The organism is Paenibacillus physcomitrellae, from assembly GCF_002240225.1.
GTDB lineage: Bacteria > Bacillota > Bacilli > Paenibacillales > Paenibacillaceae > Fontibacillus > Fontibacillus physcomitrellae.
Genome location: NZ_CP022584.1, coordinates 2,635,172 through 2,750,514, shown reverse-complemented (window position 1 = coordinate 2,750,514; position 115,343 = coordinate 2,635,172). Strand labels below are relative to the sequence as shown.

General features: G+C 50.0%; 94 protein-coding genes and 1 riboswitch (2 of these 95 running past the window's edge). Of the genes, 85 read left to right on the top strand and 9 right to left on the bottom strand.

What is annotated here, in order from left to right; translation table 11 throughout:
- Window positions 1-475 carry the 3' portion of a DUF421 domain-containing protein gene (locus tag CBE73_RS12530; protein WP_174704719.1) on the top strand. Its footprint begins 23 nt before the window's first position, so only the last 475 of its 498 coding nucleotides appear in the window; its start codon lies beyond the left edge, outside the window; its stop codon occupies window positions 473-475.
- 47 nt (window positions 476-522) lie between these two features.
- On the opposite strand, the gene CBE73_RS12525 is transcribed toward CBE73_RS12530, so the two are convergent.
- A complete protein-coding gene (locus tag CBE73_RS12525) occupies window positions 523-972 on the bottom strand; it encodes a DUF305 domain-containing protein (RefSeq protein WP_094094495.1) in 450 nt (149 codons plus the stop codon).
- Between the two features lie 151 nt (window positions 973-1,123).
- Here CBE73_RS12525 and spoIIR point away from each other — a divergent pair, with 151 nt between their 5' ends.
- The 48 genes from spoIIR to CBE73_RS12285 all read left to right on the top strand — a co-directional run bounded on the left by spoIIR (window position 1,124) and on the right by CBE73_RS12285 (window position 63,986).
- Entirely contained in the window at window positions 1,124-1,858 is a 735-nt protein-coding gene (gene spoIIR / locus CBE73_RS12520; protein WP_229752702.1) for a stage II sporulation protein R, read from the top strand.
- 246 nt (window positions 1,859-2,104) lie between these two features.
- The gene (locus CBE73_RS12515) at window positions 2,105-3,247 is read left to right on the top strand and encodes an L-threonylcarbamoyladenylate synthase (protein ID WP_094096285.1); all 1,143 of its coding nucleotides are present in this window, start codon (window positions 2,105-2,107) and stop codon (window positions 3,245-3,247) included.
- A 193-nt stretch (window positions 3,248-3,440) separates the two neighbouring features.
- Complete coding sequence (locus CBE73_RS12510) at window positions 3,441-4,289, top strand: DUF72 domain-containing protein (RefSeq protein WP_094094494.1); 849 nt, start codon at window positions 3,441-3,443, stop codon at window positions 4,287-4,289.
- Window positions 4,290-4,470: 181 nt separating this feature from the next.
- Window positions 4,471-5,031, top strand: coding sequence for a manganese efflux pump MntP (locus CBE73_RS12505; RefSeq protein WP_094094493.1), 561 nt, complete (start codon window positions 4,471-4,473; stop codon window positions 5,029-5,031).
- Window positions 5,032-5,069: 38 nt separating this feature from the next.
- Complete coding sequence (locus tag CBE73_RS12500; RefSeq protein WP_094094492.1) at window positions 5,070-5,663, top strand: low molecular weight protein arginine phosphatase; 594 nt, start codon at window positions 5,070-5,072, stop codon at window positions 5,661-5,663.
- Window positions 5,664-5,974: 311 nt separating this feature from the next.
- Window positions 5,975-6,057, top strand: a riboswitch (ZMP/ZTP riboswitch).
- Window positions 6,058-6,257: 200 nt separating this feature from the next.
- Window positions 6,258-6,851: a TIGR01440 family protein gene (locus tag CBE73_RS12495; RefSeq protein ID WP_373286384.1), complete on the top strand. Its 594-nt coding sequence runs from the start codon at window positions 6,258-6,260 to the stop codon at window positions 6,849-6,851.
- A 145-nt stretch (window positions 6,852-6,996) separates the two neighbouring features.
- Window positions 6,997-8,247: a serine hydroxymethyltransferase gene (locus CBE73_RS12490; RefSeq protein ID WP_094094491.1), complete on the top strand. Its 1,251-nt coding sequence runs from the start codon at window positions 6,997-6,999 to the stop codon at window positions 8,245-8,247.
- A 317-nt stretch (window positions 8,248-8,564) separates the two neighbouring features.
- Window positions 8,565-9,497, top strand: a complete 933-nt coding sequence (locus tag CBE73_RS12485) for an ABC transporter permease (RefSeq protein WP_094094490.1) — start codon at window positions 8,565-8,567, stop codon at window positions 9,495-9,497.
- Between the two features lie 24 nt (window positions 9,498-9,521).
- On the top strand, window positions 9,522-10,400 hold the full coding sequence (locus CBE73_RS12480) for a carbohydrate ABC transporter permease (RefSeq protein ID WP_094094489.1): 879 nt from the start codon (window positions 9,522-9,524) through the stop codon (window positions 10,398-10,400).
- Between the two features lie 210 nt (window positions 10,401-10,610).
- Window positions 10,611-12,374 (top strand): extracellular solute-binding protein, encoded by a 1,764-nt coding sequence (locus tag CBE73_RS12475; RefSeq protein WP_094094488.1) that lies wholly within the window; start codon window positions 10,611-10,613, stop codon window positions 12,372-12,374.
- Window positions 12,375-12,505: 131 nt separating this feature from the next.
- The gene (locus CBE73_RS12470) at window positions 12,506-14,125 is read left to right on the top strand and encodes a response regulator transcription factor (protein WP_094094487.1); all 1,620 of its coding nucleotides are present in this window, start codon (window positions 12,506-12,508) and stop codon (window positions 14,123-14,125) included.
- Window positions 14,112-15,977: a cache domain-containing sensor histidine kinase gene (locus CBE73_RS12465; RefSeq protein WP_094094486.1), complete on the top strand. Its 1,866-nt coding sequence runs from the start codon at window positions 14,112-14,114 to the stop codon at window positions 15,975-15,977. Before CBE73_RS12470 ends, CBE73_RS12465 begins: the two co-directional genes overlap by 14 nt.
- 97 nt (window positions 15,978-16,074) lie before the next feature.
- Window positions 16,075-19,743: a X2-like carbohydrate binding domain-containing protein gene (locus CBE73_RS12460; protein WP_157739545.1), complete on the top strand. Its 3,669-nt coding sequence runs from the start codon at window positions 16,075-16,077 to the stop codon at window positions 19,741-19,743.
- A gap of 161 nt (window positions 19,744-19,904) precedes the next feature.
- Window positions 19,905-22,337 carry a glycoside hydrolase family 95 protein gene (locus CBE73_RS12455; protein WP_094094484.1) on the top strand — a complete coding sequence of 811 codons (2,433 nt, stop codon included), beginning with the start codon at window positions 19,905-19,907 and terminating at the stop codon, window positions 22,335-22,337.
- A gap of 54 nt (window positions 22,338-22,391) precedes the next feature.
- On the top strand, window positions 22,392-24,881 hold the full coding sequence (locus tag CBE73_RS12450; RefSeq protein WP_094094483.1) for a glycoside hydrolase family 38 N-terminal domain-containing protein: 2,490 nt from the start codon (window positions 22,392-22,394) through the stop codon (window positions 24,879-24,881).
- Between the two features lie 125 nt (window positions 24,882-25,006).
- Entirely contained in the window at window positions 25,007-26,215 is a 1,209-nt protein-coding gene (locus CBE73_RS12445) for an SGNH/GDSL hydrolase family protein (RefSeq protein WP_157739543.1), read from the top strand.
- Window positions 26,216-26,475: 260 nt separating this feature from the next.
- The gene (gene upp, locus CBE73_RS12440) at window positions 26,476-27,105 is read left to right on the top strand and encodes a uracil phosphoribosyltransferase (protein WP_094094481.1); all 630 of its coding nucleotides are present in this window, start codon (window positions 26,476-26,478) and stop codon (window positions 27,103-27,105) included.
- Between the two features lie 165 nt (window positions 27,106-27,270).
- On the top strand, window positions 27,271-28,443 hold the full coding sequence (gene wecB / locus CBE73_RS12435; protein WP_094094480.1) for a non-hydrolyzing UDP-N-acetylglucosamine 2-epimerase: 1,173 nt from the start codon (window positions 27,271-27,273) through the stop codon (window positions 28,441-28,443).
- A 176-nt stretch (window positions 28,444-28,619) separates the two neighbouring features.
- On the top strand, window positions 28,620-28,853 hold the full coding sequence (locus CBE73_RS12430) for an AtpZ/AtpI family protein (RefSeq protein ID WP_094094479.1): 234 nt from the start codon (window positions 28,620-28,622) through the stop codon (window positions 28,851-28,853).
- Window positions 28,846-29,289: an ATP synthase subunit I gene (locus CBE73_RS12425; RefSeq protein ID WP_094094478.1), complete on the top strand. Its 444-nt coding sequence runs from the start codon at window positions 28,846-28,848 to the stop codon at window positions 29,287-29,289. Before CBE73_RS12430 ends, CBE73_RS12425 begins: the two co-directional genes overlap by 8 nt.
- Before the next feature lie 26 nt (window positions 29,290-29,315).
- On the top strand, window positions 29,316-30,149 hold the full coding sequence (gene atpB / locus CBE73_RS12420) for a F0F1 ATP synthase subunit A (protein ID WP_094096283.1): 834 nt from the start codon (window positions 29,316-29,318) through the stop codon (window positions 30,147-30,149).
- Between the two features lie 113 nt (window positions 30,150-30,262).
- The gene (atpE, locus tag CBE73_RS12415) at window positions 30,263-30,487 is read left to right on the top strand and encodes a F0F1 ATP synthase subunit C (RefSeq protein WP_068698517.1); all 225 of its coding nucleotides are present in this window, start codon (window positions 30,263-30,265) and stop codon (window positions 30,485-30,487) included.
- Between the two features lie 132 nt (window positions 30,488-30,619).
- On the top strand, window positions 30,620-31,108 hold the full coding sequence (atpF, locus tag CBE73_RS12410; protein WP_094094477.1) for a F0F1 ATP synthase subunit B: 489 nt from the start codon (window positions 30,620-30,622) through the stop codon (window positions 31,106-31,108).
- Window positions 31,105-31,656 carry a F0F1 ATP synthase subunit delta gene (locus CBE73_RS12405; protein WP_094094476.1) on the top strand — a complete coding sequence of 184 codons (552 nt, stop codon included), beginning with the start codon at window positions 31,105-31,107 and terminating at the stop codon, window positions 31,654-31,656. Before atpF ends, CBE73_RS12405 begins: the two co-directional genes overlap by 4 nt.
- Before the next feature lie 15 nt (window positions 31,657-31,671).
- Entirely contained in the window at window positions 31,672-33,186 is a 1,515-nt protein-coding gene (atpA, locus tag CBE73_RS12400; protein WP_094094475.1) for a F0F1 ATP synthase subunit alpha, read from the top strand.
- Between the two features lie 131 nt (window positions 33,187-33,317).
- Window positions 33,318-34,184, top strand: coding sequence for an ATP synthase F1 subunit gamma (atpG, locus tag CBE73_RS12395; RefSeq protein WP_094094474.1), 867 nt, complete (start codon window positions 33,318-33,320; stop codon window positions 34,182-34,184).
- 127 nt (window positions 34,185-34,311) lie between these two features.
- Window positions 34,312-35,712, top strand: coding sequence for a F0F1 ATP synthase subunit beta (gene atpD / locus CBE73_RS12390; RefSeq protein WP_094094473.1), 1,401 nt, complete (start codon window positions 34,312-34,314; stop codon window positions 35,710-35,712).
- A gap of 49 nt (window positions 35,713-35,761) precedes the next feature.
- Entirely contained in the window at window positions 35,762-36,175 is a 414-nt protein-coding gene (locus CBE73_RS12385) for a F0F1 ATP synthase subunit epsilon (RefSeq protein ID WP_094094472.1), read from the top strand.
- Window positions 36,176-36,711: 536 nt separating this feature from the next.
- Window positions 36,712-36,966 carry a DUF1146 family protein gene (locus tag CBE73_RS12380; RefSeq protein ID WP_229752704.1) on the top strand — a complete coding sequence of 85 codons (255 nt, stop codon included), beginning with the start codon at window positions 36,712-36,714 and terminating at the stop codon, window positions 36,964-36,966.
- 338 nt (window positions 36,967-37,304) lie between these two features.
- Window positions 37,305-38,642 carry a UDP-N-acetylglucosamine 1-carboxyvinyltransferase gene (gene murA / locus CBE73_RS12375; RefSeq protein ID WP_094094470.1) on the top strand — a complete coding sequence of 446 codons (1,338 nt, stop codon included), beginning with the start codon at window positions 37,305-37,307 and terminating at the stop codon, window positions 38,640-38,642.
- Window positions 38,643-38,854: 212 nt separating this feature from the next.
- Window positions 38,855-39,328 carry an IS200/IS605 family transposase gene (gene tnpA, locus CBE73_RS12370; RefSeq protein WP_094092635.1) on the top strand — a complete coding sequence of 158 codons (474 nt, stop codon included), beginning with the start codon at window positions 38,855-38,857 and terminating at the stop codon, window positions 39,326-39,328.
- A gap of 260 nt (window positions 39,329-39,588) precedes the next feature.
- Window positions 39,589-40,377 (top strand): alpha/beta hydrolase, encoded by a 789-nt coding sequence (locus tag CBE73_RS12365; protein WP_094094469.1) that lies wholly within the window; start codon window positions 39,589-39,591, stop codon window positions 40,375-40,377.
- 278 nt (window positions 40,378-40,655) lie between these two features.
- Window positions 40,656-42,026, top strand: coding sequence for a stage II sporulation protein D (gene spoIID, locus CBE73_RS12360; protein WP_229752727.1), 1,371 nt, complete (start codon window positions 40,656-40,658; stop codon window positions 42,024-42,026).
- A gap of 303 nt (window positions 42,027-42,329) precedes the next feature.
- Window positions 42,330-43,106, top strand: a complete 777-nt coding sequence (locus CBE73_RS12355) for a M23 family metallopeptidase (RefSeq protein WP_094094468.1) — start codon at window positions 42,330-42,332, stop codon at window positions 43,104-43,106.
- A 280-nt stretch (window positions 43,107-43,386) separates the two neighbouring features.
- Window positions 43,387-43,671, top strand: a complete 285-nt coding sequence (gene spoIIID, locus CBE73_RS12350; protein WP_068698498.1) for a sporulation transcriptional regulator SpoIIID — start codon at window positions 43,387-43,389, stop codon at window positions 43,669-43,671.
- 225 nt (window positions 43,672-43,896) lie between these two features.
- Window positions 43,897-44,892, top strand: coding sequence for a rod shape-determining protein (gene mreB, locus CBE73_RS12345; RefSeq protein ID WP_094094467.1), 996 nt, complete (start codon window positions 43,897-43,899; stop codon window positions 44,890-44,892).
- 97 nt (window positions 44,893-44,989) lie between these two features.
- Window positions 44,990-45,865, top strand: a complete 876-nt coding sequence (locus CBE73_RS12340; protein WP_094094466.1) for a flagellar hook-basal body protein — start codon at window positions 44,990-44,992, stop codon at window positions 45,863-45,865.
- 10 nt (window positions 45,866-45,875) lie between these two features.
- Window positions 45,876-46,712, top strand: a complete 837-nt coding sequence (locus CBE73_RS12335; protein ID WP_094094465.1) for a flagellar hook-basal body protein — start codon at window positions 45,876-45,878, stop codon at window positions 46,710-46,712.
- A 12-nt stretch (window positions 46,713-46,724) separates the two neighbouring features.
- Window positions 46,725-47,045, top strand: coding sequence for a DNA-directed RNA polymerase subunit beta (locus CBE73_RS12330; RefSeq protein WP_229752725.1), 321 nt, complete (start codon window positions 46,725-46,727; stop codon window positions 47,043-47,045).
- Between the two features lie 384 nt (window positions 47,046-47,429).
- A complete protein-coding gene (fabZ, locus tag CBE73_RS12325) occupies window positions 47,430-47,852 on the top strand; it encodes a 3-hydroxyacyl-ACP dehydratase FabZ (protein ID WP_094094464.1) in 423 nt (140 codons plus the stop codon).
- A 49-nt stretch (window positions 47,853-47,901) separates the two neighbouring features.
- Window positions 47,902-49,620: a phospho-sugar mutase gene (locus tag CBE73_RS12320; RefSeq protein ID WP_094094463.1), complete on the top strand. Its 1,719-nt coding sequence runs from the start codon at window positions 47,902-47,904 to the stop codon at window positions 49,618-49,620.
- Window positions 49,621-49,765: 145 nt separating this feature from the next.
- Window positions 49,766-51,784: a DUF5693 family protein gene (locus CBE73_RS12315; protein ID WP_094094462.1), complete on the top strand. Its 2,019-nt coding sequence runs from the start codon at window positions 49,766-49,768 to the stop codon at window positions 51,782-51,784.
- Entirely contained in the window at window positions 51,757-52,911 is a 1,155-nt protein-coding gene (csaB, locus tag CBE73_RS12310; RefSeq protein ID WP_094094461.1) for a polysaccharide pyruvyl transferase CsaB, read from the top strand. Before CBE73_RS12315 ends, csaB begins: the two co-directional genes overlap by 28 nt.
- A 42-nt stretch (window positions 52,912-52,953) precedes the next feature.
- Complete coding sequence (locus tag CBE73_RS12305; protein ID WP_229752732.1) at window positions 52,954-53,730, top strand: WecB/TagA/CpsF family glycosyltransferase; 777 nt, start codon at window positions 52,954-52,956, stop codon at window positions 53,728-53,730.
- Window positions 53,731-53,851: 121 nt separating this feature from the next.
- Complete coding sequence (locus CBE73_RS12300) at window positions 53,852-54,976, top strand: MraY family glycosyltransferase (protein ID WP_094094460.1); 1,125 nt, start codon at window positions 53,852-53,854, stop codon at window positions 54,974-54,976.
- Window positions 54,977-55,148: 172 nt separating this feature from the next.
- Window positions 55,149-59,294 carry an S-layer homology domain-containing protein gene (locus CBE73_RS12295; RefSeq protein ID WP_174704718.1) on the top strand — a complete coding sequence of 1,382 codons (4,146 nt, stop codon included), beginning with the start codon at window positions 55,149-55,151 and terminating at the stop codon, window positions 59,292-59,294.
- Window positions 59,295-59,456: 162 nt separating this feature from the next.
- A complete protein-coding gene (locus CBE73_RS12290) occupies window positions 59,457-59,798 on the top strand; it encodes a hypothetical protein (protein WP_094094458.1) in 342 nt (113 codons plus the stop codon).
- A 513-nt stretch (window positions 59,799-60,311) separates the two neighbouring features.
- On the top strand, window positions 60,312-63,986 hold the full coding sequence (locus CBE73_RS12285) for an S-layer homology domain-containing protein (RefSeq protein WP_157739541.1): 3,675 nt from the start codon (window positions 60,312-60,314) through the stop codon (window positions 63,984-63,986).
- A 235-nt stretch (window positions 63,987-64,221) separates the two neighbouring features.
- Here the strand turns inward: CBE73_RS12285 and CBE73_RS12280 are convergent, their stop codons facing one another.
- The 8 genes from CBE73_RS12280 to CBE73_RS12250 all read right to left on the bottom strand — a co-directional run bounded on the left by CBE73_RS12280 (window position 64,222) and on the right by CBE73_RS12250 (window position 70,980).
- Window positions 64,222-64,935, bottom strand: a complete 714-nt coding sequence (locus CBE73_RS12280) for a hypothetical protein (RefSeq protein WP_174704717.1) — start codon at window positions 64,933-64,935, stop codon at window positions 64,222-64,224.
- 37 nt (window positions 64,936-64,972) lie between these two features.
- A complete protein-coding gene (locus CBE73_RS12275; RefSeq protein WP_094094455.1) occupies window positions 64,973-65,881 on the bottom strand; it encodes a tyrosine-type recombinase/integrase in 909 nt (302 codons plus the stop codon).
- 140 nt (window positions 65,882-66,021) lie between these two features.
- On the bottom strand, window positions 66,022-66,162 hold the full coding sequence (locus tag CBE73_RS22425) for a tyrosine-type recombinase/integrase (RefSeq protein ID WP_229752730.1): 141 nt from the start codon (window positions 66,160-66,162) through the stop codon (window positions 66,022-66,024).
- Between the two features lie 19 nt (window positions 66,163-66,181).
- Window positions 66,182-66,631 carry a site-specific integrase gene (locus CBE73_RS12270; protein WP_229752723.1) on the bottom strand — a complete coding sequence of 150 codons (450 nt, stop codon included), beginning with the start codon at window positions 66,629-66,631 and terminating at the stop codon, window positions 66,182-66,184.
- Between the two features lie 58 nt (window positions 66,632-66,689).
- Window positions 66,690-66,902 (bottom strand): hypothetical protein, encoded by a 213-nt coding sequence (locus tag CBE73_RS12265; RefSeq protein WP_094094454.1) that lies wholly within the window; start codon window positions 66,900-66,902, stop codon window positions 66,690-66,692.
- 184 nt (window positions 66,903-67,086) lie between these two features.
- The gene (locus tag CBE73_RS12260; protein WP_094094453.1) at window positions 67,087-67,383 is read right to left on the bottom strand and encodes a hypothetical protein; all 297 of its coding nucleotides are present in this window, start codon (window positions 67,381-67,383) and stop codon (window positions 67,087-67,089) included.
- Window positions 67,384-67,397: 14 nt separating this feature from the next.
- Window positions 67,398-67,811 (bottom strand): JAB domain-containing protein, encoded by a 414-nt coding sequence (locus CBE73_RS12255; RefSeq protein ID WP_373286385.1) that lies wholly within the window; start codon window positions 67,809-67,811, stop codon window positions 67,398-67,400.
- Between the two features lie 295 nt (window positions 67,812-68,106).
- Window positions 68,107-70,980: an Ig-like domain-containing protein gene (locus tag CBE73_RS12250; RefSeq protein WP_094094452.1), complete on the bottom strand. Its 2,874-nt coding sequence runs from the start codon at window positions 70,978-70,980 to the stop codon at window positions 68,107-68,109.
- Between the two features lie 513 nt (window positions 70,981-71,493).
- Here CBE73_RS12250 and CBE73_RS12245 point away from each other — a divergent pair.
- The 36 genes from CBE73_RS12245 to argF form a co-directional block, all read left to right on the top strand.
- Window positions 71,494-74,061 (top strand): hypothetical protein, encoded by a 2,568-nt coding sequence (locus tag CBE73_RS12245; RefSeq protein ID WP_229752721.1) that lies wholly within the window; start codon window positions 71,494-71,496, stop codon window positions 74,059-74,061.
- A gap of 281 nt (window positions 74,062-74,342) precedes the next feature.
- Window positions 74,343-74,861, top strand: coding sequence for a hypothetical protein (locus tag CBE73_RS12240; protein WP_094094450.1), 519 nt, complete (start codon window positions 74,343-74,345; stop codon window positions 74,859-74,861).
- Between the two features lie 152 nt (window positions 74,862-75,013).
- Window positions 75,014-75,286, top strand: coding sequence for an alpha/beta-type small acid-soluble spore protein (locus tag CBE73_RS12235; RefSeq protein ID WP_094094449.1), 273 nt, complete (start codon window positions 75,014-75,016; stop codon window positions 75,284-75,286).
- Window positions 75,287-75,499: 213 nt separating this feature from the next.
- A complete protein-coding gene (gene metK, locus CBE73_RS12230) occupies window positions 75,500-76,702 on the top strand; it encodes a methionine adenosyltransferase (RefSeq protein ID WP_094094448.1) in 1,203 nt (400 codons plus the stop codon).
- 272 nt (window positions 76,703-76,974) lie between these two features.
- Window positions 76,975-80,736, top strand: a complete 3,762-nt coding sequence (locus CBE73_RS12225) for a SwmB domain-containing protein (RefSeq protein WP_174704716.1) — start codon at window positions 76,975-76,977, stop codon at window positions 80,734-80,736.
- Window positions 80,737-80,993: 257 nt separating this feature from the next.
- Entirely contained in the window at window positions 80,994-83,684 is a 2,691-nt protein-coding gene (locus CBE73_RS12220; RefSeq protein WP_094094446.1) for a stalk domain-containing protein, read from the top strand.
- A gap of 52 nt (window positions 83,685-83,736) precedes the next feature.
- Window positions 83,737-84,903 carry a sensor histidine kinase gene (locus CBE73_RS12215; RefSeq protein WP_094094445.1) on the top strand — a complete coding sequence of 389 codons (1,167 nt, stop codon included), beginning with the start codon at window positions 83,737-83,739 and terminating at the stop codon, window positions 84,901-84,903.
- A complete protein-coding gene (locus CBE73_RS12210) occupies window positions 84,904-85,632 on the top strand; it encodes a response regulator (protein ID WP_094094444.1) in 729 nt (242 codons plus the stop codon).
- Between the two features lie 271 nt (window positions 85,633-85,903).
- Window positions 85,904-86,335: a hypothetical protein gene (locus CBE73_RS12205; RefSeq protein ID WP_094094443.1), complete on the top strand. Its 432-nt coding sequence runs from the start codon at window positions 85,904-85,906 to the stop codon at window positions 86,333-86,335.
- Window positions 86,336-86,515: 180 nt separating this feature from the next.
- Complete coding sequence (locus CBE73_RS12200) at window positions 86,516-88,759, top strand: helicase-related protein (RefSeq protein ID WP_094094442.1); 2,244 nt, start codon at window positions 86,516-86,518, stop codon at window positions 88,757-88,759.
- A 90-nt stretch (window positions 88,760-88,849) separates the two neighbouring features.
- Window positions 88,850-89,701, top strand: a complete 852-nt coding sequence (locus CBE73_RS12195) for a ComFC family protein (protein ID WP_094094441.1) — start codon at window positions 88,850-88,852, stop codon at window positions 89,699-89,701.
- Window positions 89,702-90,628: 927 nt separating this feature from the next.
- Window positions 90,629-91,396, top strand: a complete 768-nt coding sequence (locus CBE73_RS12185; protein WP_174704715.1) for a helicase-related protein — start codon at window positions 90,629-90,631, stop codon at window positions 91,394-91,396.
- Window positions 91,397-91,515: 119 nt separating this feature from the next.
- A complete protein-coding gene (locus CBE73_RS12180) occupies window positions 91,516-91,923 on the top strand; it encodes a flagellar protein (RefSeq protein WP_094094438.1) in 408 nt (135 codons plus the stop codon).
- A gap of 115 nt (window positions 91,924-92,038) precedes the next feature.
- Window positions 92,039-92,323 (top strand): flagellar biosynthesis anti-sigma factor FlgM, encoded by a 285-nt coding sequence (gene flgM, locus CBE73_RS12175; RefSeq protein ID WP_094094437.1) that lies wholly within the window; start codon window positions 92,039-92,041, stop codon window positions 92,321-92,323.
- A 16-nt stretch (window positions 92,324-92,339) separates the two neighbouring features.
- Window positions 92,340-92,840, top strand: coding sequence for a flagellar protein FlgN (locus tag CBE73_RS12170; RefSeq protein ID WP_094094436.1), 501 nt, complete (start codon window positions 92,340-92,342; stop codon window positions 92,838-92,840).
- A gap of 18 nt (window positions 92,841-92,858) precedes the next feature.
- Entirely contained in the window at window positions 92,859-94,427 is a 1,569-nt protein-coding gene (gene flgK, locus CBE73_RS12165) for a flagellar hook-associated protein FlgK (protein WP_094094435.1), read from the top strand.
- 27 nt (window positions 94,428-94,454) lie between these two features.
- Window positions 94,455-95,384: a flagellar hook-associated protein FlgL gene (flgL, locus tag CBE73_RS12160; RefSeq protein ID WP_229752719.1), complete on the top strand. Its 930-nt coding sequence runs from the start codon at window positions 94,455-94,457 to the stop codon at window positions 95,382-95,384.
- A 20-nt stretch (window positions 95,385-95,404) separates the two neighbouring features.
- Window positions 95,405-95,968 (top strand): DUF6470 family protein, encoded by a 564-nt coding sequence (locus CBE73_RS12155; RefSeq protein ID WP_229752717.1) that lies wholly within the window; start codon window positions 95,405-95,407, stop codon window positions 95,966-95,968.
- An 80-nt stretch (window positions 95,969-96,048) separates the two neighbouring features.
- The gene (locus CBE73_RS12150) at window positions 96,049-96,489 is read left to right on the top strand and encodes a flagellar assembly protein FliW (RefSeq protein ID WP_094094433.1); all 441 of its coding nucleotides are present in this window, start codon (window positions 96,049-96,051) and stop codon (window positions 96,487-96,489) included.
- Window positions 96,490-96,491: 2 nt separating this feature from the next.
- Complete coding sequence (gene csrA / locus CBE73_RS12145) at window positions 96,492-96,731, top strand: carbon storage regulator CsrA (protein ID WP_094094432.1); 240 nt, start codon at window positions 96,492-96,494, stop codon at window positions 96,729-96,731.
- A gap of 136 nt (window positions 96,732-96,867) precedes the next feature.
- Complete coding sequence (locus CBE73_RS22560; RefSeq protein ID WP_280522991.1) at window positions 96,868-99,990, top strand: flagellin N-terminal helical domain-containing protein; 3,123 nt, start codon at window positions 96,868-96,870, stop codon at window positions 99,988-99,990.
- Window positions 99,991-100,072: 82 nt separating this feature from the next.
- Window positions 100,073-100,411 carry a DUF8042 domain-containing protein gene (locus CBE73_RS12130; protein ID WP_094094431.1) on the top strand — a complete coding sequence of 113 codons (339 nt, stop codon included), beginning with the start codon at window positions 100,073-100,075 and terminating at the stop codon, window positions 100,409-100,411.
- 148 nt (window positions 100,412-100,559) lie between these two features.
- Window positions 100,560-100,934 (top strand): flagellar protein FlaG, encoded by a 375-nt coding sequence (locus tag CBE73_RS12125; protein ID WP_094094430.1) that lies wholly within the window; start codon window positions 100,560-100,562, stop codon window positions 100,932-100,934.
- Window positions 100,935-100,957: 23 nt separating this feature from the next.
- Complete coding sequence (gene fliD / locus CBE73_RS12120) at window positions 100,958-102,454, top strand: flagellar filament capping protein FliD (protein WP_094094429.1); 1,497 nt, start codon at window positions 100,958-100,960, stop codon at window positions 102,452-102,454.
- A gap of 10 nt (window positions 102,455-102,464) precedes the next feature.
- Complete coding sequence (gene fliS, locus CBE73_RS12115; RefSeq protein ID WP_308420950.1) at window positions 102,465-102,851, top strand: flagellar export chaperone FliS; 387 nt, start codon at window positions 102,465-102,467, stop codon at window positions 102,849-102,851.
- A gap of 2 nt (window positions 102,852-102,853) precedes the next feature.
- A complete protein-coding gene (locus tag CBE73_RS12110) occupies window positions 102,854-103,189 on the top strand; it encodes a hypothetical protein (RefSeq protein ID WP_094094427.1) in 336 nt (111 codons plus the stop codon).
- Between the two features lie 228 nt (window positions 103,190-103,417).
- Window positions 103,418-103,615 carry a cold shock domain-containing protein gene (locus CBE73_RS12105; RefSeq protein WP_094094426.1) on the top strand — a complete coding sequence of 66 codons (198 nt, stop codon included), beginning with the start codon at window positions 103,418-103,420 and terminating at the stop codon, window positions 103,613-103,615.
- 300 nt (window positions 103,616-103,915) lie between these two features.
- On the top strand, window positions 103,916-104,479 hold the full coding sequence (hpf, locus tag CBE73_RS12100) for a ribosome hibernation-promoting factor, HPF/YfiA family (protein ID WP_094094425.1): 564 nt from the start codon (window positions 103,916-103,918) through the stop codon (window positions 104,477-104,479).
- A gap of 213 nt (window positions 104,480-104,692) precedes the next feature.
- Entirely contained in the window at window positions 104,693-107,197 is a 2,505-nt protein-coding gene (gene secA, locus CBE73_RS12095) for a preprotein translocase subunit SecA (RefSeq protein WP_094094424.1), read from the top strand.
- A 171-nt stretch (window positions 107,198-107,368) separates the two neighbouring features.
- Window positions 107,369-108,482, top strand: a protein-coding gene (prfB, locus tag CBE73_RS12090; protein WP_157739535.1) for a peptide chain release factor 2 whose coding sequence is annotated in 2 segments (ribosomal slippage) — window positions 107,369-107,440 and window positions 107,442-108,482 — 1,113 coding nt in all. Because the reading frame shifts where the segments join, the coding sequence is not laid out codon by codon here.
- 375 nt (window positions 108,483-108,857) lie between these two features.
- Window positions 108,858-109,451, top strand: a complete 594-nt coding sequence (locus CBE73_RS12085) for a GNAT family N-acetyltransferase (protein WP_094094422.1) — start codon at window positions 108,858-108,860, stop codon at window positions 109,449-109,451.
- Window positions 109,452-109,922: 471 nt separating this feature from the next.
- Entirely contained in the window at window positions 109,923-110,978 is a 1,056-nt protein-coding gene (gene argC / locus CBE73_RS12080) for an N-acetyl-gamma-glutamyl-phosphate reductase (protein ID WP_094094421.1), read from the top strand.
- Between the two features lie 21 nt (window positions 110,979-110,999).
- The gene (gene argJ, locus CBE73_RS12075) at window positions 111,000-112,229 is read left to right on the top strand and encodes a bifunctional glutamate N-acetyltransferase/amino-acid acetyltransferase ArgJ (RefSeq protein WP_094094420.1); all 1,230 of its coding nucleotides are present in this window, start codon (window positions 111,000-111,002) and stop codon (window positions 112,227-112,229) included.
- A gap of 157 nt (window positions 112,230-112,386) precedes the next feature.
- Complete coding sequence (gene argB, locus CBE73_RS12070) at window positions 112,387-113,166, top strand: acetylglutamate kinase (protein ID WP_373286387.1); 780 nt, start codon at window positions 112,387-112,389, stop codon at window positions 113,164-113,166.
- Between the two features lie 46 nt (window positions 113,167-113,212).
- A complete protein-coding gene (locus CBE73_RS12065; protein WP_094094418.1) occupies window positions 113,213-114,460 on the top strand; it encodes an acetylornithine transaminase in 1,248 nt (415 codons plus the stop codon).
- A 1-nt stretch (window position 114,461) separates the two neighbouring features.
- On the top strand, window positions 114,462-115,343 hold the 5' portion of the coding sequence (gene argF / locus CBE73_RS12060) for an ornithine carbamoyltransferase (protein ID WP_094094417.1). Its footprint extends 75 nt past the window's final position; 882 of the gene's 957 nt are visible here — the first part of the coding sequence; it begins with the start codon at window positions 114,462-114,464; the stop codon falls past the right edge of the window.

The window sequence follows — 115,343 nt, the reverse complement described above, 5'->3', positions numbered from 1 at the left end:
TCTGTTGATGGTGGGAACTGTTTTGGGCTCGGGGATCTCCGGGAAATTAGGCAATGCCTTGGTTTCCGGAGCCATTTTGTTAGGCATACTGGTGCTGGTCGAATGGATCACCTTGAAGTGGAACGGAGGGGAAAAGGTGTTTAAGGGAGGCTCGGTTGTTGTTATTCAGAACGGCAGGCTGGTTCAGTCCCATTTAAAAAAGCTCCGGATTACGGTAGATGATCTTGAGAAACGCATGCGGGCTGCAGGCATTTCACGGATTGAATCTGTCCAATTCGGAACGATTGAGAATAACGGTTTGTTTGGTTATGAACTTATGCCCGAAGCCAAGCCGGTAACGATGGGAGATCTGGAAAGGCTTTTGAAGCAAAACTTTCCCCAGCTGAATCTTTCTGCTCCGGCCAGCCAGGCGCCTACCCTTTTTTCAGAGCTTGAGGGCGGGCATAACGAGGATATCCCTTCCAGATTGCATTAATACCGGCGAGGGCCTCTGTTGTCCCACAATAGGCTAGTTAATCTGCTTTATTTGTTTTGAAGTTCTTTAATTAATTCTTTCATTTCGCTGATTTCCCGGGTTTGGGACTCGCTGATGCTGTTGGCAAGCTCTTGAACCCTCGGGTCAGACAGGTGAGCACGTTCACTGGTTAAAATGGCTATGGAGTGATGGGGGATCATAGCTTTCATCCAAGCCACATCTTCTATTGTTGACTGGCTGCGTACCAGCCATAAGGATACGCCAAATATAACAGCGCTTGCGCCAAGGATGACAGCATTCAATTTCCGGTTGGTATACATTTTCCACATAAAAAGAAGCATGACAATCGCCATAGAGGCTCCCATGATAAGGGCCATATACACGCGGGTTTCACTGAAGAAAATATGATCGAGCTTAAAAACATTTAAGTACATAAGCCCGTACATAATGAAGGTCGAGACTACAATCATTAGTCCGAATTTTCCGTAAGTCTTCATAAAGTATCCTCCTCGTTTAAAATGTGACCTCCCTTGCTTTTACCACAACCTTTTGGTTTGAATCATATTTAATCATATTTAATAGGTTTATAGATTCGCAATCCGGGCATACTGGCTGATAGAAAAGAGATCAGCGAGGAGGACGGTTTCAATGGGGAATGGGATGAAACGCGGCGGTAAAGGGAATCACTCGAAGACGGCGATGCTTCTGATTTTCTGTTTCATGATTTTGCTGATGTCCTGGGACAATCAGAAGACCGATGCTGCGGCTGTACAGACCGAAATCCCTCAGGAATCGATCCGCCTGCGCATTTTGGCTGATTCGGATAATCCGACTGACCAACTGGTGAAACGAAAGGTACGGGACGCTGTAGTAGCCCAGATGAACAGCTGGGTTCAAACGCTGGACAACCCGCAAAGTCTGGAGCAGGCGCGTGCTGTAATCCGGGAGCATTTGCCGGAGGTCGAACGTCAGGTAGCCGCTACTCTTAAAGCGAATGGCGAAAGTTACAGTTATAAGGTTGAGATTGGCAATGTTCCTTTCCCGGCAAAAATGTACGGCGGCGAAGTCTATCCGGCCGGCAACTATGAAGCGCTTCGCATTACACTCGGCTCCGGGCAAGGCCAAAACTGGTGGTGTGTGCTTTTTCCGCCTCTTTGTTTCATTGACGGCAGCAGCGGAGATGCCCTGGCACAAAGCCAAAGCGCCGATACCCAAACCGCTTCTGCGGCATCGGCTAAGACCAGCGACAGCCCGTCCAGTAACGGGGCGGCGAAGGGCGATGCGGAGCAAAATGCCGGACAAGCCGAGGCGCCGGAGGTACATTTCTTCATTTGGGATATGCTGCAGCAGTTTTGGGGCTGGGTAACCGGGCTTTTTGCCTGAGAAATGGATGGGAACTCAACATAATAGCAAAAAATATAGGGGCTGCTCTGCCGGGCGGCCCTTTTTGACTCGGATTTACGGATATTCCGATTCGGACTACAATAGAGGTTGATTGTTATTCACGACTGTGTATGCAGATTCTAACCAATAAAGAAAGAATGAGTTGACTAACTTATGAGAGACGAATTTCAGCAAAAAGGGCATCCGCCGGAAGGCGCGGAGGACCCTTGTTCTTCCAAACTGCAGATGGGTCCGCATACGGGGAAAGGAAATGGAGAAGGCGTTTCTACCTGTTATTGGGATGTCCGCAGTCTGTCGGAGGCGGCGGAGGCTGGACAAGCGCAAGAGCCGGAAATCCGCGGGGCGGAGACGGCGATTGTAGAAGCCGCAGCGCTTCTGGCCTCCGGAGGGACGGTGGCGTTCCCGACGGAGACTGTATATGGACTTGGCGCGGATGCGCGTTCCACGGAAGCGGTAGAACGGATTTTTGCCGCCAAGGGACGTCCGTCCGACAACCCGCTCATCGTGCATATTGCCGATGAAAGCCAGCTAACGGAGCTGGTGACGGACGTGCCGGAGGCCGCCAGAAAGCTGATGGCGGCATTTTGGCCCGGGCCGCTGACCATAGTGCTGCCCGTGCGCGAAGGCGCCGTCAGTCCGAAGGTGACGGCGGGATTGTCCACCGTGGGCGTGCGCATGCCCGCCCACGACATTGCGCTGCGGCTCATCGCCGCAGCGGGCTGCCCGGTGGCGGCGCCAAGCGCCAACCGGTCAGGCCGGCCGAGCCCCACGCTGGCAAGCCACGTGGGCGAGGATCTCGCCGGCGCCATCGACGGCATCGTTGACGGCGGGCCCACCGGGGTGGGCCTGGAGTCAACGGTGGTCGAATGCGGCGCAGGCGGCGAAGTGACCGTGCTCCGCCCAGGCGGGATCACGGCCGAAGCGCTCGCCGCAGTGGCGGCGAGCGTCACGCTCGACCCCGCCCTTCAGGGCGGCGGGGTCGCCCATGTCCCGGCGCAGCCGCGCTCGCCGGGCATGAAGTACACGCACTACGCCCCGAAAGGGCGGTTGTGCGTGGTCAAGGGAGCCGCGCATCAGGCTGCGGCCCGCATCCAGGCGGAGCTGGATGCGGCCGCCGCGCGCGGCGAACGGACCGGGGTGCTCGCGTTTGACGAGCACCTGGAGCTGTACCGGGCTGACGCGGTACAGTCGCTCGGCAGCCTTGCCGAGCTGGCCGAAGCGGCGCACCGGCTGTACGCCGCGCTCCGCCGCTTCGACGAGCAAGGCATCGGCTTTATGGTGGCCGAGGCCTGCCCGGAGGAAGGGCTCGGCGCCGCCGTCATGAACCGCCTGCTTAAAGCGGCGGGCCATGAGGTTATTTACGTATAAGGCTGGCCCGCTGGCCGAATACCCGGGGATGTTTTTTACGGGGAATGTTTTTTACTGGGGATATTTTTTACTGGGAATGTTTTTATCTCGGAATGTTTTTATCTGGAAATGCTTTTTCAAGATTACTTTTATTTACGCCTATTGGCTTTTAGTTCTCTAACAGCCCACACCTAGAACGAAGGGAGGAAGCTCTGTGATCAGCATCGGACTTGGAGGCTGGGGTGATCATGATGTCCTGTATCCTCCCCGAACGCCGGCCAGCCAGAAGCTGACGATATACGCCCGTCATTTTCCGGTTGTGGAGGTCGACAGTTCCTTCTACGCCGTGCTCGCGCAGGACACTTATCAGAAGTGGGTCGATCAGACGCCGGCTTCTTTCTCTTTTATCCTGAAGGCTTATCAGGGCATGACGGGCCATTCGCGGGGGAACATTCCCTTTCAGGACGCCGGAGAGATGTACGACGCTTATCTGAGGTCCATTCGTCCGGTTGCGGCATCCGGCAAGCTCAGAGCTATTTTGTTTCAATTCCCGCCTTGGTTCGACTGCAGTCCGGAACATGTGAGACAGCTTCGCGCCGTTAGAAAAAGGATGGGAGAGCTGCCCGTTGCTCTTGAATTCCGGCATCAGAGCTGGTTTCTGGGCGATTACAAGGAGCGTACACTGGAGTTCATGCGGGAAGAAGGGTGGATTCATATCATCTGTGATGAACCGCAGGCAGGAGCAGGGTCTGTACCCACCGTGCTGGAACCCACCGACCCTGAACTCGCCATCGTCCGCATGCATGGACGCAACACGTCCGCCTGGAATCAAAGCGGAGCGCCGAATTGGCGGGAAGTCCGTTATTTATACCGTTATAGCGGGGAAGAGCTGGCCGAATGGGCCGAGAAGCTCGGAATCCTTTCCGAGAAAGGCGTAAAGGACATCTGCATGATCTTCAATAATAACTCTGGCGGAGATGCTGCTCCCAACGGCCGGATGATGATGGAACTGCTGGGTCAACAAGCTTCCGAGCTGCCGCCGGAGCAAATGGATTTATTTTAGGTGCCGTGCCCGCTGGAGCTAAAGCCTGGTATCTTGACTTGGGACCGGAACTGACTTGACCCGTGCTGACATGGCTCGAACAAGGAAGTCCGCTGTCTGTCGACAGCTCTGCAAGTCATGATTGCCCCCTTGTCCGCATATGGTTGTACAAACCCTAATGCAGACTTGGAGGCGTACACGCATGGATTATGCTACTGCTCAGTTTGGGCAGCTTGTAACGATAACAGTGATGGCCGTAGCGCTTGGCATGGATGCTTTCTCACTCAGCGTGGGGATTGGCATGAAGGGCGTACGGCGCTTCGATATAGCCCGGATCAGCGGACTGATCGCCATTTTTCATGTATTGATGCCGCTGCTCGGGATGTTCACCGGTCTTTATGTAGGGCATCTGCTTGGAGCAATTGCGCGTTATGTTTCGGGAGGATTGCTGGTTCTGCTTGGCGCCCATATGGTCTGGGCCTCGTTCCGTGAGGAAGGAGCCAAGCCGATTGACCATACAAGACTATGGGGAGTTGTTTTGTTTGCACTCAGCGTTAGTGTGGACTCTTTCTCCGTAGGGGTTTCGCTCGGCATGTTCCGAAGCAGCCTGCTGCTGACGGTTTTGACTTTCGGCTTTTTCGGCGGATTGATGTCCGTAATAGGACTTTGGCTGGGAAGCCGTGTAGGGAAGAATCTCGGCGATTACGGGGAAGCGCTTGGCGGGGCTATTCTGCTGGCGTTTGGTCTGCTCTTTATCTTTTGATACAATAAATATAATTACAGAAAAATGGGGGGAGACTTATGCGTATCCTATTTGTTTGCACAGGCAACACCTGCCGCAGTCCGATGGCCGAAGGCATGTTCAGACAGATGGCGCTTGAGGCCGGTCTGCCGGCAGAGGTCAAATCTGCGGGAGTCGCGGCAATCCCCGGAATGTCCATGACCAGACATGCGGAAGCCGTGCTCAGAGATCATCAAATTACGGATCGTCTGACCTCAACCGCGTTAAGCGAAGAACTGGTCGAGTGGGCGGACGTCATTTTGACGTTGACACAGGGTCATAAAAGACAGCTGCTTTATGCTTTTCCGGATGCTGCCGCCAAAACCTTTGTGCTGAAAGAATATGTAGATGAGCGGGATAATGCCGAAGGAGAACTGCAGGAACTGGACGGGCTGCTTGCAGAGCGAGCCTTGCAGGCTGCTTTGGGAGGCAAGGTATCGGAGGAAGACTCCCGGAGAATTACAGAGCTGCAGTACCGTATACCTGTTTATGATATTTCTGACCCTTTCGGTGGTAACCGGGAGGATTATGAGAGAACAGCGGCGGAAATTCGGGAAGCTTTGAAGAAGCTCCTGAGCAAGCTTCAGAAACAGCAGAAGCAGAAGGATCAGTAATTTCAGTAATTTCAGTAAGGTCAATAAGTTCAGTAAGTTCTCGCTGAAGTTCGACTTTTAAAAAAAATTAAAACCTCCAACTCCACTTTACAGTGGCTTGGAGGTTTTTTGTTCCGATTTTGGGACTGGATCATTTGGATATATCCTTTTGAGACAGTCCTTTTTTTGCTGACACCTGTGAGGAATAAGCCATTCAAATCCATCGGCCCGGGGCCGTTATTGACGCTGTTAGAAGTCTGATCAACCTTTAATTATGAATTTTTCCAAGTTGCAATTCTGACCGCTATGCTTTATGCTAAAGGCAACAAGATCAGTTCCGGTGTAACTGGCGACGGATGTGGATGAAACCACGGTGGAGCATCGGAATATACGGCCGGTCGCCTGGGCAAGAGCATGACGCACGAATGTGCGTTTTGCTCTTTTTTGCATTTTTACCGACGGTCAGTTCCTGATCAGGCAGAACTCTAAGATACTTCCGGCGTGCAGGGAGTCCGGCTGCCTGCGTGGAAGTTGGTCCGCTCTCATTATATAATGGGTTCAAGTAGGGTTCGTCCCTTGGACCATTAACGGCGAATCCGCCGGAATTTAGGGGGTATCATCGTGGAACCAACCTTTCAGCTGGACCAATTGGCCGATCAGGCCGCCGAGGTATTGAAGGAGCTTGCCGAAACGGCTAATCTTGGGCCGGGAAAAGTGGTTGTCATTGGCACAAGCACCAGTGAGATTGCCGGTCAGCGTATCGGAACTGCCGGTGCCCAGCAAATTGCAGCTGAGCTATATAAGGGATTTGAACAGATCCGCTCACAATACGGCTTCGAGCTGGCTTTTCAGTGCTGCGAGCATTTGAACCGGGCGCTGGTAGTGGAACGGGCTGTGTTAGAACGCTTAAACTTGACAGAAGTGAGCGCGGTCCCGGTACGTACAGCGGGGGGATCGATGGCAGCTGAAGCCTATCTGCAGTTTGCCGAGCCTTGCTTGGCAGAAAGCATGGAAGCCCATGCCGGGCTGGATATCGGGGAGACGCTGATCGGTATGCATCTTCGCCGGGTAGCGGTTCCGCTCCGGTTGTCCCGGCGGTATGTCGGACAGGCGAGAGTCAACGCGGCGATGACCCGTCCCAAGCTGATTGGCGGGGAGCGGGCCGTTTATCGCCTTCCCCAGACGGACGGCGAGCAGCTCTGCGATTAAGACGGCGGAGAGTTTTGCGGCTTGGCCTGAAATTGGATTTGTGCTTTTAAATTTAAATTTAGATTTAGATTTGAATTTTGGAATTTAGAATTTTGATTGACCATGGGAAGTTATTTAATTTATCTATACAGGGAGGATTTTTGGCATGATGGAGTATTTGAGAAAGCAAGATCCGGCGGTTCTGGAAGCGATGAACCTGGAGCTGAAGCGCCAGCGCAACAACATTGAGCTGATTGCGTCCGAGAACATTGTCAGCGAAGCAGTTATGGAAGCTATGGGCTCCGTGTTGACGAACAAATATGCGGAAGGTTATCCGGGCAAAAGATACTACGGCGGCTGCGAACACGTAGACATCGTGGAAGATCTGGCCCGCGACCGCGCCAAAGAGCTGTTTGGCGCCGAGCATGCCAACGTGCAGCCGCATTCCGGCGCACAGGCTAACCTGGCTGTATACCTCGCAGCTCTGAAGCCTGGCGACACCGTACTCGGCATGAACCTGGCTCACGGCGGTCACTTGACGCACGGCAGCCCGGTTAACGCTTCCGGTTTGCTGTACAACTTTGTGGCTTATGGCGTGCAGGAAGACAGCTTTACAATTGATTATGAAGAAGTCCGCAAAGCGGCCTTCAAGCATCGTCCCCGCCTGATCGTAGCCGGCGCGAGCGCTTATCCGCGTACGATCGACTTTGAAGCTTTCGCCTCCATCGCCAATGATGTCGGCGCTCTGTTTATGGTAGACATGGCTCACATTGCCGGTCTTGTTGCCGCAGGTCTTCACCCGAACCCTGTGCCGCATGCTCATTTTGTTACGACAACGACGCACAAGACGCTCCGCGGTCCGCGCGGCGGCATGATTCTGTGCAAGAAGCCTTGGGCGCAGGCGATCGACAAAGCGATCTTCCCGGGTATTCAGGGCGGTCCTTTGATGCATGTCATCGCTTCCAAAGCGGTTGCTTTGGGTGAAGCTTTGGATCCTTCTTTCAAAACCTACGCCGAAAATGTCGTAAAAAATGCCAAGAAGCTGGCGGAAACGCTGCTTGCAGAAGGTTTGAACCTTGTATCCGGCGGCACGGATAACCATTTGATGCTGATCGATACGCGCAACCTGAACATCACTGGTAAAGATGCCGAGCATGTGCTTGATTCTATCGGCATTACCGTGAACAAAAACGCGATTCCGTTTGATCCAACCAGCCCTTTTGTTACCAGCGGTATCCGAATCGGTACACCTGCTGCTACTTCCCGCGGCATGGATGAAGAGGCCATGGTCGAAATCGGCCAGATCATTGCGGCTGCTCTGAAAGCGCCGCAGGACACTGCTGCGCTTGAGAAAGCTAAAGCACGCGTTACAGCGCTGACCGACCGTTTCCCGCTTTATCCGGAAATGAAATATTAAGCTGAAGCTATTAAAGTCCGGGATAGTTTACCGACAGCCGGACTAATAGGTCTTAAGGCCCGTCCGCTCCTTGGGAGCAGATGGGCCTTTTTTGCTTTTTCCCGATCTTGAAAGAGTCAGAGGAGCAGAAATCAGGCAGGAACAGAAGTAGAAATCACAAGGAATAATAATAAAGTCCAACTTTTTTGTAAGCGATTTCAAAAAGAAATAATAGCACCGAAATTGTCGTTGAATTATCCAAGAAGACATAATTCCCTGCATTCAACGGGCCGGGGCTCGAATTTATACTGAAGCTATAAAGAAGGAGGGGAGCATACATGTCTTCGCTTACGTTAGCGCAGTCGAGGCGCAAAAACAAAAAGTCCGGCAAAAAAAGCTGGTATTTATTCGGCTTAGCGGTTCCTTTTATCATCTGTATGCTGCTGTTCAGCTATTTTCCAGTTTACGGCTGGATTTACGCTTTTTTTGATTACAAGCCTGGTATCCCGCTTTCGATGACGCCGTTTGTCGGATTGGACAATTTCAAGGAGTTTTTTGATTCTTCACCGGATTTAATCAACGCCCTCATTAATACGCTGGCCATGAACTTTCTGAATCTGTTGTTCTCGCCCTTGGCCATTGTGTTTGCGATTATGGTGAATGAGGTCGGCTCGGGCAAATACAAGAAGTTTGTGCAGACGTTCTCTACGCTGCCGAATTTCATCAGCTGGGTGCTCGTCTACTCGCTGGCTTTTGCTTTCTTCTCCAGCGAAGGGCTGATTAATACGTTATTCGGCAAGCTGGGGTTCAGCTGGGCGGTTGATCCGCTGGCCCATGAAGGCATAACCTGGTTCTTCCAAACGATGCTGACCATCTGGAAGACGCTTGGCTGGAACGCAATTATCTACATCGCTGCGATTGCCGGCATTGACTCCGAGCTGTATGATGCGGCCCGGGTGGACGGAGCGAACCGTCTGCGGACGATCTGGCACATTACCATTCCGGGTGTTATGCCGACGTTCCTGGTTCTGACTCTGCTGAACATCAGTAACATGTTAGCCAGTTCGTTTGACCAATATTTTGTGTTCTATAACCCGCTTGTGGCCGGAAAAATCGAAGTGCTGGATTATTACGTCTACCGGATGGGGATTATCGTGGGGGATTATCCTTACGCGACGGCTGTCGGCATTTTCAAAACCGTCGTCAGCGTCATTCTGTTGTTCTCCGTCAACCAGCTGTCCAAACGGCTGCGCGGAGACAGCCTGATCTAAGCAGAAAGCTAAGGAGTGAAAGGAATGAGCCTGACCCGCATTCGTATCTTTGATATTTTGAACTACTTGCTGCTGGCCTTGTTTGTCGTGATTTGCGTGTACCCGTTTTATTACGTGCTGATCTATTCGATCAGCAGCCCGGCCAAGGTGGCCCAAGGGATCTTCCTGCTGCCGGCCGGCCTGGACTTTACAACGTATAAAAGCATTCTCCAGCTGCCGTACATCGTCAATTCGTTTTTTATTTCGGCAGCCAGAACCATCGTCGGAACCATGCTGACCATTCTCTGCTGCAGCCTGTTCTCCTACTTGATCAGTAAACCGGAGATGGCGCTGCGCAAGCTGGTCTACCGTCTGCTCGTCGTGACGCTGTATATTAACGCCGGTTTGATCCCGTGGTATATCACGATGAAGATGCTGCACCTGAACAATAACTTCCTGCTTTATGTGCTTCCAAGTGCGGTTTCCGGTTATTATGTCATCCTTATGAAGACTTATATCGAGCAGATTCCGAAAGCGCTGGAAGAGTCAGCAATGATTGACGGGGCAGGTTATTTGACCTTGTTCTGGAAAGTGATATTCCCGCTGTGTAAGCCGATCGTGGCTACCGTTGCGATCTTCGCCGCTGTCGGTCAGTGGAACAACTGGATGGATAACTATTTCCTGGTCCAGAATCAGAACCTCAAGACGATGCAGCTGATTCTGTATGAATACCTGAATTCGGCGAACGCGCTGGCCACTATGGATGCGGCGAGCATTACCCGCAACGCCCAGAACGTTGTGCTGACGCCGGAATCGATCAAGATGGCAACGACCATGCTCGTAGCACTGCCGATTCTGCTGGTTTATCCGTTCCTCCAGCGTTATTTCGTCAAAGGCATTATGCTGGGCGCCGTGAAGGGCTGAGGATCAGTGAAAGAGTTGCGAGAAATTGTATGAACGATTTACGAGAGCTTTGAGAGAGTTGAGAAATGCAGGAGTTCTTCGGAATAGAGGACTAAGGGCCCCAGGGCGCCTTTGGCGGTCCGGCCCGGTCCATATTCCCATCCAGAGGTATGTACAGCCCTTACCCGGCTGTGTATATAATAATTTGTAAATACAGGGGGGACGTGCAAAATGAAGAAAAGGAAGTACTCCATATTTTCGCTGGCGGTTGTCCTGACCAGTTTGTCTTTGGTTATCGCGGGCTGCGGAGGAGGAAACAACGCGGCTTCGAACAATTCGTCCACAAATGTAAGCGCATCCGGCGGTGATGATTCCACCGGAGGCAAAGAGCCGATTACGCTGACGATCAGCACCGACCAGATGTTTTCTTCGGGGGCTCCGGGCATTCAGAAGAATCCGGTGGCTGATGAAATCAAAAAGAAGACCGGCGTCACCATGGACATTATCAGCAGTGATCCGGAGAAGATCAAGGTTATGCTCGCCGGCGGCGACCTGCCGGACATCATGATTGTTCCGCCTGAGCAGGGAAGAGCGGCCATGGATGGCAATCTGGCCATGCCATTAAACGATCTGCTGGAGAAGGACGGACAGGATATTCTAAAATATAAGTCAGCGCTTGACGTGATCAATAAACGTCTGGACAATACAGACGGAAATTATTATTTCCTGCCGATTAACGTTGTTCCGGACGCTAAACAGTATGTGACCTATTCGCCAAACGTGGCCTGGTACACCCGCTGGGACCTGTATAAGGAAGAGGGTTATCCAGAGCTCAAATCCTTTGACGACATGATTCCGATGATTGCCGATGAGCTGAAGAAACATCCGAAGACCGATGAAGGCAAAAAGGTTTACGGCATCTCCGGCTGGACGGACTGGGGCCTCTGGTCTTATCACGTTCCATTCATTTATGAAGAAGGCTGGACGGAAAATACAAAGAATACCGTCACCAAACCGGACGGCTCTTACGTGCACCGATTTGCTGCGGACGGTCCGCTGTGGAGAGGCGTAGAGTTCTATAACAAGGCCTACCGCGCCGGAATCCTGGATACCGATATGTTCACGCAGAAAATGAGCGACTATGAAGCCAAGCTGAAAGCCGGCCAGCTACTGAGCATCCATATGGGCTGGGAAATCGACGCTGCCAACGCTTACTTCCGGGCCAAAGGCCAGGATGATAAAGGCTTTGAAGCGCAAGTAGTCGACGGAGCCACCAACCAGGCTTACGGCCTGCAATCGATCGTCGGCGACAACGACCCTTGGATCATTATTACCAAGAGCAGCAAGAACCCGGAACGCGCCATGGAATTCCTGAACTACTTCCGTACCTATGAAGGAGCACGCCTGCTGCTTAACGGAGTACAAGGTGTTCACTGGGATGTAGAGAACGGCAAGCCGGAAATCAAAGATGACATTATTCAGCAAATGACGACCGATGCGAACTTCGCAGCCAAAACAGGCGTGGGTTTGTATGGCAAATTAACGGGAATCGGCGGCAGCGCCATCGATCCTAGTGACGGTGCTTATGTGGATCTGAGAAACTCCGACAAGTTCATCCAGACCAAGCTGACTCCGCTGGATAAGGAATACAGCGAGCATTACGGCGGCAAGTTCCCTGGCGATGCATGGGATAATCTCGTCAAAGAGGGTAAAGCCAAACCGCTCAGCTCGTCCTTCATCCCGGCCATGCCGGCGCTGCAGCCTCAGGGCAGCGACGATCTGGCCAAGAAAGAGAGCAATATTGAACAAATTCTGATCCGTGAAATTCCGAAAGCGATTATGACGGACAGCGATGAGGAGTTCCAGAAGCAGAAAGACCGGATTATGGGTCTAATCAACAAAGCCGGTTTCGAGGAAGTCGACGCTTTCTGGAAGTCGTCCTACGAGCAAGGCTTGCAAACCTATAATGAATTGACCGCCGGAACAAACGGTTAAGTTCTGCACTTAAAATCAAATACCGGCCTGCATCGGATGCGGGCCGGTATTTTGGTGCTTAAATTAAAGCGTTACAGTGTTATGATGAGGCTATAGCGAATGGACCGATCAAGGAGCAGGAGGGCTGCAGCATGTTTAAAGTGATGATCGTCGAAGATGAACTGTTGGTGAGAGTAGGGCTTAAGAATTCCATTCCCTGGCATGAGTTCGAGATGGAGGTCGTCGCCGATGTCGCGAACGGGAGGGAAGCGCTGAATGTATATCGGGCAGAAGAACTCGACCTGATCGTAACGGATTTGAAGATGCCCGTCATGGACGGCCTGGAGCTGATCTCCACCATCCGGGAGGAGAATTCAGAGATCCGGATTCTCATCCTGTCCTGTATCGAAGAGTTCGAATATGCCCGTAAGGCGGCAGGACTTAAAGTGTCCGGTTATATACTGAAGCTCACCATGTCCCTGGACGAAATGGAGCACGTTCTCCGCGAGGTGCATAAGGAGCTGCTTCAGCGAAAGCGAGCCGTGCCCGAGCCGTTAAATCATCCCTTAAATTTGAAAATGCTGAAGGGGAAATTGATCAAGGATAATATTTTCTATGGTTTCCCGGCAAGCGGGGATCTGGAAACGGCCCTGCGTCAGGTCGATCCACGCATTGAGTCCGGCCAAACGGTGATCGCGCTGCTCGAGACCAGTCACTATTCCCGTTTACTAAAGCGTTTCCAGGATGAGCGCGGGGAGCTGATTCATTTTACAATCTCCAACATTTTGGATGAAATCGTGAATAAACATCACGCGGGAGAAGCCTTTCATGACAGCGACAATCACTACCTGATTTTGTTTACTTATCCTGCGGATATTTCGGAAGGGGGCATCTACAGCCATATCCGCGACGTCTTCGACAACATTGTCCGGGCCATGCATTCCTATCTGGATATCCCGGTCTTTATGGGCGTCAGCCGGGTTTATCCCGGTTGGAGTATGCTTCGCCAGATGTATGAGCAGTGCAGTTCTATTGTCCAGAACCGCTTTCTGTCCGACGGCTTTCTGAAGTTCGCCTCCCAGTGGTGCAGCGAAGATCTGGAATTGTTATGGAAACGGAAAATGCTCCAAAGCTGCTCACTTTGGCAGGGCATGGGCAGCCGCTATGCGGAAGATTTGCAGCAGGAAATGGCGAAGCGGCTGGGTCAGCCGCTGGCCGGTGAGGAAGCATGGCGTCAGATGTTCATTGAACTGATCAACTGGTCTTATGCGTATCTGGAGATTCCGAAGGAGCATGCCGAGCTGCTGGAGCTCTCCGAAGCAGAGCGGATTAGAGCATGTTATACCATTGAGACCTGCATTCAGGAGTGGGAGAAGCATCTGAAGGAAGCCTCCAAAATGAAGGATATGGTCCGGACCGTCAGCGTCGAGGTGGAGAAAGCTGTACGATTTATTCAGCAGAATTATGGACGGGACATCACACTTAAAGAAGTGTCGGATTACGTCCGGCTCAGCCCCAATTATTTAAGCCTGCTCTTCAAGAAAAGCATCGGGCGGAATTTAACCGAATACCTGACGGAATACCGGATCGAGAAAGCGAAAGATCTGCTGCTGAACACCTCGCTCAAAACCTATGAGATCGCCGAAAATGTCGGAGTTGCGGACAGCGCTTATTTCAGCCGCATTTTTAAGAAGTATGCCGGGGTTTCCCCGTTGGAGTTCCGGAAGAAAAAAGTGCTCAGCAAGGAAGTAAGCGCCTATGAGAATTCTTAACCTCTTTCGGAGCGACCGTAATTTCAATTTCAAGCTGAAGACCCAGCTGACCGCTTCGTTTCTGATTATGACGTTGTTCATTATCTGTCTGTTCTCCTTGTTCGTCTACAAAAGCGTCTTGTATATTCTGAAGAATCAGTCCGAGGAGCTGCTTGTCCGGCAGTTCAGACAGTCGGAATACAACATCCAGAATGTCAGGGACCAAACAGAGAAGGTGGCGGAGCTGCTCACGATCAACAAGGATCTGCAAAGCTTCGTGGATAACCCGTCTGATCAGCGGGCAGACCGGATTAACCAGGCGAACGAGGTGATCAAGATGATGGACGGAATTTTGGGCACATATCCTTATCTGTACAGCATATCGCTCTACAGCAAGGATGGCGAAGCGCTGGCGACAACGGGCAGCAGCAGCTGGTACAGCACAAATCAGGACGAGATCCCTTTCTATACCTCCAGTCTCTACAGGGACATCACGCAGAAAGGGATCGGCCTGCTGTGGGAGGGCAGTTATGACTCCCAGCAGTTCGAAACGTTAAACCGGATCTATGCTTTCAAACCGTCAGTTCCGCTGATTACGATGGCCCGCAATGTCAATGTGCTTGGCCGCAGCAACCGTTCTGCCGTGCTGGTTTTTAACATCCGCCAGGCCGATTTCAGTCCAATCTTCAACGGGGACTGGAACCTGAAAGGTTCCCAGTACCTGGTCGATGATCAGGGGAGGACGGTGTCCAGCACGGAACCGGAAGCGATCAACACCGTCGTCCGCTTCGCTGATCAGATTGACCGGTCTCGTTCCTACGGCAGCTTTATGACGAAGAACAACGGACAAACCACGCAAGTTACCTACTACCGGATCGGAGGTACCGGCTGGACGCTGATCAACGAGACGCTGGAGACGGAGTTTCTGCGGAATATTTCGATTCTGCGGCAGGTCATCATTACGATTATGCTGGTGAGCATCGTGCTTGCCTTCATGCTCTCCACCTACTGGATCTACCGGATTACAAGACCGCTTACCCATCTGGTCCGGGCGATGAGGGAAATGGAAATGGGGAAGATGGGAGTTGTGCTTGACGATACGCCGAGGACGGAGCTGGGCGTGATCGGCCGGAGATTCAACAATATGTCTTTAAGCATCGAACAGCTGATCGGGGAAAATAAAAAAATCGAGCAGGGCAGACGCCAGCTCGAATTGGAAGCGCTGCAGTTCCAGATCAACCCGCATTTCCTGTACAATGCCTTGAATACGATCAAATGGATTGCCATCGTAAGGAAGGAAACCAGTATCGTCGAAGCCATTACAACGCTGGGCAATCTCGTCAGATCCATTTATAAAGAGAATGCCTTGTTTATTCCGCTTGAGGCGGAGCTGCAATATTTGCACAATTATTTGAAGATTATGAACACCCGTTACGGAGAAGGGGTGGAGGTTTCTTTTGAGGTGGATGAACGATTCTTCTCTTACAAGATCATCCGGTTTATTTTACAGCCGATTGTAGAGAATGCTTTCGTGCATGGAATGAGCTCCATCGGTTACAAAGGACAGATCACGATTGGGGCTGAGGAGAAGGACGGGGATCTGTTCATTACCGTCCATGACAACGGCCAGGGGCTCGATGCGGACAAGCTGGAGGACATTCATGCGCTGCTCAAGATGAACAGCCTTTCGCCCAACCCGAAGGGAAGCATCGGTTTGTCCAATGTGAACCGGCGGATCAAAATGCAGCATGGCGACCGTTACGGCATATCGCTGCACAGTCAAAGCGAAGAAGGCACGACCGTGCTGATTCATGTTCCCGTTGTGCTTAACTCAGGGGCAAAAGAGGAAGATTGTACTGAAAGTCATAAATAAATCCATAGGTTTTAACAAATGTGTTCTCTATAATAGGCCTTGACCCAAAATTTTGTAAGCGTTTCATATTTACAAGAGGGAAGGAGCTTGAGCAGATTTGAGAATAGGGATGAAACAGCTGCGCAATTTGTTCCTCGTAACGGTTGTCGCCGTAGCGCAATTTGGTTTGAGTGTACCTCGCAGTGAAGCCGCAAAACCAGAGCCTGAAGCCGCACAGACGGAAGAGGCCGGACTGGCTCAAAAGCCTTTGATGGGCTGGAGCAGCTATAGTCTTCAGGTTTACAACGAGAATGGGATCGACTGGGTGTCGGCAGACCGGATTAAGGCACAGTCCGACGCCATGCATGAGAAGCTTCAACCATATGGATATAAGTATATCAACATCGATGCTGGCTGGAATGGCAGCTTTGATGAATACGGCCGGCCGCAGCCGAAGGAGTCCCTCTATCCAAACGGGATCAAGGATGTCATTGATTACGTTCATAACAACGGACAGAAGATCGGGCTCTACATGATCCCCGGCTTGGGCAAGGAAGTGTACGATCAGAATTTGCCGATCTACGGCACGCCTTACCATGCACAGGATATTGTAGCCCTGCCTTTGAGAACCGCAGACTACTGGGGCATTGACTACAAAATTGATTTCTCGAAGCCGGGCGCAAAGGAATATATCAAGTCTGTAGCTGATCAGTTTGGAGAATGGGGCATCGACTTCTTGAAGTTCGACAGCGTCACTCCAGGGTCGGGCATTAACAATACTTCCATCGACGCGCGCGATGATGTCAGAGTGCTCTCCGAGGCGCTAAAGCCTTATAACATCTGGCTTGAGCTGTCTTGGGCGCTGGATATCAATTATGTGGAGACCTGGAAGAAATACGCCCAGGGCTGGCGCATCGAATGGGACATCGAAAGCTATGACGGACCGGGTACCACGTTAACGAAGTGGGAAAATATTGCCCGCCTCTTCCCGGACGCAGCAAAATGGGCCCGTGAAGCCGGTCCCGGCGGCTGGAATGACTTTGATTCGCTTAACGTCGGCAACGGGTCGATGGACGGCCTGACGCCGGATGAACGCAAGACGGCAATGACCTTCTGGGCCGTATCGTCGGCTCAGCTCTATATCGGCAACGATATGACCAATCTGGACAGCTACGGACTCAGCCTGCTGACCAATCCGGAGGTTATCGCGGTTAACCAGGCTGGTCATCCTGGACATCCGGTGTCGATGGATACCGACCAGCAGGTTTGGTATGCGAACAATGGAGACGGCACGTTCAGTGTTGCTCTGTTTAACTTGGCTGACTCGGCCGCTCAGATGAAGGTGGACTGGAACGAGATCGGCTTGAGCGGCAGCGCTTCGGTCCGTGATTTGTGGAGCCATACCGATCTGGGTACTTTTGCGACAGGTCTTGATGACATCACGCTTGAGCCGCATGCCTCCAGACTGTTCAAGGTGACGGCATTAAACGGCAAGGTCAGCGTGAATGATGATGAATCCGGCGTGAGCTACAGCGGAAGCTGGACCCGGAACGGCGGGCAAGAACTCACCAAGGGCAGCCAGGATGCGGTGATCGACTTTACGGATTCACCGTCGGTTCAGACGGCAGAGATGGCTAATGTCGATTCAAATGCAGCTAATGTCGATACAAATGCAGCCGATACAGCTGCAGCTGCTGCTAATGCTGTTCTTGCTGCAGATGAAGCGAATACGCAGCAAAGTGCCGCTTCAGAGGCAAACCCCACAGTCTCTCAAGTGGTGTACATCAACGATACGGACAGCCGGATTGTATACGGCAAGGAAGCGGATACCGGAAGCGGCAGCTGGGGCTACAGCTCGGGCAGATCCGCCGAATGGAACGATTATAAAGGTGACGTGCATTACGGAGAACATGGCGAAGTCACGTTTGAATACGGCTTTACGGGCACAGGCATTGAGTTCCTGACGGAGCAGGATCAATCCGGCGGCGACATTGATATTTATCTGGACGGAGAGTTCAAGGAGACGGTCAGTGCGAACGGTTCCCCTCATCTTGGACAGTTCTCTGTCTATCAGGTATCCGGTCTGCCAAACGGGCCTCATACGCTGAAGGGGGTCATGAAAGGCGGCAGTTATCTGATCGTGGATGGTTTCAAGGTCACGACGGATTCTTTGCTTGCGGAGAACACAGCTACTTTTGACAAAAATGATCCGAAGGATCTGCCGGTGACCCTGACCTTGGGCGGTGACTCTTTCACGGGTATTTCCAATGGGGATACAGATTTGGTCAGAGGAACGGATTACACCGTGACGGGGGATACGGTCACCCTGCGGAGAGCTTATCTCCAGCAGCGGCAGCCAGGGCAGACGAATTTGACCTTCCACTTTGACGGGGATGTCACACAGACGCTTCCAATCGAAGTGGTGCAGGCGTTCGCTAACAGCGAGATCAGTCCAGAGAAGGCCGACTTTGACAAGCGGGCCTCCCGCCAGGCCGATCTGCCGGTCACCCTGCAGCTTAACGGCAATCAGCTGGCTGGCATCTGGAACGGCAGCAGCAGCCTGGAAGCAAACGTCGATTACACAGTAGGAGACGCTGGAGTAGTCATCAGTAAAGCCTATTTGTCCACACTTCCTCAAGGGGTTACTGAGTTGACCTTCAAATTCTCGGCCGGAGCCAGCGCAAGTCTGGAGGTAACCGTAACCGATTCGTCCATGACCGAACGGTACCAGATCTTGAATGATGATGATTCGAGCATCTACTATTCGGATGGCTGGTCCACCAACGGAGGACGCGGCTTCGGAGATTATATGGATAATGTCCACTATAGTGAAAATAACGGTGAATCCTTCGAAATCACCTTTGATGGAGTAGGGGTTCAGTACATTACTGAATTGGATCCATCCCAAGGAGATGTCGATATTTACCTGGACGGCCAACAGGTTGCAACAGCTAACACGTATGCGGCTGAACGCTCTGCCCAACAGGTCGTTTACCAAGTGTCGGGCCTGCCTGAAGGTACGCATACGCTGAAAGGAGTCAAGAAATCAGGCCGGTTTATGCTGGTGGATGCCATCAAGGTTCAATTGCCTGATGTCATATCGAAGACTTCTTTTGAATTTAATACGAACCCAGATGCCCAAGAAGATATTAGTGTTCAGGTGCTGACAGACATCGGCAATCTGGATGGCGTTTATAACGGTTCACAGCCGCTGGCAGCAGGCGAGGATTACACGGTGAATGGAAGCACAGTGACGATCAGCAAAGCTTATCTGGCCGCCCATGCAGCCGAAACTGAATCGCTGCGTCTCACTTTCGCTTTCAGGGGCGACTACCGGGACGATGTGCATGTTACGGAAGCTAACGGCGATTCTTATCAATACACCTTCGAGGGCACCGGCATCAGCCTGATCGGTCCAACCGGACCGGAGCTGGGCAAGATGGAAGTTTACATTGATGGCAAGCTGAAGGGCACGGCGGATGCCTACAGCAGCGTACGCAAGACTCAACAGCCGTTGTTTAGCAAGTCGGGTCTGAAATCCGGCACTCATACGGTTAAGGTTGTGAAGACATCCGGCCAAATGCTGCTGGCCGATAAACTGGAGTTCGACGTGGCGAACGAGGGTGAAGGACCCAATCCTCATTCCACTTCCAAGGGGAATAACGGGAATCATGGGAACGGTAATAACGGGAACGGCAATCATGGAAACCACGGAAGCAATGGCAACAACGGGAATAACGGCAGCAACGGAAATGGAGGGAAAGGTCCCGGCGGAAAACAGGGGTGATCACGGTGAAAATGGACATAGTGACGCCCAGCCAGAGGATTAAGGCTAGTAAGAAATGATGTCTAGTTCAAGGAAAGCAGGTCCTAAGCCGAGCCGGGGATGCGTTTGTCCCCGGTTCGGCTTTCCTGGCGCTTATGCAGAAGAGGATGGGAGGAGCAGAAATGAAGCTGTTTTACGATAAACCGGCGCGTGTGTGGACCGAAGCGCTGCCACTGGGGAATGGCAGACTGGGCGCGATGCTGTACGGCGGTGTCGAAGAAGAACGACTGATGCTGAACGAAGATACGCTCTGGTCGGGTTATCCAAAGGATGGGAACAATCCTCATGCTGCCAAGCATCTTGCGGAGATGAGAGCTTTGGTGCAGCAAGGGCGATATACCGAAGCCGACCAATTGGGCAAAAAGATGATGGGCCGCTACACGCAGTCCTATTTGCCATTAGGCGGTGTAACGCTCCGCTTTGAGCACGGAGATACTTGCAGCGGCTACAAACGTGAGCTCGATTTGGCCGAAGGCCAGGCCGCCGTGGAATATGGCATTGGCAGAACCAAATACAAACGGGAGATGATTGCTTCGGCCAGCCATCAGGTCATTGCAGTGCGTCTGACGGCCAGCGTGCCGGGCACGCTTGGTTTTCAAGTTACGGCAGACAGCCCTTTGCGCAGCCGTACGGTGGAAGAAGAAGGTCAGCTTGTCCTGCGGGGCACAGCGCCTGAATATGTCGCCCCCAATTACTATAATCCGGATCTTCCCGTCATGTACGGAACAGCCGAGGAGCACCGGGGCATGTCGTTTGAAGCTAGAATGACCGTCACGGATACCGATGGCGTACTAGAGACCGATGATGGCGGCATCCGGGTTACCGGCGCCAGCCGGGCTACGCTGCTGATTACGGCGGCGACCTCTTTTGCTGGATTTGATCAGATGCCGCAGGATAACATACGCCCGTTCCGGGAAGCAGCCAGCCGGCTTGCGGCAGCGTCCAAACTAAGCTACGAGGAGCTCCTTCAAGCGCACGCTGCGGACTACAGCCGGCTGTTCCGCCGCGTGGAGTTCTGTCTTGGAGAGAGCGGGCAGTCTGGCGGCCAGGGTGCCGTTAATCCCGGCAGTTCAGAGACGCCGACGGACGCCCGCATTGAAGCAGGCGGAGCTGTTGACACCGGACTGGTTGAGCTGGTGTTTCAATATGGACGTTATCTGCTGATGGGCAGCTCACGGCCGGGCAGTCAGCCCGCCAACCTGCAGGGCATCTGGAACAAGGAGACTCGTCCGCCCTGGAGCAGCAACTGGACGCTGAACATCAACGCCCAAATGAACTATTGGCCTGCGGAAAGCTGCGGCCTGCCCGAGCTGCATGAACCGCTGCTTGATTTCATCGGCCATCTGGCCGAGAACGGGCGGGAAACAGCGCGCCTCCATTACGGAGCGGACGGCTGGACTGCGCACCATAACTCTGATATATGGGCGCACACCGCCCCGGTGGGTGAGTTTGGCCACGGGGACGCCGGCTGGGCGCTTTGGCCGATGGGAGGCGTATGGCTGTGCCAGCATTTGTGGGAGCATTTTGCGTTTGGCAGGGACCTTGCGTATCTGCGGGAACAAGCTTATCCCGTCATGAAGTCCGCCGCATTGTTTTGCCTGGATTGGCTGTATGAGGATGAGGAAGGCCGGCTCATTACCGCCCCGTCAACCTCTCCCGAGCATAAATTTGTAACACCGTCAGGCGATGTGGCGGCCGTGAGCGCGGCGTCCACGATGGACCTGATGCTCATCTGGGACTTGTTTACAAACTGTATGGCGGCCATCGACGAGCTGGGTGAAGCTGCGGAGTCGGAATTCCGCTCCGCGCTGGAACAGGCCAGAGGACGGCTGTACCCGCTGCAGATCGGTAAATACGGGCAGCTTCAGGAATGGTATCAGGATTTCGAAGACGAGGATGTGCATCACCGGCATGTGTCCCATCTGTTTGGCGTTTACCCGGGGCGGCAGCTGACGGAGCGGACCGCCCCTGAGCTGTATGCGGCGGCCAGACAATCGCTGGAGCGGCGCGGGGACGATGGAACAGGCTGGAGCCTCGGCTGGAAAATAGCCCTTTGGGCGCGCTTCAAAGACGGCAACCGCGCCTGGGCGCTGCTTGACCGCTTCCTGAAGCTGGTCAAGGACGGCGAATCCGAGAATTATCATCATGGCGGTGTATACGCCAATCTGTTATGCGCGCATCCACCGTTTCAGATTGACGGCAACTTTGCGGTGACGGCCGGCATAGCCGAAATGCTGCTCCAGTCGCACGAAGGCTTCCTGGAGCTGCTGCCTGCCCTGCCGGACTGCTGGGCCAGCGGGTACATAAGCGGCCTGCGCGCCCGCAGCGGCTTTGAAGTCAGCATCGCCTGGAAGGATAGCCGCTGGACGGAAGTGACGATTCGCTCGCACAGCGGCGAGCGCTGCGTGCTTCAAGCCCCGGATGGCCTGCGCGTCGTGACGGAAGGCCAGGCGGTGGAAGCCAAGCGGGAGGATGCGGCGGGGCTGTGGAGCTTTGAGACGCAAAGAGGCGGCTGCTATACCCTGACGCTTGGGGATTTTTGGGCAAAAAATTAGAGTTCAATCAATAGAGTTCAATTCATTAGAGTCCACTTATTGGAGGTTATAGGGATGAGAAAGCTGCACCTGCTGAGCAATGCGCATTTGGACCCCTCTTGGCAATGGGAATGGGAGGAGGGCGCGGCTGCGGCCGTGTCGACCTTCCGCGCTGCTGCCGACTTTTGCGAGGAATATGACGGTTACGTGTTTAACCATAATGAAGCTATTTTATATAAGTGGATTGAGGAATATGAACCCCACCTGTTTGAGCGGATTCAAAGGCTGGTGCGGGAAGGCAAGTGGAACATCATGGGCGGCTGGTATTTGCAGCCGGACTGCAATATGCCGTCAGGCGAGTCGTTTGTGCGGCAGATCTTGACGGGACGCCTGTATTTCAGTGAGAAATTCGGGGCGCGGCCGACGACCGCAATCAATTTTGACTCTTTCGGGCATACCCGGGGACTGGTGCAGATCCTGCAGAAAGCCGGTTATGACTCCTATATCTTCATGCGCCCCGAGAACCGGGTGATTGTGCCCGGACAAAACTTTATCTGGGAAGGTTACGCCGGCTCCAGCGTGATGGCGCACCAAATCGCAGACGGTTATTCCACGCTGCTTGGCAAAGCGCATGAGAAGATTGGCAAATGGATCAAAGCCCACCCGGAGACGGAGGTCGGCCTGATCCTGTGGGGCGTCGGCAACCATGGCGGCGGGCCATCCCGCCTCGATCTGGATGCCATTGCGAAGCTGATGGAGGAAGTGAAGGTGGAAGGTGTGGAGGTTTCGCACTCCACGCCGGAGCATTTTTTCGCTGAGCTGAAGGAGCGGGGAGAGCTGCCTGTCTATGATCAGGACCTGAATCCGCGGTTTGTAGGCTGCTACACCTCGATGATCCAGATCAAGCAGAAGCACCGGCAGCTCGAGAATCAATTGTTTATGACGGAGAAAATGCTTGCCGCCGCCGAAGCCCAAGGGCTGCTGCGATATCCGAAAGCCGAGCTGGACGAAGCGGTACACGATCTGATGTACGCCCAGTTCCACGACATACTGCCAGGCACATCGATTCAAGCTGTAGAGGATGCTTCCCTGCGGCTGCTGGAGCATGGGCTGGAGATTTTGGCGAGGCTGAGAACAAGGGCGTTCTTTGCGCTGTCGGCCGGACAACCCAAGGCGAAGCTGAAGGAGTATCCGGTGCTGGTCTACAACCCGCATCCGTATCCGGTCCGGCAGCTGGTGGAATGCGAGTTTATGCTGGAGGATCAGAACTGGGAGGATTATTTCTCCGTTCCAGTCGTGTACCAGGGGGAAGTACGTCTGCCGTCCCAAACGGAGAAAGAGCAAAGCAACCTGAATCTGGACTGGCGCAAGCGTGTGGTTTTTGAGGCAGAATTGGCTCCGTCCTCGATGAACCGCTTTGACTGCCGGATCGAGCGGGCCGACCGCAAGCCGGAGCCGGAGCTGAAGCCGCAGGATGGAAAGTATGTCTTTGAGAACGGCCGGATGCGTGTGGTGATCAGCACGTTAACCGGGCTGGTTGAGGAGTATGTGGTCGACGGGCAGCCGCTGCTGCGCGGCAGCGCGTTCCTCCCGCTTGTCATGGCGGATAACGAGGACCCTTGGCGCATGGATACCGATTCGTTCCGGGATGTCGTGGGTTCATTCACCCTGATGAACCCCGGACAGGGTACGGATTTCTCCGGGGTGAAGCAGGCGCTGCTGCCTTCGGTACGGGTTATTGAGGACGGCGAGGTGCGTACAGTGATTGAAGCGGTGCTTCATTACAATCACTCGTATATTTGCCAGACCTACAAGCTGCCGAAGCAGGGCACAGAAATCGAAGTGAATCTGCGCGTTTACTGGAACGAGAAGGATAAAATGCTGAAGCTGTCGGTGCCGACGGCGCTTGCTGACGGGCGGTACCGGGGGCAGACTGCGTTCGGCATCAGCGAGCTGGCGGCGGACGGAACTGAAACCGTAGCCCAGCGCTGGATGGCTTTGGAGGGAACGGGAGGCGCCGGGCCAGAGCTGGCCGTGACCCTCATCAATGACGGCATCTACGGCTCGGATTGCCGGGACGGCGAGGTTCGCTTATCCCTGCTGCGCGGCGCTGGCTACTGCGCCCACCCGATCGGGGATAAGACGATCATGCCGCAGGACCGGTTCCTGCCCCGCATCGACCAGGGTGAACGCCAGTATACGTTCTGGCTGAACGGCGGACCGCGCCGGGAACGGATGGCGCGGGTAGACCGGGAAGCGCTGGCGCACGGCGAACGTCCGTATGCGCTGTCCTTTTTCCCGTCGGGTGAAGGGCAGCAGCCGGGCAGCTTCATTCGTCTCCAGGATGAAGTCGTTCAGCTTAGCGCGTTCAAGAAGGCGGAGCAAGGCGAGTCCTACATCCTTCGTTTATTTGAGCCTACAGGCGAAGCCAGAAAGACAACGCTGGAGATTCCTTCACACGGCATTTCAGCCGAGATCCAGCTGGAGGGCTTCGAAATCAAGACGCTGGCGTTTGATCCGGCGAAGCATGAGTTGCGGGAAGCCGAGCTTTGCGAAGGGTTATAACGCACTGTGAAAGGTTATAACGCAATGCGAAGGATTATGAAGGACTGTGAAGGACTGTGAAGCACTGTGAAGGGAAAGGATTGCGAATGACATGTACAGGAACTTCTAGATGGAGGGAACAACCTATGAAAGAGCTGCAGGAGGCGCAAGACGTCCATGCCGAAATGATCCGGCGCAGAGGGCTTCCGGCAACCGCCCGGAAGGCAGCGGAGGGAAAGCCGGTAACGGTCGCTTTCCTCGGAGGCTCCATTACGGAAGGGGCCGGGGCTTCACAGCGTGACGTGACCAGCTGGAGGGCATTAACGGAGCAGTATTTGCGGGAAAAGCTTGACGGTGCCGGCAGACCGTTCATCAGCGTAAATGCGGGCGTTGGCGGCACGGACTCGACGCTTGGCGCTCACCGGCTGCAGGAGCAGGTCTTCCAGGCCGCAGAAGGCCCGGTTGATCTGCTGTTCGTCGAATTCAGCGTCAACGACGGGGAAGACCGCGAGGAGTCGCTGCGGGGCATGGAGGGCATTGTCCGGGCCTGCCGCCGGCTGTCGCCGGCAACGGACCTCTGCTTTGTATACACGGCCGCAGAGAAGAATCTGACCGGAATCCGTCTGTTTAACATCGCCGTCCACGAAGAAGTCGCGGAATACTACGATATTCCTTCGGTGGATTTTGCGGCAGGCGTCTATCGGCTGCTTCAGGCGGGAACGGCCGAATGGCGCGAGCTGGCGCCGGACGGCGTCCATCCCAATGATCTGGGGCATGCGCTGTACGCCCGCTTCATGCAGGAGTTTCTGGAGGCGGAGCTGCCGCTCCCGCAGAAAAACGACCCGGCACAGAACGAATCCGTTCACACGCCGGCTCACACACCAGCTCACATGCTAACTCACATACCGGCTCATACGCCTTCCGGACCTCTGATGCCCGGGAACTATGAGCATGCACATATGCTGGCGGTTTCGGAGCTTTCCTGGTCCGAAGCATTTCATTTGAAACAACTGCATCCAGACGATCCGTTAATGAACTGGAGGTATTCTACGGAGCATGTTTATACCGAAGTGCCCGGCGCTGCGTTCACCTTTACAGGGCAAGGGAGGGGAGCCGGTGTTCTGCTCCTATGCGGCCCGGATACCGGAATGCTTGAGTACTCTATTAACGGCGGCTCATTTGTACAGGTGAATCCTTTCGACGACTGGTGCTTGCAGGCTTACCGGCCTGTGCCGGTGCTGTTTACTCCTCTGGATTCGCCGGGCGAGCTGCAGGTAACGGTGCGGAATACTGCATTAAAGGATACCCGCAGTCAGGGACACGGGCTGCGTATTCTGAGAGCGCTTGTTCATTAGCGATATGAAACCCGGATGGCGGGGTCTGCCGTCCGGGTTTCTTTATCCCTTAACCAGCTGCAGACATTTTTTTACTGGCTTTCCACCTGAAATGACTCGGAAACATCAGGAAATGAGCTCAAGGACCGATTTTCCCGAAAAGCTGACAGCACTAGATGAAAACGAGTTCGCCAAGTGATATAATGAACAGGATTTACGGACATGCTTAGGAAATAGGTACCGTAAGATGTGAATAATGGGATTTGTACGGAGGGAATATAATGGGAAAATTGATCATTTGCGACCATCCCCTGATTCAGCACAAACTGACGTTTATCCGCGATATGCGGACAAGCACGAAAGAGTTTCGCGAATTAGTGGATGAAGTAGCTACTTTGATGGCTTATGAGATTACAAGAAACCTGCCGCTTCAAACGATAACGGTTCAAACGCCGGTGGCGGAGACGGAAACTCAGGTCATTTCAGGCCGTATGCTCGGACTCGTTCCGATCCTTCGTGCGGGATTGGGTATGGTTGACGGCGTATTGAAACTGATTCCGGGGGCCAAGGTCGGTCATGTCGGTCTGTTCCGGGATCCGGAGACGCTGCAGCCAGTCGAATATTATACCAAGCTGCCTACGGACGTGCAGGAGCGTGAGCTGATCGTCATTGACCCTATGCTGGCCACCGGCGGATCGGCTATTGCGGCTATTGACGTCCTGAAGAAACGCGGCTGCAGCCAAATTAAAATGATGAACCTGATTGCGGCTCCTGAAGGCGTAAAGGCTGTGCAGGATGCGCATCCGGACGTGGATATTTATGTGGCCGCCCTGGACAGCCATCTCGATGATCACGGTTATATCATTCCGGGACTTGGCGATGCCGGGGACCGTTTGTACGGAACTAAATAATCTATCAAACTAGAATAGGGATGCCGTCCGGCATGACTATGAAGCAAATAGACCGGTTGCGGGATCCCATTCTATGAATAGGATAAGTAGGAGTAGAGCGAGATTGTCTGCTTGGCTCGAAGTGCATTGAAACAGTCATAAGGGAAATAGAAACGGGGGATTTGAGTGTCTAAGATTAAAGTGATGACGATCTTTGGCGTCAGACCGGAAGCCATCAAGATGGCGCCGCTGATTCTGGAGCTTGAGAAACATCCGGAGCAGATCGAGTCGATCGTATGTGTAACGGCCCAGCACCGGGAAATGCTGGATCAGGTTCTCGAAGTGTTCCAGATCCAGCCGGATTATGACCTGAACGTGATGAAACATCAGCAGAGCCTGAACGAGATTACGATCCGCGTTCTGCAAGGGCTGGAAGGCGTATTGAAAGAGGCCAAGCCGGATATCGTCCTGGTTCACGGCGACACGCTGACGACTTTCCTGGCCAGCTACGCGTCCTTCCTGCAGCAGATCAAGATTGGTCATGTCGAAGCCGGACTCCGGACCTGGAACAAAATGTCCCCTTATCCGGAGGAAATGAACCGTCAGCTAACAGGTGTCCTGGCCGATCTTCATTTGGCGCCGACGGACTGGTCCGCAGGCAATTTGCGCAAGGAGAACAAGGCAGAGTCAAGTATTTATATCACAGGCAACACCGTTACGGATGTGTTTCAATATACGGTAAAAGAGGATTATACCCATCCTGTACTCGACTGGGCCAGCGGCAAACGCCTGATTCTGATGACGGCGCACCGCCGCGAATCGCAAGGGGAGCCGCACCGCAACATTTTCCGCGCGGTGAAACGGATCGCTGACGAGTTTGAAGATATCGCCATCTGTTATCCGGTGCACCCGAGCCCGGCTGTATCCGGACCTGCGCATGAGATTCTCGGCAATCACCCGCGCATCAAGCTGATCGACCCGCTGGATGTTGTGGATCTGCACAACTTCTATCCGCATACCCATCTGATCCTGACGGATTCGGGCGGTCTGCAGGAGGAAGCGCCGTCCTTTGGTGTTCCGGTACTTGTTCTGCGCGATACGACGGAACGCCCGGAAGGGATTGAGGCAGGCACGCTTGAATTGGTCGGTACGGATGAAGAGAAGGTGTATACACGGACAAAAGCGCTGCTCAGCGATACTGAGACTTATCAGGCTATGAGTCGGGCCGCCAACCCGTATGGAGATGGAAAGGCATCCCAAAGAATTGTCAATGCGATACTTCACCATTTCGGTCTGAGAAGCGAGCGTCCTGAAGGATTTCACAGAAAGTTCACAAATGAAAACGGGCAAGTGTTGTAAAAGAAATACGTACAGCATACAGTTAAACTGTACGGTTTGCAGGGGTTTGCAGAGTTGAAAATGAAAATAGGGTTTCAAAAGCGCTTTCTTGCAGGCTCTGACAGCAATTCCCCTCAATTGACAAAGTTTATTTTCTATTAGTAAAATGAACTAGAATTCCGAGGGTGGGACAGAAAATGGACAAACCTGAAAGTGGCGGTTCCGCCTGGAAAATGGCTGGTGTAGTCAGCTTGATAGGCGTAGATTTTGCTGTCTGCACGATGGCTGGCTTTTATGTCGGCTCGTGGCTGGGTAATTTGCTTGGCAATCGCGGAATTGGTGTCGGAATTGGGGTGCTTGCAGGGATGGCAGCCGGAGTGTTTGGCGCTGTGGCTGTAATTAGAAGAATAATGAGGGAAAACGATGAATGAACTAACTAAATATCGAGTACTCGTTGTCCGAATTGTTCTGATTTTCGCTGCTTTATGCCTGCTCATTTCCGTAATACTTCCGGAGCATCGGGCTATCGCTCACGGTTTGATTTTAGGTTCCGTTGTGAGCTGTATTAATGTCATTCATATGGCTTACAAAGTTCGTTTGATTATCGAGGCAGCGGTACTGGCTGCGGAAGGCAAAGGCAGCAGGAGGCGCGCAGGGCTGGGGTTTGGTTTTCGCCTGGCGACATCGATTCTGGCTATTCTGATTCCTCTTGAGTTTCCTCATTATTTTAGTGAGCTTGCCGTATTGGCCAGCCTGGTATTCGCCCATTTCTTGCTTCAAATTCTGGGGATTATCTTCTCTATCAAAGAGGAGAGAATGAGAGATGAACTGGCCCGGAAAGAGAAAGCTAAACAACAACAGAACTAGAACTCCCGACTGGGAAAGGGGTGAGAATTATGCATAAGTCACCGATTATTGAATGGCATGGGCTTCACATCGATTTGTCCGTCATTCTGATGCTTGTCGTTTCTTGTCTGGTTGTGTTCCTGCTGGCTTTCATCGCTACGCGGAATTTGTCGGTTGAGAATCCGGGCAAACTTCAGAGTTTTATGGAATGGGTCGTTGATTTCGTCAAAGGGCTGATCTCAAGCACGATGGATATGAAGAAAGGCAGACCGTTCCTCTCGCTTGGGTTGACGCTCATCATGTTTATTTTTGTGAGTAATATGCTGGGCTTGCCGTTCGGTATTGTAACGGAATATGACCACAAAGAAGCGGCTCATATTTTCGGTAAACCTATTATTTCCGTCACGGAGGAGTTTGATAAACTTCAGGCTGCTCAAGCTACGAGCGGTGAACATGAAGAGATCGAGGTGGGTGTCGCCTGGTGGAAATCGCCTACGGCCGATGCCGGAGTATCCATGGGTCTTGCGATCATGGTCTTCCTGATGGTTCACTTCCTGGGCATGACACGAAATACCAAAGGTTATTTCAAACACTATCTTCAACCGTTTGTTTTCTTCCTGCCGATCAACTTGATTGAGCAGTTCTCCAAACTGCTGACGCACGGTATGCGTCTATACGGGAACATTTTTGCAGGTGAAGTATTGATCTCCGTGCTCCTGAAGCTTACCGTTTTGGGCTGGGGAGGCTGGATTGCTTCCGCCGCAGGTCTCGTAGTATGGCAGGGCTTTAGTATATTTGTAGGCTCCATCCAAGCCTTCGTCTTTACGATTCTGACGTTTGTGTACATTTCGCAAGCGCTGGAGACGCACGACGAGCATTAGCGGGTGGTTGGTCTTGAAGTAAGGGTAGTAGCGGCCGGGAATGGATCTTTGTTTGTTCCCAGCCTGAATATAGCTTTATAAAAAATGACATCTTTTAAGGAGGATTTTTTAAAATGGGAGTTATGGCATTTATCGCTGCTGCGATTGCAGTAGGTTTGGGCGCACTCGGCGCAGGTATTGGTAACGGTCTGATCGTAAGTAAAACAGTAGAAGGTATTGCTCGCCAACCGGAAGCCAAATCCACGCTGCAAACAACAATGTTTATCGGTGTAGGTCTGGTCGAAGCCCTTCCAATCATCGGGGTAGTTCTTGCGTTCATTTTCTACGCAGCTGCTTAATAAACGGACATGAAGAGATATGGCGGGGAAGGCAAAGCCGTCCACGCCATATCTCTTTCACCTGAATTGACCTTTAAGCCCCCGCACGACGGGAGCTAGAAAGTACCGATGACTGGAAAGGAGTGACTGGGATTGGAATTCTCATGGGAATCTCTCGTACTTGCGTTAATAGCGTTCCTGATTCTCTACTTCTTGCTTAACAAGTATGCGTTTGGTCCTCTTTTCTCCGTAATGGAAAAACGCCGTGAGCTGGTGCTTCAGCAGGTTGAGGAAGCGAAGCAGACGCGTGAACAGGCCAATGTGTATGTAGAAGAACAGAAACAAGCGCTGCAGCAAGCTCGTAAGGATGCGTACGATATTATCGAACAGTCCAAACAAACTAGCAGCAAACAAGCGGCCCAAATTATTGAGCTCGCTAAAGAAGAAGCCGGACGTCTTAAAGACGAGGCCGTGCGTGACATCGAGAACGAGAAGAATAAAGCGGTTGAGCAGCTCCGTTCGGAAGTGGGCGTTGCCTCTGTAAAGATTGCGTCCAAGCTGCTTGAGAAAGAGGTTAAGGAAGACGGCGTGCAAGAAGAACTCGTCGACCAATATCTCAAAGAGGTCGGTGGCCGCTCATGAGCAGCAAAGTAGCGGTTATCGCCTCCCGTTATGCCAAAGCGATTTATGAAATTGCGGCGCAGGAAGGCCGCACGCTTGAAGTCGAACAGGAACTGAAGGCGGCGGTTGAAGCGTTGACGTCCGACAAGGATATCGTCAATTTCATCGCGGCTCCCAGCATTACGGAGGAAGCGAAATGGCAGGTTATTGAAACGAGTCTTGCAGACAAACTTTCTAAACCGGTTATCTCCCTGCTCAAATTGCTGGTAGAACGCGGCAGAGTTGGCGTTTTGCCGGAGCTGCTTGAAAGCTATATCCGCATTTCCGGGGAAGCGCTTGGCCTTGCTTCGGCTGTAGTATATACGACTTACCCGCTTAATGAAGAAGAAAAACAGCAGGTGTCCGATCATTTTGGCACTCTTGTGAATAAGAAGATCCGCGTAGAGAACGTGGTGGATAACAGTCTGCTCGGCGGCATGAAGGTCGTAATCGGCGATACGCTGTACGACGGAAGCTTGGCCGGCAAGCTGGATCGGCTTGAGAAATCTTTTCGAAGACAAGCACTGTAGATAGGGGTGAAACACTTGAGTATCAGACCTGAGGAAATCAGCACACTGATTAAAAGTCAGATCGAACAATATAAGACGGAAATCGAAGTAGCCGAAGTCGGAACCGTTATTCAAGTCGGTGATGGTATTGCCCGTGTTCACGGACTCGAAAACGCGATGGCAAACGAGCTTCTCGAATTCGAAAACGGGGTTGTAGGCCTTGCCCTCAACCTGGAAGAAAGCAACGTGGGTGTCGTTATCCTGGGCCCTTACAGCGAAATCCGCGAAGGCGACCAAGTGAAACGCACCGGACAAATCATGCAGGTTCCTGTAGGCGAAGCTCTCCTGGGCCGCGTAGTTAATCCGCTGGGTCAACCTGTGGACGGCAAAGGTCCTATCGCTACAACGGAATTCCGTCCTGTCGAACACAACGCTCCTGGCGTTATCGACCGTAAATCCGTACATGAGCCAATGCAGACTGGTATCAAAGCGATTGACTCCATGGTACCTATCGGCCGCGGCCAGCGGGAATTGATCATCGGTGACCGTCAAACCGGTAAAACGGCTATCGCCATCGATACGATCATTAACCAAAAAGGCAACGGCGTGAAATGTATCTACGTTGCAATCGGTCAGAAACAATCCACCGTTGTAGGCGTGGTTGAAACCCTTCGCCGTCACGGCGCTTTGGATTACACAATCGTTGTAACGGCTTCTGCATCCGAGCCGTCCCCACTCTTGTACATCGCTCCTTATGCGGGCGTAGCTATGGGTGAGTACTTCATGTACAAAGGCGAGCATGTTCTGATCATTTATGATGACCTGTCCAAACAAGCGGCAGCTTATCGTGAATTGTCCTTGCTGCTCCGTCGTCCTCCAGGCCGCGAAGCGTTCCCTGGTGACGTATTCTACTTGCACTCCCGTTTGCTGGAACGTGCAGCGAAGCTGAGCGATGAGCTTGGCGGCGGTTCTATTACGGCTCTGCCGTTTATTGAAACCCAAGCTTCTGACGTATCCGCATACATCCCTACCAACGTGATTTCGATCACCGACGGTCAGATCTTCCTGGAGTCCGACCTGTTCTATTCCGGTCAACGTCCAGCGATCAACGTAGGTATCTCCGTATCCCGGGTAGGCGGTTCCGCACAGATTAAAGCGATGAAGAAGGTAGCCGGCACACTCCGTTTGGACTTGGCCCAATACCGCGAACTTCAAGCTTTCTCCCAATTCGGATCCGATCTGGATAAATCCACTCAAGCCCGTCTTAACCGCGGTGCTCGAATGATGGAAATCCTGAAACAAGGCGTGAACCAGCCGCTTTCCGTTGAGAAACAGGTTGTCAGCTTGTATACAGCTGTCAAAGGTTATCTTGATGAAATTCCGGTTGGCGATATCCGTCGTTTCGAAACGGAGTTCTTGTCCTTCGTAGAAAGCCAGCATGACGAAGTGCTGCAGTCGATCCGCGATACTAAGGATTTGACGGCCGAGAACGAAACGGCGCTGAAAGAAGTTATCGAGAAATTCAAAAAGGGCTTTGCAGTTAAGGCTTAATATATGAATATGCACGGGCTTTGGCGATTGCCAAAGCTTGTGTGCATACGGACCTATATGCTTGGGCGATGCCCGGGCTATGCTTACGAAGTAACTTTGGACTCCGTCCAAAGTTTTGAGGTGGTGAAATCATGGCAAAAGGAATCCGCGAGATTAAACGTCAGATCAAGAGCGTACAGAACACCCGTCAGATCACCAAGGCGATGGAGATGGTCGCTTCCGCTAAATTGAGAAGAGCTCAGGAGAAGGCACAAGCTGCCCGCCCGTACGAGGAGAAACTCAAGGAAGTGGTAACCAGCATTGCTGCCGGTTCCCAAGGGGTCAGCCATCCTATGCTGGAGACCCGTCCGATCAAGAGAACGGCTTACATTGTGATCACTTCCGACGGCGGCCTTGTCGGCGGTTATAACTCCAACATGCTTCGTAAGGTGATGGAGCGGTTAGCGCAGCATGCATCCAAAGAAGAGTATGGTTTGTTCGTGGTAGGACGCAAAGGACGGGATTATTTCAACCGCCGCAATCTTCCGGTAGTGGAGACGGTTGTTGAATTGTCCGACACCCCTTCATTTGCCGATATCAAGAAGATTGCAAGTGCAGCCGTTCAAGGCTTTGAGAATGAGCAGTTTGATGAAATCTACATTTGCTTCAACCGTTTCATCAACCCGCTTACCCAAGTGCCAACCATCGACCGCTTGCTTCCTTTTGAACGGGTGGAAAGCTCGTCAAACGGCGAACTTAAAGCTTCCTACGAATATGAGCCTTCACCGGAAGGCGTCCTCGAGGTGCTGCTTCCCAAATATGCCGAAACGCTTATTTACGGAGCACTCTTGGAAGGCAAAGCGAGTGAGCTGGGCGCCAAGATGACGGCGATGGGATCCGCAACGAAGAATGCGTCGAAGATGATCGGCGAATTGACATTGACTTACAACCGGGCTCGCCAGGCTGCAATTACCCAGGAAATCACGGAAATTGTCGCTGGCGCCAACGCCCAGTCTTAAATTTAAAGGCTATGATGACAGTTTGCGGAAAGCAAGCTACCGCTGCATTTTCCCGAGCTGTCATGTGCTTGATGCCGGAATTGCAGCTTAAGCAGTTCTCCGCAAACATTGAGGAGGGAAACAAAAGATGAACAAAGGACGCGTTGTCAGCATTATGGGTCCGGTCGTCGACGTTGAATTTCAGCGCGGTCAACTTCCGGAGATCTTCAATGCTATTAGTATCCCGGGTGATGCCGCTGCCGGCCGCCCGAATGATTTGACCCTGGAAGTTTCCAACCATCTGGGCGACAATCTGGTGCGTTGTATCGCCATGTCTTCTACAGACGGTCTGGTTCGCGGCGTTGAAGCCACTAACCTCGGGGCTCCGATTTCCGTACCTGTAGGCGAAATAACGTTAGGTCGCGTATTTAACGTACTTGGTGAAACTATTGATAATAAAGGACCGGCAGAAGGCGGAACTAAAAATCCGATTCACCGTGAGCCTCCTACTTTTGAAGAGCTGTCCACTCAATCCGAAATCCTGGAGACAGGTATTAAGGTTATCGACTTGCTCGCTCCTTATGCCAAGGGCGGTAAAATCGGTCTGTTCGGCGGTGCGGGCGTAGGTAAAACCGTTACAATTCAGGAACTGATCAACAACATCGCGCAGGAACACGGCGGTATCTCCGTATTTGCGGGTGTTGGTGAACGTACTCGTGAAGGTAATGACCTGTACCATGAAATGTCGGATTCCGGCGTTATCAGCAAAACAGCGATGGTGTTCGGACAAATGAACGAACCTCCAGGTGCGCGTCTTCGCGTTGCTTTGACAGGTTTGACCATGGCCGAATATTTCCGTGATCAAGAGGGCCGTGACGTACTGCTCTTTATCGATAACATCTTCCGCTTTACCCAAGCGGGTTCCGAAGTATCCGCCCTGCTCGGACGTATGCCGTCCGCGGTAGGTTACCAGCCTACTCTGGCAACAGAGATGGGTCAATTGCAGGAGCGTATTACTTCCACGAAGAAAGGTTCCGTTACGTCGATCCAGGCTATCTACGTGCCTGCGGATGACTATACTGACCCGGCTCCAGCGACTACTTTTGCTCACTTGGACGCCACTACAAACCTTGAGCGTAAAATTTCCGAGAAAGGGATCTTCCCTGCGGTCGATCCGCTGGCTTCCAGCTCCCGGATGCTTTCGCCTGAGATTGTTGGCGAAGAGCACTATAATGTAGCGCAAGGCGTTAAACAAATCCTTGCCCGCTACAGAGAGCTTCAAGACATCATCGCCATCCTCGGTATGGACGAATTGTCTGAAGACGACAAACTAGTTGTAGCACGTGCTCGTAAGATCGAGCGCTTCTTGTCCCAGCCTTTCCACGTTGCCGAGCAGTTCACCGGTATCAAAGGTAAATATGTTCCGGTTGCGGAAACGGTTCGCAGCTTTAAAGAAATTCTGGACGGCAAGCATGACGAGCTTCCGGAAGCAGCCTTCATGTATGTAGGTACTATTGAAGAAGCTGTGGAGAAAGCAAAAACTCTGTAAGCTTCTAGCTGATGGAGATCCTTTGCAAATAGCCTAAGGAGTGATGAGCGTGAATACTTTTTTGCTTGAAATCGTCACACCGGAGCGCGTAGTTTTCTCCCAGCAGGTGGATAACGTCATTGTACGCGGCACAGAAGGGGAATTCGGCGTCATGGCCGGACACGTGCCTTTGGTCACGCCTCTTCAGGTCGCGCCCATTATCGTTAAAGCCGGCAGCAATAGAACCTCAATCGCCGTTCACGGCGGTTTTATTGAAGTGCAGAAGGAGAAAGCGATCATTCTGGCTGAAAGTGCTGAGCTTTCCCAGGATATCGATGTGGAACGCGCCAGAGCGGCTAAAGAACGGGCTGAACGCAGACTCGCTAACCGCAGCAGCAAGGACCATGTTGATCACCGCCGGGCAGAATTGGCCCTGCAAAGAGCCGTTACCCGGATTAACGTGTCTTCGAAGAGCAAGGAATAGCAAACGAAGGAAGGCTGGACCTCGATTGAGGGGTTCAGCCTTTTTTATTTTTCAAACCATTTCCCAGGATTTATAACGAATTGATTAGTTCTTTATTCCTGTTTTATGAGTTGAAGGTCGGCTCGATTTTGGATGATTATGGTCAATAAGTCCCAATCATTTTTAATACGGATTTCATGTTTATGTGTTATTTTCTGGATATGTACAGATGGCCACAAACAATCCGAAAGGCTTGGGCAGAATAAAGGAAACCGCTTTTATAAAAGCCCAGCCGGAAGGGCCAAATCGGAGATGGGAACTATTTCTGCCTTACAGCAAAACGGTTTTCATATAAAATAGAAAAAAATCTACAAAAATACGTTTTGCATTCATAATATGACAATAAAAAACTGGATTATTACTCGTTTGGCAAGTATGATATAGAAGGTCTATTTATTTACAGGGTCTGTATATGCCTCGAATCGAAGATTTCGGGAGCTGTTAACCGAATGACGGCTGGCGGCATAACATATCGTACACGAGGAGGAAGAGATGGGTTGGATGCTTCGCTGAGTGAAGTCTCATCTGCAGCTGCGGTAAGTTCGCTAACGGCGATTTTGATTTCCCTGATCTGTATTTGCATCTCCTGGTGGGCTCTGCAAAATTTAAAGCTGGATTTGGTGATCCGGCATCCAAAGGGACCTCAGGGCAAGCTGCTGCAGCTTCTGCTGGCGATTGTTCTGGGTAAGTTTGTTGCGGACTTTATTATTCAGTACCTGGGTTATACCCATATGCTGCGTTACTTGTTTTAACTTTTAAGGACTTGGGTTATATGATGTTAGGCCACGTGAGCCACAATTTTTGTCGAATAACATCAAATTGAACTGCTAACAATGGTGAATAAGGGTCTTGATTTTTATTATTCTTAATAAATGCCCAAGGTGTACGGGTCTTGATTCCTACGGCCTACCCCTCCGGCAAAAGTACCTTGTGCGCCTGGAATTAACAATGCTAAGATGAAATTTGTGGTTTCTCAAAAAAAACTTTGTAATTTTTTAAAAAATGGAGTTATTCCAGCATTCCAAAATTTGCGGAGCAATCCGCCAATTCATGGTGAGAAAAGAGAAAATGAACGCGCGGAGGGAACCGTATGAGTAAATTTATCGTCCGCGGCGGCAATGTGTTGACCGGGAACGTTAAAGTTAGCGGAGCAAAAAACTCAGTGCTGCCGATTATCGCAGCTTCTTTATTAGGTGAAGAAGGAGTCAGCATTATACGTGATGCTCCACCTCTGGACGACGTAAGGACGATCAGCCGAGTGTTGGAATCCTTGGGGGCAAAGGTTACATATGACCAAGAGGTTATCACTGTAGATGCCCGCCAGCTTTCTTCTTACGAAGCGCCGTATGAATGGGTGCGCAAGATGAGAGCGTCCTTCCTGGTCATGGGTCCGCTTTTGACCAGACTCGGACATACCCGTATTTCGCTGCCAGGCGGCTGTGCGATTGGCACCAGACCGATCGACCAGCATTTGAAGGGCTTTGAAGCGATGGGCGCCAAGATTCAGCTCGGTCAAGGTTATGTGGAAGCCACTGTAGATGGCAGACTTCGCGGTGCGAAAATTTACCTGGATGTCGCGAGTGTAGGTGCGACTGAAAATATTATGATGGCCGCTGCTTTGGCAGAAGGTACAACACTTATCGAAAATGCGGCGAAAGAGCCGGAAATTGTCGATCTCGCCAATTATTTGAACAGCATGGGAGCGATCGTTCGCGGCGCAGGTACGGAAATGATCCGTATCGAAGGCGTCGAGAAGCTGCACGGCGTTGAACACACCGTCATTCCCGACCGCGTGGAGGCAGGCACTTACATGATTGCTGCTGCGATTACGGGCGGCGACGTATTTGTGGAGGGCGCGATTGCCGATCACTTGAATCCGGTCATTGCCAAGCTGGAAGAGATGGGCGTTCAAATTGACGTGAAAGAGAACGGAATTCGCGTTACCGCCAAACATCCGCTTAAATCCGTAGACGTCAAAACACTGCCTTACCCTGGATTCCCGACCGATATGCAGTCGCAAATGATGGCGCTGCTGCTGAAATCGGAAGGCACCAGTGTAGTAACCGAAACCGTATTTGAGAACCGCTTTATGCACGTTGAACAGTTCACGCTGATGAATGCGCAGATTAAAGTGGAAGGACGTACGGCGATCGTTACCGGTTCCTCGAACCTGGTTGGAGCTAAGGTCTGCGCAACGGACTTGAGAGCCGGAGCGGCTCTGATTCTTGCAGGCTTGGTAGCTGAAGGCACAACAGAGGTCAGCGGTATCCACCACATTGACCGCGGTTATGTGAATTTGGCCGAGAAATTGTCCGGACTGGGCGCTGATATTTGGCGTATTGAGATGGGCGAAGAAGGCAAACGTCTTGAATCCAGCCATGCTGTGGAAGAATTGCCGAAATTGAAAATTCAAACGAGCGGAGTTTAAGTCACTTTATTCCTTGGACCCGCCGCTTTTAGCAGGCATAGAGCCGCCCCTTGTGGGCGGCTTTTCATTTTTAGGCTTTAGCCTGTTGAGCACGTGAAACGTGCGAAATATAAAACCACCCGCTATGCGGGTGGAGGGATCTAGGGTTACACCAATAAGACCATCCGGATAAAATTGAGATGTTCAGGCTCAATTCGAAAGGATGGTCTTATATGGAAAATAAAAATTTTAGTTTAGCGCACACAAAGTGGATGTGTAAGTATCACATTGTGTTCACCCCGAAGTATAGACGTAAAGAGATCTACAATCAAGTGAGACGAGATCTAATTGAAATCATGAAGCGTCTATGTAAATACAAGGGAGTAGAGATATTAGAAGGGCATATGATGCCGGATCATGTCCACATGCTGGTGGCGATCCCACCGAAAATATCGGTGTCTTCCTTTATGGGCTATCTAAAAGGGAAAAGCGCACTCATGATATTCGAGAAGCATGCCAACTTGAAGTATAAGTATGGGAATCGGAAATTCTGGGCGGAAGGCTACTACGTAAGTACAGTGGGGCTAAATGAAGCCACCGTCGCCAAGTACATTCGAGAGCAAGAGGCACATGACCAAGCCGTAGATAAGCTGAGTGTAAAAGAGTATGAAGATCCATTCAGCAGCAACAAGGGCAAGAAAAAGTAAAACCAGTTTAACTGGTAAGTGAAAGAGACAAATAACACTGAGCCTGAACGCTTTGTGGTCAGGCTAGCGTCTTTAGGCGCAGTTTGGTAACAGGGGGTTATACCCCTAGTGCAAACCACCCGTTGGACGGGTGGTTCTGATTTTTTACAGGACCCATATAGAAGAAAAAAAGAACGCAGCAGCCCCTGCAGCCGTTATAATAGTTAAGGTAGATTATGAAAGCGCAATCACAGTTTGCCAGAGCAGAAAGGATGAGGAAGATGGCGTTGATTCAGTGTCAATTTTTTTCGGAGGTTCTGGGGCTCAGCACGCAGATGACTGTCATCCTCCCACAGAAAGCTGCAGGGGAAATCGGCGTGGAGAGCGCCCGAGGCGAAGGGAAATACCCGGTACTTTATTTGCTGCACGGGTACAGCGATGACGACACCATTTGGCTGAGACGGACCTCTATCGAACGGTATGTATCCGCGCTGGGGATCGCAGTGGTGATGCCTAACGTGCATCAAAGCTTTTACAGTGATATGGAATACGGAAATCCTTACTGGACATTCCTGTCCGAGGAACTGCCAAGATTGGCTTCGTCTTTCTTCCCGCTGTCGGAGAATAGAGAGGACCATTTTGTGGCGGGCCTGTCGATGGGCGGCTATGGAGCCGTCAAGTGGGCGCTCCGCTGTCCGGACCAGTTTGCGGCGGCTGCCAGCTTGTCGGGTGTGCTTGATCTCGCAGGTCATATCAAATCCAACCCATTTACGGCAAGAAGCCTGCAGCTGGTGTTCGGGGATCGGGATATAGCCGGAACGGCCGACGATCCGCTTTGGCTCCTGGAACAAGCGGCAGCTTCGGACGGGCCGAAACCTCTGCTTTATCAATGCTGCGGAACAGAAGACTTCCTCTATGAGGGCAATGTGAAGTTTAAGGAGCTTGCGGACCGGGCCGGTTATGAAGTGACGACGGTGTTTGATCCGGGCAATCATAACTGGGAATACTGGGACGCTCATATCCAGAAGGTTCTGGAGTGGCTGCCGCTGAAGGAACGTACAAGTTTGTGAGGACAGCGGTCTGCGGGCGATAGAAGAATGCAAGAAATAGAAAAGACGAAAGACGGAACATTTGAAACGGGGACCGGCCATGGGCTGGTTCTCTTTTTTGGTTTGTTTGATTAAGCGGCAGACCGGGATTCTAGCTATCTTTCAGCTTTCGTTTGCCTCTAAAAGGTTCTAGCACCCCCTGAAAACTCATATCTATAAGTATACTGAATGCCGCAAACTAGAGAGTAAGCATTGGTTAAAGCAACACGAGAATGCTATGCGGAGGTTTAAGCCCGGAAATGAGCAAGGACAGGACATCGCTAACCTTTAAGTTAACCGATCAAGAACAGCCTCTATACGAGCAGCAACTATACGAGCAGCAACTATACGAACGGAAACTATACGAGCAGCAGGCTCAACAAGCTTCAGAGGAAGTTTGGGAGGCTATGCGGGAACCAAGCGGCGGACAAGGACAGCCGGATATGAAAAATAAGCCGCTGCGCTGGCCCTCCGGCGTCCACGGGCCCCTTCGCCTTCGCCCCGGCGTCCGGCGTCCGCCCCGCTGGGGCTTCCGCAGGCCTCCCCGCTGGGGCGGCCCGCGTCGCCGGAGGCGCCTGCGGCTGCCGATGGCCGCCGCAGGGATTGCCGCGCTGGCTGTACTGCTGCCAGCGCTCCTGGTGCATCGCGGCGGCGCCAATCCGCCGCCGCAGGGCACCCCAGCGGCCGGCCAGCAGCAGCCGGCCGCGCAAACCCCGCCCGCCGCCGTGCAGCGGGCGGACGGGCCCCCGGTGTCCGTGTACCTGTCGGACACCGGGGGCGTGGAAACCCTGCCGCTCGAGCAGTATGTGCTCGGCGTGCTCGTGGCGGAGATGCCGTCTGACTTCGGCATCGAAGCGATGAAGGCCCAGGCGATCGCCGCCCGGACCTTCATCGTCAAACGGCTCGCCGCTGGCGACCGCAGCGGCGTCCCGGAAGGCAGCGCCGATGTGACGGATACCGTCACCCATCAGGCGTACCTGTCCAAAGCCGAGCTCACCGCCTGGAAGCAGGCGGGCAAAGGCGCCGCGCTGCAGAAGCTGCAGCAAGCGGTGGACGAAACGGCCGGAATCATCATGACCTATGACGGGCAGCCGATTTCGGCGTTATTTTTCTCGGCAAGCGGCGGTTACACGGAGAACTCCGAAGACTACTGGAGCGAAAGAATTCCTTACCTGCGAAGTGTCGCCAGTCCCTGGGACGCGCAAATAGATCCTTCATATAAAGAAACGGTGCAGATGCCTCTTCAAGAGATTTACAGCAAGCTGGGGCTGAGCGCAGCTTCACTTCCGGCGTTGGCCGGTACCGGTACCGGACAAGCGGCTCAGACGGCAGCCTCCCTATTTACCGTACTGGACCGTACCCAAGGGGACAGCATCAAAGAGATTCGCATCGGCGGCAAGCTGTTTACCGGCCGCGAGGTGAGAGAGAAGCTGGGGCTGCGATCGAGCCATTTTGATATAAAGATGCAGCAGAACGAAGCTCTCATTACCACTTACGGTTACGGCCACGGAGTTGGCATGAGCCAGTGGGGCGCGAACGGAATGGCGAAGGAAGGCTACACCGCCGCCGAAATCCTGAAACACTACTACACGGGAATCTCCTTAGTCCCCTCTACCAAATTTATAAAATGAACTTCTGAGCCAACTGTAACTAGCGGAGAGGTCGAGTGATTCTGAAAAAGCGGAGCGTCCGGTTAAAAGCTTTCCAAAGGAAAGCTGCTTCGGAAGAATAGGCTGTCTCCGAAATTCTACCTTTTGGTCAATTCCAAGAATTTTGGAGACAACAGCGGTTGTAAGAACACTCGACCGCGCAGCTATAGCAGAGTAGCATTTTAGAAGTGAATTTCTATAAATCAAAACTTTTGAAAAATTTACTATAAACCAAGTATAAAAGATTCAGCCCCGGTAACAATGTGTTACTGAGGTGATAATCATATGAATGAACAAAAGAACAACAAACCAAACCAAGAAGAATCTCCTAAAAATGTAATGGGAGAACCGGTCGCTCCGGTATCGGCTTGGAAGAAAGCATTGTCGAAGAGATGGGTATACCCCGCAGCTTACATGGTCGCAGCAGCTCTTATTCTAACGTTAGTTTGGGTCTATCAGGACGCCAGCCACAAGCAGGCGGCCGAGAACACCACAGCTACCGTAACGGATGATGTGAGCTCGGCCGAAACCGCTACTGAACCGGCGGCAGACCCGCAGGGTGGTCAGAATGACGAACAAGCGGTAGAAACTACAGCGGTAAGTGAAGATTTTGTATGGCCGGTAGCTGACGCTACTCAGGTGTCCATCGTTAAGCCGTTCTATGATAAAGACGGTTCCACGGAAGAGCATGAAGCAGCAATGGTACAATACAAGGATGAATTTATGCCTAACAGCGGAATCGACATCGCGCGCAGCGACAATGCTGCTTTTGAAGTCCAGGCTGCCCTCGGCGGCAAAGTGACGAAGGTGGAGCAGCATGCTTTGAACGGTTACACCGTTGAAGTTACCAACGCCAATAACCTGAAGACGGTTTATGAAAGCTTGGCCGACGTGAAGGTGAAACAGGGCGACGAAGTGAAGCAGGGTCAAGCGCTCGCATCTGCCGGTAAAAATGAAATCGGCAAAGCGCTCGGCAACCACCTCCACTTCGAGGTGTATGAGAACGGCGAAGCCGTTAACCCGGCCTCCCTGCTGCCTGACAGCAGCGCCAGCAGCAAATAAAACAATCGGCGGCGTATAACCGCCTCAAGAAGCAGCCGGAGAGAGCGACTCTCCGGTTTTTTCTGTCTTTTTACGAAAAATTGCCTGCTTGTACCCTTCAAGGCCGTGAAGGCCCGAATGCCGGACTGGCGCGGTTTTGTTCTTGTCCCAGACCGGCGCGGAGGGTTTACATTCCCCTGATCTTTAACCCCGCGCAGGCTGAAGGCCGCGTGAAACAAAGAATATCTAGGCCCGCCCCTCATATAATGTACCAAACTATCTCGAGTAGGGAGGCGGGAGCGTGCACGATTACATTAAGGAGCGTACCATCAAAATAGGCCGCTGCATCGTGGAGACCAAACATACGGTCAGGACGATCGCCAAGGAATTTGGCGTCTCGAAAAGCACTGTGCATAAGGATTTGACCGAACGGCTGCCGGAGATCAATCCGGATCTTGCCGACCAGGTGAAGCACATTCTGGAATACCACAAATCAATCCGGCATTTGAGGGGAGGAGAAGCGACCAAGATCAAATACAAAAAAGGCAGCTCCAAAAATCGGGAAATCGTGACAAGCGTCCAATAATACTCAGCTCCGCAAAAAAATGTGTTTAAGTCTGTCCAAATTCGGGTAAATGATAAGTTTAAACCTTGTAATGAGGCTTTGAGGATTGAATAGCTCCCCCGAAGTATGATATTTTAAAATATGGAAATAGAATGCGGGTTTTTCCAAGGAAAAGACGGATTCTGTCGAGAAATCGCAGTTTTTCACCATATTTTTTAATAAAATAACGCTTTGGGGGATGCAGGAATGGGCAAGGATATCGGGATTGACCTCGGAACGGCAAATGTGCTGATACACGTGAAAGGAAAAGGGGTAGTGCTTGACGAACCGTCGGTGGTCGCTATTGAGAGCGATACCAAGCGTGTCCTTGCCGTGGGGGAAGATGCCCGGCGCATGGTGGGCCGTACACCCGGCAATATTGTAGCCATTCGTCCGCTGATGGACGGAGTTATTGCTGATTTTGAAATTACGGAAACGATGTTGAAACATTTCATTAACCGTGTCGGAGGGAAGAACTGGTACAGCCATCCCCGCATTCTGATTTGCGCGCCTACTAATATTACGTCCGTTGAGCAGAAGTCGATTCGTGAAGCGGCGGAGCGCAGCGGTGCGAAAGAAGTTTTTATGGAAGCAGAACCTAAAGCTGCGGCTATCGGCGCAGGTATGGATATTTATGAACCAAGCGGCAACATGGTAGTGGATATCGGAGGAGGAACGACGGATGTGGCGGTGCTCTCCATGGGGGACATCGTCACAGCTTCCTCGATTAAAATGGCGGGGGACAAGCTTGACGACGCTATTATCCGTTATATCAAAACCAAATATAAATTGATGATTGGCGAACGTACAGCCGAAGACATCAAGATTAACATCGGAACCGTGCATCCGGGCGGACGGGATGCGGGTATGGATATCCGCGGCCGGGATATGGTCAGCGGTCTGCCGCAGACGATCAGCATCACTTCCGGAGAAATCCAGGAAGCGCTGTGGGATTCGGTATCTTCCATCGTATCCGCGGCTAAATCCGTGCTGGAGCGCACACCGCCGGAATTGTCCGCAGACATCATCGACAGAGGCGTCATTCTGACCGGCGGCGGAGCGCTTCTGCACGGGCTGGACGAGCTGCTGGCGACAGAACTTCGCGTACCTGTACTGGTAGCTGAAGATCCGATGCATTGTGTCGTTAAAGGAACAGGAATTATGCTCGACAATTTGGACCGGGTTGTAAAGAAAAAGTTTTAATAACCGATAAATAGATGAACAGACAAATAGATTTAGGAATGATGTTGTAGCAAGCTGCTACATACTATAGAAAGATTAAGAATCGGAGGCATCTTCCATGCTTAGAGGACTATACACTGCGGCCGCCGGCATGATCACCCAGCAGCGACTGCATGATACAGTGACCCAGAATATCGCAAACGTGAACACAACAGGATACAAGCAGGTGAACAGCGTTGCCCGCTCGTTCCCTGAGGTCCTGCTGTCCGCTGTTGGCGGCAAACAGAACAGCAGCGCGCCCATCGGCAAGCTGAACACAGGTGTATTCGCAGAGGAGACACTTCCTACCTTTACGCAGGGAGATGCCAGGGAGACCGGCAAGACAACGGATTTTGCGCTGGTGGCAGATCTTCAGCTTCAGAACCCGGACACCGGCGAGAATTATGTGTTTGATGCCAGCGGGAAGTCGGTTCAGGAGGACGGAAGCGTCGTTTACCAGCCGCAGGCTTTCTTTACGGTGCGTGACGCTGAAGGAAACGTGAAGTACACGCGCGATGGAGATTTTCATGTCGATGCAGCCGGCCGGTTGTTGACGGCGGAAGGTTATGAGGTACTGGGTACCGATAATAATCCGCTGACCATTGGCGGTGCTGTAGATCAGCTCAAAGTAGATAATCAGGGAAGAATCGTTAATTCGGATGGTACGAATGGCCCGCAGCTGTTAATCAGCGTGGCTAACCAGCCTAACCAGCTTGTCCGGGACGGGAACGGCGTGTTTGAAGCAGCCGATCCAGCCGCGGCGGGAATCAACCCGACGGCGGCGGGCGCCCAGCTTGAAGTGCGTCAGGGCTCGCTGGAGACTTCTAACGTCGATTCTGCGCAGGCGATGGTCGATTTGATGACCGCACAGCGCGCTTACGAAGCTAACCAGCAGGTCATCCAGTATTATGATAAAAGCTTGGACAAGGCCGTCAACGAAATAGGCCGGGTATAGGAGGTGCCGTATGAATAACTCAATGATCAGTTCCATGGTGTCACTGGGCAGCCTGCAGCAGCGGCTCGATCTGCTCGCCGACAACATTGCCAACCTGAACACGAATGGATATAAGAGTAAAGACGCTTCTTTTGTAGATACGTTAACCCGCGTTCAGCAGCAGGCCAAAGATATGACCCAGCTGACCGGGCGGAGCACCCCATCCGGCTATAATTTAGGGTTTGGGGCCAAGATGTCCGGCTTAAGTCTGGATTTCACGCAGGGAGAGATTAAAGATACCGGACTGCCAACCGATTTGGCCATTCAGGGCAATGCGCTGTTCCGGGTGCGGGCTGCGGACGGCAGTGACGCCTGGACAAGAGTTGGCGATTTCCAGCTTCATCCTGACCCGGCGAACCCGGGTCAAGCTGCGCTGGTGACGAGCCAAGGCTACAGCGTGCTGGATACAACCGGCCAGCCGGTTTCGGTGCCGGCGAACAGCAAGCTGCAGATCGCGGCTGACGGGACACTTACCGTTACGGACGCAACGGGCACTTTTGATTTCGGCCAGCTTCAGCTGGATTACGTCAATCGTCCGGAAGGACTTGTAGAATTGACTGATAACATGTACGGTTTAGTAAGCGGAGCGGTTCAGGGTGACGTGTTAACGGCAGTGGATACCCTGGCTGACGGGGATCCCCGTTTGAATAAGGTCTCCGTACGGCAAGGCGCACTTGAGCAGTCCAACGTGGATTTGTCCAAGGAAATGACGGATATGCTTCAAGTGCAGCGCGCTTATCAGCTTTCCGCACGCGCCTTGACCTCGAGCGAAGCCATGATGAATATGGCGAATCACTTGCGTGGATAAGGTGGTGCTGAAATGAATGAATACACCGGACCGGAACAGCAGGAACGGACAGACGGACCGAGACGGTCGCGAATGCAGAATAGAAGTGGAGAACAAGAGCAGCGCGGTGAGAGCCAAGCGGATGTGAAGGAAGTGGAAGCGCCCAAAGCCGGTCGGCGGAAGCGCCGCTGGGTGTGGAGACTCGTCTGGACCCTTGTGATCCTTATTATTCTGCTCGCAGCCGGATTCGGCGGTGTGGTGGTAGGGTATGTATTCTTCGGTAAACAGCCCTGGAGCGATCTCCTGGAATGGAGCACCTGGCGTCATGTTTATGATCTGGTGTTCTCTCCTTAAGACATCAGAAAGCTTCAATAGTACATTAGTAAGCTTTAATAATGAAATAAGTTTGGCTTGTACAAATAACCTCCGCATTCCGGTTTGAAGCCGGTCTGACGGAGGTTATTTTGCGGAAAAACATCCCTCCAAAGGCGGATTTGCGGTAGACGAAGGTAGTTTCCTTTTTGGTGGAGGAAAATGTATAATGGTGTGGGATTGTTATACAGCAGGCAAGGTTGGGTAATTCAAAAGGGCTGTATCCTTTATTCGGCACAGCCGCCGTCCTAAAGGATAAGCCCCTTATCTGAACCTTCGCTTCTGCAGGGACGAAGGATAATTACAGTATGGCCCTCTTTTGTCGATTTATTCAGGGCCTTTATTTGAAAGGGGTAACAACTAACCATGATGGACGTACGTGAAATTCAGCAAATTATTCCGCACCGCCCTCCGTTTCTGCTGGTGGACCGGATTTTGGAGATGGAGCCGGGCAAGCGGGCTGTCGGCATTAAGAATGTAACGATTAATGAACCTTTCTTTACAGGCCATTTCCCGGATTATCCGGTCATGCCAGGCGTGCTGATTACGGAAGCGCTGGCTCAGGTCGGGGCAACCGCGATTCTGACGCTGGAAGATAATAAAGGGAAGATCGGTTTTCTGGCCGGTCTGGACGGCTTCCGTTTCCGCGGACAAGTCGTGCCGGGAGACACCCTGCGCCTGGAAGTCGAGATTATCCGGGTGAAAGGCTCTATCGGCAAAGGGAAAGCTGTCGCCAAAGTCGAAGATAAAGTGGTGGCTGAAGGCGAAATTATGTTTGCTTTGTCTTAATTTGTAGAGAAACATATACTCAACAATCTTACCTATAGGAGGAATTGTGATGAGCAACCCATTGACCGTTCTGGACAAAGTACAAAGCTGGCTTGAGGATGCCAACATTGACGAGGCCACGAAACAGGAGCTTCGTTCGCTTGAAGGCCATACAGCCGAACTGGAGGATCGTTTCTATAAAGATCTGGAGTTTGGCACAGGGGGACTGCGCGGCGTGATCGGCGCAGGCAGCAACCGGATGAACCGTTATACGGTTGGCCGGGCTACGCAGGGATTCGCGGCGTATCTGCTGGCCAATGCGCAGGAGCATGGCAATAAGGCGCCTTCGGTCGTCATCGCCCATGACTCGCGCCACTTCTCGCCGGAATTTGCCCTGGAATCGGCACTGGTGCTGGCCGGCAACGGAATTACAGCCAAGTTGTTCCGTTCGCTGCGTCCAACTCCGCAATTATCTTTTGAGGTACGCCGCTTGAACGCCGACGGGGGTATCGTGATTACAGCGAGCCATAACCCGCCGGAGTATAATGGTTATAAGGTATACAACAACACCGGCGGCCAGCTGGTTCCGCATGAAGCGGAGCAGGTGATTGAGCAGATTCGCCAGGTACAGTCTTTCGGCGAAGTCAAACGCCTGACCCAGGAAGAAGCGGAAGCGAAAGGTTTACTTGTGTGGCTGGATGAAGCCGAAGATGAAGCTTTTGCCGATACAGTCGCTTCGGTCAGCGTGAACCGCGAGCTGCTGCAGAACGGAGCAGGCAAAGACGTTGTAGTGGTTTATACGCCGCTGCATGGTACCGGCAACAAACCTGTACGTCAGGTGCTGGACAAGCTGGGCTTCTCGCAGATTCATATCGTGCCGGAGCAGGAGCAGCCGGATCCTGAATTCTCCACCGTGAAATCGCCGAATCCGGAGGAACGGGAAGCTTTTACGAAAGCGATTGAACTTGGAACTAAGATCAATGCCGATCTGCTGATCGGTACTGACCCGGATGCAGACCGCATGGGAGCCGTGGTCCGTACGAAAGATGGCAAATATGAAATATTAACCGGTAACCAATCGGGTGCAATAATCGTTAATTATTTATTAAGCCAGTTGAAGGAGCAGGGGAACCTGCCGGCAAACGGCGCCGTCGTCAAGACGATCGTCACAAGCGAGCTTGGAGCGGTAATCGCTGAACACTACGGGTTGACCGTATTCAACACCCTCACCGGCTTCAAATACATTGGCGAGAAGATGAACGAATTCGAGAAATCTGGTGACCACACCTTTGTCTTTGGTTATGAAGAGAGCTACGGTTATCTGGCCGGCAATTATGCCCGGGACAAAGACGCGGTTGTAGCGGCATCATTAATTTCCGAAGCGGCGGCATACTACAAACAGCAGGGCAAAACGCTGATGGATGCGCTTGAGGACATTTACCGGAAGTTCGGTTATTACCGGGAGGCCTTGTCTTCCCTGACAATGAAGGGTAAAGACGGCGTAGCTAAGATCAACGATCTGATGACCGCTTGGCGCGTAAGTCCTCCGGATGCCGTGAACGGCGCCAAAGTTACGAAGGTGCTTGATTATTCGAAAGGTCTGGACGGCCTGCCGAAAGAGAATGTACTTAAATTCCTGCTCGAAGACGGCTCGTGGTTCTGTCTGCGCCCTTCGGGAACCGAACCTAAGATCAAGTTCTATTTCGCGGTTAAGGGGTCGACCGATGAGGAGGCCAAAGCACGTCTGGCTTCGCTGCAGGAAGAGGTTTTATCCCGCGTTGAAGCGTAAGCTTGATTAGCGGTTATGGCTTGTGGCGGGACTTGTGCCCGCCTTATATACAAATTCAGGAATGGACAGGCCTTGGCCTTTCCATTTTTGGATTTTTAGCGGGAATGTGCGGAAGCCGTTCCTACATTAATGAGGAGGTTCTTTCGTGTATTCAACATGGAACAAGTGGAACAACACCACCCGCAAATGGCTGTGGACTTTGGTTGTTGTGGGATTGGTGGCCTCTCTGCCGATCATTTATGAACGGGTAGAGACGGAGAATTCCGCCAAGCAGGTACAGTTTGTATTCAATTATCGCAGCTTGCTCGACATTTCGTCTTACCAGGTGAACCAGCAGGAAGCTTTGTCCGCTGAGCTTGATAAGCTGCGTGACTCGGGAGTGAACACCATTGCCGTATTCGAGAGCAATCTCGACGAGCTGAAGAAGTCGCGCCGGATTATGGTTTATAACTCGCAGGATGTAGCGGAGATGAATAAGTCGGCCGTTACGGCCCAGGATAATGCTACTTATATCGCTTTTACGTCTGATGAGAATGCGAAGATCTACGCGCCGATTATTGAGGATGCTTTCAAGCCGTTTGATATTGCGGTCACGCCTTGGAGCGTGAACGGTTTGCAGGGTCTTCGCCTGAACACCTCGCCGGAGGATGCAGGCCTCAAGACGCTGCAGCCTGATCCGCAGGCGCTTGAGCTGATCCACAGCAAAGGATTTATGATCCTGCCGCGGATGAATGACAACGGTCCTTACAGTCAGGAGATCGTGGACAAAGAGCTGGATTTGTTCGCCGGCTACGGCGTGAACCGGATTTTGTTCGACGGCAGCTCGGTTAAGGGCTATGGCGATAATGCGGACAAGAACACCCTCCAGGCTTTTGCCGACTCCCTCAAACAAAGAGGAATGGGCATTGCCGCTATCGAAGGTTTGAAAGAGCAGCAGAAAGGGTTTGCCAAGCTGGCTTACCTGCTGGACTACAATGTAGTTCGCCTGCACTCGATCAGTGACACGGATATCACGCAGTCGACCTCTACGTTGTCTGACCGGATTGCGCTGGCCGTGAAAGACCGGAAGATCCGGATGGTGTATCTGAATGCTTCGCCTGCCCGCAATCCGGAGAAAGCGACCATTACAGACCCGATCGACAACGTGATTAACACCCTTCAAGAGCCGGGTAATGCGGTCAGCCGGGTTGAGAAGGACGGATACCAAATCGGCACAGCCGAAGCGTTTAAGGTAGTCGATCATTCGTGGGAGAAAGCAGCCAAATTGTTTGTGGTGCTGGGAGCCGTTGCTTTTACAGCGATGATGATCTCCTTGTTCCTGCCTTCATGGACACTGGCTCTGTTGATTTTGGGTCTGATCGGCAGCGCAGGTTTGTATGTGCTTAAGCCGACGCTGCTCGAACAGATGCTGGCGCTCGCCGCAGCGATCAGCGCACCTACGGTAGCAACGATTCTGGCGATTCGCAAGGTTAAGGAACTGGGCGCCGCCCATCCGGGGATGAGCACCTCGCGCAGACTTTCGCACAGTCTCGTATTGTTTATCAAGTCCGCGCTGATCAGCTTGAGTGCTGTTCCGTTTGTGGTTGGTCTTCTAAATAACATTACTTATGCGCTTGTTCTGAACCAGTTCCGCGGTGTAAGCCTGCTGCATGCCGTTCCGATGCTGCTGGTCGCCATTTACGTATTCCTCTATCAGGGAGAATCGGTTATGGCCGAGCTGCGCAGATGGCTGCGTATGCCGATTACCGTGCTTTGGGTCGTCATTGTCGCCATTATCGGGATTGCCGGTTTGTATTACCTGTCACGGACAGGCAACTCGGGCAGCCTGCTGCCGGGTGAAGCTTCGTTCCGCGCGTTCCTGGAGAATACGATTGGTGTTCGCCCGCGGAATAAAGAATTTTTGTTTGCGCATCCGCTGTTTATCGTCGGGGTCTTTGCGTCCCTGCGGTATCCGAAGGTGCTGTACATCATGATCGTGGCCGCGATGGGGCAGCTGTCCATGGTGGATACGTTCGCTCATATTCATTCGCCATTCTTTATTTCCTTGATCCGCGGCGTGCTGGGGCTTGGCTTCGGCCTGATCGTCGGACTGGTCTTTGTCCTGATTTGGCAAATCCTTGAAAGGTGCTGGAAGAAATGGTCGCCTCTGTTACTCGAAAAATAGTGTTGTCCGGTTACTACGGCTTCCGCAACAGCGGGGATGAAGCGGTGCTTCGCTCGATTTTGACCGCGCTTGATGAAGAAGGCAAGAAGGCCGGCATAACGTTTGAGCCGATCGTATTATCTGCAGATCCGGAATGGACGAGCAAAATGTATAAAGTTCGCGCTGTACCTCGGATGAAATTGTCCGAAGTCAGGAAAGCTATACAGGAAAGTGATGGCTTGATCAGCGGCGGAGGCAGTCTACTCCAGGACGCTACAGGCCCGGCTTCCGTCCCTTATTATTTGGGGGTCATCAAGCTTGCGCAGTGGCTGGGCAAACCGACCTTTGTCTATGCACAGGGCGTTGGCCCGGTGAACCGCAGGCTGTTCCACCGCCTGATCGCTTCTGTGTTCAAGAAATGCCGGTATATCTCGGTCAGAGATATGGAATCGGCGGAGCTGCTCCATACCATGGGAGTGAAGCAGGATCGGGTCGAGGTTGTCCCTGACCCGGTTATGGGCATGCGGCTGCCGGAAGAGGCCGAAGGAGCTGAGACGGCTGCTCCAGAGCCGCAGGGCGTGCAAGAGAAAGAGCTGCCGGTGATCGGCATTTCCGTCCGCTTCTGGAACAAGGAGCGCACGGAGCTGTCGGCCTTGGCCGAAGGGCTGGCGCAGCTGGCCCGTCAGCGCAGCGTCCATCTGCGTTTCCTGCCTTTCCATCTGCCTTCCGACGAAGAAGCTTCCCGCTTCTGTATGGAACGGATCGGCGATTTGGAAGGCACCGGCAGCTTGGTCAGCATAGCGCCGGCTACGGATAATCCGCAGGATATGCTGCGGGAGGTGGACGGCTGCTCGCTGCTGATCGGCATGAGGCTGCACAGCCTGATCTACGCCGCCTCCAGAAGCGTTCCCCTGCTGGGCATTTCTTATGATCCGAAGATCGATCATTTTCTGGCCCGTCTGGGCAGTGTCCCTGTGGGGACAAGCGATCAGCTGTCAGCAGAGAAGCTGGCCGCGAAAGCCCAGCATTTTCTGGGCAGCATAGGCGACTGGCAGAAGCAGCACAGCGGCCAGATTGCCGGGCTTAAGCAGGAAGCCAGGGTTCCGGCCCGGCGGATTGCGGATTATTTTTTGAAGGATAAAGGGTGACTGAAGGTGGATCAAGTGAATCAGGTGAATCAGAATAAGGCGATTCCGAACCATTCGGTTCCAAACAACTCGGTTCCGAATGAGGCGGTACCGACGGTGGATTTATTCGGCATCCGGGTGAGCAAATGGGGGATGGACGATACGGTCCGGTATTTGGCCCAAGCGATTGAGTCGGGCACGCCGCATCAGGTGATTACGGCAAATCCCATTATGGTTATGGCTGCGCTTGAAGATCCTTCCTATATGGAGATTATGAAGAAGGCGGAACTGATCGTGCCGGACGGCACCGGGGTCGTCTGGGCGGCAGGCAAGGCGGGGAATCCCGTGAAGGAGCGGGTGGCCGGTTTTGATCTGCTGCATGAGCTGATGAAGCTGGGCGAGCAGCGGGCTTGGAAATTTTACCTGCTAGGCTCCTCGCCGGAAGTGATTCAGGCAGCAAAAGATCGGTTACAAATGCTTTATCCGGGTGTGAAAATTGTCGGATGGCGCGATGGATACTTTAAATCCGAACAAGATCAGGAAGTGGTTGAAGCTATTCAGGCGGCTGCACCTGATGTTCTGTTTGTGGCACGCGGAGCGGATACCCAGGAGCCCTGGATCGCGAAGTATAAACAGCAGCTGGCCGTGCCTGTGATGATGGGTGTCGGCGGAAGCTTTGACGTCATTTCCGGACGCTCCAAGCGGGCGCCGAAATGGATGCAGAAGCTGCGTGCCGAATGGCTGTACCGGCTCATTAAGGAGCCGACCCGCTACCGCAGAATGCTTGCGCTGCCGAAATTCGCCGTAAAAGTACTGAGGGAGAAAGAAAACCTCGGCTAATTCCGGGAAAATGGGCTAATTCCCCGGGATATCAGCCTACAATCGCGCTTTGGAGAGGTTGGTCTTTGGTGGCTTTCGGAGTATAATTCATTCGGTAGAACAAATGGGGGTTGAAATTGACATGTTGATGATTTATATCATCGGGTTTGTGCTGACATTAGCTTTGGCACTGGTCCTGACTCCGCTGGTTAAGAAGTTTGCTTTCCTTATTGGGGCAGTTGATAAGCCAAACGCTCGCAAGGTGCACACCACCATTATGCCGAGACTTGGAGGACTGGGAATTTTTGCAGCTGTTATGGTTGCTCTGTTTGCCGTCCTGCCGTTCATTCCTGACGAGTACTTGTCTACGCGTGACGTAAATTTCGTTAAGGCCTTTATGGTCGGCGGCACGCTGACTATGCTGCTCGGTGCGCTGGATGACCGCTTCCAATTGAACGCAAAGCTGAAATTTGTGGTTCAGATTGTGACGGCTTGTATCGTTGTTTTTGGATTTGATATTCGAATCGAATTTGCCAATATTCCATTTCATTCTTATTCTTCCGTTGAAAGCTGGATTGCCATTCCGTTTACGATTCTCTGGATCGTGGGCGTGACCAATGCGATTAACCTGATTGACGGTTTGGATGGTCTTGCTGCAGGTGTATCTGCCATTGCCATCGGTACAATTGCCGTTATGTCCTTTATTATAGGCAACGAAATTATTGCTGTAATTTGCTTGCTGCTGCTGGGCAGTATTATCGGATTCCTGTATTTCAACTTTCACCCGGCGAAGATCTTTATGGGCGACTCCGGTGCGCTGTTCCTGGGCTTCAGCCTTGCGCTCCTGTCCCTGCTCGGATTCAAACAGGTGGCGATCGTTTCCTTCCTGACACCGCTGATTCTGATCGGCGTGCCGCTGTCGGATACGATGTTCGCGATTGTGCGCCGCTGGATGCAGAAGAAACCAATCTTCTCGCCGGACAAAGGCCATCTGCATCACTGTCTGCGCGAGCTCGGCTTCAGCCACCGCCAGACGGTACTGATCATTTACGGGATCGCCGCATTCTTCGGCATCCTGGCCGTCATCCAGTCCTCGGCTGCGCTCTATTCAGCCAACTGGGTAACCTTCGTCGTCATCTGCATCATGGCTTTCTTCCTGCAGATCGGCGCAGAAGTCATCGGCCTGATCGGCAAGACCAAACGTCCGCTGCTGAACTTCCTGATGCGCCTGCGCCTCAAGGTAACGGCGGAACGTGGATCGAAGTAAAATCATACCGGACAAGTCCCTTCACCCTTTAGTGAAGGGCTTGTTGTTACCTAGGCACCAGGTCCCCTTTTCCGAGAAAAGGGGACTTTTTTATGCCAATTTTCTTCAAATTTAGAGGGGATTGTCCGATAAAAGAGGTAATACTATCGAGGAAAAAGGAGAGATTATGTACATGCAGCGTCTTAACAAGCCATTAATTTGGCTGCTAATGATGACCCTGATATTCGGAGCTATTCCTGCAGGGTTGACTCAAAATGTGCAGGCCGCCGACGTCATAACGTCTACAAGATATTTCAGTCCGGACATATTGGATCTCCGCAAGACGATTAGTCTTAGCATGGAGCCGACTAAGGCGGATGAGGACATTAACAGAACAAGTGTATACTCTACGACCATGCCTTCTCTAAAGATTGAGGGATCATTCACAAGCGTATCAGGAAACAGCTTGTCCATAGTCGTTCAACAGATCGTTCCGGATACGACAAAATCGGGCAAGGATTCTGTAACGGGACAACCCCTTTCCTATTACGTCGAAGACCCTACGCATTACACCAATGGTGTGGTGACGGTAGATCCAAGCTCTACTACGGGACAAAGGTTTATTGCTGACAATCTTCCGCTCTATCCTGGTTATAACAAAATCACCTTCTCGGGTAAGCAGGGCGAGCTGACGCGGTCAGAATCTTTCTATGTCTTATTCGATAAAGTTCCTTATTTACAAAGTCTTGTTGTTACTGGTGGGGGAGATAATCCGGTACCTCTTAACGAGGGAACTCCTGTGGTTGTGACGGAATCTCCGATTGCCTTGCAGGGGGTTGCTCAGAATGCAACGCGGGTGACAGTCTCGGTGGATAATGGAACGGTTCTCAGCGCCTCCCTGGACAGAAGCTCGGGCAACTTCTTCGCCTCCGGGTTGACCGTGAATCCGGGAATCAACAATCTGAATATCAATATATACAATGATACGGATTCAGTTTCGATTAAACGCTCCATCTATCTATATGATGAATCCACTCCATTTACAGGTCTGTATTTGATGGATGGAAAGCAGTCACAGAATCTGATGGAGAACAAGCCGCCGCAGATTGTTAAAGAACTGGATACCCCTTCTATCATCGCGCAGGTTGTCATCCCTTATTCTGTGAGCAGCGATAAGTTTATGGATGCACTAACAGCAGGTGACGCAACCGTCAAACTGAAATTGGGAGATTCGGCTCTGAAGCCAGCTCCAGCAGAAGTGCCGGTACCATTAGGTGCTATTACTTTGCTGAAAGCCAACCCTTTTGATGATAAAGGACAACTTTTGGATGATCCGAAATCCGATGAAGAAGTGGTTGTACCGGGATCGGATGGAGTTACTCCTCAATATCATCTTGTCACTTTTCAAATTGACCTTAGCAAGTTTATCCCAGTAATTGTTCCTGTTGCTGGCAAGACTAATGTGGTTGGTCTTCATGTAACAATGGACGGTACTCCAGAGGCAAATTTTGATAAATCGATTTCGAGAACCTTTGATTATTATCCAGACAGTAATCAAATCGTGAACATTTATTATGCGCCAAAATTTAATGAAACAGAAGCAGGTACAACATCTGCAGCAGATATGCCTGACTATCTGTCGAAAGTCTCCAAGGAATCATTAGACGGGGCGACGGTTAATGCCAGCGATTACTACATCATGGTTGAATCGCTTAAGCCGAGACAGGCGGGCGAAGCTTTGTCAGGCCGTTATCTTCCTTTAGGTACAAGAGATGTGAATGTCCTGCCTTTAAACATACCTATTAGAAATATAGCTATTAAAGTTAATGGTAAGACTACTTATTACGAGGTTTATAAAGTTACCGGATTTGCGAGCGGCCAGCAAAAGGTGCGGCTGCAATTCGATCCAACGAACCCATCAGACAGAAGAGATGTAACGATCTCGTTTATCTCCAAGGCCTCGATTTCAATCAGTAATTTGCAGAATGGCCAGAGCATTGAGGTGGATTCTACAACGCAATCCAATCCTGAGGTTGCTGATGAAACCATCATTCCAATCCAAGGGCAATATATCGGGTTTCCTAATATATCGAGCGCCGAATATTTTGTTAATGGCCTGCAAGGGGATAATTTAAGTGCAGATTCAGAGACAGGAACGGATTCAGAAACCGAATACGATTTGGGAGTAACAAAAGCTAATCCTTCGTTCTCCCTGAAGTTGCGTGTATCTAACAAAGGGCCGCTTGTTTACGGGGAGAACGTCATTGTGTTCTCTGGTGTTTATCTGGACAGTCAGGGCAGTCCGACTACAGTGCAGACCTCTTTGACTATTTACATTACGGATAAGAACGGATCGACGCTTGAGCAGTTTCATCCGAATGTAAGACCCAAAGATATTCCTTTCCCAACGGATTTGGGGGATGCCACACAGCAAGACAACATTGATCAGATTTTGGCTAATTCAACCTTGTTTACCTATGACTCAACCAATGATAAGTATGTTACAAGTCAAACGCAGTATGACTTGGTAGCGAGAGGTGGCGGGGTCAGTGTCCTGAACTTCTATCGGGGTTCTCAGGTGATGTTCAGTATTAATTTCAATGAAACATTGAAGCAGCCTTTCCAGTTTGACATGGATGGTAAAACTATAAAGTACGACATTGTTGGTACTTCCGAGGACTTTATTCTTCGTATTAAAGATATTCCGTTTGATATTCCAGGCAGCCAATTCTATACGTTGGAGCTGGTGAATGATACAGGAGCGCGGACTACGAAGAAGATTGAAATCGAACGGGTAGTCGAGCCTTTTCGGGTGATTTCACCGCAGCCGACTTCAGGAGATCAAATTGTTGTAAACAAGAACTTTGTTCACATTGATATTGAAGCGGCCGGAGCCACTCAGGTATTGATTGGCAAGGAGGCTGCTACTCCACGGGCGGACATCAAGGACCGGTTCATTTATGATTATGTTGGACTCAAGCCCGATAAGCAGAACGATATCAAGATTCAAATCGTACGTTCGGATACGACTCTGAATGGTGTGATTTCGGTATATTACACGACTTCGGTCGGTGTAAATACAGAATACATGGCGGAGAAAGTAAGCAACAAATATACGGTGTTCAACAAAAATCTGACCCTGTCATTCCCTAAAGGGACTATTCTACAGACCATTCCGACGGGCACGGAAGTGACCAAATTCTATCCAGACAACAAGATCTTGTTTGGTATTGCCGATCCGGTGGATGGTGCAATTACCCATCAGGATGATTATGGTAACATAATAAATAATATACTTTTACCGGAAAGTAATCAGCCGGTAATGACAATTCCGGATGCTATCAGGCTTCAGTTCACCACTACAGCAAGAACAACGAACTTCTCGCTGGTGTCCTCTATCTACTGGATTAATGGAGGTCTTGCGGAATTTGGAAGCAAACCGCCGATGAACGGGGTTTCCCCGTATTCGGTTGAAGGGTCATTCACCCGGTTTGAACAAGAAAGGAAATTGGTGCCATCGCAACGAGGTACGCTCACTTTAGCTTATGATCCCAATATCGTCGATGATGCGGGCACAACGATTACAGTATTCCGCTACGACGATGGCGGTATTTGGGAGAATATCGGCGGCGAAGTGGATACCAAAGATCATACTGTAACCGTTCCGTTTGACGAGTTTGGCTACTATAAAGTGATGAAGCTTCGTATGGGGTTTGCCGACATTACGAACCATGGCTGGGCGCGTAACATTCTGAATGCTTTGTATTCCAAAGGAATTATGAATAACCTGCGGACGGATGCGTTTGGTACGGATGACCGGACAACACGCGGCGAATTCGCCACTTTGCTTGTCAAAGGTCTGAATTTGCCGATTAATTCAGACACATCACTGACGCCACGAACATTCTCGGATGTTGCTCCAAATCTGATTACGGCAACTTACAGTTATGACTATATTGAAACGGCCGCCAGAGCGGGGATCATCACCGGGCAGACGGATGGGTTCTTTGGACCTGAGCAGCCGATTACAAGAGAACAGGCGGCGGTCATGATTGCAAGAGCCCTGAATCTGAAACTGGCATTAAATGATGATAAACTGAGTGCCACATTAGCCAAGTCTTTTGTTGATTCAGGCAGCATAGACAATTATGCTAAACCGGCTATATCGGCAGTCTCTAAAGCCAAGATTATGACGGGTAGTGCTACAACTCTTCCTGGCTCAACCAAGCCGGTCTACAGCTTCAACCCTAAAGGTTACATGTCACGGGCAGAAGCGGGTAAAATCGCAGTTGAATTGCTTAAGAAGAGCACGGGTATCTTCCCTAAGACTTTTAGTTAAAAGTGATGTGACAATAAACAATAAAGGGGCTTTCGGCCAGACGGCCGGGAGCCCTTTTCACAGGACAGCCGTAATTACCAATTACATCTTTTTGTAATTTAATAGAATTTAGGATACAATAACAGAAGGCCAGACATTTTTTGCAAAAGGGTGAAGGGGAATATGAAACCGATTTTATCAAAACCGCAGCTGAACTATACGAAAGCTAAGACGAAATTTGAGGATAGAGCGAAAGTTTTGGAGAAGAAGATCGAAGAAACACAGAAGCTGCAAGAAATTACGGAGCAGGTTATGGAAGGACTCGTATTGGAAACAGGATTTCATGAAGCCTATGTGGCCCTGACTGAAGCAGAAAACGAGCTGATCGAATGGTCCCGCGTAACGATGAAACATGAGAAGGAATATAAAGATAACAAAGGTGCTATCGATAATTTCTATTCCAATGTGAATGCCAATCCTGAGCTTCGTGCTCAGTTGATTAACCTGGCTATGAAGGTAAGATAAATACAAGCTGCTATTATATAGTAGAAATTATTCAGAAATTCTCTAAAGACATCCTGACACAGGATGTCTTTTTCTCGTTTCAGCTGCATAAATTTAGGTTATTGTATTGGGAAAAGTTGCTTGATGACTGGGAGAATTAGGGGTGATATACTGAATTCCGTAACAAGCCATAATTGCTAAATTGTTCAATAAAAGGCGCGCGGTAACAGTAATTAAAGAAATGTAATTTTTTTTGCGAAAGGCGCAACTTTTTTGAAACTACAGCGTTTAAGATGTAGAGCGTTACGCAAGGGCGACCTAATTAGACATGGAAGAGTGTCCCTTATAGGGAAACTTGTCTATCTATTAGAAAATTTAGCTTTACGGCTAAAGTCGCACATTGTATAATGTGGAAGGTAGGATTAGGAAACTACTCTATTTCTACCTGTGGAAATGTTTACAAGTTTCTGTGACGAACTCACAGACATCATTCATATGAAGCTTGCTCAACTCGGGAAAGGGGGTGCACGGCTAATGAGTAACACGAGCTATTCATCTAAAGAAAACTCTTTACACATGAAAGTTATTCAAGGAGGAGAAAAAAAGGTTATGAAGAAAATTTTATCCGTAGCTCTGTCTACAGCAATGGCATTCTCCATGTTTGCTTCTGTAGCATTTGGTGCTGACGCAACTTTGACGCCAGACCAAAAATTCGATGCATTGAAAACTGCTGAAATCGTTAATGGTTTGCCAGACGGCTTGGCTCATTTGGACAAAACGTTGACTCGCGCTGAACTGGCGAAGATCATCACTAAATCTTTGGGCCTGAAAGAAGTAAACGGCGTTTACACTTACAAAGATAAAAACTATGGTCCTAACCACTGGGCAGCTCCATTCATCGAAGCTGTAACTAGTGCTAAGATCATGCAAGGTTCCGTAGTTAACGGTAAGCAATTCTTCAACCCTAACGGCAACGTAACGGCTCAAGAATTGGCTATCGTTCTGACTCGCGCTATGAACCTTGAAGTTCCAACAACTGGCGTTGACAACGGCGCTGCTGTATGGGCTAAAGGTGAAGTTCAAGCTGCGATCAACGCTGGTTTGCTTGAAGCTAACACTAACTGGACTGCAGCTGCAACTCGCTCCCAAGCAATCGTTGCTGCATATGCAGTTTGGGAGAAATCTCAACTTCCTACAGTATCTGACGCTAAAGTAATCGACGCAACTCACGTTGACGTTACACTTTCTACTGGTGAAGTTGTGAAAGTAGAATTGCCAACTGCGTTGACTCCTAACGTTGAAACTCCAATCGAGTTCAAAGATGCTGCAGGTAACACGCTTTCTACTAAAGTAACTTATGTTGTAACTACTGCAACTAAAGTTGACAGCGTAACTGCAACTAACCTTAAAGAAGTAACAGTTACTTTTGACGGTACTGTAGATGCTGATACTGCCGAAGACGTGTCTAACTACTCTTTGAAGTCTGGTAAGACAATTGATTCCGCAGTATTGAGTGATGACGAGAAAACAGTAACTCTTACTGTTACAAACACGCTCGCAAATAACAAAGCTGATGCTTTGACCGTTACAGGAATCAAAGCTGGATCCGCTACTGTTAGTGCATCGAATGTAGAATTTACAACTGTTGATAATACACTTCCAACGGTTGATTCTGTTGAATCTCTTGGTACTAAATCAGTTAAAGTTGTATTTAGCGAGCCGGTAAGTGGATTGACTCAATCTAATTTTACATTGGATGGAAAATCGTTCTATGGAAAAGTTGAATTGGGTGCAAAAAATCGGTCGGCTATTCTAACTCCATACTCTACTGGGGCACTTGCTGTAGGTGATCACCAGTTGACTGTTTCTCAAGTTCGAGATTATGCAAACTTTGTAGCACTAGCTAAATCTTTTGACTTCACTGTAGTTGAAGATAAAGATGCACCAACTGTTTCTGAAGCTTCTGCTACCTTGGAAAATGTTACATTGACATTCTCTGAAGTTGTTGATCCTTCCACAATTTCTGGTTCTAAAGTGTACTGGATGTCTGGTAACTCCAAAAAACAAGCTACTGCTGCTGACCCGATTCGAGTTGCAGACAATAAGTATAAATTCACTTTTGGAACAGGAACTAATTCCTTGCCAACTGGTCCAGTGACTATCTATGTTGAAGGAGTTAAAGACTACTCTGGAAATCAAATCGCAGCAAATACTTCAGTTGTTGTTAATGCTGAAATTGATACAACTAGACCTGAAGTGAAAAAGATTGTTGCAGTTGATTCAAAGACTATTGATGTAACTTTCTCTAAAGAGTTGTATTCTTCTACAACTGGCCCGATTTATACGAACTCTAACTTTACTGTAACTGATGCTGATGGCAAAAATGTTATCGTAAAACGCGCGACTCCGGTACAGGACCCTATTACTCATCTCTATACTAAGGTGAGAATTGAACTGTATGGTAGCTTGTCCGCAGGTGAAAATACAGTTACAATTAAAAACTTGAGAGATAACACTAAATTGCAGAACACTATGCTTGATTACACTGGTAAAGTTAATCTTGCGGACACAGAAGCTCCAGAATTAGATTCCACCTTGGTTAATAAATCCGAACGTACTGTTATTCTCGGATTTGACAAACAAATGGATGCTAGTACACTTTCTGACTACTCGAATTATAATGTAGTTATTAACGGTACTCGTCTTCCGTTGACTTCTGATCTTGCTGACATTACTGTTCTTCAAGATAGCCATGCAGTAGCAATTAAATTTGTTGAAAGTTATAAGGGCCAAACTCTTAACTTCAATTCTCTCACAAGTAGCTCTACTCAAAACGTCCAAAAACTTTATGTTCTAGGCGTGAAGGATCAGGCAGGAAACCTGTTGAAAGAGTTCACTACTTCTAATAATGAAATTCCTGTAGGTGCAGATCAAACAGCTAACTTAGGAACTTATGACACTGATTATTCAGGTTATAGCGCTGCATTGACTGCTCCAGATACTATTGAAGTTAAATTCAGTGCAGGTATCGTCGATGCCCCAATTTCTGCTTTTACTGTTTCAGGAAAAACTATCAGTGATGTTCAAGTTGATGGTACTTCTACAGTGAAAGTTATATTGGCTAGTGATTATGGAACATCAACTTCTGGTTTGAATGTTAAGGTTGATCTTAGTCAATTGACAACTCTTGCTGGGTATGTTGGTGGTGCAACAAATATTAAGACTGTCAATGTACTTGATAAAGTAGCTCCAGCAATCAAAGCTAATGTTTCAGGTGGTTATACTAACCTTCAGGTGTCTGGCGAAGATATTACTGTTGACTTCACTGAGAATGTTGTGCTTGATACTATTGCTAGTGCAGACCTCTTGGCTAGAGACTTTGTTGTTACTCGTTATGTAGATGGCAAAGAGTTAACACCAGGAGTTGATTATTCTGTTACTGGAATTACTCCAGGGACTGCTACAACTTCTCTGAAAATTCATTTGAAAGATACCGATTCCAGAATTGACGATAGCTTCTACACCGTTGCATTCAAAGGCTCCGAGTATCTGACTGATGTTTCTCCAGTTAAGAATGAGGTAACCTCTTTTGATGCAACAACTACAGCTGATAAAGTAGATTATGCTGCAGTTGCTACAGTTGGTGTAACAGGCCCTCGTAGCATCGAAGTTGGTACTACAAACAAAACAGAGAACTATGTAGCTAAAACAAGTGATCAACAAGGTGAAATCACTGGATCTACCTATGCATGGTCTTTGAGCGGAACTCCGATTGGAGTATCAATCAACCCAACAACTGGTGAACTTACAGTACAACCGAGTGCAAGTGAGGGAACGATTACCATTCATGTGATTGCGACTCTTCCAGACTCTTCGACCGTAAGTAATGATTATACAGTGTCTTTGACAAAAGAGGCAGCAGTACCTACATCTCTTAACATTAGCGGAACTAATACTGTAGCAATACCAGCAGCAGGAGACACTAACGAAACTCAATTGACTGCTACTGTATATGATCAGTATGGTGCTGAAGTAACTACACCAGCTCCAGTTATCGATTGGACAATTGTTGGAGGCGCTCCTACAGGTGTTACAATTGATTCAACAGGTAAAGTTACAGTAGATGAGGATGTATCTGCAGGTACTTTTACCGTAAAAGCTACATCTGGTGATGTGTCTAATCAGCAAGTTATTACAGTAACTCCTTAATGAATAAAAGAGCCCTTCGGTCTATATGACTGAAAGGCTCTCAAAGTGTCGAGAAACCCAACGTCTTAAAGACGTTGGGTTTCTCTTTTTTTCATTCCTCGTTGTTTGAAAGCTCAGAACGAGAAGGTTACCCCCTCTTTTCCAGGCGATCCAGGTGGATCGCCATCTTCTTCATGTTCTGCACGGCGGCCGTCATCAACGCCTGTTCGGTGACGTTTGAGCGGACTCTCATTTTTTAAGGAAATTCCAAAAAGTTGTCTATTTCATAGCCTTGTTTCCTGAAGAATTCAATCAGGGCGGCTTCAAAGAGTTCATGCTGTTTGAGGTTTCGCTCCGTGCAGAAGGTAACGGCCAGGTCCTGCAGGGTTTCAGACATCTGAATGGTTTTCCTTGTAAGTTTTCCCGGAATCATGTAGTGAGGTAAGGTACCTTTTTGATTCGGCTTTATCCAATCTGAAATTCTGTCTTTGTTTGACGCTAGCCACCGCAGAATAGGCTCGTAGTGCTGAATGAACGAAGCCCAATCATGCAAAGAGTCCGAAGAGGGTTGTAATTCCTTCCTGTACGTCTGATCTGCGGATGACCATATGTATCCCTTTGCCCTCATGTATTCTGCTAATTGCCGGTTATCCTTAAATCCAACCGTCGAACAGATCTGCTGAATGTCGAAATCAGGCTCGTTCATCATCTCCACAATGATCGCCGCTTTATTTGCAGGCGTGATCTTCCCCCTTGCTAATCTGCCCGATAAAACATAGGTTTGGTTCAAATGATCCCATTTAAAGTTCCTACGGCGCATGTAGATGTCGAGGGTTTTGAAGTTCTTATGTCCAAATCGCTCCGCAAGTTGATCCCGACGAATGCCTTGGGACAATCCTTCCAGTATTTCATTGACACGTGAATCATAGATTGGCTTTGTGTTTGGAGTAGTAGTTATCATTAGGTTCATCCCTTCTGCAAAAGATAAGAGGAAGCAATATGCCCCTTTATAGTACCGCTACAGCTTTTGCTAACTGATCGTAATTGGAGTGGACATAGCGCGAGGTTGTCTTGAGGTCGCTGTGACCTAACAGCTTCTGGATGTGAACGACGTGAACATCTTTCTTAACTAGATTGGAAGCAAAGCTATGTCTGAGGATGTGGCAAGTAATCACCTTCTTCCAACCCAGCTTAGCTGTGGTTTTGTGCAGAATATAGTTCACGTACACGTCCGAGACCTTGCCTGTTTTTTCGAGAGCGAAGAACCGTTTGCTGCTTATTTCGGGCCGAATGATGTCTTTGTACTCCGTCAGAATCGGCGATAGTTTTGCGCTAATGGGAACATTCCGCTCCTTATCCCCTTTCCCATGTTTGACATGGATGTTGAGGTTATCAATGTCCACGTCATCCAGTGTAAGGTTTAGGCATTCCGCAATTCGCAGCCCCGTGTAGAAGAGAAATTGCACGATGGTTTTGATGGTCGGATGGTCAATGGCTTGTACGAGTTCGTGGTATTCCTTCTCATCAATGTAGGTTCGCTCCTTCGTAGGTGCTTTCAGCGGATCGATGGGGGCTGCCGCATGGACGTTCGTCCAGTCGCGCTTGATGGCGAAGTTATAGAAGGAGCGCATCGTACATAAATGCCGATTCACGCTCGCCGGCTGATACTTACGCTCACGGCTTAACCCATTCAAATAGTCTTCTAAATCCTGCGTCTTTATATCATGAAGCATCACGATGCCATTATATCGTTCCTCCAGGAAGCGATTGATCATTTCCAAGTCCTTTTTGTATCCGCTTATCGTTTCATTGCTTGTGTTTTTTGCCTGGAGTCCTTCCAGGAATTTTGCTATGTACGTTCTGAAGGGAATGTTTGCTTCCTTTTGTGAATGGATGTGATGTTGGATTGTTGTCATATGTTTCGCTCCTTTTACGTGTGATTTGGACCGGAAACTACTTGTTATTCGTTTTCTTCTTCTTGATTTGTTTCTTACTTTGTGCCAGTTAGTGAACTTATTCATCTCCGACTTCAGCCGCTTTTATTCCCTTCACTGCTCTAGCACGAATTTTTAGAATCAAAAACAGTGGCTTCTTCCATCAGACGGTTAAACCGGGGCGAGTGCCCAGCCAATTTGCTTACCGCTGTGGGGTCTAGACCCTTTTTCAATAGTCTTGTACAGAATGTATGCCTGAACAGATGCGGGTACAGCTTGAAGTCAAGCTCTCTTGAAATGATAGAAAGCCAGTTCCGAACGGGATCTGATTTCCCTCACCTTCCCTCCTTTGCCCAGGACGAGAAGCGAAGAAGTCAGAAAGTCGATGTCTTGCCTGATGCCGACCAGCCCGCTTCCGGCTGCGATCTTCACCTGATCCTTCTTGAGCTGGGTGTACGCTTCTTCCACCCAATCCTTTTGGAGGAGGAAGTCCTTGTATACTTTGAGGCTGTTGATCTTCTTGTTGGTGGTGGCCAAGGCGAAGTGCTCGTCTACCAAATGCTGCTTGTATCTGACGAAGGCGAAGCGGGAGAGGGGCTGACTGATATCAACCGCCTTTTCGCCGAGGTACTTTTGGAACGCAACAACGTCACCCACGTAAGACTCAATCGTTTTCTCGGCTCTTCCTTCCTCAAAGAGCCAACGCCTAAAAGCCGGCGAAAGTTCATTCACTCGATTCATCCCCTTACACGCAAAAAAGCCATGAATCCTGTAGGGTGCATTCATGGCTTTAGACGTTTATTTGATTCTCTGTAAATACACGAAACGCTTCTCTGATCTCCATTTCATCGTATCCCCATGCCTGACGAATTTGTCTGGGGTCCAGGATTCGGAAATGCTCGGTGAAGACATTCCGCTGCAGCTTCCATCCTCTCCTCTGGAGCACTGTCTCCCAGAATACGTTCCCTCCGAGTGTCTTTGTCGGGATGTTTGGAAATAGCATGTAACCACTCTCCCCGTCTTTGTAACTCACGATAGAATTATATTTATGCCGTGAGTTCTACCCTCTTAAATAGGGGCTAAATGCTTGTCCTGCTTCTACTTTTTCTCTCTGACATTCCGCTAAAGTAGTTATCTCGTGAGCCTGCACGTAGAAATATCGTGAGTTCGCGGTTAGGGATCTTCTCTTAGACTCTTCTTCTCAGGAGTGGTTCGCCACTTCTCAGGATCATTTGCAGATGCCATTTCTTCGTTTCCGTGGACATGGCGATCACTCCAAGCCATTCGGTCCCGTCCTCGCTGTCGTTCACAAGCGTCTCAAAGAGTAGGAACTCAGGCAGATCGTGAATCAGTTCACGCGGGATTAGGGACTCATCCAGCTCATCAAACGATAATTCAACGGCCTCATAGCTCACCTCTTCCCGATTCACTCTGACCTGAAATTCGCTCTCTAGGGTCGTTACAAACCAATCCAGTTCCTTCATTCGGTCACTTCCTTTCAAATGTATCCCCGTGTCTTCAAGGAGACAAAGTTATCGTTACCTACGATGATGTGATCCAGCAGCTCGATGCCGATGATCTTACCTGCTTCCGCCAGTCTTTCAGTAGTGGAAATGTCTTCTTGAGAGGGGGAGCTGTTTCCGCTGGGGTGGTTGTGTCCTACGATGATGGAGGACGCATTGGAGAGGATTGCGGCTTTCATGACTTCCCTGGGGTGGACGATTGTGGCATTGAGGGTGCCGATGTGGCAGACGTTGATGGAGACGGGGGAGTTCTTGGTATCCAAGCTGACAACGATGAAGGCCTCACGGTCTAGGTCGGCGAGATAATGCCTCATCAGCTTGTATCCATCTTCGGGGGAGCAGAGGGATCTTTCCTTGTACAGCAGACTGGATTCCCTGACTAGCTTCACTCTGACAATGTTTATTCTCTTTTGGAGCTGGTGATTCATTTTGATGCTCCTGGTTGCGGTTTGTATAGCTCTGGCTTTGAAGCGTTGTAATGATTTAGACTTCATTCCTCCTTGAAATAGAAATAGCCCTAACTCCACGAAGGGAATTAGGACTGTGCATCTTATTCAGTAATATAATATACGCTTTTAATTCTATTCAAACCAGATTTCTTATACAAAAATGCATGTTGTTATTTTCCTTAGAGTTAAAAAAGGAAGTCCGAGAAATCGGACTTCCTTTAGATGAATAATACGATTAGTTTTGTACGGCAAGTGCAGCAGAAGTATTTCCTGCAAGATCAGTTACAGCAATTGGAGCTATAGCCGAGGAGTTCACAACACCGTCACCTGTTACAGTGATTGTAACATTCAAAGTCTTATTATCAGTATCCCAGGCACTAGACACAGTGGCTGTGCCAGTACCAGGAGCTGCAACATACGCAGCATCTACTGCAGTTTTTACAGCACTTCTGCTCGCTGAATCAAGAGCTTCACTAAATACTAATGATTCACTGGTAGTCAATGCTCCAGGGGCAGAAAGTTTAGTTGCTACAGAAGGAGCAGTGTTATCAACTACAACAGTACCAGTAGATGCAGTAGAAGCATTACCAGCAGCATCAACAAGGTACAGATAATATGTTCCTTCGTTAGTTGGTGCAGCAATTGTAGTTACAGCATCATTTGCAGCTTTAGTCATCGTTGGACCTTCTACAAAAGTAGTTGTTCCTGCAGGAGCCAACCATGCTGTATTACCAGTGCCAGCAGCTGGAATTGTTACCACGTCTCCACCTTTAACATTTTGTGCAGTTAATGTTGGTGCAGTTGGAGCAGTATTGTCAGAAACAGTAACAGTTGCTACAGAGCTTACATTTCCTGCAGCGTTTGTAGCAGTCACCGAAAGTACCGATCCTGCTGTTTGAGCAGTAATTGTCACAGAGAAAGCACCAGTCGCAGCGTTAGCTGTTGTTGATCCCAATGTTGTACCACCAGCATCTTTAACTGTTACAGTAGAACCAGCTTCTGCAGTACCTGTTACTGTAGTTTCGTTATCTGCCACAGCATTTACCGTTGGAGCAGCTGGGGCTGGGCTAATTCCGTTCAAACCTGTGTAGAATGTTGAAGATTTAGCAGCAACATTATTGTTAAGGTCTTGAATGAAGTCAGCACCATCTTTAATTGCAACAGAGTACTCAGCACTTGCAGTAGGATTAATCAGTGTAATAATTACTGCATTGTTTGGAGCAGTATGAGCTGCACCAGTTGCATCACCCACTTGAGTATTGTAAGCAGTCACTGGAACAACAGATCCATCCGACAATTTAGTAACAACCAAATCATATTTGTAGTTTGCGTCATTTGCTGTATCAAGCGTTTCACTGAATGGAACAATAATTTTGTTCGATGCAGCAACTGTTGGCAAGTAAGCTCCGGAAGCCAGCTTGATTTCTGGTTTCACAGCATCAGCTACTGTAATTGTAGTAAGAGCATTGGTAGCCTCGTTACCAGTCACTGTTTCGATACCATTGTTAGCCGCAATTGCCAACGTAAAGTTTGGAGTTGTGCTATTCAACGCGGTACCACTTACATGAAGAGTAACAACATCGGTGCCATCAGTGTCAACACTATCGATGTTTGCTCCATTGATTGTGAAATCATCTGCAACAGCTTTGCCGATTGGTTGATTGAAACGAACTTTCACTTCGCCATTAGCTGTGTAAGCAGCGTTTGCAGTTGGATGGATATCAGTATCATAAACAGACAACCCAGCCGGTGCAGCAACAAGTGTAATAAGTTTGAAATAATCCTTCAATGTGTTACCAGCAACGTCTTTAACACCCATTACTTGGATCGCAGTTACAGAACCAGCGCCACCAAATGTAGTTGGGATTGTCAATTCAGTTGTACCGTAGTATTGCGGCAACTTAACAAGTACAGCTTTACCACTTTGTACTGGCGTAAGCTCAGTTCCTTCAGGAAGTTGTCTTGCAGTACCATTTACGGTAATCAGGTAGTTTGCAGGATTAGCCAGTGTAGCTGGATCCATTGCTTCATTGAAAGCAATAACGATGTTTCTAGAAGTACTTGCAGAAGTACTAGAGTACTCTGGAGCAGTTTTATCATCTAGAGAGATTGTTGTAGTAAAGTCCAACATAGTGTTTTGCAGTGTTGTCAAATCACGAACACCGGAAATTTTAATAGTATTCGTATTTGTCAATGCAGTGTATGTTGTGATTTCAAATACTTGACCAGTTGTATCACCAGGTGCGGCAGTTACTGTGCGAATACCAACAGATTTTCCGTCAGCATCAGTGATAGTGTAGTATTTTACATCTGCAGCGCTAACCGCTTTAGTAAATTTAACTGTAACCTTGGTAGGGATCAAAGAATCAACTTTGACACTAGCAACCTCAGGACGAGTTTGGTCTACAGTCGCTGTTACTTTAACTTGAGTTTCAGTGATCACATTGCCAGAGTAATCCTTCACACCTTCAACAAACAAAGTTGTTTCATAACCAGGCAATGCTTTTCCTGTGAAATCAAATTCATACTTATCAGCTGCGATTTTCTTCATACCTACAGCAGTCATTTTAGTGTCACCGGATTTCCAGTAAACATTAGTTTTAGTTACTGTAGCCGGATCCACTTCTTCACTGAATGTTACTGTTACTTTTTCCAAAGTAGCTTCAACGTTTGTTACAGTAGGAGCAGTTTTGTCTTCAACTACTGTAAATTTGCTGTCAGAGCTCAACGCTTTAAGACCGAAGTAGTCTTCAACGCCAGCTACTGTCAGAGTATGTTCTCCAACAGAAAGGGTTGCAGAGTCATATGGAGTCAGGATAATTTCTCTTGATTCTTGTGTTGCAGATCCATAGAAAGACTTTCCATCAACTTGGAAGTTTCCGGATGTAGCTTTTTCCACTGGTTCAGAGAATGTTACTTTAATAGCCTTCGTTCCAAGACTCTTCACCTCAGTGACAGTTGGCAAAGTGTTGTCAACAGGAGTAAATGCAAAATCAGTGACAGAAATAACTTTGTCGCCAGCTTTTACATTTTTAACAGTCAACTTGTTTGCTGTTTGGTTAGTAAGATGATCAACAACAGTCAAACGTACTGTTTGGTTGTCAAGCAACTCAGCAGAATCAACAGCTCCGGAAGCCAGTGTGTAGTTAGCTTTGTCTGTAGCAGTTGTTTCGTCAACAGAACCGTCGAATTTAACATCGATTTCTTTAAGGTTAGTTGCAGTTACGCTTATAAGTGCTATGATGCTCCCCAGAGGTGAGACACCCGAATCAAAATCTGAAATTATACTATGACTATTAACATTTGGTAGACGAGCATCTTCGCCATAGGCACCATCAACACCGTCATAGGATAAGATGGGGAAATATGAGAACCTTAAGGGAGAACAAGCTAGAAGCGAACAATTAGAAAGTGAGTACCTCTTTTTGGGTCAACAATTAAATTAGAGATATTAATTCAGCCAACTTTAAGTTACTGTCCAACAAAATAATGTTAAGATAAATATGCACATTCTAACCTTCCCATTTTAGGTTATAGACTATGCACTTTTTTCCATTTCCAAGAAACATTCTCCTATCAAATTCGTTTATTACTATATCAAGAACACAGGAGGTCAACTGGCTTGAAAAAGATCCAAATCACAGCGACGGCATTGGGACTAACTCTTTTGGTTGGCAGTGTGCCACCGGCTATGGCGGCAACAAGCAGTACTGAAGCTTCCAAAGCATCGACATCAAAGGCTGCTTCCACACCAGTCATACATACGATCAACAATCTTCCTTCCGTTAAACTTACCTCCAAGAGCTACATACGATTAACTGACATCAACACTCTTTCCCAAGACGACTCAAATTTGATTACTTACACTTTGACCGTTACCAACGGAGATACCAAAAGCTTGAATCTGATTGACTACTGGACTAAGGTCAAAACCGTAAGCGGTACCGTATATAATCCAACGTTGATTACAGCGGATAAAGAGAAGAAGTCTGTAGCACCGGGATCTTCGGTAACGTTGACTTATTCCGTTAAAGTGGCCAAGCATATTAAGCCTACGGGCCTGATTTTTGATATTGTGAAATGGGATTTCAGTCAGGCTAATTATGAAAGGAAGCTGGGGCAGTTCAAAATTCCCGAAGGGTATTTGTTGTCTACGCCAGCGGCTTATTCCAAGACGCTTCGAATTAATGAAGCGCCTGTCAAACTTAAAGTAAACAGCGTAACCTCATTCCTCTCCGGCAGCTACAATTATGTAGGGGTAGATCTGAACGTACAGAACATCGGTTACAAACTGTTTGAAGATCCGAAGTTAAAATTTGTCATCAAGACAGCCAGCGGGTCGAACTATCCTCTAACAGCGGACACATCGAGTACAGGCTACTCGATTCAGCCTCAAGATAGCCAAACACTGAAACTGATGGCATCGATTCCTAAATCCGTTTCTCTCAAGAATCTGGAACTGCAAGTGATTCAAGACGATGAAACAGCTAAAACGAGTTTGCCAATCGCTACGATGCAGCTGGCATCCGTTAAGAATGAAACGGTCGCTGTCAAACCAAACGCCGAGAAGACGATTGAGTTGTCGAACGGGAAGTTGGCGGCTAGTGTAACAGGAGCTTGGGTGAATCAAAGCTATGGCAAAAGCGATTTGTCCATCCAATTCCTGCTGCGTAATTCAGGGATGAAAACGGTAAGTGTTCCTGACTATGGCTTCGAGCTGCATACTTCTAACGGCTATACCCTTCCGATCACAACGTCTGCTTTGGATAACGTAACATTGGCGCCGCAGGAGAGCAGAAGCATCAAACTTAATATTACGGTAGATTCTTCCGTCATTACTGATGGATTGCAGCTGTTTGTGAATGCTCCTGGTGCTGCACAGCAAACGCCGAGTGATTCTACTGGTACCGGAACTGGTGGGGGTACTTCTTCAGCGGCTTCCTTCAACTACCCGGTAGGGATTTTCCAGCTTCCTGAAGCTGTCCAGTTGCAGAATACTTTGGGTACTGAGCAGTTTATGCAAACCAATAACGGCCTGGTTGGTTTAACACTCTCTTCCATACAGCGCCTGCCTTGGAGTGACGGAGATTTAGTAAGCGCCAAGATTACGATCGCGAACCATGCGAACAAAACGATTACGCTACCGGACTTAACCGGACAGTTTAAAGTGGATTCTGCGCAGCTTGCCAATGATGTGAATCTGGTCAGCACTTCGCCTTCCAGTCTGTTGGGCGCTGATCAAAGCACGAATGTTTATGTGGTCAGCAAGCTTCCTGCCGGCCTGGATGTTACCCAGCTTCAAGTGGCGTTGATGGAGAAAATAGGCGACAACTCGTCCGAATGGTTCCGGTTCACCCATTTGGGTGAAATGCCGAGTCTTCCGGTAGTAGACAAAGGTAAGAGCTACAAACTCGACAATCAAGGACGCGAAGAGGAAATCAAAGAAGTCAGATCCACGGTTTATACAGGATCTTATAACGATGTTATGTATACCGAACTTGAAGTGAAGAATCTGGAGAAACATCAACTGGATTTGTCGCAGTTGGTGGGTTATTTTGAAACCAGCTCCGGACAAACCTATCAAGCGCAAGTTGTACAAGTAGATACGCCTGCTCCATCCCAGCAAAGCGGTCTTGTCGTGCTCTGGACCAATCTGCCAAAAGGCCTTTACACGCAGGATATGAAGCTGGTCGTCGGAGAAGGAATCGCGGACAACAAGCTTACTCCGCTTAAGACTGAATCTACTGGCTATATCAATGCCGGCGAAATGGCTCTGAATGTCCAGACACCTGGAACGAATTCGACGCTTTCGGGTATGGGGATTAATCCTTACTCCTTAAGTATCACTGACGTGGCTGCTACATTAAATGGTTCCTCTACGGTACAGGTTGGATTGACGTATACGCTAACCCGCGGCAATGCCTATATCATGGGAGAATTCGGCCATAAATATGTGCTGGAGATGAAGGATTCGCTGGGACGTGTCTTCGACAAGGAGCTGACGCCAGAAACGGACTTGAAGACTGGTGAGGGAAATACGCTCAGCTTCAGCAACAGCGATTCGATTTATCAGGATCTCAAAGGCGGCAACTTTACGCTCACCGTCTACGACGAGTTCCAGGGAGCCAGAATCCCGCTGGCCAGCCAAGGCTTTTACTATATTTATGACGGGGATAATAGTTTAAGATGAATTTATAACCCTTAACTCAGCGGAGGGGTCGTGTGATTCTGGAGAAGCGAAGCGTCCGCCTTTGTCTCCGAAATTTAACATTAGATATAGATTCCTATAATTTTGGAGACAACAGCGGTTGTAAGAACACTCGACCCGCAGTAAGCTGTATAGGGCGATTTATAAGTTCATCCCAACAATCAGGTCTATTGCAGGGTTGTAACTCTTCCAAAAACCTCCTATCATTAAAACTATCAAAATATCCGATAGAAAAGAATGAATGATGTGTTTAGGAGGAACTTATGAACAGAGTTTGGAAAGTTACAGCAGCAGTTGTATTGATCGGCGGCGGTCTTTGGGCCGGGTCGCTTCTGAATAAAAATGCCGAGGGCGCTGGAACAAGTGTCCAGCCGGGTACGGCTGACGATCCTGTAGTAACGAAGAGTTACGTGGATCAGCAAATTCAAGCCGCTCTGAACGGCAAGACGCCAACGGTTCCGACTTCACCTTCTACGGGAAGCGGCTCCGGTTCGTCCGCTAACAGCGAAGCGGTTGAAGTGGTAACGGTTAAGCCGGGCGAGAAGCTGATCGCTAAAGCTGGCGCGGAATTTATTGTCCGTGTAGGCAAAGCGGCGATTTACAGCACCGACTCTAACGGGGTTGCGGACCTGACAGACGGAACGGATATTATGGATGGCAAGCCGGTAGGCAATAACCATCTGCTCTCTTTTCCAAGAGATGGCCGCGGCATTATGGTGCAGGATGGCGTAACCACCAGTTTGACTGTCATGGTTAGAGGCGGGTATACGATTAGCAAATAAGCTTTAGCATTAGCATTGGCATTGGCCTAAATATTTTCATAAGCCTCCAGGTATGTTTTTCCCTGTTTAACAATGATTCATACGTGTATGTCTCCGGCCAGGCGGCATAATACACGTATCAGGGAACAAATATCATCTGGAGGTGTTTTATTATGGCTAGAAGCAATAATCGTAAGCTTATTCCGGAAGCAAAGGATGCCATCCAACAAATGAAATATGAAATCGCAGCTGAGTTTGGCCTGCCTGTGGGGTATGGGGGCGGCGGTTTTGGCGATACAGAGTTTGCCGGGGAACTGGGCGCATTCGGGGAAGGAGCTTCCCGATCCAGCTACTGGGGGCATCTGACTTCGCGTGAGAATGGTTCGGTCGGCGGGGAAATCACCAAACGTCTGGTAGCCCAGGCGGAGAAACAATCCCTGTTATAACAGCTATGACAGCCTTCAAATGTCAATCATGACAGCGGCGGATTTCGCCAAAATCGGCTTGATTTCCGCAGGCTATTGATTGACAGTTATGTTTTTAAATAAGATAATAAACGTAAGGCTTGTATAACAACCTTTTCCATTCGGAAAAGGTTCATTTTTTGTGTAGGGTGGTCAGGCGGGAGCCATACTATCCTTATGGGAGGTTGAACATTCATGTCCATACAAGGGCGACACCTATTTACTTCCGAGTCTGTAACCGAAGGACATCCGGATAAAATTTGTGACCAAATCTCTGATGCGGTTCTTGACGCTTTCCTGGCGAATGACCCGAATGCGCGTGTGGCCTGCGAGGTTTCCGTAGCGACTGGTCTGGTTCTGGTCATTGGCGAGATCAGCACGAAATCAGAGTATGTAGATATTCCATCCATCGTACGCAACACGATTAAAGAGATCGGCTATACGCGGGCCAAATACGGCTTCGACTCCAATACATGCGCTGTGCTTACGTCCCTGAACGAGCAATCGGCAGATATTGCCCAAGGTGTGAATGCGGCTCTTGAAGATCGTGACCCGGCTAAAGTCGCTGAAGAGACAGCCAATATCGGCGCAGGCGACCAAGGTTTGATGTTTGGTTTTGCAACGAATGAAACACCTGAACTTATGCCTCTTCCTATCGCATTGTCTCACCGTATTGCCCGCCGCTTGTCGGAGGTTCGCAAGGACGGTACTTTGGAGTATCTGCGTCCGGATGGAAAAACGCAAGTCACAATCGAGTATATCGATGGCAAACCGGCTCGTGTTGATACGATTGTCGTTTCTACCCAGCACTCGGAAGATACGACGCTCGAGCAGATCCAGAAGGATATTAAGGAGCATGTCATTCTTCCTGTCGTTCCTGCAGAATTGCTGGATGGAGAGACTAAATACTTCATCAACCCGACTGGCCGTTTCGTCATCGGCGGACCGCAAGGGGATGCAGGTTTGACCGGTCGTAAAATCATCGTCGATACTTACGGCGGTTACGCCCGCCATGGCGGCGGCGCTTTCTCCGGTAAGGATCCTACGAAGGTAGATCGCTCCGCTGCATACGCAGCGCGGTATGTGGCTAAGAACCTGGTGGCTGCAGGACTGGCTGACAAAGTGGAAATCCAATTGGCTTACGCAATCGGCGTAGCGAATCCGGTTTCCATTAACGTGGACACCTACGGAACAGGCAAAGTGCCGGAAGAGAAGCTGGTGGAGCTGGTTCGCAACAACTTCGACCTGCGTCCTGCCGGCATCATCTCGATGCTGGACCTGCGTCGTCCGATTTACCGTCAAACAGCCGCTTACGGCCATTTTGGTCGTACGGATCTGGATCTGCCTTGGGAGCGCGTAGACAAGGCGGAGCTGCTGAAGAAGCAGGCGGGATTGTAAGCTTGGGACAACCGGGCTCTGATAGTTTTACATTTAGAATAAAGCTTTATACTTAGCTTGTTTAGAGGACAGTCGGCCCTGAGGCCAGCTGTTCTTTTTTTATTTTCCGGGGAAATGGATGCCTCAAATTCTGGAAGACTCCTAAAGATTAGATAAGAACTTGCCGACGAATATAGTAGCTTTCTATTTTATTTCGCGTGGGCAGAATGACCGTACATAAGACTTAACGCTTAACCAAAGAGGAGTTGAAGATTTTGAGAAGGATGAAGAAAATGATAGGGTTATTGCTGACTTTAGCCCTTATATTTAACGGATTTGCCGGCTTACGACCGGTTTCGGCTGCGGAAGCTTTGCCTTTGCCTATTGGCAGTTTGGTTCCGCCGACTTTACCGGCTGCAGGGGCGACGATTGATTTAGCTCAGTCTGAGGCAGCTATAACTTTAACAGCTACCTTCACTTCAAGTGTAGCGATCAATCCGAATAATCCGGATAACGTAACCCGCTCCGCACATTTGAAAGATGCCGCTGCAACTGAACCTGAGGACGATGTTGCCGCTTGGGTTCTAGAGTCAACGCTGCTTTCTGAAGGGGGGGCGGTGCTTTCACTCGCTGTGGACAAGACCAAGCTCAGCGCCGGGAAAACCTACTACGTTACGATAGATGATGAAGCTTTTGTAGATACAGGCGATCCGACGGTGGTTTATGGCGGGTTTCAGGACAATCAGACCTGGAGCTTTCGAACTAAGGAGGCTCCTGCAGCCGTAACTTCTCTGACACCAGCAAACGGGGAGGATAATGTCCAGCCTCCTGCACGGCTGACGATTCAATTTAGCAAGCCTATCATCGACAAGAAAAGTGGAATTATTAGCGTTGAGGGACAAGGAGTCGCGAGACAGAATATTGATGTAAGCTCGAATTCTGTAGCAGTAAATGGGACGAATACCGTTGTTATCTCACTGCCTCAAAGCTTGCGTTATAATACGTCCTACTCGGTTTTTGTTCCGGAACGTGCTTTCGAAGACAGTGAACATGTGTTGACCCCTGCCATAGCGAACTCGAACTGGACCTTCACGACGGCCAGCAGCACATCAAATCAATTGATCATTAGTAATCTGAGTCCGTCTAATGGCAGTTCAAACGTGTCTCCAGGCACTTCGGTTCTGACAGCGACGTTCAATTCAAATATTAAAGCTGCGGCCGGGACAACTTTTAATCTGGGAAGCTCCAGCGGGGTCTTGCTTTATAAATATGGTTCTTCAACCCCGCTTTCAGGAACGGCTGCCGTTAGCGGAAGAAGTTTAGTTATTACGCCTGCTTCGGCTTTAACGGAAGGCTCCAGTTATTACGTGACTATTTCCCGCACGGCGATTATGGATGCAGCTACAAACGCTTATTTTGCCGGACTAACGAGTACAAGCGGCTGGTATTTTACTACGGCTACTTTAGATAAAACATTACCGGTGATCCAGAAAGCTCAGGTGTATTCCAACAATACGATTCGTCTGCAATATAACGAGAGCTTAAACTCGGTTTCGCTGCCTGCAAATATTTTTAGCGTAACCGTAAACGGAGAGACAAGAAACATCAGCGGCGCGTATGCGGCAGGGGATAGCGTATATGTCACCCTGCAGGTTGGCGTAGCGGTAGGACAGAATATCACAATCAGCTACAGTCCAAGCAGCAGTTACTTGAGGATCGCGGATCTGAGTCAAAATGCAGCGGCTTCCTTCTCCAGTATGGGAGTCGATAATGGACTTGAAACTTCCATGCCGAAACCTAAAGACGGGTATATTTCCGGCAGTACGGTAGTTCTGCATTTTGCAGACAGTCTGCAGAGTGTATCCTCTTATGCTGACAGTCAGTTTACGGTAACACAAGATGGATCTTCGACCTCGGTTACGGGAATCAGTCAAAGCGGTTCAACGGTTACGCTCACTCTGGCAGGTTCAGCCATAGCGGACGCCGTTGTTAAAGTGAACTATACTCCGGGTTCTTACCCGCTCAAGGATTATCGCGGGCTTGATATTCCGACGTTCAGTGATTTCTTTGTTAGGAACTATAACGATAACCGTCCTCCGCAATTTCAAAGCGTTACAGGCTCTAATAACAAAATTATTTTGACCTATGATGAAGGACTGAGCACCACTAATGTGCCGCTAAAGAGCCAATATTCCGTATTGGTAAATAATAGCCCGGTCTATGTGACGGCGATTGATATTGACAATAATCAGGTGACTTTAACGCTTGCTTCGTCCTTTACAGCTACACAAAGTGTGACAGTTTCGTACGTTTCGGCTGTAGGCGGGGTTTCCGACTGGAACAATAAACTGGCCGGTTATTTAAATCTTGTACCTGTTCAGTATGGAAATGTAACAGCGGGGATCAGCAGTGCAACGGTTAACGGGGATACGATGAAGATTCAATTTAATAATGCGCTGTCGGCTAACTCCTCTTCCTCCAGCATTTCAATCGGCTATTTCGCTGTAACGGTAGATAACCAGAATCGGAGCCTGAAGTCGGCTTCCCTTATTGGGAATACGTTAACGATCACACTAAGTTCACCGGTAAATGTCGGACAGACGGTCACTTTCTCATATATTCCAGGCTCTTCCGGGATTCTGAGTGATAATCGGGGGAACAGCCTGAATGCGATCAACCAGGCGGCGGTGCAAAATACAACAGGCTCTGCTAATAACGGGAGTACAACTGGTAACGGCAGTACAACTGGCTTGGCAGTAGCTCCGAATTTAAGAGTTCTATCTTCCAGTGAATTTAATCAAAGCGGCTATGTGCTGGATAAAGGGGCAGCGACCGCTAGATCGGGTTATTCGAGAGAGGGACAAACCGTCAATAATTATATGATAGACGTTTCCAAACTGACTGATGCTTACAATTATGTGGCTTCTAATTCTGCAGCAGATGCCCGGGTGATAGTATTTGAGGTACCTGAGACCAACAAAGCAGCCTATGTAGGAGCTCCTTTAAAAGCATTGATGGATGCCTTCGTTCGAAGCAGTGAGGCGGAATTCGGCATCAAATACGGTAATTATTTGTACTTGCTGCCTCTGGATCAGCTTCAATTCTCCAATCTGGCAGTTTCATTGGGATCAGGCTTTAATTCGGCAAATGTCTGGTTCCAGATTGAGCGCATACCCGAAAACAATTTAAGAGTTGTGAACAGTGATAAAGGTGCCACAACGAATCCGCTGCTGGATCCGGTAGATGTATTTATTAGTGTAGGAACAGGAGATTCTGCGGAACTAAGCTATATGAACGTTTCGGGGGATCTATCCATGAAGACTGACGAAATGGTATCAGTCTCCAATACGGCTATGTATGCTTATGATAGAGGTACTCAGAAGGTGCTGTTTGTTCCAACCAAGATTTCGTCCAGCGGAGCCTACACGGTTCTTACGACAACACTGAAGTCGGGCAGCAGTCTGGTTGGCCCAAGAAGCGGGTATGCGAACCTTACCGATATCCAGAACCATTGGGCGAATACAACGATTTCCGAACTGGTTTCGAAGTCCGTTATGGACCCGGCCGCGAGCGGTTTATTTAAACCGAAACAAAATATTACCCGGGCGGAATTCGCCACCTATATCGCTAAAGGACTTGGCTTATCGCCGGACAAGGCGAGCGCGGCTGCTTTTGGTGACGTTTCCCCATCCTCCGAGGCGGCCGGTTATATCGGTGCGGCGGCTAAAGCGGGGATCGTGGCCGGGGTGTCCAGCACGGCCTTTAAACCGGGCAGCTTTATCACAAGAGAGCAAATGACCTTGATGATGACCCGGGCGATGTCCACAGCCGGACAGCCTCTTAATGCTTCGCTGAACCCCAATGGTGTGCTGTCCAGCTTTAAAGACAACAAACAAATTTCTGCGGCCTCCAAGGCTGTGGTGGCTCAAGCGGTAAATGCGGGGATCATTCAGGGAACCAGTACAGGCACCTTTAATCCGAAAGGCACGGCCACACGCGCCGAAGCAGCCGTTATGCTCAAGCGCGTATTGGATAAACTGAGATTTCTACAATAAAGAAGACTAGAGAGTATAAACTCTAAACTCTAAACCTCTTTTGGCGGACCTATGATAATAGGTTTTGAACCAAAAGAGGTTATTTTTTTGCCAAAAACCCCCTTCCATAAATTTCCCCTAGCATAAAATTCAATATTTTTCGTAACTTTTTTGTTACTTTGTAGTCTATTATTCTAGAGGATGTATTCCTGACTTGGTAGTTTAAGGAGAAACAGCCGTTAGAAGACGGCGGAAGAGATGGGAGAGTCGCTTCAGAAATGGTAGAACAACGAGGTGCGTCAAAGCACAACTGGGGACAAAAAAGCAGAAAATGGGCCGTCCTATCCTTGGCCGGATTGATTTGGGTTCAGCCGGTGCTGGGGACAACGCCTTTATGGGGAAATTCATCAACGATTTATGCCGCTAGCAGTCAGGCGGTTAAACTGTCGGAAGATATCATTACGTCAGGTGCTAAACTTCAAAAATATCAATACACCGTCACACGCTCCGGCAAACAGGTGAAGGTGCTGGCCGATGTGGTGCAGATTGATTTAACGAATCCGTACGTGAAGCTGGATACGATGACAGGTAAGAACGGCCAGGTGACGACCCGCCAATCCGTCAGCGGTATGGTGAAGGAGACCGGCGCGGTTGCCGGCGTGAACGGGGATGTGTTTAATACCAGCGGCCAGGGCGTGGCGATGGGGGCATCGGTTTCTCAAGGGACGCTCGTTACCAGTCCAAATCAGCTGCAGGGCATGTATGCTTTCTATCTGGATCAGAACCGGGTGCCGGCGATCGACAGCTTTACGTTTGAAGGGAATGTAACGGCAGCGGACGGATCCAGCTTCCCGCTAACCGGGATCAACAAAGAAGCTTACCAGACCGAACCGGACAAGGGCTACAGCCACGTTAACGCCATGTACATTTATACTAGCGCCTGGGCTTCAACAGACCGGCCGAAGGATTCTTCGACGACTCCGACGGAGGTGCTGGTGCAGAATGGCATCATTCAGCAAATTTCGCCTGGAGCGGCTATTCCGGGACCCGTTCCGGCTGATGGTTATATTTTGCGGGCTCATGGTACGGCGGCTAACTATATCACAACGCATTTGCAGGTCGGCCAGCCGATTACGTCCAATTATGCGCTGCGTACGGTAGCCGGCGGCAAGCTGGTGAATCCGGCGGACCTGCAGATGCTGATCAGCGGCCATACGCTGCTTGTTGATCAGGGCAAGGCTTCTTCCTTTACCCGTTCTACGAGCGGTGTCAGCGGCAGCAGTGCCGTAGCCCGGACAGCCATTGGATATTCCAAAGACGGTAAATTTGCTTATTTGATTACAGCGGAGAAAAATGATAACAGCAGCGGCTTGACCTTAGCCGAGCTGCAAGGCTTTATGACCAGCATCGGCGTATGGAAAGGCCTCGATCTGGACGGCGGCGGTTCTACCACCCTGGTCTCCCGTCCGCTCGGTGAAACGGATGCGACCTTGACGTTTACCACAACGAACGGCGGAACTGTTCAGCGTCAGGTCGCTAACGGCGTTGGGGTCTACACGACCGCTCCGCAAGGCACGCTCAAAGGCCTGACCGTAAGCGGCACTCAAACGCTGCTGATCGGCCAGGAAGCGACTTATTCGCTGAAAGGCTATGACACTTACTACAACCCGATTGATACGTCCACGATCAGCCCAACCTGGAAATCCAGCAACGGTAATGTGGTATGGACCGGAAGTACATTTAAAGCCGTACAGCCGGGAACAGCTCAGCTGACAGCGGTAAGCGGACAAGCTTCGGCCAGCACGAAAGTGACGGTACTGGGCGCAGACAGCCTCAGCAGCTTAAGCCTGGGGGCACAAAGCGGCCCGCTTCAGGCTGGAGCGCAGGTGACCATTACGCCTAAAGCCAAGCTGAAGACAGGCAGCACGGTTGATGTGCCGGCCAGCGCCCTGAAATGGGAGTTCAAAGGCATGAAAGCCAGTGTTGGCGGAGGCGTGTTAACGGTCAACTCGATCAACCCTGGCGTCAAGGTTGCTTACGCGATTGCCCGTTATGACGGGTTCAGCTCGGTCATTGCATTCAGCGCAGCCGGCAGCCAGTCGTGGGAAGACTTTGAGAAACTGGCCTACAGCATTGAATTCACAGGCAGTCCTGCACAGGTAACGGGCCAAGCGCAGGTAGTCAGCAGCGGGGACAATCACGGCAAAGTGCTGCAGCTGAGCTATGACATGACAGCAGGCACCGGCAGCCGGTTCGCATATGCCCAGTTTAACGGAACCAGCGGACGCGCTATTCCAGATGGAGCATCGGCGATGTCGATTGACGTGATGGGTGACTCCAGTCTGAACTGGCTGCGGGCCGAAATCGATAATAATGGAAAAACAACCTACGTAGATATCGCCAAACAGGTCGATTGGACCGGCTGGAAGAACATCAATATTGATCTGAGTCCTTATGGACTCGCCTCCGGTGCAAAGCTGAAGCGGATCTACCTCGTGAATCTGGAGGATGGCCAGGATGAACGGGCCATGATCGGCAGTGTGTCGCTCGATAATATCCAGTTCACGGTGCCTTCCGGCGGAGATGACCTATATCCGGACGCTAAAATGACCATGACCGTTGGGCAGAAATCTTATTTCCTTAACGGACAGAAGAAAGCCTTCGATGCAGCTCCGGTCATCAAGGACGGAACCACTTATGTGCCAATCCGCTATGTGGTTGATTCCTTTGGAGGATCTGCTGACTGGATTGCGTCCAGCAAACGGATTACCGTTGTCCGCGGCAGTGTGCTGATTGATTTGTTCGTAGGCAGCAAAGAATTCGTTCTGAACGGCGGACGCCAAACGGCTGAAGTCACACCTTTGATCGTCAATGGCAGGACTTTAGTCCCTCTTAGACTGGTGTCTGAACGTCTAGGAATCTTTGTAAATTGGGAACAAAAAACGAAGTCCATCACCCTGCAATCATGATATGATAGGTTTGATCATTACACGGATGTAAAAGAATGGAGATTGGGCCTACGTGGATTTTCAAACCGATGCGATCGACCGTGTCATTAAAAATGCGATAGATGTCATGCAGGACAGCAAGCTGCAGATGATCGAAATCCTTGATGCCGCTCAGACCGAGCTGAAGATGCTGAGCTCTGAGCTTCAGCAGGTCATGAAAGAGACCGCCGAAACGATTGAGAAAGTCGACCAGCTTGAGCTGAATTACCGACGTTCACGAATCCGGCTGACGGAAGTCAGCCGGGATTTTGTGCGTTACAAGGAAGAAGATATCAAGCAGGCCTATGAAATGGCCACGCAGCTGCAGTTGGATCTGCTGATCTACCGGGAGAAAGAGATGTATCTGAAGGCCCGGCGGGACGAACTTCAGAAGCGTGCGCGTAACGTCGAGCGATCCGTGGAACGGGCGGAGACCATCGGCACGCAGATGAATGTGGTGCTGGAGTACCTGTCCGGTGAGCTGGGTCAGGTTACTCGGATTTTGGAGTCGGCCAAGAACAGACAGCTGATCGGGCTGAAGATTATTTTGGCTCAGGAAGAAGAACGCAAGCGGATCTCCAGGGAAATTCACGATGGTCCCGCTCAACTGCTCGCTAATATGGTGCTTAGGACGGAAATTGTCGAAAGAATGCTAGTGAAGCAGGACTTTAACATGGTACGGGACGAAATAATAGATTTGAAGCAGCAGGTGAGATCCAGCCTGGAAGAGATGCGCAAAGTCATCTTTAATCTGCGTCCGATGGCGCTGGACGATTTGGGCCTGGTTCCAACGCTGCGCAAATATGTTCATGACTACGAAGAGAAGACCAAGATCAGAACCACTTTTGAGACGAGAGGCAAGGAGCAGCGGTTATCGTCTGCCATGGAGGCGGCAATCTTCCGTCTCGTGCAGGAGGCTCTTAACAATGCGGCCAAACACGCCTATCCTACTTTTGTCGGTGTCGAAATTACTTATCAAGCGCAGATGATCAAAATTGTGGTACAGGATAATGGGCTTGGCTTTAAAGTGGATAAGCTTGAGCAGAAGACCAAAGAACACTCTCATTTCGGCTTGATAGGCATGCGTGAACGGGTTGAACTGCTCGATGGCAGAATGGAAATTGAGTCGGCAGAGAACCAGGGAACGAAGATTGTGATTCATATCCCGACAAATGTAGAGAAGAGAAAGGAGCAAGAATAGATGGAGCAGAGCAACGTAGAAGAGAACACGAAGATCAAGGTGCTTTTGGCGGACGATCACCAGTTGTTTCGTGAAGGCCTGAAGCGGATTTTAAATATGGAGGAAGAGATCGAGGTTGTTGGGGAGTGCAGTGACGGGTCGCAGGTGCTCGAAGCCTGCGAGCGTTACCATCCGCAGATCGTGCTGATGGACATCAACATGCCGGGAACGAACGGCGTTGATGCTACAGAGCAGCTGCGAGAAGCGATGCCGAATATCAAGGTCATTATTTTATCGATTCATGATGATGAAAGTTATGTCTTTGAAACGCTGCGCAAAGGCGCAACCGGTTATCTGCTGAAGGATATGGAGGCGGAGTCGCTGATCAACGCGATTCGTTCCGTAGCGGAAGGCCATGCTTTTATCCATCCAAAGGTAACGGGCAAGCTGATTCAGCAGCTCCGCCGGATGGAATATCTGCATGAAACGGGAGCGATTGCCGAAGATGGCACGATGCGCGAAGCAGGCGTTAAATTTGTGGCCGGCGATGACAATCCGCTGACCCGGCGTGAAGCCGAGGTGCTCCGCCTGATGGCCGAGGGACGCAGCAACAAAATGATCAATGAACACTTGTTCATCAGCGAGAAGACGGTCAAGAACCATGTCAGCAGCATTCTGCAGAAGATGGAAGTCGACGACCGCACGCAGGCCGTTATCAATGCAATCAAATTGGGCTGGGTAACGTTGTAATCCCTAATACCGGACCGTTTAAATACTTAAGCAGTAAAAACAAGCACATAAGACCACCGGCTGCCCTACCTAGGCGCTGGTTGGGAGCTAGCTCGCGAAGAGGATGAACCGAGCAGGAACTCATTTGGATCAGCACCGGACCGCCCAGTAACCGGACCCCCTGTGGCCGCATATAGTATCTTAGTTAAAACCTAAGGTTTTGCGGCAGGCGGATAACGCTATACGCTATAAGCAAGCAGCGTTCCGCCGACAAGACAGGGAGGTGGACTCCATGATCACGTTGGCTTTATGGATTGTTGCCGGATATGCGCTGGCGGCACTCGCCGTGCATGGGTTGTATCGTCGTTCTTTGAACCATTCGGCCGCCGGCGAGCGGCGTTTTGTTCACTATGTATTGGTAACGCGGAATCACGGACGTCAGCTGGAATGGTATTTGCGGGCTATTTCCTGGTATGCCAAATTGAGCAGCAAACCTCATTTGGTCACTTTGGTTGATGAGCACTCGGAAGATGATACACTGGCAATTGCCGAGCGAATGAACCGTGCGGAAGGAATGGAGCTGCAGGTCATTCGTTTCTCCGGGGAGCTGTCGCGGGAGGATTTGGCCCAGCATTCACCGGAGCTGGAGCAGGAGGGTTTCCTGTTTATCGATCTTCGCAAGCCGGGGGAGGCTGCCAAAATCCCCTATGTACATGTCGTTTAATTTCATAAGAGGTTTCTCTGTTCGGAAACGAAAGAGAAACGGCGGGTGAAGCACACTCTACCAGTTATTTGGACTTGGTGGGGTGTGCTTTTTTTGTGCTCTGGGATAGAGATAGCTGCAAGTTTAAGGAGAATTGGCAGTGGGATTAGACTTGGAATCCATACAAGAAGGGGAGAGAACATGAAGGTTTCTCTGTATGTAGCGAGGTCAAACGGCAAGTGGAGCGCTTATATCAGCCTGGATTTGCGGGTCGATTTATTTTGGTGGACAGGCGGGCTTCCGGACCAGGGGGCAAGGGGGAATGATCTGGCAGATCAACTTATTTTGCTGGGGAAAAATATCCCGCTGGGCCAGGCCGCCGCCTGGCGCGACCATTTTGTCTCGAACCCTCGTTTCGACCGGTTCGGATGGGAGGATTGGGCCAGCTTGATGCGGGCTGGCGGTAATAGCCCGACATTATCGGGCTTGGAGAAAAGACAGACGCCTGCGGCTGTAACCAGCGAAGGGTACACGAAGCGGAGCGGACGGGACAACCTCTTAAGTTGTCCGCTTGGTTTATACAACCGCAGGGCGGGCGTACACCCGCAGTGGCGGGAGCTGTGTGCCCCGGAGCTGGACGGGGCACACGGGTATGCCGAGCCGGGCCGGATGCCGTCGGCCCGGGAGGTAAAGCGCTTCGCGGCGCTGACCGCGGGGCGCTCACTGCTGCAGCCCGAGCTGCGCGGGCTGCTGGATGCGCAGCTGCCGGAGCTGGCCGGCAGCTGGCGCACTTTAGCGCAGCTCGCCCAGCTTGCCGGGCGAGCTGCGCTTATGGCGGCCGTCGCCCCCGCGCAGGCGGGGCGGCGCCGCTGGTTCGCCGGCCTGCTGCGCGGGCCGGCGCTTCCCCGCTGCCGGCGCTGCGGCAGCGAAGTGACCCGCACGGCGCCATGCGCATCGTGCGGGCAAAGCAGCTGCGCCTACTGCGAGGCCTGCCTCGCTATGGGGCGCAGCCGCTCCTGTGCGCTGCTGCTTCGCGGCAGCGCGGTTTCCCGGGCCGCGGCAGTGTGCGCGGCCCCGCAAGCCCCCACCGATCTCCAGCTCGATCGGTGGGGGCTCAGCCCGGCGCAGCGCGAGGCCGCTGCCGCCGCGCTGCGCTTCCTTGCCGCGCCGCGCACCGTTCCTAACGTCGCGTCGCCAACAGGGCGGCCTGACGTGCCGTCCACCGCGTCCGCCGCTGTCGTATCGCCAGCCATGCCGCCGGCTAATCCGTACACTGGCCCGGCTGCTGGATCGTCTGCAATATCATCGGCCATACCGTCTACCGGCTCATCTCCCGCACAGCCTACAACGTCGCCAACCATACTCACTGCCTCACCCTCCACCGGATCCAAGTGCGCAGCATTACCGTCCCCCGCCCCTCCTGCCCGCCGCTCCGCCGTTCCCGGCAACCCGGCCCGCTTTCTGCTATGGGCCGTGACGGGCGCCGGCAAGACGGAGATGATATTCCCGCTTCTCGCCTATGTGCTGGAAGCCGGAGGACGGGCGCTCGTGGCGACGCCCAGACGCGACATAGTGCTGGAGCTGGCACCCCGGCTGGCGAAGGTTTTTCCAGAGCAGAAGATGAGCGTCCTTTACGGCGGAAGCGAAGACCGGTGGAGCCAGGCCAATCTCGTATTAGCCACCACTCACCAGCTGCTGCGGTTTCACAAAGCTTTTGATCTGGTCATTATTGACGAGTTGGATGCTTTCCCCTATCACAATGATCCCATACTTGCTTATGCCGCCGAGGCTTGCTGTAAGGACACCGGTAACTTTATCTTTCTCTCGGCAACACCGCCTAAGAAGCTCCAGCGGGACGTTGCCGCCGGTCGCTGCGGCGTGGCCAAAGTTCCGGCAAGATTCCACGGGTACCCGCTTCCGGTGCCCAAAAGGATTCAGTTTCCCGGCACAGCCGAAAGTATCAAACGTAAAGGGCTGCCCGCGGGCTTGATCACAGAGCTGAAGCGCTCGCTGCAGCGGGACGCGCAGATTTTCCTGTTCGTATCCCGGATCCAGCAGATTCCCCCAATGCTTGCGTTGCTGCAGAGCAAGCTGCCAGGCGTCAGAATAGAAGGCACTTCTTCGCAGGACGGGGAACGTTCGGCCAAAGTCATGGCGTTTCGCAGCCGTGAAATCCGAATTCTAATCACGACAACCATTTTGGAGCGCGGCGTGACCGTTCCCCGCAGTGACGTCTTTATTCTGGACGCCGACAGCGGACTGTTTGACGAAGCATCACTGGTGCAGATGGCCGGACGAGCCGGGAGGTCCAAGGAGGACCCGGCAGGCAGAGTGTTTTTATTCTCAAGTCAGTCCACTTCGGCCCAGCGCGGGGCGATCAGGCAAATTAAACAGATGAACCGGATTGCGCTAAGTAAAGGTTACCTAAGGGCCAAGGGGATCTAATTTGCATGCACGACCGAATAAGCCGAGCCCTGCATGTCCACTACTTAAACTAATCTATCTAAAATAAAAGATGAAAAGGAGCCGGAACTCATGCCTTCAATTCCCTTATTAGAACAGCTTTACGCCCTGCTTGCGCCTTCCGTCAGCATCTGCCTGGGCTGCGGCAAGCAAACCCGCCGGATGTCAGATGAATTCCCGGAGCTTTGTCCCACTTGTGCTGGATCTATTCCCTGGATCAAGGTGCCGCGCTGCCCGATTTGCGGAAGGGGCATGGGATGTCCGGACTGTATACGCGGGGATTGGGCCGTGGAACGTTCTTTTGTCTTGAACCGAAGCGCAGTCCTGTACGATGATCGGATGAGAGAGTGGCTTGGGCAGTATAAATATAGAGGACGCGAGACTTTAGCCCCCTTATTCGGCAAAATGATGGTCCAGGCCTACAACCGCTTAGAGCAGGAGATGCGAAAATCCTGGCAGGACCCGAACTGGCGGATTGATGCAGTTACCTGCGTGCCCGTAAGTCCATCCAGATGGCTTGAACGCGGCTTTAATCAGGCTGAGCAGCTGGCGGAGGCAGTGGCGAAGAGAACGGGGGCTGCATTTATCCCTTTGCTGGAGCGTTCCCGTGACACCGAGAAACAAAGCTTGAAATCTCGTTCAGAGCGCCTTAAAGATATGAAGAAGGTGTTTGTACCTGGACCGGGAGCGGCAGATCACTTAAACCATCTAATTAAAGGACTGGAGTCCTGTGGAGTTAGCAGATCAAATGCTTTTCAGGCGCAAAAGAGATCGAGCCGCCCTAAGCCTCTTCGGTTTCTGCTTGTAGACGATATTTACACCACGGGCAGTACCATAGGGGCTTGTGCGGCGCAATTGCAGATGCTGACGTATTCAGTGGGACAGAAGGCCGAAATTTACAGTCTCACCTGGGCCCGTTCCTGATTCATTTTTTTGTACCTGATATAGAGAGTTAGATCACTTCTTACAAAAATGATTACAGTTTGGCCAAACGGGCCATGTCTATTAGGCAACGATGAGATAGTCAGAGTCGCAGCTGCCCATAGTTCTGAATAACTTGGAAGAAGTTGGGGTTTATATAGTGGTCATATAAGCTGGTCACCTAAGAAATCGTAATTTTGATAAGTTGGTAGGAAGAGCCATTCAGTCATGGGAGAGAAAGATGTACAAGCAACACGGATTATTAAGAACAAGCACTCCTATTGTGGGGTTTCATTGGTTTAGCTTGTGCGGAGCTATACAGTAATTATCAAAGTTGTAATTCTGATTTGAGTAAAGCTTATGGTTTAGTTAGCCAAATGTAATTTATTGAGTATAATTATAAGAAGTCCACAAAAGTGGACTTCTTATAATTTCAGAAGAGGAGGATGGGGATGCTCTTTACGATTGGATACAGTTTGATTTTTCTCCTTTATGCTGGGATAACTTTTAATCGTATAAGAAAAAAAACATTCTCTGCTTTTTTAAATGAAGAAGTCGGTTTTGTAATAATGTTTATAATAGTGAGTTTGATAGTTGAGGTACCCACTCAATTGAAAGCAATTTGCGTCCCAATATTATTGTTAGTTTTTATTTATGGATGTTTTAGAAAATGACCCCATAAATTTATGAGGTTAAATGATTTATTTCTTGAGACAAATAATGGCGGATCCTGTAGGAGGGAGTCCGCCTTTTTAATAGAAGAAAAATTCAATAACGTGTGGAAAATGATATCGATGCTTTTCCCTACCCCAATGATCCCGTGGTCGCTTACGCCGCTAAGCCTTGCTAAAGGACACCGGTCACTTTATCTTTCTCTCGGCAGTTCCGCCCAAGAAGCTCCAGCGGGATGTTGCCGCTGGTCGCCGCGGCGTGGCTAAAGTTCCGGCAAGATTCCACGGATACCCGCTTCCGGTGCCCAAAAGGATCCAGGCTCCTGGCACAGACGAGAATATTAATCGTCAACGGCTGCCTGCAAGCTTGATTGCAGAGCTGAAGCGTTCGCTGCAGCGGGACGCACAAATTTTCCTGTTCATTTCCCGGATTCAGCAAATTCCCCGGCTGCTTGCACTGCTGCGGGACAAGCTGCCTGGCATTAGGATAGAAGGCACTTCTTCACAGGATGGGGAACGTCCGGCTAAAGTAACGGGATTTCGCAATCGCGAGATCCAGATTTTAATCACGACAACCATTCTGGAGCGCGGCGTGACCGTTCCGCGCAGCGACGTCTTTATTCTGGACCCGACAGCGGACTATTTGGCAAAGAGAACGGGAGCGGCTGCTTTCATCCCTTTGCTGGAGCGCTCCCGTGACACCGAGAAACAAAGCTTGAAATCTCGTTCAGAGCGCCTTAAAGATATGAAGAAGGTATTTGTTCCTCAAATGGAAGCCGCAAAACAGTTGAAATATACGCTAGCCATCCTGAATTCCAGCCGTGGTGGCAGGCCAGAGACCGGACGGATAAGGGAACAGAACAGGAATGGACCGGCCGACGAAACAGGACCGCTTCGCTTGCTGCTGGTTGACGATATTTATACAACAGGCAGCACGATTGGTGCCTGTGCGGAGCAATTGCGAACGCTGGTTTCTTCAATAGGACGGGAGGCCGAAATTTATAGTCTTACCTGGGCCCGTTCCTGATTCATTTTTCGTGATTCTTTTCCGATATATAGAGAGTTAGATTGGATAGACTTACGGCAAGGTATGAAGTAATCTATATAGTAATAGCTTTTTTTAACTATGTTAGTGGGGGAATGAGAATGAATCTGGATAACTGTCCTCGCTGCGGAAAACTATATGCCAAGAACTTCATGGGTCTGTGCGGCGATTGTATTAAAGAGATCGAAATTGAATACGATAAATGTAAAACCTATCTTCGTGAGAATAAAGGCACCCATATGCAGCAGCTGTCTGATGCTACTGGGGTCAGCATTAAGCAGATTACCAAATTCATCCGTGAGGGCCGGATTTCCATTGAGAACAATCCGGGAATGGCGTATCCTTGCGAGATATGCAGCGTCACGATGATTCGCGAAGGGAATATGTGTGAAAGCTGCCGATCACGTCTGACCAAGGACTTGAGCTCGGCTGCGCAGCAATTGTCCGGTGAGACTGAGGTCCAGGGGACTATGACGTACGGGGCATTAAACAAATTCCGCAAGGATTAAACAGGTCCAACTCTTATAATTATTTGGACTAAATATCTATTAACATTGCTTTAAACCATGCCGATAAACTTGTTATGAGGTTATCGGCTTATTATTTTGAAGGGGGACTATAATCGTGAAGATAAATGATATTGGACGGCTCGGAGCGGTAAATTCCTATCAGCGTACAGCAGATCATCAGCGCCAGATTGAAGATAAGAAGATCAAACGGCAGGATCAGGTTTCGATTTCTAATGAAGCTTTGGAACTTCTTAAGTCCAAGGATAAGGCCACAGATCCGGCCAAAGCGGAGAAAATCCAGGATTTGAAGGCCCAGGTAGCATCCGGCACCTACCAGGTAGAAGCCGGCAAAATTGCCGAGAAATTGGCCCCTTATTTTAAATCATATACCGATAAGTAGTATTTAGGAGGCAGACATGTCAGTAGAAGCATTGGTCGGCGTGTTGGAGCGTTTGGACGAAGAGCATCGAACGATGCTGAACTGGGCTGACGAGAAACGCAAAGCCATTATAGATAATCAAGTGGATAAGCTGATAGGCATTTTGAACCAGGAGTCGCGGTGCATGAAACGCATCGGACAGTTGGATGAAGAGCGGATGGAGGCTTGCCAGTCTTTTCTGCGTGAACGTGGGATCAAGTCTCGGCTGGATCTGAACATGACGGAAATCTCGCGGCTGGTGTTTGATCCTGCGGATAAACAGCGGCTCCAGGAGATCCAGACTAGACTCAGCCAGACCTTGAATCGATTGAAGGAAGCGAATGATTTAAACCAGAAGCTGGTAGAACAGTCGCTTAGCTTCATTGATTATTCGCTCGATTTGTTAGTCGGCGCGCCAGAGGATGAGACCACTTATCACCATCCTGTGCATAAAGCAGGCGGTTATACTCGAACAGGATTCTTTGATGCCCGCGGCTGATCATTTAAGGAGGAAATTATGACATCTACATTCCATTCCATTGAAACGGCGAAGCGGAGTTTGTTTACGCAGACAGCGGCCCTGAATACAACCGGTCACAATATCGCGAATGCGAACACGGAGGGCTATACCCGTCAACGTGTAAACATGCAGGCTTCCATCCCGATGGAAGCTTACGGCTTAAACCGTTCTGTTAGCCCCGGTCAACTGGGCACTGGCGTAGAATTCAGCTCGATCACCCGGATTAGGGAAGGTTTCCTTGATGGGCAGTTTCGTAATGAGAATACGGCAAATGGCAGTTGGACAACCCAGGCGGATGCGCTGGACAAGCTGCAGGGGATTTTTAATGAGCCCTCTGATTCAGGTATTCGTACAGTACTGGACAACTTCTGGAACGCATGGTCTGATCTCAGCAAGGACCCTGAGAACGTTACGGCTCGCCGGATCGTCAAGGAAAATGCAGCGGCTTTGACCGATGCTCTGAACTATATGAGCGGCCAGCTGACGAACCTGAAACAGGACTTAACCACCAATGTGGGCGTAAAGGCCAACGAAGTGCAGGGATACCTAACTTCGATCGCTGATCTGAACAAGTCGATTACTCGTATAGAGGGTCTTGGTGACGATGCCAATGATTTGCGGGATCAGCGCGACCTTTTAACGGATAAACTTTCAAAAATCATTAATATTTCCGTACAGGATACCGATCAAGGCTATACGATTCTAATGGGCAATGAGACACTGGTCGAAGGGAACGAAGTTGCTGTTCAGGTGAATGAAGGCGATACTCCGGAAGAACAGGGTGCTTTTCTTGAGAATGCATTTACTTCAGGTTCTCTTACAGGCGGAGAAGTTTATGGAATGCTTTACTCCCGTGAGAATTACGTGAATGATTACAGCAAACAGATGGATGAACTTGCTAATACCCTTGCCAATGGGGAAATCAAAATTACCTTGCCCAAAGGCTCGAATCTGCCGGCAGGAGTTTCGGTTACAGGAGTAGATGGATCAACTATTTCGGGAACTGTTGCCGAGGATACGGAAGTTATAGTCAATGGGATTAATGGCTTACATCAGCTGGGGTATACGCTCGATGGAACGACAACTGGCGGACTCCCTTTCTTTGAGGGTGGACCTCCAATTACAGCTTCTAACATTAAGGTGAACTCTGCTATTCTGAGTGATCCCAGCTTGATTGCTTCCTCGCTAAGAACAACTGGCACAGGGGACGAAGAAGCGGTAGTTAAAGGCAATAACAGCCTGGCTCTTCTTATGGGGAACCTGAAGCAGACTACCTTCCTATCTGTAGACGGAAAACGGAATGCAACTGTAGATTCTTATTATAGCTCCATGGTAGGGCAACTCGGTGTACAGGCACAAGAAGCAACACGCCAGAGTCAGAACTCCGATATTCTACTCCAGCAGTCGGACAGCAGCAGACAATCGGTCAGCGGAGTATCTCTTGATGAAGAAATGAGCGAAATGATTAAATACCAGCATGCCTATAGTGCAGCGGCTCGGTTTATGACGACTTTTGATGAGATGTTAGACAAATTGATTAATTCGACCGGAACGGTCGGCAGATAATAATGAAGTACGAATGGAGGGGTGATCGTGCAGCGCATTACTAATAATATGCTGAGTTCTCAGCTTTTGCTGAATATAAATCGGAATTCAGTGAAAATGAGCGATATGCAAACTCAAATGGCAACGGGGCGTAAAATCAACAAGCCATCAGATGATCCGGTTGGAATCACTTATTCCTTACGTTATCGTTCTGAACTTTCTTCAAATGAACAGTATCAAAAGAATGTGGACAGCTCTGTTTCCTGGTTGGATTATAATGATACCGTAATGAGTCAGGCTGGCGATGTGGTACAGCGTATACGTGAACTTACGGTACAGGCGGGCACGGGAACAAATCCGCAATCCTCTTTAGACAGTATTAATGAGGAGATCGGAGAATTGAAAGAGCAGTTAATCGATATCGCCAATAGTACACTGAATGGCAAATACGTCTTTAACGGCCAGAAATATACGGACAAACCTTTTGTTTTTCCAAAGAACGAAGACGGAACCTCCAATACGGATGACCTTAAGACGGTTATGGATCAAATTGATCAAGGTCCTGTTAACTATACGGTCAGCGCTGGCGTGTCGATGACGGTTAATATAACAAGTAATGATGTGTTTGGTAATGCTGAAGACCAGGATAATATATTTAACATCATTAATAACATTTCGACCGCATTGGCAAAGGGGGATATAAGCTCCGTATCGGCCCAGTTGGATAATATTGATACACGGTCCGATAAGATGTTGTCCGTCAGAGCGGAGGTAGGGGCCAAAACCAACCGTATTGAACTTCTCCAGAATCGTTTAAGCGATATGGAAACGAATTTAACAGATTTGCAATCCAAGACGGAGGATGCGGATTACGCGCAGTTGATTATGAACTCGCAAATACAAGAAAATATTTATAATGCTTCTCTGTCTGCCGGAGCCAAGATTATTTCTCCTTCACTGGCTGATTTTCTGAAGTAGAATAATTGGGGGCGTTGCATATGATAGGTATTTTACAAATTCGGCAGACTCCTGGCTATATAGGAATAGATGCCGATTTGGGACAATTTTCTATCCGTCAGCCTAAAGCCGATATGCAGATCCATACTACATCGCCGCAGATTGACATTCACCAGGAACCAGCCAAGCTTACAATCGACCAGTCTGCGGTAAGATCAGCTGTTACCGGCGGTGGTAATTTGGAGATGACCAAGCGGCATACATCAAACTTGCAGCCTCTGTTTAATCAGAATCTGGCTAGACGGGTGGAGCAGGGGAAACGTATGGCCGAATTTTGGAAGCCCGGAAATACGATTCCTCAAGTTTTGAAGGACAACGCTTCTCAGGACGGATTTGTGGAGTTTAGAGGGCCTTCTTCCGGTAAGCTTGTTAATATTGACGTGGAGCGGAGAGAACCTCAAATTGAGGTTCAGGAAGGAAATGTCGATATTCAGGTTCAGGTGAACAAACCGGAGATTGAGTACCAGCGGGGGAAGCTGGACATCTATGTGAGACAAGCCCCGAAAGTGGAGTTTATCCCTCCCGAGATTGATATGAAATTATAATTTTTTCGATAAAAGGCTGTAGATAGATAAACCTGTCTATGGCTTTTATTATTTGAGTATACCAAAGGAGAGGTTTGAGAATGCAGGTAGCAACAACCGCGTGGGGGACACTGGAGATCAGTGAAGGAGAAGTTTATCATTTCTCGAAGGGAATCCCAGGCTTTGAACAGGAAACCGAGTTTGCTCTGATTGAGGTAGAGGACAGCCCGTTCTGTTATTTACAATCGGTTAAAGATCAGAATATCGGCTTTTTACTGTCAGACCCGTTCCTCTTCTACCCTTCTTATGAATTTGAATTGTCTGATGCTGAAGCTGAGGAACTTGGGATTGAAGGCAAACTTATTGTACGCTGCATGGTGACCCTGAAGAATCCGATGACCGACAGCACAATGAATCTGCTGGCCCCGTTAGTACTGAATCCAGAGAATCATAGCGCCAAACAAATTGTGCTTCATCAATCCGGTTATCAACCGCGGCATCGATTGTGGAATCAAGAAACTAATACGAAGAGTGGTGAATAAAGATGCTGGTGCTTTCAAGGAAAAAAGGAGAGTCTGTCATCATCCAGGACTCGATTGAAGTCACTATACTTGGCGTAGAAGGAGATACGGTTAGAATCGGTATTTCTGCACCGAAGCACGTCGATATTTTTCGTAAGGAAGTTTATCTCACTATTCAAGAATCGAACAGGGAATCCGCTGCACCGGACCCGCTGAGTATAAAAAACTTGTTTGAACATTTCCGCCAAACCGAAGAAAATTAGAAAACATTTCGAAAACTATAAAAAACAGTCGAGTCAGGTCGATATATATAATAGACGCTGAAAGCAGGGGCGGCCGACCCTAAGCGACAGCGGACCACAAGGATGTGGACCTTACAATTCAAGGAGGAAAAGTTACATGATTATTAATCACAATATTGCGGCACTGAACACGTACAACAAATTGACGTCTAACTCCAACGCTCAATCCAAATCCATGGAGAAATTGTCTTCGGGTCTTCGGATTAACCGTGCTGGCGACGACGCTGCAGGTCTTTCGATTTCCGAGAAAATGCGCGCTCAGATCCGCGGTCTGGATCAAGCATCCCGCAACTCCCAAGACGGCATTTCCATGATTCAAACTGCTGAAGGTGCATTGAACGAAACTCATGACATCTTGCAGCGTATGCGTGAACTTGCAGACCAATCTGCGAACGGAACGAACAGTGATACTGACCGCGACGCGATCCAGAAGGAAATGAACCAGCTGACTTCTGAAATCAACCGTATCGGTAACACAACTGAGTTCAATACGCAAAGCTTGCTGAAAGGTTCTACAGCTCCTGCTGTAACTACAGCTGATCAAGCTACAACAATTGCAGCAGGTCAAACTGGCGTTGCTACTGGTGCCCTTAGCGATCTTGCAACAATTGCTAAGAGTGTTGCAGGTAAGTCTTCTACTACTGAAGTTCAAGGCTTGACTAGCAAAGCTACTGGTTCGGTTTCCAAAGTATCGACAGACGATCCAAGTGTTAAAGGCGCTAATGCGGCGGTAACTATTGGTAACGGAATTACGATCAAGGCTAACGATACTGGCATTGACTTGAACGGAACTAAGATCACTGTTAAACAAGGCACAACTGCTGCTTCTTCTGTTAGTTATAGTGCGGCTGGTGGTTACGAATTCACCATTGGACAAAATGCTGATGGCACTTCCCTGGCATCTAATCGTGGTGAACTGAACAACGAAATGACAAAAGCTTTGGAAGCTGCTGTAACTGCAGATCCTCTAAATGCTACAAAATACCAAGCTATTTCTGTTACTAAACCTGAAAATGCAACAACTTCCATTCCAGTCACCGATGTAACTGCAAATGGTACATTTGCTGGTGGTGTTGAAGAGCATCAAGGAACATACTCTTTTGATATTACCAAGCCAGTTATGGAAGATGGGGACACCATCACAGTTGGCGGTAAAACTTTTACTGCTAAGTCAAGTGGTGCTGATGCAAGCAAAGGCGAGTTTAACATTGGAGCTTCCTTGAGTACTGTAAATGGAACAAATGTGGCTGCAGCGGGTACTGACACTTCTACTGCTACAGGAACTGATGCAATTACTGTAACAGTGGGTACTGGTGCTAATTCCACATATACGCTGGATAATACTGCACTGGCGGGCTACACAGGATCTTCTAACGCTGACTTAGTAAACTTCCTGAAGAATGCATCTAATGGTGCTGGTGGCAAGTTATCTGATGTTGCTAACGTTAGCATTGGTGCTGATGGCAAATTAAATATTACTGGTAAATCCTCTGCTGATAACGTATCAACAACAACAACAGGCGCCCTAGCTGCAACTCTGACTGGTCTTGACACTGGTAATACTGGTTCGACAGCTGGTACAGCTGCCTCTGCAGCTACTCAAGAAGCAAGCTTGGCTCAAGCTATCAATTCTGCATTGGGTGACCAATACACTGCAAGTATTGCTGGTGGTAAAGTGAGCTTGACAGAAGTAGCTGGCAAAGCTACAGGTGTAGCGCTTACTGATCCAACAACTGCTGGAGCAGGGAAAGACAACAAGCTTACAATTACTGATGCTAGTGGCGGCAACCTTAAAACGGTTACTATTGCACAGAGCCCTACGACAGGTAACTGGCAAAATGGGACTACGCCCGTTACTAATGGTGGGGACGATCTTCATGTATCGTATGATAAAGATACGGGAAATTTAACTATTGAGTTGGCCAATAAAACTGCATCCAAAAATACAGCTGAGAAGATTCAAAATGAAATCCAAAATTTAGGAAAAGTGAATCTTACAGATGGTACTTCCGTCGACTTCTCCCAGTACACAGTAGCTTCCTCCGGCGACTGGGATACAACTGAAACAGGTTCTGACATCAACAAAACCGTTGGTACTTTGGTAGGTGGTACTACTGAAGTGAAAGGTCAATACGAGCTGAACATCGACAAAGCTTTTGCTGAAGGCGATACAGTAACAATCAAAGGTAAAACCTTTACTGCAGTATCCGGTGATGCGGACTCCACTAAAGGTGAGTTCAGCGTTAGTGGCGGAGATGCGAATTCCCAAGCTTCGAGCTTGATGGATGCCATTAACTTTGGTCTTGACGGTTCCTATACAGCTGCTGCTACAGGCAGCAAGATTACTATTACTGAGAACAAAGCAACGGGTACGGACCTCAAAACTACGGATGCCAGCGTGTCTGCAACAGGCGTTAAAGGTCAATACGCAGTTGACGTGAACGAACTGATCAAAGACGGCGGTTCCTTCAGCATCGACGGCACGAAGATCACTGTATCCGGCAAAGAAGCTAACGTTGGGTATGCTAACGGTACTGCTGTGAAAGAAGCAGGCAACCTGGCTGATCAAACTAAAGCTTTGGCTGATGCCATCAACAAAAATACGGATCTGAGCGGCAAATATTCCGCTTCCGTTAACGAAGACGGCCAACTGGTATTGGATCAGAAGATCGGTAATACCGACGCTCCTAAAGTGGAAACTACAAGCTCCACTAAAGGTGACTTCTCCACTACTTTCCAAGTAGGCGCAAATGCAGGTCAAACGATGACAATTGACATCCAGGACATGCGTTCCGCTGCACTGGGTATTTCTGGTGATGGATCTGTAGATACCGTTCAAGCTAAAGACGGCAAAATTGCCTCTTTTGTGAAGACTGCTAACGTAACTAACGGTACTAACAACGACAACGTTGAGTACTCCCTGGACGTATCTGACAGCACTAAAGCTACAAACGCATTGAGCGTATTGGATGACGCTATCAACTCAGTATCCGCTCAACGTTCTTCCTTGGGTGCTTATCAGAACCGTCTCGAGCACACGATCAACAACTTGGGAACATCTTCCGAGAACCTGACTGCTGCCGAATCCCGTATTCGCGACGTAGACATGGCGAAAGAGATGATGAACCAAACCAAATCGAGCATCCTGTCCCAGGCAGCTCAAGCGATGTTGGCTCAAGCGAACCAGCAGCCGCAGCAAGTACTGCAGTTGCTTCGTTAATACTCAAGGCTTTAAATGGGGAGACCTTAGTTTATCTAAGGTCTCCTTTTTTGTAGCATGGTAAGAGAAGGGATGACGGTTAATGTCGAATATTGAAATGTTTCAACAACTTAATCAGGTTGCCGAGACCGTAGAAGAGGGATTCCTGCACATATCTGCAAGAATTGCCGAAGGAGAAATTTCACTTGATTTGGCAGCTGATGTAATTGAAGGCTTTGCCGTTGTGGAGCAAGTCCTTGAAGGCTTTGCATCGGAGGCAGGGGGAGCTCAAGAGTCCACCCGCCAGCTGCACCATTATTTGCAGCAATGGATGACAGCTTATGAGCAGGGAGATGCGGTTCAAATCGGTAATATTCTAAACCTCAATATCATTCCGGTTGTGAAGGAATGGCGTTCACGTTTAGAGCAATTACAGCACTAATTCATATAGAAGATAAATCAGCAAAGATCTGTGGGCGACCACGGTCTTTTCTTTTTACATAAATAAGAAACAAATTAGCCATTTCCACTAAAACAGTTCAGCTAAGAACCCGATAATAGTAATATATCCAATACGGAGGTTCTTTGTTATGAATGTTGAATTCTCATTTTCATCGAGTCCGAAGGCCCCTCAAAAATATGATTCGGGAATAACAGAACAACAGCAGGATAAGACGGAGAATATAAAAAGTGAAACCGATTTGGAAAATGCAAAAAGGCAGGGCGTAGTCATTCCACTGGGTGATGAGCAGTTAATTAAACGCATCGAGCAGGCGGTAAAAGCTTTGGAAGGCCCAACTACTACTCTGGAATTCAGTATTCATAAACCCACGCATTCGATTATGGCTAAAGTTATAAATAAAAATACTGGAGAACTGATCCGGGAAATTCCTCCAGAGAAAACGCTGGATCTGGTGGCAAATATGATGAAGATCGCTGGAATCATTATCGATGAACGAGCTTGATTAAAGGAGGAAAACGAGTTCAAATGAGTACAAATTTAAGAATTGGTGGCTTAGCTTCAGGAATGGACACGGATACCATTGTCAAACAATTAATGACCGCGGCCCGTGCTCCCCTGGACAAACTGAATCAACAAAAGCAAGTGTTGGAGTGGACACGTGAAGATTATCGGACTATCAACAGTAAGCTTGTTGATTTTCGTAACAATAAGGTTTTAACGTATGATAAATCATCTTCTATGCTGGCACAGAAAGCTGTTATTACAGGAAATACGACGTCTATTAGTGCACAAGCGACTTCATCCGCAAACCAGATTTCTATGGATGTTGTAGTTAAGAGTTTAGCTACCAAAACAACCGCTCAATCCAAGGGGTCTCTTGGAAGTGATGTGACTCCTCAGACTACTTTGGCTGACTTGGCCAAGCAACAGGGGACGGCAGATGAGGATATTCCGGACACTTATACGGTAACTATTAATAAGGCTACCATTACTTTGAACAAAACGGATTCATTATCTAGCGTGGTCACCAAAATTAACTCCAACAAAGATGCAAATGTCAACGCGGTGTTTGACGAAGTTGCTGGAAAATTGTCGATTTCATCCAAAACATTTGGTGCAACGGATTTATCTATAGATTCTGATTCAAGTAGTAATTCTCTGACGGCCCTTCTTGGAGGTTTTACGGAACCGGAGAAAGGAATGAAAGCCTCTGTTGAGGTTAACGGAAAGTCTTATACCCCGGATTCTAATTCTTTAACGCTAAATGGGGTTGAAATCTCGTTATTATCCGTTACTCCGGAAGGGGAGAAATCGACGATTTCTAACCAGCCGGATTCCTCCAAGGCTCTTGAAACGATCAAAGCTTTTGTTCAAAACTATAATGATCTGCTTGATACCTTGAATAAGAAAGTTTCTGAGGAGAAGTATCGGGATTATCCTCCTTTGACGGATGATCAGAAGAAGGAATTAACCGACGACGATATCACCGCCTGGACGGATAAAGCTAAAAGCGGAACACTCAAGAACGACGAGATTTTGAAATCAGCTATTAGCTCTATGCGAGATGCTATCACCAAAGCAATTGGCAGCTCAGGTGTCTTCAATCTAACGGACGTAGGCATTACTACAGGCCAATGGTACGAGGGAGGAAAGCTTACCCTGGATGAGGATAAGTTTAAGTCGGCCATTGAAAGCAACCCTCAAGGAGTAACGGATCTTTTCCAAGGTTCCTCTACACAGCCGGGATTATTTGATCAGATGGCGGATAGTCTCAATGGTGTTCTGGACAAACTTGCGAGCAAAGCAGGCACTTCAAAATATAGTGCTGACCTCACCGCTGCTTTCAAAACGGAAAGTACAATGGGGAAAAGTTTAAAAGACTATGAACAGCGTATATCCGATCTACAGGACAGACTGGATGATATGGAGAATCGCTATTATAGTCAATTTACGGCTATGGAACAAGCTATTAGTAAATATAATTCACAATCCAGTTATCTGGCCGGTTTTGTACAATCTTAATTTATAAAGGGTGGTAAAGTTGATTAAATCTCCTTATGAGAAATACCGTCAGTCATCAGTCCAAACTTCTTCACCTGCATCTCTTTTGATTATGCTGTATGATGGTGCCATCCGTTTTACTAAAGCAAGTATTGAGGGTTTAAACAATAATGATCTTAATAGTTTCAAGCTGCATGTGGGCAAAGTACAGAATATTGTTACCGAGCTGATGTCTACTTTAAATCCTTCAATAGGAGTATCTAAGAATCTTTATGCTCTGTACGAGTATATGGGGCATCTTCTGGCTTCGGCCAATATTCAGAATAACTCTGAACCTTTGGAAGAGGTTCTGGGCTATTTAACAGATCTCCGTGAAACGTGGTCTGAAGCACTTAAGACCACGGGCGGTGCAGTTTAATTATGGAACAATCCCTTTATCAGCTTGAAGAGGCAACGAAGGAAATAATGGAACATATCCAGGATGCTACTTATTTGGAAATGCAGACTTTTGTGGAGCAACGCGATCAAATCATTGAAATGATGCGTACGCAATTTGATGGGGGTAACCTGACTGAAGACCAGAAAGAGAGAATCAAGGTTTTGCTTCAGCATGACGAGCTAATTGGCGGGAGGATGAGGGAACTGTATGCAGAAGCCAGAGATTGGCTTCAACAAAGACGTCAAGCGGTTTCGCGTCAAAGAATCTATGAAGCAGGTTATGCCTATGAAAGTATTTTAATGGACAAGAGAAAATAATTTTTTTAGGTTTCATATGAATATTAGAAGGGTAATAACTTCTACAGGCTCCATTTTGTTTACGTCAGAAAAACAGCCGTCTTCTTCGAAAAGACAAGGAAAAAGACAGTTTTCTACATTTCCCAACAATTAAACTGTTTTTACCCCGATTGACGAAGGGGGTGGCGGGTGGTATATTCGAAATGTGGGACTGACTCACTTATTTGACAATGAAGGGAATGTTAGTGCATGCAAGGTAAAGTTAAATGGTTTAATGCAGAGAAGGGTTATGGCTTCATCGAAACTTCCGAAGGTGGAGACGTATTCGTTCACTTCTCCGCTATCCAATCAGAAGGCTTCAAAACGCTCGAAGAAGGACAAGATGTAGAATTCGACATCGTCGAAGGAGCACGCGGACCGCAAGCGGCTAACGTTATCAAATTATAATCATCCCGGCCCGGCCGACCTACATATACGGTATTGATGGTTAACAATTGAAATCGCTTAGCATAGCAGCAGACCCCAGAAATGGGGTCTTTCTTTTTGCCTCTGAACCCCCTCTGAGTCCCCTCTGAACCCCTTTGGAGCCCCCTCTAAATTAGCCGCTTTCAACCTCAGGCTTGCCCGCTGATCTGCTCGCTGAATTCCTTATATTTGCGCTGTGTTAAGCGCTTTCCAAATCCTCGGCAAAGTTTTTACACTGCCTTAACAGTGTGGTATAATAAAGAGGCAAAGGAGGAGTGCTTTATGCTAAATATAAGTGTTCGAGGTCAACAGATTGAAGTGACTGATGCTTTGCGTGATTACGTGAGCAAGAAGTTAACCCGGCTAGAGAAATACTTTGATGCACCCCCCACTTCTGATGGAACAGCTACGCTGAGCGTTGCGAAAGGCGTACACACGGTTGAGGTTACAATCCCGCTCCCGGGCATGCTGCTTCGGGCGGAACACAAGAGCGATGATATGTATGGCTCCATTGATGCCGTCGTGGACAAGCTGGAACGTCAGATACGCAAATACAAAACGAAGGTGAACCGCAGACGTCAGGAAGGCATTAAAGGCCTGGTGGTCGAGGAACCGGTGGATGCTCCTATGCTCGCCGATTTGGAGAGTGATGGTGAGGAGTACAACGGTCTTGAGGTTGTCCGGACGAAACGGTTTACACTGAAGCCGATGGACGTGGAAGAAGCTATTCTGCAGATGGATCTGCTCGGACACAGTTTCTTCGTCTTCTCCAACATTGATTCGAGAAATGTCAACGTGGTGTACAAACGAAACGACGGCAGATACGGATTAATTGCCCAGGACTAATTTGAAAATGATCGATGATTTGGATATGTGAATATAATATGAATCTTTTTTAGCAAAATTGTTGAAAATGGAGCCTTGTTCGCACCCGAATAAGGCTCTTTACTCGTATATATAGGAAGAATGAGGAATTGGCATCAACACCCGTGTTGCGGCCTGTCTTACAAACTGTTACAATTTAGGCAAACGACCTGTTTTGCGTGAAAGGGGAAAACCATGCTAGGACTTGTAAAGAAGATTTTTGGCGACATGAATGAACGTGATGTCAAACGTCTTTCAAAGACAGTGGACTTTATTAATACATTAGAACCGAAATTCGTAGAGCTTACGGATGAGCAGCTGCAAGCGAAGACTGTGGAATTCCGTGAGCGCCTTGACAAGGGAGAAACGCTGGACGACCTGCTGCCGGAAGCTTTTGCAACGGTTCGTGAAGCCTCCAAACGTGTGCTTGGCAAACGTCATTACGATGTGCAGATGATCGGCGGTATGGCACTGCACGAAGGCAGAATCGCCGAAATGAAGACGGGTGAAGGTAAGACGCTGGTAGGTACCCTGCCGGTCTATTTGAATGCCCTCCTCGGCAAAGGCGTTCACGTCGTTACGGTCAACGATTACCTGGCGCAGCGCGACAGCGCGGAAATGGGCCAGATTTACAATTTCCTTGGCATGACGGTCGGCGTTAACCTGAACGGCATGGAACATGCGGATAAGCAGGCAGCTTACGCATGCGATATTACTTACGGAACAAATAACGAATTTGGTTTCGACTATCTTCGTGACAATATGGTGCTTTATAAAGAACAGATGGTGCAGCGTCCGCTGTATTTTTGTATTATTGACGAAGTGGACTCCATCCTCATTGACGAAGCGCGTACACCGCTGATCATTTCCGGTCAGGCTCAGAAATCGGCCGAGCTGTATTATGCGGCGGATCGCTTCGTGAAACGTCTCGTTAAAGAGGAAGATTATACCGTAGATATTAAAGTGAAATCGGTAGCCCTGACAGAAGCGGGTGTGGCGAAAGCGGAAAGAGCCTTCGGCATCTCGAACCTGTACGACCACGCTAACGTTACGCTTAACCACCATATCGTGCAGGCGCTGAAAGCGAATGCGATCATGCGTCTCGATGTGGACTACGTAGTATCCGAAGGCGAAGTCCTGATCGTCGATGAATTTACAGGCCGCATTATGCAGGGCCGCCGTTACAGCGATGGTCTGCACCAGGCGATTGAAGCGAAAGAGCAGCTTGAAGTGCAGAATGAAAGTATGACGCTGGCAACGATTACGTTCCAGAACTACTTCCGGATGTACCGCAAGCTGGCGGGTATGACCGGTACGGCGAAGACGGAGGAAGAAGAGTTCAAGAAGATTTATGGCCTTGAAGTGCTTCAAGTGCCTACGAACCGTCCGAACCGCCGCGTCGATATGCCGGACGTTGTCTACAAGACCGAAGCGGGCAAGTTCCGCGCCGTGGTAGACGAAATTGTGAAGCGCCATGCGAACAAGCAACCGGTACTGGTAGGTACGGTATCTATTGAGAATTCCGAGCTGCTGTCCGAAATGCTGAAACGCAAAGGTGTAGCCCATAAAGTGCTGAACGCGAAATATCATGCTGAAGAAGCGGAGATCATCTCCCATGCCGGCGAAGCCGGTTCCGTAACGATCGCCACTAACATGGCGGGCCGCGGTACCGACATTATACTGGGTGAAGGCGTTGAGGAAGTCGGCGGTCTGCACATCATCGGTACGGAACGTCACGAATCCCGCCGGATCGATAACCAGCTGCGCGGCCGTGCCGGCCGTCAGGGTGACCCGGGTTCTACGCAGTTCTATCTGTCCATGGGCGATGAGCTGATGAAACGGTTTGGCGCGGACAACGTGCTGGCCATGATGGACCGTCTCGGCTTTGACGAAGATTCACCTATCGAATCGAAAATGATTACCCGTGCGATCGAATCCGCTCAGAAACGGGTTGAAGGCAACAACTTCGACGTTCGTAAGATCGTCCTCCAATATGATGACGTTATGAACCAGCAGCGTGAAATCATCTACAAACAGCGCCGCGAGGTTCTGGAGTCCGAGAACATCAAAGAAATCGTGCTCGATATGATCAAGCCGGTTGTTGAACGCATTGTGGAAGCGCACTGCAGCGACGACATCCCTGAGAACTGGGAGCTTGAAGAAGTGGCCGATTATGTAAATGCCAAACTGCTCGACGGTGAAATGACCAAAGACGAGCTTTGGGGTAAAGAGAAAGAAGAGATCGTCGAGTATATTTTTGAGAAAGTGCTGCAAAAATATAATGCCCGCGAAGAGCAAATCGGCGAAGAAATGATTCGCGAGTTCGAGAAAGTTATCGTGCTCCGCTCTGTAGACAGCAAGTGGATGGATCACATCGATGCGATGGATCAGCTCCGTCAAGGTATCCACCTGCGTGCGTACGGCGGTACGGATCCACTCCGCGAATACCAGTTCGAGGGCTTTGAAATGTTCCATGAGATGATCGCAACGATCCAGGAGGAAATTGCGACCTACATCATGAAAGCCCAGATCGAAACTAACCAGGAGCGTCAAGCGGTTGTAGACGAAAACCAGGTTTCGACGAACGGCGAACCGGCGGAGAAACATCCGGTACAGCGCGGAGAAGCCGTAGGCCGTAACGACCTCTGCCCATGCGGCAGCGGCAAGAAATATAAACATTGCCACGGTCAGGAAGCGTAAAGCTTGTAAATTGTAAAGTGAAGAATCGCCGGCCTTTCCGAATCGCTATTTTTATCTGTAGCGGTTCCGGGCGGCCCCAGTTTAATATATTTTACTAATGAAGCCCCGTCTCTTTTCAGAAGCAGTGGAAAGAGGCGGCGGCTATACTTTTGCCTGAGGGGAAGAATGACGATGAACGATGTAAGCATAAAGCAGGATCTGCGTGAAGTGAGCAAGAAACTAACCAACCTTAGGGGGTCTCTTTGACTTAGACCTTAAGCAAGAGATGATCGCTAACTTCGAAGAGAAGATGGCGGCTCCCGATTTCTGGGACGACAACGATGCGGCTCAGCAGGTCATCAATGAGATGAATGCGGTCAAATCGTCCGTGGATCAGTATTCCCGCCTGCAGCAGGAGTATGACGATATTACGGTGATGATCGAGCTGGCTGAAGAGGAAGGCGACGAATCGCTGGAAGCAGACATCAAAGCCTCCGTACAGGAGCTGGTTGAGAAGCTGAACACGTTTGAGCTGCAGCTGCTGCTGAACCAGCCTTACGATAAAATGAACGCGATTCTCGAGCTCCACCCGGGCGCGGGCGGCACGGAATCCCAGGACTGGGGTTCGATGCTGCTGCGGATGTACACCCGCTGGGCCGAGAAACGCGGCTTCAAAGTGGAGACGCTGGACTATCTGCCTGGTGACGAAGCCGGCATCAAAAGCGTTACGCTGCTGATCAAAGGTTACAATGCCTACGGCTACCTGAAAGCGGAAAAAGGCGTACACCGGCTCGTCCGCATCTCGCCTTTTGACTCTTCAGGAAGACGCCACACTTCGTTTGTGTCCTGCGACGTTGTGCCGGAAATTTCCGATGATGTTGAAATTGACATTCGCACCGAGGATTTAAAAATCGATACGTACCGCGCCAGCGGCGCCGGCGGTCAGCACATCAATACGACCGACTCGGCCGTTCGGATCACGCATATTCCGACCGGTATCGTGGTAACGTGCCAGAACGAACGCTCCCAGATCAAGAACCGCGAGCGCGCCATGACGATGCTCCGTTCCAAGCTCTATGAACGCAAGATTGAAGAGCAGCAGAAAGAACTGGCCGAAATCCGCGGCGAGCAGTCCGACATCGCCTGGGGCAGCCAAATCCGTTCTTACGTTTTCCATCCTTACAGTATGGTTAAAGATCACCGGACCAGTGTGGAGACAGGCAACGTAGGCGCTGTAATGGACGGCGACCTGGATCCGTTTATTGACGGATATTTGCGCAGCCAAATCAAGGTTGAGCAGAATTAACAAAACCGAGCAGAATTAACAAGACCAAGCAAAATTAAAGCATAAGACAGACACCGATTCACAAACGGTTTATGAACCGTTTCTCATGAAACAGTTTAATCAATAGTTTTAATGAACAGTCTAATCACCCCCGCTAGGCATTTCCCCCGGGAGCTTCCGGTTTCGCCGGTTTCTTCTGGAGGAATGTTTTGCGGGTGTTTTTATTAAAAAGTTCTATTGAACTATAGGGCATCTCAATTAACGGATGCATTGACTCCAGAATGGTGGAGAGATAAAGTAAACACACATCATAATTCATATTTAACATATAGGAATTTAATGAATTGATACGGAAACGGGACCATTTTTCCAATATAAAAAGAAGGAGGCACGAACATGGCAAACGAGCAAGACAAGCAGATCCACCAGGCTGAGAAAGATGCCATCGTCATTCGAGATGCCCAGGAGGAAGACCAACCGAATATTGAGCGCTTATTGCTGGAGGCTTACGGCCAATATGAAGAGGTCATGGCTGGAGAACGTTGGCTCGCCTACCGGGAGAGCATTCGCGATTCTGTATACAAGGAAGGGCCTGTGGCCCGAATCGTTGCTGAGCTGAATGGGGAGATTGTAGGCAGTGTGCAGATGTTTCTGGATTCCGAAGTCGCCTACGGCCGTTCAGATCTGAACATCCAGGATCCCATCATTCGTCTGCTTGCGACCTCTCCACAAGCCAGAGGACGGGGGGTCGCAACCCTGCTGATCCGCGAAAGCATCGAGCGCTCCAGGCAGCTTGGCGGCGAGATGCTGTATCTGCATTCCTCCGATCTGATGGCTCCAGCGATCCGTTTATACGAGCATCTCGGTTTCGTACGGACACCGGAGAAGGAAATGCTCAATGGAACAACGCTGGTCAAATGCTTCAGTATCCCCTTACATCCGGAGAAGGCTGGGGCACGAACAGTAGAAGCAGCGCAAGCAGCCGAATAGTTCGATCCCGATAAACGGATAAACGTTATTATTCGTTAGAGTTACGTTAGACGCGCAGGTAATCCAGGGGAAGCGCCAGCTTCATGCGGAAAAAGCCTCATACAGAACACGGAAAAAGCATCACGGAAGCGCATCGCGGAAATGCTCCACATGGAAAAAGCTTCAAACGGAAAAAGCTCCTCACGTAAAAGCTCCTCACGTAAAAAGCTTCAAAGCCCTCAGGCCAAGTCTTGAGGGCTTTTTTATGTATAAAGGATAGCAACAATAGGACAAATTATTAAATTGTGCCCAAACCATTGTATTTATATAACCCTGAATGTATAATAATTCATAAATGTTATCGGCCATGAATATTTAATTAATAACGGCTATATAAGATGAATTGAAGAAAACATGCTGGCGTACTCGCTCCTCATGAATTCTACAATGTTACTTCTATAGCAGCCAAAGCACGAAAGCGGGGGATACAGGTTGACAGAGTCAAACAAAGTGAAAGCAGCCATTGTCGGTTCCACCGGGTATGGAGGGGTGGAACTGATTCGTTTTTTACTGAATCATCCAAACGTTGAAATTACCTCGGTCATCTCGTCTTCGAATGCGGGCGAATCGATTACCGAAGGATTTCCGCATCTGTCCGAACTTCTGGTGCAGCGCCTGGACGGCGTTGATCCGGCGCTGATCAAGTCCAAGGCGGACGTGGTGTTTACGGCAACGCCTTCCGGCGTCAGCGGCAAGCTGGTGCCGCAGCTCCTGGCAGAGGGCTTGAAAGTCATTGATCTATCCGGCGATTTCCGGATCAAGGACGCGGCTGTTTACGAGGAGTGGTACAAACACGATGCCCCTCCAGCGGGCCTGCTGGAGCAGGCGGTATACGGCTTATGCGAAGAGAACGGCGCCCAGGTGAAGGGCCTTGATTTTGTCTCCAATCCGGGATGTTACCCGACAGCAACGCTGCTGGGACTTCTGCCGGCGGTTAAGGAAGGCTGGATTGATCCCGGCAGCATCATTATCGATGCCAAGTCCGGCGTTTCCGGAGCGGGGCGCGGAACCAGCCTGATGACGCATTATGCGGAGATCAACGAGAACATGAAAGTATACAAAGTGAACAAACACCAGCATATTCCGGAGATCGAACAGGGCTTGTCGATTGCGGCGGGCAGCCCGGTTACCGTTACTTTTACGACGCATCTCGTTCCGATGACGAGGGGCATCATGAGCACGATGTATGCCAAGCTGACGGGCAGCCGGTCCGAGCAGGAGCTGGTTGATTTATACAGGCATTATTATGAAGGTCGGCCTTTTGTCCGTGTGCGGGAGCCTGGGAAGTTTCCGGCGACGAAAGAGGTTTTTGGCTCCAATTATTGCGATATCGGCTTTGCCGTAGATGCCCGAACGGGCAGGCTGACAATCGTTTCGGTCATTGATAATGTCGTCAAAGGCGCGGCAGGTCAGGCGATCCAGAATTTGAATCTGATGATGGGCTGGGAGGAGACGACCGGGCTGCAGCTGAGTCCCGTATATCCGTAAGGCTTCGAGAGGGAGAGAATCATGAGAACAATTGAGCATTGGAGTGTGGTGGAGGATGGCTCTGTCACTTCTCCGTTAGGATTTCAGGCAGGCGGACTGCACTGCGGTTTGAAAAAAACCGACCGCAACGATCTCGGCGTCATTCTCTGCGAAGTGCCGGCAGTCGCCGCTGCGGTATATACCACCAACGTGTTCCAGGCAGCTCCGCTGCTGGTGACACGGGATAGTCTGAAAGACCGCCGCCTGCGCGCGGTGGTCGTCAACAGCGGTAACGCCAACGCCTGCACGGGCAAACAGGGCGAAGAGGATGCTTTCGCGATGCGGGCGGAGGCAGCCTCCGTGTTTGGTTTGGAGGAAGGCGATGTTGCCGTCGCTTCAACCGGGGTGATCGGGGAGAACCTCCCCATGGAGAAGGTCATCGGCGGCATTTCGAAGCTGCCGGCTGCGGCCGCTTATGGTACTGACGGGGCGGAGCAGTTCAGCCAGGCAATCCTGACGACAGACCTGGTGAAAAAGACCGCCTGCGTCAAACTAACGATTGACGGGCACGAGGTAACCATTGGCGGCGCCTGCAAAGGCTCGGGTATGATTCACCCGAATATGGCCACCATGCTGGCGTTTGTTACGACCGACGCGGCCGTTGAACCTGAAGCGCTGCAAAGTCTTCTCGTAGGCACCACGAACGTCACCTTCAACATGATTACGGTGGACGGCGATACCAGCACGAATGACATGCTGCTCGTTATGGCCAGCGGCCTGGCAGGGAATGAGCCGTTGTCTCCGTCGCACCCACAGTGGGAAGTTTTTGCGGAAGCCTTCCGTTATGTCAATGAATTGCTCGCCAAGCAGATTGCGCGTGACGGCGAGGGAGCTACGCATTTAATCGAAGTGCAGGTGGAGGGCGGTATCAGCGATACATCGGCAGGAGCCATCGCCAAAACGATTGTCGGCTCCAGCCTCGTGAAATCGGCCGTCTTCGGCGCCGATGCCAACTGGGGACGGATCATCGCGGCCGCCGGACGTGCCGGAGAGCCGATTGATCCGTCGAACGTCGACATCAAGCTCGGGCCGATCCTTGTGCTGGATGGCTCCAGGCCGGTTGCCTTCGATGAGGAAGCAGCGCTGGAATATTTGAAAGGCGACACGGTGCAGATTTTTGTGAACTTGCATGGAGGCGAAGGGTCGGCAACGGCCTGGGGCTGCGATTTAACCTATGACTATGTGCGGATTAACGCCGCTTATCGGACTTGATTCTTTTATAAACTACAGATTAGATTACCTTCCCGTGTCTATGCCGAAGCAGAGACAGGGTCCAAGAGAGGGGAACAAGAGGATGAGCCTAATGTCGTCCGGTCAGGCCGTACAAACCAAACAGCAGACGGGAAGCGGCAGCGCTTCGCCTAAGGGCATGTTCGTCATGAAATGTGGAGGCAGCACGCTGGCGGCGCTGCCGGAAAGTTTCTTCGAGGAGCTGGGGACCCTGCAGCGACAAGGCTTCGAGCCCGTTATCGTACACGGCGGGGGACCTGCAATCTCGGACAATTTGTCCAAGCTTGGTATCGAAACCAGGTTTGTGAACGGGCTGCGTTATACAACAGAGGAAGTGCTGGATGTCGTCGAAATGGTGCTGGCCGGTACCATCAACAAGCTCATTGTCCGCCGCATCCAGTCGGCAGGCGGCAAGGCAATTGGTTTATCCGGCAGCGACGGTTCGCTGCTGCTGGCCAAACCGGTGGCCCAAAGCCATGAGGTGGGTCTCGTAGGCGAAGTAACCACGGTGGAAGCAGGAATTCTGAAGGGTGTGCTGGAACTAGGGTATATGCCCGTTGTGGCGCCGCTTGGCGTCACGGAAGCAGGTCAGCGCCTGAACATCAATGCCGATACCGCGGCAGGAGCCGTGGCGTCTCAGCTCGGCGTCAAGCAGATGATCGTTGTTACCGATGTGCCGGGGATTATGCGGAATGTTAACGGCGAGAAGAAGGTACTGCCTGTGGTTACCGTTCAGCAGACCGAAGATATGATCGGCAGCGGCGAAATTTACGGCGGCATGATTCCGAAGGTGCGGGCGGCCATTGACTGCATTCACGGTGAAGTGCAGGAGGTTGTTATCGTGCCTGGCTCTGAACCTAAAGTACTCAGCCGTGTGCTGGCAGGAGAACCGATCGGGACACGGATTGTCCGCATGTAATAGTGACGGATGTAGATAAAACCATTTCAGGAAGGGGTAGAACCAAATGACCATAACACCATCCGGAGTTCAGCCGGCGGCGGGAGCCGCAGCAGGAACGGGGGAAGCGCCCAGCGCGCTTTTTCCCAATTACAGCCGTTATCCGCTTGCTCTGGTGAAAGGCCACGGCAGCTGGCTGTGGGACGACAAAGGCAACCGTTATCTGGACTTTATGAGCGGCATTGCCGTCACGAATCTGGGTCACGCGCCGGAGAAAGTGAAGGAGAAGCTGAAGAACCAGCTGGACCAGCTGTGGCACGTCTCGAACCTGTACCAGCTTCCGCTGCAGGAGCAGGCGGCGCAATTGCTCACGAAGCACAGCGGTTTGGATGCGGCATTCTTCTGCAATAGCGGAGCTGAAGCCAATGAAGCGGCCATCAAGCTGGCGCGGCGTTATTTTCAGAAGGTAAAAGGCGAAGAACGTTATGAGATCATCACGTTTAACCAGTCTTTTCACGGACGGACGCTCGCTACGCTGACGGCTACGGGCCAGGATAAGGTCAAAGAAGGGTTCCTGCCTCTTCCGGAAGGCTTCAAAACGGTCCCGCTGCATGATGAAGAAGCGCTGAAAGCGGCGATCGGCCCCAACACGGCGGCCATTATGCTGGAGATGGTCCAGGCGGAAGGCGGCATTTATGCCGTGACCCCTGAATTTGTGCAGACGATTACGGGGCTCTGCCAAGAGCACGGGCTGCTGCTGATCATCGACGAGGTGCAAACCGGCATGGGCCGGACTGGGCGATGGTTCGCCCACCAGCATTACGGCATCCAGCCGGACATCATTACGGTGGCCAAAGGGATCGCCAGCGGTTTCCCTGCGGGAGCGATGCTGGGCAAAGCCTATTTGCGCGAGGCTTTCTCTGCGGGCAGCCATGGTTCGACGTTCGGCGGTACGCCGCTGGCGACATCAGCGATCGTGGCGACCCTCGAAGTGATGGAGGAAGACCGGCTGCCGGATCGTGCGGCAGAGATGGGCGTTTATTTGAAAGAACAGCTGGAGCAGAAGCTGTCCGGGCTTTCTTTTGTGAAGGAAGTCAGAGGACTTGGCCTTCTGGTTGGCATCGAATGTGCCGGTCCGGTCGGCGACCTCGTGCTCGCCGGGCAGGCCAACAAGCTGCTGTTCATCACAGCCGGCCCTAACGTGATCCGCCTGCTGCCGAATCTTTATGTGACGCATGAAGAAGTCGACCAGGCGGTGGAGACTTTGTACAACGTGATCAGCGCTTATGAAGCGCAGAGCCAGGAGGACGTTTAACATGAGTTTGGCGCAAGCAGGAGCAACCTTCGCCCTGAAGGGGCGCGATTTCATAGAATTGACGGACTACACCAGTGAGGAAATCCGCTATTTGATCGATCTGGCGATCGAGCTGAAGCGCAAGCAGAAGAACGGCGAGGTTTACCAGCCGCTGGCGGGCAAGACGGTTGGACTTATTTTTGAAAAATCCTCCACCCGCACCCGCATCTCCTTCGAGGTTGGGGTGTACCAGCTGGGCGGGCATGCCCTGTTCCTCAGCAAAAACGACATCCAGCTCGGCCGCGGCGAAACGATCGCCGACACGGCCGGCGTGATGTCCCGCTATCTGGACGGCCTGATGATCCGCACGTTTGGTCATGACCGCGTTATTGAACTGGCGAAACACGCCGACATTCCGGTCATTAACGGACTGAGCGATGCGGCGCATCCATGCCAGGTGCTGGCGGACTTCCAGACCGTATACGAATACAAAGGCAAGCTGGAAGGCTTGAAGCTCGCTTACATCGGCGACGGCAACAACATGGCTCATTCGCTGATGCTCGGCGGCGCCAAACTTGGCGTTCACGTGTCGATCGGCAGCCCGGCCGGCTATGAGCCGGACCCGCAGATCGTGGCGCAGGCCCGCGAGATCGCGGCAGCTACAGGCGCTGTGATCGAAGTCGTAGGCGATCCGGCTGCGGCCGTCAAAGACGCCGACGTGATCTACACCGACGTGTGGGCGAGCATGGGTTTTGAAGAAGAGCAGAAGGTGCGTGAAGCGGCTTTTGCTGCTTACCAGGTGAATGAAGAGCTGGCCGCACTGGCAAAGCCGGATTATCTGTTCATGCACTGCCTTCCGGCCCACCGCGGCGAAGAGGTGAGCGAAGGTGTGATCGACGGCAAA

What these genes read in the sequence shown, in the direction of transcription:
- CBE73_RS12525 (WP_094094495.1), bottom strand. Translation starts at nt 972, where the DNA reads ATGAAGACTTACGGAAAATTCGGACTAATGATTGTAGTCTCGACCTTC.
- spoIIR (WP_229752702.1), top strand. Translation starts at nt 1,124, where the DNA reads ATGGGGAATGGGATGAAACGCGGCGGTAAAGGGAATCACTCGAAGACG.
- CBE73_RS12515 (WP_094096285.1), top strand. Translation starts at nt 2,105, where the DNA reads ATGGGTCCGCATACGGGGAAAGGAAATGGAGAAGGCGTTTCTACCTGT.
- CBE73_RS12505 (WP_094094493.1), top strand. Translation starts at nt 4,471, where the DNA reads ATGGATTATGCTACTGCTCAGTTTGGGCAGCTTGTAACGATAACAGTG.
- CBE73_RS12500 (WP_094094492.1), top strand. Translation starts at nt 5,070, where the DNA reads ATGCGTATCCTATTTGTTTGCACAGGCAACACCTGCCGCAGTCCGATG.
- CBE73_RS12490 (WP_094094491.1), top strand. Translation starts at nt 6,997, where the DNA reads ATGATGGAGTATTTGAGAAAGCAAGATCCGGCGGTTCTGGAAGCGATG.
- CBE73_RS12485 (WP_094094490.1), top strand. Translation starts at nt 8,565, where the DNA reads ATGTCTTCGCTTACGTTAGCGCAGTCGAGGCGCAAAAACAAAAAGTCC.
- CBE73_RS12480 (WP_094094489.1), top strand. Translation starts at nt 9,522, where the DNA reads ATGAGCCTGACCCGCATTCGTATCTTTGATATTTTGAACTACTTGCTG.
- CBE73_RS12475 (WP_094094488.1), top strand. Translation starts at nt 10,611, where the DNA reads ATGAAGAAAAGGAAGTACTCCATATTTTCGCTGGCGGTTGTCCTGACC.
- CBE73_RS12470 (WP_094094487.1), top strand. Translation starts at nt 12,506, where the DNA reads ATGTTTAAAGTGATGATCGTCGAAGATGAACTGTTGGTGAGAGTAGGG.
- CBE73_RS12465 (WP_094094486.1), top strand. Translation starts at nt 14,112, where the DNA reads ATGAGAATTCTTAACCTCTTTCGGAGCGACCGTAATTTCAATTTCAAG.
- CBE73_RS12455 (WP_094094484.1), top strand. Translation starts at nt 19,905, where the DNA reads ATGAAGCTGTTTTACGATAAACCGGCGCGTGTGTGGACCGAAGCGCTG.
- CBE73_RS12450 (WP_094094483.1), top strand. Translation starts at nt 22,392, where the DNA reads ATGAGAAAGCTGCACCTGCTGAGCAATGCGCATTTGGACCCCTCTTGG.
- CBE73_RS12445 (WP_157739543.1), top strand. Translation starts at nt 25,007, where the DNA reads ATGAAAGAGCTGCAGGAGGCGCAAGACGTCCATGCCGAAATGATCCGG.
- upp (WP_094094481.1), top strand. Translation starts at nt 26,476, where the DNA reads ATGGGAAAATTGATCATTTGCGACCATCCCCTGATTCAGCACAAACTG.
- CBE73_RS12430 (WP_094094479.1), top strand. Translation starts at nt 28,620, where the DNA reads ATGGACAAACCTGAAAGTGGCGGTTCCGCCTGGAAAATGGCTGGTGTA.
- CBE73_RS12425 (WP_094094478.1), top strand. Translation starts at nt 28,846, where the DNA reads ATGAATGAACTAACTAAATATCGAGTACTCGTTGTCCGAATTGTTCTG.
- atpE (WP_068698517.1), top strand. Translation starts at nt 30,263, where the DNA reads ATGGGAGTTATGGCATTTATCGCTGCTGCGATTGCAGTAGGTTTGGGC.
- CBE73_RS12405 (WP_094094476.1), top strand. Translation starts at nt 31,105, where the DNA reads ATGAGCAGCAAAGTAGCGGTTATCGCCTCCCGTTATGCCAAAGCGATT.
- atpG (WP_094094474.1), top strand. Translation starts at nt 33,318, where the DNA reads ATGGCAAAAGGAATCCGCGAGATTAAACGTCAGATCAAGAGCGTACAG.
- atpD (WP_094094473.1), top strand. Translation starts at nt 34,312, where the DNA reads ATGAACAAAGGACGCGTTGTCAGCATTATGGGTCCGGTCGTCGACGTT.
- murA (WP_094094470.1), top strand. Translation starts at nt 37,305, where the DNA reads ATGAGTAAATTTATCGTCCGCGGCGGCAATGTGTTGACCGGGAACGTT.
- tnpA (WP_094092635.1), top strand. Translation starts at nt 38,855, where the DNA reads ATGGAAAATAAAAATTTTAGTTTAGCGCACACAAAGTGGATGTGTAAG.
- CBE73_RS12365 (WP_094094469.1), top strand. Translation starts at nt 39,589, where the DNA reads ATGGCGTTGATTCAGTGTCAATTTTTTTCGGAGGTTCTGGGGCTCAGC.
- spoIID (WP_229752727.1), top strand. Translation starts at nt 40,656, where the DNA reads ATGAGCAAGGACAGGACATCGCTAACCTTTAAGTTAACCGATCAAGAA.
- CBE73_RS12355 (WP_094094468.1), top strand. Translation starts at nt 42,330, where the DNA reads ATGAATGAACAAAAGAACAACAAACCAAACCAAGAAGAATCTCCTAAA.
- mreB (WP_094094467.1), top strand. Translation starts at nt 43,897, where the DNA reads ATGGGCAAGGATATCGGGATTGACCTCGGAACGGCAAATGTGCTGATA.
- CBE73_RS12340 (WP_094094466.1), top strand. Translation starts at nt 44,990, where the DNA reads ATGCTTAGAGGACTATACACTGCGGCCGCCGGCATGATCACCCAGCAG.
- CBE73_RS12335 (WP_094094465.1), top strand. Translation starts at nt 45,876, where the DNA reads ATGAATAACTCAATGATCAGTTCCATGGTGTCACTGGGCAGCCTGCAG.
- CBE73_RS12330 (WP_229752725.1), top strand. Translation starts at nt 46,725, where the DNA reads ATGAATGAATACACCGGACCGGAACAGCAGGAACGGACAGACGGACCG.
- fabZ (WP_094094464.1), top strand. Translation starts at nt 47,430, where the DNA reads ATGATGGACGTACGTGAAATTCAGCAAATTATTCCGCACCGCCCTCCG.
- CBE73_RS12320 (WP_094094463.1), top strand. Translation starts at nt 47,902, where the DNA reads ATGAGCAACCCATTGACCGTTCTGGACAAAGTACAAAGCTGGCTTGAG.
- csaB (WP_094094461.1), top strand. Translation starts at nt 51,757, where the DNA reads ATGGTCGCCTCTGTTACTCGAAAAATAGTGTTGTCCGGTTACTACGGC.
- CBE73_RS12300 (WP_094094460.1), top strand. Translation starts at nt 53,852, where the DNA reads ATGTTGATGATTTATATCATCGGGTTTGTGCTGACATTAGCTTTGGCA.
- CBE73_RS12295 (WP_174704718.1), top strand. Translation starts at nt 55,149, where the DNA reads ATGCAGCGTCTTAACAAGCCATTAATTTGGCTGCTAATGATGACCCTG.
- CBE73_RS12290 (WP_094094458.1), top strand. Translation starts at nt 59,457, where the DNA reads ATGAAACCGATTTTATCAAAACCGCAGCTGAACTATACGAAAGCTAAG.
- CBE73_RS12285 (WP_157739541.1), top strand. Translation starts at nt 60,312, where the DNA reads ATGAGTAACACGAGCTATTCATCTAAAGAAAACTCTTTACACATGAAA.
- CBE73_RS12280 (WP_174704717.1), bottom strand. Translation starts at nt 64,935, where the DNA reads ATGAACCTAATGATAACTACTACTCCAAACACAAAGCCAATCTATGAT.
- CBE73_RS12275 (WP_094094455.1), bottom strand. Translation starts at nt 65,881, where the DNA reads ATGACAACAATCCAACATCACATCCATTCACAAAAGGAAGCAAACATT.
- CBE73_RS12265 (WP_094094454.1), bottom strand. Translation starts at nt 66,902, where the DNA reads ATGCTATTTCCAAACATCCCGACAAAGACACTCGGAGGGAACGTATTC.
- CBE73_RS12260 (WP_094094453.1), bottom strand. Translation starts at nt 67,383, where the DNA reads ATGAAGGAACTGGATTGGTTTGTAACGACCCTAGAGAGCGAATTTCAG.
- CBE73_RS12240 (WP_094094450.1), top strand. Translation starts at nt 74,343, where the DNA reads ATGAACAGAGTTTGGAAAGTTACAGCAGCAGTTGTATTGATCGGCGGC.
- CBE73_RS12235 (WP_094094449.1), top strand. Translation starts at nt 75,014, where the DNA reads ATGGCTAGAAGCAATAATCGTAAGCTTATTCCGGAAGCAAAGGATGCC.
- metK (WP_094094448.1), top strand. Translation starts at nt 75,500, where the DNA reads ATGTCCATACAAGGGCGACACCTATTTACTTCCGAGTCTGTAACCGAA.
- CBE73_RS12225 (WP_174704716.1), top strand. Translation starts at nt 76,975, where the DNA reads ATGATAGGGTTATTGCTGACTTTAGCCCTTATATTTAACGGATTTGCC.
- CBE73_RS12220 (WP_094094446.1), top strand. Translation starts at nt 80,994, where the DNA reads ATGGTAGAACAACGAGGTGCGTCAAAGCACAACTGGGGACAAAAAAGC.
- CBE73_RS12210 (WP_094094444.1), top strand. Translation starts at nt 84,904, where the DNA reads ATGGAGCAGAGCAACGTAGAAGAGAACACGAAGATCAAGGTGCTTTTG.
- CBE73_RS12205 (WP_094094443.1), top strand. Translation starts at nt 85,904, where the DNA reads ATGATCACGTTGGCTTTATGGATTGTTGCCGGATATGCGCTGGCGGCA.
- CBE73_RS12200 (WP_094094442.1), top strand. Translation starts at nt 86,516, where the DNA reads ATGAAGGTTTCTCTGTATGTAGCGAGGTCAAACGGCAAGTGGAGCGCT.
- CBE73_RS12195 (WP_094094441.1), top strand. Translation starts at nt 88,850, where the DNA reads ATGCCTTCAATTCCCTTATTAGAACAGCTTTACGCCCTGCTTGCGCCT.
- CBE73_RS12180 (WP_094094438.1), top strand. Translation starts at nt 91,516, where the DNA reads ATGAATCTGGATAACTGTCCTCGCTGCGGAAAACTATATGCCAAGAAC.
- CBE73_RS12170 (WP_094094436.1), top strand. Translation starts at nt 92,340, where the DNA reads ATGTCAGTAGAAGCATTGGTCGGCGTGTTGGAGCGTTTGGACGAAGAG.
- flgK (WP_094094435.1), top strand. Translation starts at nt 92,859, where the DNA reads ATGACATCTACATTCCATTCCATTGAAACGGCGAAGCGGAGTTTGTTT.
- CBE73_RS12155 (WP_229752717.1), top strand. Translation starts at nt 95,405, where the DNA reads ATGATAGGTATTTTACAAATTCGGCAGACTCCTGGCTATATAGGAATA.
- CBE73_RS12150 (WP_094094433.1), top strand. Translation starts at nt 96,049, where the DNA reads ATGCAGGTAGCAACAACCGCGTGGGGGACACTGGAGATCAGTGAAGGA.
- csrA (WP_094094432.1), top strand. Translation starts at nt 96,492, where the DNA reads ATGCTGGTGCTTTCAAGGAAAAAAGGAGAGTCTGTCATCATCCAGGAC.
- CBE73_RS22560 (WP_280522991.1), top strand. Translation starts at nt 96,868, where the DNA reads ATGATTATTAATCACAATATTGCGGCACTGAACACGTACAACAAATTG.
- CBE73_RS12130 (WP_094094431.1), top strand. Translation starts at nt 100,073, where the DNA reads ATGTCGAATATTGAAATGTTTCAACAACTTAATCAGGTTGCCGAGACC.
- CBE73_RS12125 (WP_094094430.1), top strand. Translation starts at nt 100,560, where the DNA reads ATGAATGTTGAATTCTCATTTTCATCGAGTCCGAAGGCCCCTCAAAAA.
- fliD (WP_094094429.1), top strand. Translation starts at nt 100,958, where the DNA reads ATGAGTACAAATTTAAGAATTGGTGGCTTAGCTTCAGGAATGGACACG.
- CBE73_RS12110 (WP_094094427.1), top strand. Translation starts at nt 102,854, where the DNA reads ATGGAACAATCCCTTTATCAGCTTGAAGAGGCAACGAAGGAAATAATG.
- CBE73_RS12105 (WP_094094426.1), top strand. Translation starts at nt 103,418, where the DNA reads ATGCAAGGTAAAGTTAAATGGTTTAATGCAGAGAAGGGTTATGGCTTC.
- hpf (WP_094094425.1), top strand. Translation starts at nt 103,916, where the DNA reads ATGCTAAATATAAGTGTTCGAGGTCAACAGATTGAAGTGACTGATGCT.
- secA (WP_094094424.1), top strand. Translation starts at nt 104,693, where the DNA reads ATGCTAGGACTTGTAAAGAAGATTTTTGGCGACATGAATGAACGTGAT.
- CBE73_RS12085 (WP_094094422.1), top strand. Translation starts at nt 108,858, where the DNA reads ATGGCAAACGAGCAAGACAAGCAGATCCACCAGGCTGAGAAAGATGCC.
- argJ (WP_094094420.1), top strand. Translation starts at nt 111,000, where the DNA reads ATGAGAACAATTGAGCATTGGAGTGTGGTGGAGGATGGCTCTGTCACT.
- argB (WP_373286387.1), top strand. Translation starts at nt 112,387, where the DNA reads ATGTTCGTCATGAAATGTGGAGGCAGCACGCTGGCGGCGCTGCCGGAA.
- CBE73_RS12065 (WP_094094418.1), top strand. Translation starts at nt 113,213, where the DNA reads ATGACCATAACACCATCCGGAGTTCAGCCGGCGGCGGGAGCCGCAGCA.